Source organism: Halopseudomonas pachastrellae, from assembly GCF_900114765.1.
Classification (GTDB): Bacteria; Pseudomonadota; Gammaproteobacteria; order Pseudomonadales; family Pseudomonadaceae; genus Halopseudomonas; species Halopseudomonas pachastrellae.
The window spans coordinates 55,752-153,272 of record NZ_FOUD01000010.1; the positions used below are offsets into that span (position 1 = coordinate 55,752).

Genomic DNA, 97,521 nt, shown 5'->3' on the forward strand with positions numbered 1-97,521 from the left:
CGCCGATAAGGCGCAGCTGTATACCCGCATCGCCTACGCCTTGCATGCCCTCGACGGCTTGCCGGGCCTGCGCCAGCGCGTGCGCGAGGAAACCGTGACGGCCAGCGAGGCAACGCGACAGTTCTCGCGCCTGGTTGCCGCATTGCTGGCGGTGGTATTCGAGGCGGCAGATACCGCTGTAGACCCCCGTGTAACCCGCGCACTGGCTGCCCTGTTCAACTTCATGCAGGGCAAGGAGCTGGCCGGGCAGGAACGGGCTACCGGGGTGGCCGGTTTTATGGCGGGTTTCTTTGATGCCACGCTGCAGGATCGGCTGCGCTTTCTGCAGGATGGGCAGCAGCGCTGCTTCGAGAGTTTTACCGAGTCGGCTGACGATGTGGCGCGTACGGCGTGGGAGCAGCTGTGCGGCGCCGAGCTGGTCGAGCAGATAGAGCGCCTGCGGCAGGTGGCGGTGCGTACCACCTCTGCCCAGCGGGTACAGGGCGAACTGGGTGACCTGTGGTTTGATCTCACCAGCGCTCGCATGGACACCATGAAGCAGATTGAAGACCAGCTCGCTGACGGTTTACAGCAACTGTGTGCGCAGCAGACCCGCAAGGCCAAGGCCGATCTGGATAACCAGCGCCGGCTGCTGCGCCAACTTGATCAGCTTGACCGGGACGCAGGGCAGGGCGCGCCCCGGCTGTACAACGTGCAGGCCACCGACTTGCAGGCGCTGCCCGGTGAGGCGCCTGGTGGTGAGGTTAATCGCTCGCTGCTGGACGCCTTGCACGATCAGACCCAGCGTTTGCAGCAGTTGCAGGATGAGCTGGAGCAGGCCCGTGAAACGCTGAATGAGCGCAAGCTGGTCGAGCGCGCCAAGGGCCTGTTGATGAGCCAGCATGGTTTGAACGAAGAAGAGGCCTATCGCACCTTGCAGAATGCGGCGATGGAGCGTGGGCAGCGGCTGGCCGAGGTGGCGCGCACGGTGCTTGAGCATAGTAGCCAGCGCAAGCCGTCGTGATGCCTTGCGTGCTCCGTCACGGTGCGCGCTATGCTTTTTTTGGTGCGCGGCGCGCTCTGATAGGGCGCCCAGGCTGACGTAGATCAAGGCGCAGGGGAACTTGTACCGTCATTATTCATCTGAATGTCATGCTGGCGCGGTAGCGTCGGCTGGAACCCTAAAAACGACAGGAGCGTCGCATGAACGATTACGTAGAAGAACTTATTGAACTGCAATCCCAGCAATGGGACGACGATGTAGAAGACGCCGAAGAGATGTAAAACCTCTTCGCGCGTTTTCTTTACTTTCTGCTTTATCCCTCTGTTTTAACTCTGTATTTCCTTCTCTATTCTGTTCGCCTCCAGCAGCTCTTTGCGGTAGCTGCCGGGCGGTGAGCCAGTCCAGCGTTTGAAAGCCCTCTGCAACGCCTCGGGTGATGAAAACCCTAAAAGGTAAGCTACCTCGCCCAACGCCAGTTCGGTATCGCGTATATAGCTGATCGCCAGGTCGCGGCGCATCTCGTCGAGTATCTGCTGGAAGGTGGTATGCGCTTCGTGATGCAGGCGTCGGCGTAGTGTCCAGGCGGTCATGCCCAAGTGTTCGGCAACCGCAGGCAGTGCCGGTGGTTGGCCGTCCAGGCGCGGCGCCACGAGGCTTTCGACGCGCTCGCGCAGACCGCGGTGTCGCGTCAGCTCGCGCAGCTGCTGGCTGCACAGCTCGCGCAGATGTGCGTAGGTGCCGGCTGCACTTTGCGTCAATGGCAGCGACAGGCTGCGAGGCTCCCAGACCAGTTGGTTGTGCTGTTGCTCAAAGTGGACCGGGCAGCCGAACACCTCGTCGTAGCGGGCAGCGTAGGGCGGTGCGGGAAACTCGATATGCACCTCGCGCAGTCGCGCCTGTCCGCCTGTCAGGACGCGTCCGGCATGGGCGCGTGCCGCCAGCGCCGAGTCCACCACAAACAGGTTGAACATGTTGTACGGGCTGATCGAATAAAAGCGCAGCGCCGGCGGCTCAAAGCTGGAATGCCCCCGGTAGTTCTGACTGCCAAGCAGCTCGAATTCGACCAGCGTGGCAAAGGCCTCTTCCAGCGTTGGCGCGCATTGGGCTGTCATGCCGGCCAGTCCGAGGTGACTGAGCTGGCTGCAACTGCCCATGGTCAGGCCGATGGCCGGGTTGCGCGTATAGCGGATGGCCGCGTTACCCAGGCGCATGAAGCGGGCAATGCTGATGCGCGCATGGGGCTGGGCGAGCAGGGCATCATCTATACGAAAACGTGCCAGCAAGGGCGTCGGGTCAAGTCCTGAGCGCTGTATCGCTTCGCGCAAGGCCAGCAGGTAGCCGACCGAAATATCACCCAGTTTCATGGCGTCGTCCGCGACAGGGGGAGATGTTGTAGTGTAATTTGCCGTTATTAAAGTGTCACTTTAGGTTATTGAGCGGCGCTGCGAGCGGGCCTATTGTTTTGCTCACAAACAGGCGCCGGGCATGTATCCGAGCGCCGTACCTGATGACGACGCCGGAGTAACCGATGAGCGAACAAACCCTGTATCCGCACCTGCTGGCCCCGCTGGACCTGGGCTTCACCACCTTGCGCAACCGCACCCTGATGGGCTCCATGCACACTGGGCTGGAAGAGCGCCCCAACGGCTTTAACCGCCAGGCGGCCTACTTTGCCGAGCGCGCACGGGGCGGGGCTGGTCTGATCGTGACCGGAGGCATCGGCCCGAACGAGGAAGGTTGTGTGGCTCAGGGTGCGGCCAAGATGACTACGCCGGAAGAGGCTGCCGAGCACCGCGTTATTACCGACGCCGTGCACGCTGAAGGCGGCAAGATCTGCATGCAGATTCTGCACGCCGGCCGTTACGCCTATAGCCCCAAGCAGGTTTCCGCCAGCGCCGTGCAGGCGCCGATCAACCCGTTCACCCCCAAGGAGCTGGACGAGGACGGGATCGAGAAGCAGATTTCTGACTTTGCCCGTTGCGCCACGCTGGCCAAAGAAGCGGGTTACGACGGTGTCGAGGTGATGGGCTCAGAAGGTTACTTCATCAACCAGTTTCTGGTTGCCCATGTGAACAAGCGCACCGACCGCTGGGGCGGCAGCTACGAAAACCGCATGCGCCTGCCGGTCGAGATCGTACGCCGTGTGCGTGAAGCGGTAGGCACCGACTTCATCATCATCTATCGCCTGTCGATGCTCGATCTGGTGGAAGGCGGCAGCACCTGGGATGAAATCGTTATGCTCGCCAAGGCCATCGAGAAGGCCGGCGCCACCATCATCAATACCGGCATCGGCTGGCACGAAGCGCGCATTCCGACCATCGCGACCAAGGTGCCGCGCGGTGCCTTCGCCAAGGTCACGGCCAAGCTCAAGGGTGAGGTGTCTATCCCGCTGGTGACCACCAACCGCATCAACACGCCGGAGCTGGCTGACCAGCTGCTGGCCGATGGTGCTGCTGACATGATCTCCATGGCGCGCCCGTTCCTGGCCGACCCGGAGTTCGTCAACAAGGCTGCTGCCGGCCGCGCTGATGAAATCAATACCTGTATCGGTTGTAACCAGGCCTGTCTGGATCACACCTTTGGCGGCAAGCTGACCAGCTGTCTGGTCAACCCGCGCGCCTGTCACGAGACCGAGCTGAACTTCATTCCAACCACCCAGGTGAAGAACATCGCCGTGGTGGGCGCTGGCCCGGCGGGTCTGGCGGCTGCGACCGTTGCTGCCGAGCGCGGGCACAACGTCACCCTGTTTGATGCGGCGGACCAGATCGGTGGCCAGTTCAATATCGCCAAGCTGGTACCGGGTAAGGAGGAGTTCTACGAGACTCTGCGTTACTTCGGCAAGCGGATCGAGAAGACGGGCGTGAAGCTGGAGTTGAATCGCCGCGTCAATGCCGCTGATCTGACCGAGTTTGATGAAGTGATTCTGGCGACCGGTATCGTGCCGCGCACGCCGGATATCCCGGGCATCGACAACCCGAAAGTCATCGGCTATCTGGACGCCATTTTGCAGCGTAAGCCGGTCGGCCAGAAGGTGGCTGTAATCGGCGCTGGTGGGATCGGCTTTGATGTGTCCGAGATGATCACCCATCAGGGCACCAGCCCGAGCCAGGACATTGATCTGTTCTGGAAAGAGTGGGGTATCGACCCGAACCTGGAAGCCCGCGGCGGTATCGCCGGCGTCAAGCCGCAGCCGCATCCGCCGGCGCGTGAGGTTTACCTGCTGCAGCGCAAGACTAGCAAGGTGGGTAACGGCCTGGGCAAGACCACTGGCTGGATTCACCGTGCGGGCCTTAAGAGCAAGCAGGTGCAGATGCTGAACTCGGTCAATTACCTGAAGGTGGATGACGAAGGGCTGCACATCAGCATTGGCGAGAATGGCGAGCCTAAAGTGCTGCCGGTCGATACCATCATTCTGTGCGCCGGTCAGGAGCCGCTGCGCGAGCTGCAGGACGGCCTGGTTGCCGCCGGCAAGAATGTGCACCTGATTGGCGGTGCCGATGTGGCGGCCGAGCTGGATGCCAAACGCGCCATCGATCAGGGTTCGCGTTTGGCTGCAGCTATCTGACGCGCCGGTAGCTGATACCTCGCAGTGGGGTGTCAGCTACCAAAAAGTGCGACGGATTCGGCTTTTTCGGCTTGATCTCAGCGGCGCCTGCCGGTCCCTTGCCAAGTCGGTCACACACGACATGGAACCTTTTGCCTACACTGTGAGACTGATGAGGGATCAGGGACAGCTATGTCCCGCATAGGGACAAGCCGCTGCAGGGCGAGGAGACTGAATGATGAGCACGGTAGCCAAGCCGTTACTGACCGAAGCGGTCATGTTCTTTTCCGAACGAGGGATCAGCAAGGAAATGCTGTTCCCCGAGTTCGAGGCATTGCTGGATGGCCTGGTTGCCTCCCCCGACTTCGCCGACGAAACCGTGGAAGCGGTTTTTTTGCAGATCAACGCTCGGCTGCAGGTGCGTGCCGCAGTCTTTTTTACCCTGGATTTTGACCTCGACGGCTACGTCAATCGCCTGTGGAATATGCCGCTGCGCCAGATTGCCGAGCGCGCTGAGCGCGGGCCGGACATGGGCGGCGGGCCCATCCGCCTGGTTTGCCTGGGCTACAACAAGCAGCCGCAGTATCGGCCCATGCTCTGGAAGCCCGGTCAGCGCGCCGGTACCAACGATTTGGCGTTGGTCAAGGACGCCGTAGCGCGCAACTCGCTGGGCATTCTCGGTGAAGACGAGGAAGCCCTGGGGGTGATCTCGCCCGAGCGGCTCAATATCGCTGCCGAGGACGCCTGGTACGGCGGTGGCAATGTTATTGGTGGCGTGGCCGCAGAAGCGGCGGTGGCCGAAGAAGCGCAGGCCCAGCAGGAAAAGCACACCAGGGAGGTGCGCGAGTATCGCCAGCAGATCGAGCTGCTCAACAACCGCTTGCGTGCGCTGACGCTGGAGAAGGAGCAGGCGCTGGTGGAGCTGCGCGGTATCCACGCCGAACATCTGGAAATCGTGCAGGGTGAGCTGCTGGACATCAAGCAGGAGCTGGCCCAGCAGCAGAAGGTGAACGCCAACCTCAAGCGTGAACTGAGCAAGGCGCAAAGCCGCTCATCCACCGATATCGAGTAGTCTGGCCGCTCAGGCGGGCCAGGCGTCATCCACGCAGAGCAGCCGTTCGGCGCTCAGGCTGTCATCTTCCGCGGCACAGAACATGCGCGCCCGATACCGCCCCAGGCGCAGGCAGAGCGCACGCATGGCCGATGGGCTAAGCGTTTCGCTAGTGTCAGCTGGCGGTGGCATCAACCATTCCTTATGCGGCAGCTGCAGCCAGCGCGAGTGTGCGGGTAGCGTCTTCAGTGCGTGCACGGGACACCAGTGCAGGGGCTTGGGCGGTGCCAGTCCGCCTGCTGGCAGCGGCATTGGCTGATCCAGCGGGGTGAACAAACCGCCTTGCAACCAGGCGGCCGCGACTTCGGGCAGCGGAAGCGCGCGATGGGCGGTAGCTAGCTCTGGCAGGCGCTGACTGAGCGGCAGTTGATGCTGGGTCAGACGCGCCAGTTTGTGGGCCAGGGTGTCGCGGGTATCAATGCCCCACCAGTGCTGCGGGTCACTGCAATGCTGCTGCGGGTTGTGCAGGTCGGCGCGGCCCAGGTAGAACTTGACCGCCAACTCCAGGTGCACGATGGCGCCGTCGGCCGCCTGCATCACCAGATCAATCTCCCCCAGCGTGTGAGCGCCACGGCGCAAGGCGATATTGTGCGCCAGAATGCGCGTATCCGGCGCAAGCGTCAGCAGGGCGTGCCATAGGCGCTCGTAGTGGCTGCCAAGGCGCCGGTCTGGCGAATCGCTGAACAGCTCGGCCAGGCGATGCGGGGCTTCGTCCAGTGCGTTCAGCTCATGCCAGAGCTGGTCCGGGTCCTGGCGCCAGATAGAGTCCTGCAGCGGGTCACGCATGGGTAATAACTGGCGGTCGAGCAGCGCCGGGCTGGCGGCTACCCAGGCCAGGTCGCGGACAAGCGGATTGTGAAAACGCGGTGGCATCGCGGCTCCCGTATTTGCCAGTCACAGCTGGCTGCGGAATAATCGGCGCGTGCCCTCAGTCTCGGGCATCTCACAGACGAACGCAAAGGGGTGGTATGGATCAGTTCCGCAACATCGGTCTCATTGGACGTCTTGGCAGCGGGCGCGTGGTCGATACCCTCAAGCGGCTCAAGCGCTTTCTGCTCGACACCGGGCACACCGTTATTCTGGAAGACGCGGTAGCGGAACTGCTGCCCGGACACCAGCAGCAGGTCTGTTCACGCAAGATGATGGGCGAGATCTGCGATCTGGTGATTGTGGTCGGCGGCGATGGCAGCTTGCTTGGCGCCGCGCGTGCACTGTGCCGCTACAACATCCCGGTGCTGGGCGTGAACCGTGGCGGCCTGGGCTTTCTGACCGATATTCCGCCAGATGAACTCGAAGCCCGCGTAGGCGAGGTGCTGGCCGGCAAGTACATGGTCGAAACGCGCTTTCTGCTCGACGCCTTTGTGCGCCGTGGCGAGGAGCAACTGGGCACCAGTGAAGCGCTGAACGATGTGCTGCTGCACCCGGGCAAGTCGGCGCGGATGATCGAGTTTGAGCTCTATGTCGACGGCCAGTTCGTCTACAGCCAGAAGTCGGACGGGCTGATTGTCGCCACGCCCACCGGCTCAACCGCTTACTCGCTGTCGGCCGGCGGGCCGATCATGCATCCCAAGCTGGATGCCGTGGTGCTGGTGCCGATGTTTCCGCACACCCTGTCCAGCCGCCCGATCGTGGTTGATGGCAACAGCGAGCTGAAGATCATCATTTCCAAGCAGAGCGGTATCTATCCGCAGGTCAGCTGTGATGGTCAGGTGCACATGTCCTGCGCGCCCGGCGACAGCATTACCATCCGCAAGAAACCGCAGAAGCTGCGCCTTTTGCATCCGCTGGATCACAACTTCTACGCCATTTGCCGCAGCAAACTCGGTTGGTCCAGCCGCCTGACGGAGCAGTAAGGTGAGCGACGCAGAGCTTGACCGGGGCTATGACATCATTGGTGATGTGCACGGCTGCGCGCATACCCTCGAACGCCTGCTGGAGCAGATGGGCTACCGCCGGCTGAATGGCGTCTGGCAGCACCCACGCAGGCAGGCGCTGTTTCTAGGCGACATTATTGATCGTGGCCCGCGTATTCGTGAGGCTCTGCACCTGGTGCGCGACATGGTTGAAGCAGGGCATGCGCGCTGCATCATGGGCAATCACGAGTTCAACGCCATTTGTTGGGAAACGCCTGCACCACCCGGCAGCGGGCGCAGCTACCTGCGCGAGCACACCGAGCGGCATCACCGCCTGATTGGCGACACCCTGGCGCAATTCGACCCCTGGCCGCAGGAGTGGCGGGAGTTTGTACAGTGGTTCGGCGATCTGCCGCTGTTTCTGGATATGGGCCCGTTCAGGCTGGTGCACGCCTGCTGGGACAGCAGCCTGATCGAGCCGCTGCGCCAGGACTACCCGGACGGCCGCATTGACGACGAGTTTCTGATTGCCTCGGCCCATTGGGGCAGCTTTCCCGCGCAAACCTTGGACCGCCTGCTGCGTGGCACCGACATGCGTTTGCCGCACGGCATCACCATGACAGGGAAAGACGGCTTTACCCGCGCCTTCTTCCGCACCAAGTTCTGGGAGGAGGCACCAGAAACTTACGGCGATGTGGTGTTTCAGCCCGATGCGCTGCCTGAGCCGGTGGCGGAAAAGCCGCTCACCGAACAGCAGAAGGCCGAGCTGATGATCTATCAGCCCCACGACCCGCTACTGTTTGTCGGCCATTACTGGCAGCAGGGTACGCCACAGCCAATTCGCCCCAATCTGGCCTGCCTGGATTACAGCGCTGTGAAGTACGGCAAACTGGTGGCCTATCGCTGGAGTGGAGAAACGCGTCTGGAACGCGATCACTTTGTCTGGGTCGAAGTCCCGCAAATGAGTTGAAGCGAGGCCCGCATGCTTAAAGCACTGACCTGTCCGCTGGATGAAGATCTGGCGCCGCTGGCGCAGTTTCTGCGTAGTCGTGGGGTGGTACACCGGATTGCCGAGGAGCGCGGCGAGCAGGTGATCTGGGTGGTTGATGAGGCGAGCGCGCAGATTGTGCGCAGCCTGTATGAACAGGGCGTCGACAGTTTGCCTCGGGCGAGCGAGGCGCCGCGCGCGCCCAGCCCGGCGGCGCAGTTCTGGCGTCAGGCCCACCGGTTGATACCGGTCACCTTGGGCGTTTTGCTGATCACTGCCGTGGTCGCGCTGTTGACCGGCCTTGGCACTGATGTGCGTCAGGTAGTGATGTTCACCTTTACGCCGCTTGAACCAAGCGGCTATCTGGCCGAACAACCGGATATGACCCAGTGGTGGCGCTTGATAACGCCGATCTTCCTGCACTTTGGCGTAATGCACCTGGCGTTTAACGCGCTCTGGTATTGGGAGTTGGGGCGGCGCATTGAGATGCGCTCCGGCGGGCTGTGGCTGCTGGGACTGACGCTGCTGATCGGGCTGGTCTCCAATACCGCCCAGTGGCTGTGGAGCGGCAACAGCAGTCTGTTCGGAGGGCTGTCTGGCGTGCTGTACGGCCTGCTTGGTTATTGCTGGCTGTACCAGAAGCTGGCGCCGAACGTGTTCTTTGATCTGCCACGCGGGGTCATCATCATGATGCTGGCCTGGCTGGTGCTGTGCATGACCGGACTGGTAACCCTGCTGGGGTTTGGCGCCATTGCTAATGCCGCCCATGTCAGCGGCTTTGCTGCCGGCTGCCTGATCGGCGCAGTGGCAGGTGCGTTGCAGCGTCAGCGGCAGGTACAATAGCCACTTTCACTCATCCAGCGGGAGACCCGATGACTACCTTCGTCGAGATGCTGCGCAACATCAGCCCGGAAATCTATCAAAGCCTCAAGCTGGCCGTGGAAATCGGCAAATGGCCGGACGGGCGCAAGCTGACGCGCGAGCAGAAGGAACTCTGCCTGCAGGCGATGATCGCCTGGGAACAGGACAATCTGCCGGAAGAGGAGCGCACCGGGTACATGGGGCCGCAAGGCTGCAAGTCGCAGGAGAAGGAAATCCCCAATATTCTGTTTTCGACCCGTTCGGAGACCTTGCATTGAGCCAGCTGCAGTTTCAGGGCGGCGTCAGCAAAATGCGCGGCCAGCTCGAGTCACCCGAGACGCCGGTTACCTACAGCTTGCCGATTGGTGAAGAGCAGGTGCCGCTTAACGCCTTGCTTGGCAAGACACTGCGTCTGGAAGCGCTGGGCGTTATCAATTGCGTGCACTGTGGCCGCAAGACCAAGAAAAGCTTCAGCCAGGGCTATTGCTACCCGTGCTTCACCAAGCTCGCGCAGTGTGATGTCTGCATCATGAGCCCGGAGAAGTGCCACTACGATCAGGGTACCTGCCGTGAGCCAGCATGGGGTGAGCAGTTTTGCATGACTGATCACATCGTCTATCTGGCCAATTCGTCGGGCCTGAAGGTGGGTATTACCCGCGCCACCCAGATTCCGACGCGCTGGATCGACCAGGGCGCAAGCCAGGCACTGCCGATCATGCGCGTGGCTACCCGGCAGCAGTCTGGTCTGGTGGAGGACCTGCTGCGTCAGCAGGTGGCAGACAAGACCAACTGGCGCGCGTTGCTCAAGGGTGATCCGGAACCGCTGGATTTGTGCGCCGAGCGTGATCGCCTGCTGAATAACGCCGAGGCAGGCCTGACTGAGCTGCAGTCGCGTTTTGGCTTGCAGGCGATTCAGTTGCTGCCGCAGGCCGAGTCGCTGGAGATTCGTTATCCGGTCGAGCAGTACGTGGCCAAGCCGCAATCGGCCAACCTGGACAAAGATCCGGTGCTCGAAGGCACACTGCTTGGCATCAAGGGGCAGTACCTGCTGCTCGACACTGCAGTTATCAATATTCGCAAATACACCGCCTACCAGCTGGCCTTCAGCGCCGGTTGAGCATAACGGCAGGGCCGCCCTGCAGGGGCGGCCGAACATGATTTCACCGGCCGACCTCGGCCGCAGCGGAGCTCTGACATGCGTACCGAACAACCCAAGACGATTTACCTCAAGGACTATAAGGCGCCGGATTACTGGGTCGACGAGACCCAGCTGACCTTTGAGCTGTTCGAGGACCACGCGCTGGTGCACAGCCGCCTGGCGTTGCGCCTGAACAGCGACCTGCACGGCGACGGCGCACTGCCTGCGCTCACGCTGCATGGCCAGGAGCTGGCGCTGCTCAAGGTGGTGCTGGATGAGCGCGAGCTGGGCGAGGGCGACTATCAGGTCGATGATGACAGCCTTAGCCTGCAGCCAGCCGATGCCACCTTCGCGCTGGCGCTGACCACCCGCATCGAACCGCAGAACAACACCGCGCTGGAAGGGCTGTACAAGTCCGGCAGCATGTTCTGCACCCAGTGCGAGGCTGAGGGCTTTCGCAAGATTACCTACTACCTCGACCGCCCGGACGTAATGAGCCGCTTCACCACCACGGTCATTGCCGAGCGCGAGCGCTACCCGGTACTGCTGTCAAACGGCAACCCGATTGCTTCCGGCGAGCACGAGGGGGGGCGCCACTGGGTCAGCTGGGAAGATCCGTTCCCCAAACCGGCCTACCTGTTCGCCCTGGTCGCCGGTGACCTCTGCCTGCTGCAGGACAGCTTCACCACCATGAGCGGGCGCGAGATCGACCTGCGCATCTACGTCGAGCCGGAAAACCGCACCCAGTGCGACCACGCCATGGACAGCCTCAAGCGCTCCATGCGCTGGGATGAAGAGGTCTATGGCCGTGAGTACGATCTGGATATCTTCATGATCGTTGCGGTCAATGACTTCAATATGGGCGCGATGGAGAACAAGGGCCTCAATATCTTCAACTCCAGCTGTGTGCTCGCGCATCAGGACACTGCGACCGACATGGCCTTCCAGCGGGTCGAGGCGGTCGTCGCGCACGAGTATTTCCATAACTGGTCGGGCAACCGGGTTACCTGCCGTGACTGGTTCCAGCTGTCGCTGAAAGAAGGCTTTACCGTCTTCCGCGACTCCGAGTTCTCCGCCGACATGAACTCGCGCACGGTCAAGCGCATTGAGGATGTCACCTTCCTGCGTGCCAACCAGTTTGCCGAAGACGCCGGCCCCATGGCGCACCCGGTGCGCCCGGACTCCTTTATCGAGATCTCCAACTTCTACACCCTGACTGTCTATGAGAAGGGCGCAGAGGTGGTGCGTATGCTGCACACGCTGTTGGGCGAGGAGGGCTTTCGCAAGGGCACCGACCTGTACTTTGAGCGTCACGACGGCCAGGCCGTCACCTGTGATGACTTTATCAAGGCACTAGAAGATGCCAATGGCGCTGACTTTAGCCAATTCAAACGCTGGTACAGCCAGGCCGGTACCCCGCGCCTGAGCGTCACCAGCGAGTATGACGCCTCGCGCTGCGAATACCGTCTGCACTTCAATCAGGTCTGCCCGCCAACGCCCGGCCAGCCCGACAAGCTCCCGCAGGTGATTCCGGTGCGTATGGCACTGCTGGACCGTGACGGTAAAGAGATGACGCTGCGGCTCAATGGCGAGGCGCTGGGTACCGAGGCTGTTGTGTCCATCACCGAAGCCGAGCAGACGCTGGTGTTCGAGAATGTACCGACTTGCCCGCTGCCGTCTTTGCTGCGCGGCTTCTCTGCGCCGGTCAAGTTGAGCTATCCCTACAGCCGGGATGATCGCGTGTTCCTGGCCAAGCACGACCCGGACGGCTTCAATCGCTGGGAGGCGGCCCAGGGTCTGGCGGTAGATGTGCTGCAGGGGCTGGTCGATATTCATCGGGCCGGCCGCCCGCTGAATCTCGATCAGCGCCTGGTGGACGTCATGCGCAGCGTGATCACCGATTCCGAGTTGGACGCTGCCATGGTGGCAGAAATCATCCGTCTGCCGTCTGAGGCCTATCTGGTTGAAGTGGCCGAGGTAGCGGACGTTGATGCTATCCACTTTGCCCGTGAGTGGCTGCGCCGCGCACTGGCGGTGGCCCTGCGTGACGACATGGCTGCCCGCTACCAGGCCCTGGCAGCCGCCGGGGCAGGGGAGTTCAGCCCCAGTGCATCGGCGATGGCTGACCGCAGCCTGAAGAACAGCCTGCTGGGTTATCTGATGCTGACCGGTGAGCAGGAGGTGTTGAACTGGTGTGTGCGTCAGTTTGTTGAGGCCAGCAATATGACTGACCGTCAGGCTGCGCTGGTGGCGCTGGTTAACTCACCCTTTGAGCAACAGCGTGAAGCGGCCTTGGCCGACTTTGCCGAGCGTTGGGCCGCTTATCCGCTGGTGATGGATCAGTGGTTCAGCGTGCAGGCCATGGCTTCCCAGCCGGGCGCGCTGGAGCGGGTGCAGAAACTGATGGAGCATCCGCTGTTTACGATGCGCAACCCGAACAAGGTGCGTGCGCTGATTGGCGCTTTCGTTAACCAGAACCTTGCCAACTTCCACGCCATCGACGGCAGCGGCTACGCCTTCCTGGCTGATCGCATCATCGAGCTGGACCGCAGCAATCCGCAGATTGCCTCGCGCCTGGTGACGCCGCTGAGCCGCTGGCGCAAGTTTGATGACGAGCGTCAGGCGCTGATGCGTGAGCAGCTGTCGCGCATTCTGGCCGAGAAGTTGTCGCCGGATGTCTATGAGGTGGTCAGCAAGTCGCTGGCCTGACCGGTAACGGCGAGTTCACGTCCGCCAGCCGTCTGGCACGCGGCTCTTGAACTCGTCGTCGATAAATGAGTTACTCAGCACGCGCAAGTGTGAAATTTTAATAAAAAATTACCGAGAGGTATTTGTGCCCCGCCTTGCAGGTCTCTAATATGCGATGTCCGCTGGCGGAATGACTGCATGGCTGCGCCTGCGCTGCAGCAGGCGCCATGTGGCGACAACATGCTTCCCGTAGCGGAGCAACACCTATAAAAACAAAGAGGGGTGGTGTTTATGCGTAAGCCGTCTAACTGGCGCGCTTCACTCGCAACCTGCGCAGTTGTTTCACTGCAGGGTTCGTATCTCAAGAAAGCGTTTTCTGTCTCTGCGTTGGCCTCTGCCGTTATGTTGTCCGGCTTTGGCGCGCTTGGTTCTGCTGCCGTTCAGGCAAATGACACGGTCGGAGAAGCGGTAAAACCGGCTATTCAATCGCCATTGGCTTCCCACACGCTGCTGATTGACGCAGCCGTTGTTGGCGACCGTCTGGTTGCTGTCGGTAGTCGTGGCCACATCGTCTATTCCGATGATCAAGGTAAAAGCTGGAGCCAGGCCGAGGTGCCGGTGCGCCAGCTGCTGACCGCCGTATACTTCGTTGATGACAAGCGCGGCTGGGCGGTCGGTCATGACTCGCTGATTCTCAATACCACCGATGGCGGCGCCACCTGGGCGATGCAGTATCGCGACCCGGAACTGGATCAGCCGGTTGACCCGGATGGCCCCAGTCTGCTGGAACGCCCCTTGATGGATGTGTGGTTCCGCGACGCGAACACCGGCTTTGCTATCGGCGCCTACGGCACCTTCCTGCGTACCGATGATGGCGGTGAAACCTGGGAAGACCGCACCTACGACATCGATAACCCCGATGGCTTCCACTACAACGCCATGGCTGAAGTCAATGGCGCTGGTCTGTTCATCGCTGGTGAAATGGGCACGTTGTACCGCTCAGCTGATTTCGGCGACACCTGGGAAACCCTCACCGATCTGCCCTATGACGGCTCCTGGTTCGGTGTATCCGGTACTGCGCAAAACAACGTGGTACTGGTTTGGGGTCTGCGCGGCAATCTCTTCCGTTCTACTGACTTTGGCGACAGCTGGCAGCAGATAGAGCTGAAGACGCCGAGAAACGGCCCGCTGGAAGCGACCCTGCTGGGTGGCGGTCTGTCGGCAGACGGGCAGGTTGCAGTCGTGGGTGTTGGCGGCGTTGTGCTGACCAGCGACAACGGCGGCCGCAGCTTTGACGTCATGACCCGTCCGGACCGTGTGGCACTGGCTTCGGCCCGTGTGTTGACCAACGGCGAACTGCTGCTGGTGGGCCAGCATGGTGTTGTCACCATGCCTGCCGACGCACTGCACGCGCACTGATAATAATTACAAGCCAGGAGAATCTGGATGTCCTTTGACCAGAAAGATGCCCCCTTCATGGAGCGGTTGGTCTTCAACAACCGCCTTGTGGTGGTGGTGCTGTTTACCCTCGTTTCACTGTTTCTCGGTTATCAGGCGCTGCAGGTACGGCCCGATACCAGCTTTGCCAAGATGATTCCGCTTGAGCACCCCTACATCGTCAACATGCTCGAGCACCAGGACGATCTCGCCAACCTCGGTAACTCCATCCGCATCGCGGTGGCCATCGAGGAAGGCGATATCTTCAGCTCCGAGTACATGGAAACCCTCAAGCAGATCAACGACGAGGTGTTCTTCCTGCCCGGTGTAGACCGTTCCAACCTGCGCTCGCTGTGGACGCCGAACGTGCGCTGGACCGAGGTGACCGAGTACGGCTTTGATGGCGGCCCGGTAACCAACCACCCGGCCTACACCAACGAGCAGGACCTGGAAGAGCTACGTGCCAACGTACTCAAGTCCGGTGAAATCGGTCGTCTGGTGGCCAACAACTTCAAGTCCAGCATCATCGAGGTGCCGCTCCAGGAGTTCTATCCGAACCCGGAAAACCAGAGCGAGCTGCTGCGCCTGGACTACAAGGAGTTCTCCCACCAGCTGGAAGAGAAGATTCGCGATCGCTTCCAGAATGAAAACCCGAACATCAAGATCCACATCGTAGGTTTTGCCAAGAAAGTCGGTGACCTGATCGACGGCCTGATCGGCGTTGTCGGCTTCTTCGCCGTTGCCTTCGTGATTACCTTTGTGGCGCTGTACCTGTTCACCTGGTGTATCCGCAGTACCGTATCGGTGCTGGTAACCACGCTGATTGCGGTGATCTGGCAGCTTGGTCTGATCAATCTGGTCGGCTTTGGGATAGACCCGTACTCGATGCTGGTACCCTTCCTGATTTTCGCTATCGGTATTTCCCACGGGGTACAGAAGATCAACGGTATTGCGTTGCAGTCAGGAGGCGCTGATAACGCCCTAACGGCTGCGCGGCTGACCTTCCGTCAGCTGTTCCTGCCGGGCATGATTGCGATCCTGGCCGATGCGGTTGGCTTTATCACACTGCTGATCATCGATATTGGCGTGATCCATGAGCTGGCGATCGGTGCCTCCATTGGTGTGGCGGTCATCGTCTTTACCAACCTGATCATGCTGCCGGTAACCATTTCCTATCTGGGTATCAGCAAGAAGGCGATTGAGCGCTCCAAGCGTGACGCTGTCCGTGAGCATCCGTTCTGGCGCTTCCTGTCCAATGTCGCGCACCCGAACGTGGCACCCTGGCTGGTGATCATTGCGCTGGTGGGTGGTGTTGGCTGCTTCATGTACCAAAAAGCCAATATCAAGATCGGTGACCTGGATGCCGGCGCACCGGAGCTGCATCCGGACTCGCGCTACAACCTGGACAACGACTTCATCATCAGCAACTACACCACCAGCTCCGACATTCTGGTGGTGATGGTCAGCACGCCGCCGGAGAAGTGCTCTGCCTACGACACCATGGAAGCCATCGACCAGCTGCAATGGAAGATGAGCAACCTCGAAGGTGTGCAGTCGGCGGTATCGCTGGTGACTGTGGCCAAGCAGGTGATCATGGGCTCCAACGAGGGCAACCTGAAGTGGCAGGGGCTGTCGCGTAACCAGGACGTCCTGAATAACGCCATCAGCCGTGCGCCGTCAGGCATGTTCAACGCCGCCTGCTCGCTGGCCCCGGTGATGATCTTCCTGGATGACCACAAGGCCGATACGCTGACTCGTGCAACCGACGCGGTGAAGGAGTTTGCGGCCGAGTACAACACCGATGACATGACCTTCAAGCTGGCTGCGGGTAACGCCGGTATTGAAGCGGCTACCAACGAGATCATCTCCAGCTCGGAGCTGACCATTCTGGTGCTGGTGTACATCTGGGTGGGTGTCATGTGCATGATCACCTTCCGCTCGGTACCTGCGACTATCTGTATCGTACTGCCGCTGATCCTGACCTCGGTGATGGGTAACGCGCTGATGGCCTTCCTCGGCATTGGCATGAAGGTGGCCACCCTCCCGGTGATTGCGCTGGGTGTGGGGATTGGTGTGGACTACGGTATCTATGTCTACAGCCGACTGGAAACCTTCCTGCGCCAGGGTATGCCGCTGCAGGAGGCCTACTACGAGACCCTGCGCTCCACCGGTAAAGCGGTACTGTTCACCGGTCTGTGTCTGGCAATCGGTGTGGCAACCTGGATCTTCTCGGCCATCAAGTTCCAGGCCGACATGGGTCTGATGCTGACCTTCATGTTCCTCGTTAACATGATCGGTGCGATGCTGCTGCTGCCGGCACTGGCGCGCTTCCTGATCAACCCGGAGAAGGTTCGCAAGTCCAAGGGCAGCAAGCTGTCTCACTGAGGCGACTGACTGACCTGCAAGGCCCGCCAATTCGGCGGGCCTTGTTGTTTTTGGGTGGCATAAAGAGTGATTCTCGGGACAATATTGCGGCTAAAAGTAGTGATTCCGCATCAATATTGTGATTAACAAAAGATAACCGTCAGCCGTTGGCGCTGGCCCCCCAGCCTCGTTACCATGGGTCATTCAGCGCACCAGCGCAGAAGAACTGATAACAATAAGGGGGATTGGTGTATGCGTGAGCCCACTCGTCGGCGCACTCAAACGACTCTGCCGGCCGTCTCCGGCCACCGGGCGCAGTTACGCAAACTGTTCTTTTCATCTCGCATGCTGTCTGCTGCCAGTCTCAGTGTCGCACTCTGTGCCGCACCGTTTGTGCAAGCTCAAGACACCGTTGCCGAGGCACCCAAGCCGGCTGTCAAATCCGAGCTGGCCAGCCACACGCTGCTGCTGGATGTTGCCGCCGCTGGCGATCGCCTGGTAGCCGTAGGCAGCCGTGGCCACATTGTCTACTCAGATGACCAGGGTGCCAGCTGGACTCAGGCCGAGGTTCCGGCCCGTCAGCTGCTTACCTCTGTATTCTTTGCCGATGCCAACAACGGCTGGGCGGTAGGTCATGACTCGGTCATCCTGCACACCTCTGATGCGGGCAGCAACTGGGAAATGCAATACCGTGACCCTGAGCTGGATATGCCGGCTGACCCCAACGGCCCCGGCCTGCTGGAACGCCCGCTGATGGATGTCTGGTTCCGTGATGCCAACACCGGCTTTGCCTTCGGCGCCTACGGTATCTATCTGCGCACCGATGATGGCGGCGAGAGCTGGGAAGACCTGTCTTTCGACATCGACAACCCCGATGGCTTCCACTACAACGCGGTCACTCCGGTGAAAGGCGCCGGCCTGTTCCTGGCTGGTGAAATGGGCACCCTGTATCGCTCTGCCGATTTTGGTGATACCTGGGAAACCCTGCAGAACTCTCCCTACGATGGCACCTGGTTCGGCGCAGCCGGCACCGGTGAGGCCAACCAGGTACTGGTCTGGGGCCTGCGCGGCAACATGTTCCGCTCTACCGACTTTGGCGACAGCTGGGAGCAGGTCGAGCTTCATACGCCGAATAATGGTCCGCTGGAAGCCACGCTGCTTGGCGGCACCCTGTCTGCCGGCGACAGCCTGGCAGTGGTCGGTGCTGGCGGCGTAGTGCTGACCAGCAATAACCACGGTGAAAGCTTCGACGTGGCTGTACGCCCCGACCGCGTAGCGCTGGCAACGGCCAAGTATCTGCCCGATGGCCAGATGCTGCTGGTCGGTCAGCACGGTGTGGTCAAGGCATCCCCCAAGGGTCTGCCCAACGTTCAATAAGAATTAGCTGCCAGGAGAGTCTGGATGTCCAAGCATCATCAGGAGACAAGCGCTCCCTTTGTGGAGCGGTTGATCTTCAATAACCGCATTGTCGTACTGCTGCTGTTTTCGCTGCTGACCCTGTTCTTCGGGTATCAGGCCGCGCAGGTTAAGCCCGACACCAGCTTTGAGAAGATGATTCCTCTCAAGCACCCGTACATCGCCAACATGATCGAGCACCAGAATGACTTGCCGAACCTCGGCAACACCATTCGTATTGCGGTTGCGATCAACGATGGCGACATCTTCTCCACCGAGTACATGGAAACCCTCAAGCGCATTAACGATGAGGTGTTCTTCCTGCCGGGTGTAGACCGTTCCAACCTGCGTTCGCTGTGGACGCCGAACGTACGCTGGACCGAGGTGACAGAGTACGGTTTTGACGGCGGCCCGGTGGCCAACCGTCCGGCCTACCTGAGCGAAGCGGATCTCGACGAGCTGCGTGAAAACGTACTCAAGTCCGGTGAAATCGGCCGCTTGGTTGCCAACAACTTCAAGTCGACCATCATCGATATCCCGCTGCAGGAAGCCTATCCCAACCCGGAAAACCAGGGTGAGCTGATCCAGCTGGATTACGGCGATTTCTCCCGTCAGCTGGAAGAGAAGATTCGTACCGAGTTTCAGGGCGAAAACCCGAACATCCAGATCCACATCGTTGGTTTTGCCAAGAAGGTCGGTGACCTGATCGACGGCATCATCAAGGTCGTGATGTTCTTCGGTGCTGCGCTGCTGATCACCTTTGTGCTGCTGCTGATCTTTACCCGCTGCTTCAAGAGCTCGCTGACCACACTGGTCTGCTCGGTGATTGCGGTGGTGTGGCAGCTTGGTCTGCTGCGCACACTGGGCTTTGGTCTGGACCCATACTCGATTCTGGTGCCGTTCCTGGTCTTCGCCATCGGTATCTCCCACGGCGTACAGATCATCAACGGTATGGCGATTGAATATACCGGTGCCGATGACGCGCAAACCGCTGCCCGTCGTGCTTTCCGTGCCCTGTACATTCCGGGCATCGTGGCGCTGATCTCGGATGCTGTGGGTTTTGTGACCCTGCTGCTGATCGAGATCGAGGTTATTCGTGAACTGGGTATTGCTGCCTCTGTTGGTGTGGGTGTCATCATCCTGACCAACCTGATGCTGCTGCCGATTCTTATGTCCTACATCGGTATCAGCCGCGGGGCCGTCGAGCGCAACCGCAACCTGGCCAACCGCCCGCAGAAACTGTGGCTGTCGATCTCTCGCTTTGCCCACCCGACAATCGCGCCGATCTCCATTGTGCTGGCCATTGGCGCCTTTGTCTTCGGTATCTACCACGGCAAGAACGTCGCGATCGGTGACCTGGACCCGGGTGCACCGGAGCTGCGTGCCGACTCGCGCTATAACCTCGACAACCAGTTCATTATCGAGAACTACTCCACCAGCTCCGATATTCTGGTGGTGATGGTCAAGACGCCGGCAGAGCGCTGCTCGGCCTACGAGACTATGGAAGCCATCGATCAGCTGGAATGGCGCATGAACAACCTGGATGGCGTGCAATCAGCCGTGTCGCTGGTGACCGTTGCCAAGCAGGTAATCATGGGCAACAACGAGGGCAACCTGAAGTGGCAGACCCTGTCGCGCAACCAGGACAACCTGAACAACGCCATCAGCCGCGCGCCGTCTGGCATGTTCAACTCGGCCTGCTCGCTGGCGCCGGTCATGATCTTCCTGGATGACCACAAGGCCGAAACCCTGCAGCGCGCAACCGCCGCAGTGGAAGAGTTTGCTGCCGAGTACAACACCGACGATATGCAGTTCCTGCTGGCGGCCGGTAATGCCGGTATCGAAGCGGCGACCAACGTCGTGATCGAAGCGTCGCAGACCAAGATGCTGCTGACCGTATACGCGGTCGTCATCCTGATGTGTCTGATCACCTTCCGCTCGATCCGCGCAGTGCTGTGTATCATCATCCCGCTCGCCCTGACCTCGGTTCTGGCCAACGCACTGATGGCCTTCCTCGGCATTGGCGTGAAGGTAGCAACCCTGCCGGTAATCGCCTTGGGTGTGGGTATTGGTGTGGACTACGGCATCTATATTTACAGCCGCCTGGAAACCTACCTGCGTCAGGGCCTGCCGCTGCAGGAAGCCTACTATGAAACCCTGAAGACCACAGGTAAGGCTGTGACCTTCACCGGCTTCACCCTGGCGATCGGCGTTGCCACCTGGATCTTCTCCGCAATCAAGTTCCAGGCCGACATGGGTATCCTGCTGACCTTTATGTTCCTGTGGAACATGTTCGGTGCCCTGTGGCTGCTGCCGGCTCTGGCTCGCTTCTTGATTCGTCCGGACAAGCTGCGTAGCTGAGTGAGTTGAGCTGCACAAAAAAACCGCCGTCGGGCGGTTTTTTTGTGGCCTTTCTCAGATTGCGGGAGAGACAAAGTGCTGGCTTGCCAACAAAGGAGGGTGGCAGGAGTCTGTCCCCAGCTCGATTTTGCCTGAATGCGTCGTCTTCAAGCGAGCCTTTCGCCTTTTACGGCGAGCCAAGGGGGGCTGCTTGCCCAGCCCCCCTTAGCGATCCCCCGGGCACCCGACTACGCGGCCCTTCGGGTTCGCTGCGTTGCTCGATTTATCGGGGAAGCCTCGCCGGCCACGCGAAAACTCGTCGCTTCGCTCCTCAGACATCCTACGCTTCTTTTTCCCGATAAATCTGCGCTACTCGCCCGCGTAAACGGGAATTGAGCCCGTGCACGCTTGGCGTCCGGAGGTTGGGCTGGTGTGGTCCGAGAGTCGGCGGATAGGCCAGCATCGCTGATTATCCATGTCTGTATATGGGCATCTCTCAGGTGACGCGCTACGCCATCCGCGATATGTCACACATCCGGATACAACGGCTCAATCCCGCCTTCGCCGAGTGCTTCGGCTTCGCGCTGGCGGGTCTGGGTGACTTTGCGCACGGCGCGCCAGAGCGGTTTGCCGCGCCAGGTGCTGTCGATCTGGCCGAACAGGCAGGCGTTGAGTTCGTCCAGCGCGTCGGCCAGCACCGGGTAGGTGTGGCTGAGGGAGATCAGGTCGCTGTCCTGGCGCTTGGCCCAGTGTTCCAGCGCCTTGCGGGCTTCGGCCGGGCGGTTGTGGCGGCAGGCGGTCTGCAGGTCGGCGAGCGGGTTGTCGGGCTGGTCGGTCTCAAGGCTGACGCTGTCTTCATCCAGTTGCTGCAGGGCGTTGAGTTCGCGGCGCGCGGTGCGCAACAGGTGCAGTGCGGCGAGCAGGGCGCAGAACAGCGCCGCGCTGAGCAGTTGCCACGGCCAATTTGGAGAGGCATCGGCGCCCGGTGGCAGGTTCCAGTCCGGCGGCGGTGGCGGGGCGTTGCCGTTGCCGCGCACGTTCAATTGCACAGCGGCCAGCTCGGAGGTTTCCAGTTGATCGGTTTGGGTGTTCCACCACTGAACGCGAATCGCCGGGATCTCGAAGCGGCCGGCATGGCGGGTGACCACCGCAGAGCTTTCCTGACGCAGGCCAAGAATGCCGGAATCAGACAACTGGTTCTCCAGTTGGGGCTGGTCGCTGTACTGACGCAGGTCGTCGTCGCTGTCACTCAGGGCGCTCAGTTCCGGCAGCTGGCTGGCGGTGAGGCCATCGGCCTGGATCGACAGGGTGCGGGTCAGCGGCTCACCCCGTTGCAGCTCCTGATTGGGGTCGGGCTGCCAGTTCTGGCTCAGGCGCACCTGGCGCGCCGGCAGCCATGGCGTGTCGGCCGGGTAGCTGTCCGGCACGGGGCGTACCTCCAGCTGCAGACTGGGTGAGCGCAACTGCACAAACCGCGCGTTGTGCCCGCTGTTGCTGCTTGCCTCGCGGGGTTGCAGGGCGGTGGCGCTGAACAGCTGCGAGGGGATTTCCAGTGGGCCGCTGCGTTGCGGGTAGATGGCGTAGCGAATTTCGATGACGCCGTGTACTACACCGTCCAGCGTGCGTTCGTAGGTTTTCGGCGCGCTCAACGCCTCTACCCGGGCATCGGGGATATCCAGTCCGCTCAGGGTAGAGTCGTCGTACAGCGAGACTGAATGAAAGATACGCAGGGTCAGCAGTACCTGCGCCTGCACATACGGATTACGGGTATCAACCTCGGCATTGATGAATACCGGTGCCTGATTGGCCGGGTCGGCGTTGGCCAGTTGCTCGGCGGTGAGCACGCGCAGGCTGACGGGCTCGCTATGGTCGCCGCGCAGGGTCAGGGGCGGAATCACCACAAAGCCACTGCGCAACGGGCGCAGCTCGATGACCCAACGGGTGACCGGAACGGTACGCCCGTTAATTTGGCTGACCAGGCTCAGGCGGCGGTCGTCGAGCACCTCGAAGTGTTCCTGTAGCGGCGTCAGGTCGAGTTGATCGTCGCGGCTGGCCAGGGTGCTTTCCAGCGTCAGCTCAAGGGTCTGTTCCGGCTCCAGCTGGGTGCGGTTGACGCTCGCCTGCAGCGCCGCCTGCAGCGGTGCGCTGGTGCATAACAGCACAAGGATAAGAAACAGCTGGCGCATTATCGTGGGCGTCCGTCCGGTTGTTGCAGGTGTTGATAGAGAAACTTGCGGCGTAGCAATTCTGCCGGATTGTCATGAATATCGCGCAACCATTGTTGCACCGCCTGTTGCTGTTCTATCTCATGTCGGCTGCTGCCGCCACCACCAACGCCGCTCTCAATGCTGCCGGCGTTGCCGTCATCCGGGCTGTCGACCAGCTCACCCGTCAGAGCCGCGCCTTGCTCGCCTGCCTGGCCGCTGTCGCTGCTGCCTTGTCCTGCGGTATTGCTGCTGGCCGCGCTGCTGTTGTCAGTGGCCTCCGGGGTGGCGTTCTGCGCGTTGGCGGTATTGCTCTGGGACTCTAACTGAGCGTCGTCGGTGACACCGTCCTGCTCTGACGGGTCGCCAGTCCCGGGGCCTGGTTGGTCGCTGTCTGTGGCGTCTGGGGTATCGGACTGTTCTTCGAGGCTGGCAAGATAGGCTTCGACCAATTGGCGGTTGTGACGGGCGGCGGTGTGGTCAGGCGCCTGGGTGAGGGCGGCTTCAAAGGCCAGCAGCGCGCCCCGGTAGTCCTCTGCAAGAGCCAACGCGGTGCCCTGGCTGAAGTGGTGGTTGGCGTTGCTCGGCTCGGCGCTGGCCAGCGCTGCCCAGGTGTCGGCGGCAGCCTGGAAATCGCCGCTTTGCATTAACGCCCAGGCGCGCCACTGCGGGTCTTCAAAGCGGCTGGCGGCCTCGGCGTTTTTGCCTTCCTGCAGCAGTTGGCTGGCCTGTTGATCCGGGCGTTGCCACAAATCCTGCCAGGTCATGGCGCTGGCCGGCGGCGGCAACCATAGCGCGACCAACAGTACCAGCAACCAACCACGGCGCGCCCCCAGAGCGGCCAGCGGCAATAGCAACAACAGCAACCAATGCCCCTGATCCTGCCGCTGCACGGCTGCCGGACCATTGGTGGACTGGCTGTCCGGCACAGCGAGTAATTGCTGCAGGTCGCTTTCGTCGCTGCTCAGGCGGCGGTAGTCGCCGCCGTTGGCGCGGGCAAAGGCGAGCATGGCCTGCTCATCAAGGCGAGGCAGCATGATGCGGCCTTGTTCGTCGCGCATGAAGCCGCCCTCGGCCAGCGGAATAGGTGCTCCGTCGGCCGTGCCGATGCCGATCACCCGCAGTGCACTGCCCAGTTCGCGGCGGGCAGAGGAAGCCGTGGTGTTGTCTGCGTCTTCAATGCCACTGGTCAGCAGCAGCACCTGTGTACGGCTGTCGCCTCGCGAGGCGCGCATGTCGGCGGCCAGCTGCAGGGCTTGATCAAGTTGCTGACCACGCACTGGCATGATGTCCGGGTGCAGTGCATCGAGCAGGTTGCGCAGCGTGTCGTGGTCGCGGGTGAGTGGGGCAACCAGGTGTGCGCTGCCGGCGTAGGCAATCAGCGCCACGCGGCGGTCCGGGTAGTCGCGCAGCAGGTCGCGAATCTTGCGCTTGGCTTGCTCCAGGCGCGTTGGTGGCAGGTCATTGGAAAGCATGCTGCGCGACACCTGCAGCACAATGATCAGGCTGCCGCTGTCCTCGCGCCGCTGGGTGTTATCTGACTCCCAGGCCGGCCCGGCGAGAATCAGCAGAGCCAGTGTCCAGACGCTGCCCAGCAGCAAATAGCGGCCAAGGTAGTGGCGCCCGCTGTGCTGCTGCAGCAGTGCGCGGCGCAGGTTGGCCGGCAGCAGTGCATCCCAGCCGGAGTGCTGACGCCGGTGGCGGTACAGGTACCAGCAGAGCAGCAGCGCTGGCGCGATGCCGAGCAACCAGAGCGGGCGCAGAAAGGTAAAGGGCAGCAGCGAGTCAGGCATGCAGCCTCCGGCGCATCGGGCGACTGCTCCACAGGGCGCTGAGCAACAGGGCGGCAGCGAGTGGCCAGGGATACAGTGGCTGCGCCTCACGGCTGCTACGGTCAGCTCGCTGGCTGGGTTCGAGTTGTTCGATGCGCTCAAGCATCTGCGCCAGCGATGCCTCATCACTGACCCGGAAGTAGGCGCCGCCGGTCAGCTGGGCAATTTCCTGCAGGCTGGCCTCGTCCAGGTCGCTGGCCGGGTCGGCATCGCCCTCCAGTATGCTCAGCAGGTCGCCCTGGCCACTGGCCTGAGCGCCAACGCCCACGGTAAATATGCGGATGTGCTCCTTGGCGGCGACTCTGGCGGCCTGGATGGGGGACATGCCGCCGGCTGTGTTGGCGCCGTCGGTTACTAGCAGCAGCACTCGGCTGTTGGCCGGCTGGGCACTGAGCCGCTTGATCGCCAGGCCAATGGCGTCACCGATGGCGGTGTCGCGGCCGGCAAGACCAATAAAGGCTTCACTCAGCCACAGGCTGACGCTGTCCAGGTCATAGGTCAGTGGCGACTGCACGTAAGCCTTGCTGCCAAACAGAATCAGCCCCAGCCGGTCACCGCTGCGCTGGGCGACGAACTCGCTCAGCCAGTGCTTGACCACGCTGAGACGGTCGCTGGTGGCGCCTTCGAGCTGCAGGTCGCGGGTGTCCATACTGGCGGAGAGGTCGATGGCCAGCATCATGTCGCGGCCGCTGCTCAGCGGTGGCAGCGGGGCGCCCAACAACTGGGGTCGGGCCAGGGCGCACAGCAACAGCAACCAGATCAGGATCAGCGGCGCGGCGTTGCGCGTTGTGCGTCCCAGCGGCTCCTGATCTGCCTGTAGTCGCTTGAGCCTGGGCATAAAGCCGATGTGCAACGCACGGGCCGGGCGCTCGGCCGGCGGCAGCAGCCAGCGCACTATCCAGGGCAGCGGTGCAAGCAGCAGCGCAGCAGGCCAGGCGAACTCAAGCATGGTTGTACCTGATCCAGCGCAGCAGCTCGCGCTGCAGGCTGCGTCGTTGCTGGGGGCTCAACTGTAGCTCGGCCTGGTACAGGGCATGGCCGAGCGGTGCCAGCAGGTCGCTGCGGGGGCGGGGATAATGGCGGCAGAGATAATCGACCCAGGCCTGTCCGTACAGACGGGTGGCGGACGCCTCGCCGCGGGCTTTGAGGTGCCGTTTCAGTTGTGTGTTGAGTGCGGCCAGCCAATCCTGATCCGGCAGGCTGTCGCTTACCTCCCAGATGATGCGCTGCGCCTTGAGACGGCGGCGCTGGCGCTTGCGGTTGAGCACCAGCAACAGTGGCATCAGCACCGCCAGGGCGAGCAGCACTGCAGCCAGCAACAGCCAGCCGGGAGCCGGTGGCCACCAACTGATCGGTGGTGGCGCGCCGGGCATCAGCAGGCTGCCCTGCAACGGGCTGCTCATGCGCCGCCCGCGCGTGTTGAGCCGCTCAGGGTGTCGCGCAGCTGTTCGTGGGCGGGTTGCCGTGTGTCCAGCGGCAGCAGGCTGCAACGCAAACGCCGCGCTAGCCGCAGCCAGGCCTGGCGCTGGGCGGTGAACTGGGCGGCGTAGTCCTCGCGCACGCTGTCTTGCTGGGTATCCAGGGTCAGGTGGCGTTCGCCCTGGACAAAATCCAGCGGACCAAAGCGGGGCAGCTCGACATCCAGCGGGTCAAACACCGGCAGCAGAATCAGGTCGTTGTGGCCGGCCAACGGCACCAGCAGGCTCTGATTGAGTCCTTCTATAGCGGCGTGATCACAGACGATATAGAGAATGCTGCCCGGGCGGATAATCTCGCGGCTGTGGCGTAGCGCCATATTCAGCGGCTCGTTGGCCGGCTCGTACGGGTCGTGAGATTCGGGCGTCAGTGCCTGGTCGGCGTCCACCAGCAGCTGCAGCAGTTTGAGCAGCGCCTGACGATCGCGCCGGGGCCGTACTTCGTGGCACTCGCGAGGGCCGAATACCATGCCGCCCACCCGGTCGTGATGCGCTAGCGCGGTCCAGGCGATGAGTGCGCAGGTCTCTGCCGCCAGCACCGATTTGAAGCAGCGCTGGCTGCCGAAAAACAGCCTCGGGCTCTGCTCGCCAATCAGAAATACCGGGCGCTCGCGCTCCTCGTTGAAGACCTTGGTATGTACCTTCTGGCTGCGTGCGGTAACGCGCCAGTCGATGTTGCGGATGTCGTCACCGGGCAGGTAGGCGCGCACCTGATCAAAGTCCACACCTCGGCCGCGCAGGCGAGAGTTCTGCTGACCGGTCTGCCGGCTGTTACGCACCGGGCGGCTGAACAGCGGCAGTTCATGGCAGTGTCTGCGGGTGGCGAGCAGACTCTCCAGCGTGCAGTGGATGGCCGGGTCGACGGCAGCACTCATGGCGCTCAGACCACCGGCACCGAGTCGATCAGCAGGTTGATCGCCTGATCGCTGTCCATACCTGCAGCCTCGGCCTCAAAGCTCAGCAGTACGCGGTGACGCAGCACGTCGTGGGCGATGGCTTGCACGTCTTCGGGGCTGACAAAGTCGCGCCCGGCCAGCCAGGCGTGGGCGCGGGCGCAGCGATCCAGCGCAATAGTGCCGCGCGGGCTGGCGCCCATCTCCAGCCATTCGGCCAGTTGCGGGTTGTACTGGTCGGGTCTGCGGGTGGCCATGACCAGCTGGATCAGATACTCCTCCACCGCATCGGCCATGAACAGCTCAAGCACTTCCTGGCGGGCGGCGAGAATGCACTGCTGGCTGATGCGCTCGGCAATGCGCGGTTCCTCGCCCCGGGCTTCGCCCCGAGCCAGTTGCAGAATCTGCCGCTCAAGGGCCGCATCCGGAAAGCCAATGCGCACGTGCATCAAAAAGCGGTCGAGCTGCGCCTCTGGCAGCGGATAGGTGCCTTCCTGCTCGATCGGGTTTTGCGTCGCCATCACCATGAATAGCTCGGGCAGCCCGTAGGTCTCGCGGCCGATACTCACCTGGCGTTCGGCCATGGCCTCCAGTAGGGCAGATTGCACCTTGGCCGGCGCCCGGTTGATTTCATCAGCCAGCACCAGATGATGAAAGATGGGGCCTTGCTGAAAGCTGAAGGTGGCGGTTTCCGGGTGGTAGACCTCGGTGCCGGTAATGTCGGCGGGCAGCAGGTCGGGGGTGAACTGAATACGGTGGAAGTCCGCCTCGATACCCTCGGACAGGGCTTTGATGGCCTTGGTCTTGGCCAGCCCGGGAGCGCCCTCGACCAGTACGTGACCGCCAGCCAACAAGCTGATGAGCATACGGTCGATCAGATGTTCCTGACCGAAAATGTGTTGGCCCATAAAGGCCTTCAACTGCAGCAGGGAATCCCGATGGGTCATGTGGTGTCCGTTGTTCCGAGGCACGGGCTGGAATCAGTGGGTGTCACTGTAACGAAAAGCCCTTGGTCTAGACTATCCTCACAGACAAAAAACAGTGTGCCCGCAAGGGCCCAAGCCGCCGACCGAATACACCCAACCCCCAGGAGGGAGGCAAGATGGCGCTGATCACGGCCAGTTCCAAGCAGGCGTTTATCGAGCAATTGCAGGTCCGTTTGCAGGATCTGGTACCGCGTGGTGACCACAGTGCTGTAGCGCAGTTTTGCAGCCAGTTCTTTGGCATTGCCACGCTCGCAGAGCTGGAGGTGCGCCAGGATGCAGATTTGCTGGGCTGCACGCTGTCGGCCTGGCGCTTTGTGCAACAGATGCCGGGGGGCGATGTGAAGTTGCGGGTGTTCAACCCCGACACCGAGCAGCATGGCTGGCAAAGCACCCACAGCATTGTCGAGGTGCTGCATCGTGACCTGCCGTTTCTGGTCGATTCGGTGCGCATGGAGCTGACCCGCCAGGGCTATGCCATTCACAACCTGTACAACAGCATCGTGCATGTCGAGCGTGACCAGAGCGGCAATCTCAAAAAGCTGCTTGCGCCGGGCGCGCAGGCCGCCGATGCCCGCGCCGAATCGGTCATGTACATCGAGATTGACCGGGCCACCAACGCGTCTGATCTCAGCGCCCTGCAGAACGGGCTGCTGGCTGCGCTGGATACGGTGCGCGCCACCGTACAGGACTTTAGCGCCATGCGTGAGCGGGTGCAGGCGCTGATCAGCCTGCTCAACAGTCGCCGCAAGCAATATTTCTCGCGTGACGAGCGGGCCGAGGCGGTGGCCTTTCTCGAATGGCTGCTGGATGACCATTTCACCTTTCTGGGCTACGAGTGCTTTGCCATTAATGAGGGCCTGCCCGAGCAGCGCCTTGGCCTGCGCACCGACGCCAGCCTGGGTGCGCTGGCACTGAATCCGCGCGATGAGAATCTTGGGGGTTTGCCGGACACGGTTACGGCCTATCTGCAGGCTCCGCTGTTGCTGTCGTTTGCCAAGGCCTCTCAACTGAGCCGTGTGCATCGGCCGGCGTACCCGGACTATGTCTCGGTACGGGAGGTAGATGCTGACGGTAACGTGCTGCTGGAACACCGCTTTATGGGGCTTTATACCTCGCGGGTGTATTCCGCGCTGGTTGACCATATCCCGCATGTGCGGCGCAAGGTGGCTCATGTGCGCGAGGTGTCCGGCTTTATCCCGCGCAGCCATCTGGCCAAGGAGCTGGAGCAGGTGCTGCAGGTGCTGCCCCGTGATGACCTGTTCCAGACCCCGGTCGACGAGCTGGCGCAAACTGCAATTGCCATCGTGCAGATGCAGGAGCGTAACCAGATTCGCGTGTTCCTGCGCCGTGGCAACTATGGGCGCTTTTATTATTGTCTGGCCTTTGTGCCGCGGGATGTCTACTCCACCGATATTCGCCGCACCATCCAGGAGGTGCTGACGCGCCGCGTGGAAGCCAGCGAAAGCGAGTTCTGGACCTACTTTTCCGAATCCACCCTGGCGCGCACCCAGTTCATTCTGCGCGTTGACCCGACCAAGCCGCTGGATATCGACCCCGTGAAAATTGAACAGGAAGTGGTGCGCGCCTGCCGCAACTGGCAGGACGAGTTTCGTGATCGTCTGCTCGAAAGCCTGGGCGAGGCGCGTGCGACTGACGTACTGGCGCACCTGGGCGATGGCTTTCCGCCGGGTTACAGCGACCGGTTTACCCCTGCCACCGGGGTAGTTGATTTACAGACCCTGCTGGGGCTGACCGAGGCCGAGCCGCTGGCCATGAGCTTTTACCAGCCGCTGGCGCAAAAGCCCGGTGTGTTGCATTGCAAGCTCTACCACCTGAATGAATCACTGCCGCTGTCGGATGTGATCCCGGTGCTGGAAAACCTTGGCCTGCGGGTGCTGGGCGAGTTTCCGTTCCGCGTGGTGCAGGCAGACGGCACGCAGTTTTGGATTCATGATTTTGAGTTCACCTTTGGCGCCGGCGCCTCGCTGGATATTCAGGAGACCAACGCGCTGTTCCGCGATGCCTTTGCCGCGGTCTGGTCCGGGCAGGCAGAGAATGACGCCTTCAACCGGCTGGTGCTGCTGGCAGGGCTCCCCTGGCGTGATGTGGCGCTGCTGCGCGCCTACGCGCGTTATCTCAAGCAGATTCGCCTGGGCTTTGAACTGCCCTATATTGCCAGCACCCTGGTGGCGCACGCGGATATCGCCCGCGAGCTGGTGCGGCTGTTTCGTACCCGTTTCTATCTGGCGCGCAAGCTCAGCGCCGATGATCTGGCGGAGATGCAAGGCAAGCTGGAAAGGGCGATTCTGGGCGCGCTGGATGACGTGGCGGTGCTCAATGAAGACCGCATCCTGCGCCGCTATCTGGACCTGATCAAGGCGACGTTACGTACCAACTTCTATCAAAACGATGACGAAGGCGACGCGCGCGAGTACCTGAGCCTCAAGTTTGACCCGACGCAGATTCCAGAACTGCCGCTGCCGCGTCCGATGTTCGAGATATTCGTGTATTCGCCGCGCGTTGAGGGTGTGCACCTGCGCGGTGGCAAGGTGGCCCGCGGCGGGCTGCGCTGGTCTGACCGCGAAGAGGATTACCGCACCGAGGTGCTCGGGCTGGTCAAGGCCCAGCAGGTGAAGAATGCGGTGATCGTGCCCGTTGGCGCCAAGGGCGGCTTTGTTCCGCGCCGGCTGCCGCTGGGTGGCAGCCGTGATGAGGTGCAGCAGGAGGCGATTGCCTGCTACCGCCTGTTTATCCAGGGCTTGCTGGATATCACCGACAACCTGGTCGACGGCAAGGTGGTGCCGCCAGCCAACGTGGTGCGCCATGACGGCGACGACCCGTACCTGGTGGTGGCGGCCGACAAGGGCACCGCTACCTTCTCCGATATCGCCAACGAAATTGCCGCAGGTTACGGTTTCTGGCTGGGCGATGCGTTCGCCTCTGGCGGCTCTGCCGGGTACGACCACAAGAAAATGGGGATTACCGCGCGCGGCGCCTGGGTCTCGGTGCAGCGGCATTTCCGCGAGCTGGGGCTGAATGTGCAGACCGATCCGATCAGCGTGATCGGGATCGGCGACATGGCCGGCGACGTATTCGGCAATGGCCTGCTGCAATCGCGCAGCCTGAAGCTGGTGGCGGCATTCAACCACCAGCACATCTTCATCGACCCCGATCCGGACCCGGAAACGAGTTATCAGGAACGTCAGCGCCTGTTTGCGCTGCCGCGCTCCAGCTGGACGGACTATGACAGCAGCCTGATCTCCGAAGGTGGCGGGGTGTTCGCTCGCAGCCTCAAGCAGATCACGCTGACCCCGCAGATGCGCGCCTGCTTTGGCATCGAGGCCGAGCGCCTGACGCCAACCGAGCTGATTCATCAGTTGCTAAAGGCGCCGGTCGATCTGATCTGGAACGGCGGCATTGGTACCTACGTCAAGGGCAGCATGGAGACCCACGCCGATGTGGGTGACAAGGCCAACGACGCCCTGCGCGTCAACGGCCGCGACCTGCGCTGCCGTGTAGTAGGTGAGGGCGGCAATCTGGGGCTGACGCAGCTGGGCCGTATCGAGTTTTGTCTGGCCGGCGGAGCGCTCAATACCGACTTTATCGACAATGCCGGTGGCGTTGACTGCTCCGACCATGAGGTCAATATCAAGATTCTGCTGAACGAGGTGGTCGCCGCCCAGGACATGACCGCCAAGCAGCGCAATACGCTGCTGGCCAGCATGACCGACGCGGTTGCCGATCTGGTGCTGGCCAACAACTACAAGCAGACCCAGGCAATCAGCCTGGCGCAGCGTCAGGCAGCGCAGACCATGGGCGAGTATCAGCGCTTTATCAGTGCTATGGAGAGCAGCGGCAAGCTCAATCGTGCGCTGGAGTTCATCCCCGATGATGAGCAACTGGCAGAGCGCAAAGCCAACGGCAAGGGGCTGACCCGCGCCGAGTTGTCTGTACTGATTTCCTACTCCAAGGCGGATCTGAAAGAAGCGCTGGTCGCCTCCGACGTGCCCGAGGACCCGTATCTGGCGCGGGAGCTGGAGACGGCCTTTCCGCAGGTGCTGATCAAACGGCATGCTAAGGCGCTGGCCAGCCACCGCCTGCACCGCGAGATAGTGTCGACCCAGTTGGCCAACAACCTGGTCAACCACATGGGGATTACCTTCCTGCGCCGGCTGGTGCAATCGACCGGAGCCAGCATCAGCGACGTCGCCCGCGCCTGGGTTGTCGCGCGGGACGTGTTTCATCTGCAGACCCACTTCGCCGGCATCGAAGCGCTGGATCATCAGGTGGCCGCCGAGGTGCAGCTGGAGCTGATGGACGAGCTGATGCGCCTGGGCCGTCGGGCCAGCCGCTGGTTTATTCGCAACCGCCGGTCCCAGCTGCTGCCGGAACGTGAGGTTGAGCACTTTGCACCGTGCATCGAGACCCTGGCCAAACGCTTTGATCAGCTCCTTGAGGGCGAAGTGCGCGAGCTGTGGGAAGCGCGCTTCAATCGCTATGTTGAGGCCGGGGTGCCGGAAGCCATTGCCCGCGTGGTGGCAGGCACCGGACATGCCTACACGCTGCTCGGTATCGTTGAAGCGGCCGATGCAACCGGGCAGAATGCCGAGCGCGTGGCGCAGGTGTTCTTTGCTCTGGGCAGTCAGCTGCACTTGCCGTGGTTCAGCCAGCAGGTCAACAGCCTGCCGGTCGACAACCATTGGCAGGCGCTGGCCCGCGAAAGCTACCGGGACGACCTGGACTGGCAGGTGCGCAGCATGACCGTGGCCGCGCTGCAGGGTGGCGATGACAACCAGCCCGTAGACGCCCTGGTTGCCGAGTGGATCAGCCGCAATCAGGCGCTGGTGCAGCGTTGGCAGGCCATGCTGGCTGAGCTGCGCAGCGTTGGTGCCGGTGACTACGCCATTGTGGCTGTGGCCATGCGTGAGCTGCTGGATCTGGCGCAGCACGCGCGGCACCACGGTGGCGAGGGCGGTGGCGACTGAGTGCGTTGCTTCCTGTCCAGCGCAGCAACATGACACCGGGCGGTAGTCGCCGCCCGGTGTCTCGCTTCAATCACTGTGACAGAAGGCAGCATGCAACAACTTATTCTCGACCTCGCGCTGCCCGCAGAGCGTTATCTGGCCTGGTATCAGGGCCGCGCCGAACGGGTCAGCATGGTCAGTCGTGATGGTCGACGGGTCAGCCTGCCGGCGCATCACCTACGACCCTTTCTTACCCATCAGGGTGTGTACGGCAGCTTTGTGCTGCAGTTCACCGACGAGGGCAAGCTGATCAAGCTCGAACGTCTGGCGGACTGATCAGGTATACTCTGCAGCCTGATTTTTCTGCTCCGGATGCCGCCATGTACGATTTGCTTCGCTCGCTGATGTTTCGCCTGCCCGCAGAAACCTCCCACGACCTCGCACTGGACATGATTGGTGCTGCCGGCCGCCTGCGCCTTGCCGACAAGCTGGTGCGCCCGGTGCCGTCGCAGCCGGTGCAGGTCATGGGGCTGACCTTCGACAACCCGGTGGGGCTGGCGGCAGGTCTGGACAAGAATGCGGTTGCCGTGGATGGCCTGGCCGCCATGGGTTTCGGCTCAATTGAAGTGGGCACCGTTACCCCGCGCCCGCAGCCGGGCAACCCCAAGCCGCGCCTGTTTCGTTTGACCGAGCAGCTGGCCATCATTAACCGCTTCGGTTTCAACAACCAGGGCGTGGATGCCATGCTGGAGCGTCTCGATGGCGTGCGCTACCAGGGCGTACTGGGCATCAATATCGGCAAGAACGCGGTAACCCCGGTAGAGAACGCCGTGGATGATTACCTGTACTGCCTGCGCAAGGTCTACGACCGCGCCAGCTACGTCACCGTCAACCTGTCGTCGCCCAACACCCCCGGTCTACGCACGCTGCAATACGGCGAGGCGCTGAAGGTGCTGCTGGGCCAGATCAAGCAGTGTCAGCAGCAACTGGCTGCCGAGCGTGGGCGCTACGTGCCTATCGCCATCAAGATCGCCCCGGATATGACCGCAGAAGAAGTCACGCTGGTTGGCGCAACCTTGCTGGAAGAGGGCATGGATGCGGTGATTGCCACCAATACCACCCTTGATCGCAGCGCCGTAGCAGACTCGCCCTACGCCAATGAGGCGGGTGGGCTCTCGGGGGCACCGCTGACCGATATGTCCACCGAGGTCATCCGGCTGCTGGCCGATGAGCTGAAAGGGCGCATGCCGATTATCGGCGTGGGCGGCATCTTCAGTGGCGCCGATGCGGCGGACAAGATTGCTGCCGGTGCCAGCCTGGTGCAGCTGTACAGCGGCTTCATCTACCGCGGGCCGGAGCTGGTGCGTGAGTGTGCTGATGCGATTGCGGTGATGCCACAGCCCTGAAAATGGAAGCCCCCGCAGAGCGGGGGCTGGGTGGGCCCTCTTGGGCCCGGCGCTGTGGGCGAGCGCCTTGGGGAAAAAGTAAACGCTGTGGTAACGGCCTTAGCCGACGGCGTGCATCTCGTTCAGGCGATGTACCCCCGAGATGCCGGTATATCCATCCCAACGGTCCGCGCGACCTTCACGCCAACCATTGATCCAATTCTGGCGGGTAGAGGGGTTGTTAAAAGGGCAGGTGTCCTGAGATTTGCCACTCACTCCATGCTGGTAACCGCGTTGAAATGCTCGTTCCATCGGATCACGCTTGAGTCTTCTCATAAGTTGGCGTCCTCGCTTGCTATGACAGGATCGGAACAATCAGAGTTGCTCCGCCATCGGATGCGCAGCCATGGATCGGCTACGCTGCATGGAGACCGGGAAAAAGGGTTGTCTGGCCCGGCTCCGAATACTGTCTCACCGCTAACGTCATACCCTGTTGTACCCTATCGCAGGCGGGCACTTCAAAGACCGATTTGGCATACCCTTAGGCATTGGTTAGTTGCCACTGAAATATAAACGTCATCGTTATCCGGAAATCAACGACATGCGCGAGATCCTTGAATTTTTTGTTACCTGTCCAAAAGGCGTGGAGGGTCTATTGCGTGACGAAGTACTCGCTTTGGGCGCCGAGTCCGCCAAGGAGACCGTCGCCGGCGTGTCGGTACAGGGGGACATCGAGCTGGGTTACCGGCTGTGTCTTTGGTCGCGTCTAGGTAACCGTGTGTTGCTGGTGCTCAAGCGTTTTCTTGCAGGCACTGCCGAGGACCTGTACGCCGGCGTGCAGATGATCGACTGGCGTGACCACCTGGCTGTCGATGGTACCCTGGCCATCGATTTCACCGGCAGCCTGGCCGGTGTCGACAACACCCACTTTGGCGCACTCAAGGTCAAGGATGCGGTGGTCGATCAACTGCGCCGCCCGGATGGCAGCCGCCCCGGCGTTGACAAGGTGCGCCCGGACCTGCGCATCAATGTGCATTGCCACCGTGGCGAGGTGCAGCTGGCGCTGGACCTGTCCGGGGCCAGCCTGCACCAGCGTGGCTACCGTTTGCAGCAGGGCGCCGCGCCGCTGAAGGAGAACCTGGCGGCAGCGATCCTGATTCGTTCCGGCTGGCCGGCGCTGGCTGAGGCCGGTGGCGCCCTGACCGATCCGATGTGCGGCTCCGGTACCTTCCTGGTCGAGGCCGCTTTGATGGCCGCCGATGTGGCGCCGAACCTGCAGCGTGAGCACTGGGGCTTCAGCCGTTGGCAGCAGCATGTGCCGGTGCTGTGGCAGAAGGTGCTGACCGAGGCGCGTGAGCGCGCCGAGCGCGGCCTGGCGCGGCCACCGCTGTGGATTCGTGGCTATGAGGCTGATCCGCGTTTGCTGCAGCCGGTGCGCAATAACATCCAGCGCGCGGGTGTGGGCGAGTGGGTCAAGGTGTATCAGGGCGAACTGGCGACCTTTGCGCCCAACCCGGATCGCGGTCAGCAGGGCCTGGTGGTCTGTAACCCGCCCTATGGCGAGCGGCTGGGTACCACTGCCAGTCTGGTGTACCTCTATCAAAAGCTGGGTGAGGTGCTGCGTCAGCAATGTCAGGGCTGGCAGGCGGCGATCTTCACCGGCAACGCCGAGCTCGGCAAGCGCATGGGCATCCGCAGTCACAAGCAGTACAACCTGTTTAACGGCGCCTTGCCGTGCAAGCTGCTGCTGATGAACCTGGAGAGCGAGCGCTTTGTCACCAAGGCCGCAGAGCCCTCGGCAGCAGGACAGGCGCCGGTAGAAACGGCGCGTCTCAGCGAGTCGGCGCAGATGTTTGCCAACCGCCTGAAGAAGAACCTGAAAACCCTGGGTAAATGGGCGCGGCAGCAGGGCATCGAGTGTTATCGCGTGTATGACGCGGATATGCCGGAGTTTGCAGTGGCGGTCGATCTGTACAGTGACCGGGTGCATGTGCAGGAGTACGCGCCGCCGTCGTCGGTCAGCGAGGAAAAGGCCGAGGCCCGCCTGCAGGACGTGATGGCCGCGTTGCCGCAGGTGCTGGGCGTCGCGCCTGAGCACATCGCGCTCAAGCAGCGCCAGCGTCAGTCCGGCAAGCAGCAGTATCAGCGCATGGCCCAGCAGGGCGAGTTCTTCGAGGTGCGGGAAGGGCAGGTGCGGCTGCTGGTCAATCTGACCGATTACCTGGACACCGGCCTGTTTCTGGATCATCGCCCGATGCGCCTGCGCATCGCGGCCGAAGCCAAGGGTAAACGCTTTCTCAATCTGTTTTGCTACACCGCCACGGCGACGGTACATGCCGCCGCTGCCGGGGCGCGCTCAACCACCAGTGTTGACCTGTCCAACACCTACCTGGACTGGGCACGTCGTAACCTGTCGTTGAACGGCCTGTCTGATCTGCATCGGCTGGAACGTGCGGATGTGATGGCGTGGCTGGAGTCGGCGCGCGGACAGCAGTTTGATCTGATCTTCATTGACCCGCCGACCTTCTCCAACTCGAAGAAGCTCGAAGGGGTGTTCGATGTGCAGCGTGGTCACCCGCGCCTGCTCGAATTGGCGATGAAGCTGCTGGCGCCGGGTGGCGTGTTGTACTTCTCCAATAACTTCCGGCGTTTCCGCATGGACCCGGCGGTGGAGGCGCGCTATCTGGTAGAGGACATCTCGGCGCAGACACTGGATCGTGATTTTCAGCGCAACAGCCGTATCCACCGCACCTGGCAGATCAGTAACCGCTGATTGATTTGCCCGGCGCGACGAGGAATGAAAAACGCCCCTGAATGGGGCGTTTTTTTGGCTTACTGCGCGGTCGCGATATCCGTTGGTACGCGTCTGTAGACGTCCTGTAAAACCAGATCCAGCGCCTGACCGCTGGCCCCGGCACTGACGTGGTTGACGATGGCGGTCACCGCCCAGCTCTGGCCGTTGGCGTCACGGGTGATGCCGGCGATGGCCTTCACGTTACGCAGTGACCCTGTCTTGATATGTGCCTGACCTGCCACTGGTGTGTTGCGCAGGCGCCGGCGCATGGTGCCGTCCATGGCCGCCAGCGGCATGGACGCAATGAATTCGGCGCGATACGGGCTTTGCCAGGCCTGGGCCAGCAGTTGTGCCATATCACGCGCAGTCAGACGCTCCATGCGTGACAGCCCTGAACCGTTCTCCATCACCAGTGCGTTGGCCTGGATACCCTTGCCGCGCAGCCATTCATTGATTACTCGCACGGCAGCCTTGTGGTCGTCGCGGTCGGTGGCGATGCGGTTTTCACGTCCAATGGTCAGAAACAGCTGCCGGGCCATGGTGTTGTTGCTCCACTTGTTGATGTCGCGTACCACATCAACCAGATCGGGCGACCAGCTTTGCGCCACCAGGCGCGAGCTGGCCGGAGCGCGCCCAATCTGGGTGCCGCCCTGGATGGTGCCGCCCATTTCCTGCCACAGCGTGCGCAGGGTGCTGGCGGTGTAGGTGGTGGCGGTGAGTGCGGTCAGGTAGCGTTGGGCAATGCAGTTCTCATGCAGGTTGCCGGTCAGGGTAATGGTGGCCTGATAGCCCTCATCCTGAATGTCATAGGCTACGTTGGGGCGCGGGCAGTTGCTGGTGGCCGGCAGCAGGGTCAGTTGATTGACCACCTTGACCTCCGGCAGTGCCGGTTCAACGTTCACGCGAATACCGTTTTGTTCACCGTAGCTGCTGACGACCAGTACCTTGAGGTTGGTCAGCAGCGGATCGGGCTCAACCAGAAACGGACGGTTCTGGTTGCCGCTGTCGTCGATAAAGGGCGGGATATCGTTAGGCAGACGCAGGTCCGCCGGTTGCAGCACCAGATCGCCGGTAATGTCGCGAATGCCGGCCGCCTTGAGATCGCGCAGCATCAGCCACATGCGTTCCAGGGTCAGCTTGGGGTCGCCGCCGCTGCGGAAGATCAGGTCACCCTGCAGGGTGCCATTGACCACCGGGCCGTCAACAAAGAGGTCGCTGCGCCATTGGTGGGTGGGGCCGAGAATTTCCAGCGCCGCATAGGTGGTTACCAGCTTCATGGTAGAGGCGGGGTTGACCGGAGTATCGGCGTTAATGAACTGGGCCATGCCCTGGCCTTCCAGCGGAATGACTGCCAGGGCGACGGCGTCAGACGGGATCTTGGCGGACTGCAGGGCACTCTCTACGCGAGCGGGCAGGGTGCCGCTGTCGGCAGCGTGCAATGGGGTACTGACAGCGGACACGGCGAGCATAGGCATCAGGCAAAGAAGGGCGCGTGCAACGGCGTTGGGCATGGTGGGGCAGCTCCCTGAGCAAGTTGGCTGGAGGTAGAACCGCTTTCCTGTCAGTCCTTATTTTTACGCATCATCACTTAAATAGAGGGTTGGGTCGAGAGCTTAAAGTAAATTCTCGGATTAGCGGTCACGCCGTAGCCGCCAGCAGAACAGCCAGGTGAGGACCACCAGGCTTAGGCACGCTGCCATCGACAACCAGAAACTCTGGCGGCGCAGGCGATAGGCGTCGCTCAGCAGTTCGGCTTCGGGCACCAGCACGGCCAGATAGCTGTCTGGTGAGCCGGGTATGCCGATGCGCTGCTGCTGAATGATCCAGCGCTGGCCCTCCAATTCACGGATGGTCTGGCGCTGCAACTGGTAGCCCTCCTGGGCGATGGTCGCCAGCAGGGTGCTGCCCAGCTCCTGAAAGCGGCGCGGCTCCAAAGTATTGCTGCCCCGAGCTGTGTGCTGCAGTCGCTGCGGGTCATGATAGGCAATCACAACACCATCACCGGTGTAGAGGATCAGCTCCGAGGACGGTGTCACACGTTGCTGGGTCAGGGTATGCGAGAGCCGCTCAAGGGTGAGGTCTGCGCCCAGTACCGCGCGGTCGCTGGCTCCGCGTGCCAGGGTGGTGCCAAATTCCCGGGTAGAAAAGAACACGTAGGGCGTGGTGACCAGTTGCTGGTCAGCCCGGTGGGCGGCGGCGTACCAAGGCCGCTGGCGCGGATCGAAGCCCTCGTCGGCAGCCATGCGCGCCTCGATTACCTTCAGATCGGAATTGAGGAAGAGATAGCTGTTGTGCCGGAGGCCGTCATCGTTGCCGATGTGCCAGGCCATCCAGACGGCGCGCTCGGGCGCGGAAAAGCGCTGCTGGCTACCTGAGTTGATCAGCGGGCGCAGCATCAGGTAGTCGCCGTCTTGCCAGCCGATGTAGACCGAGTTGAGCTGCGGGTTGTCGCGCAGTACCTGAGCCAGCAGCGGGAAGTAGTTAAGCCGTTCGGCCAGGCTGTCGGTTTGAATCAGCGGGCTCAGGCTAAGCAGGTTGAGTGCCTGCATGGGCGGGCGATACACGTTGTCCAGTTCGCGACCAACCTGTTGCACGACCCGCTCGAACAGTTTGGAGCCGTCGTTGCGCATCACCTTGCTGAGTTGCTCGTAGTGAAACAGGCTCAGCAGCAAGCCAAGCAAAAAAACGGCTACGACGCCCAGAACCAGGGCGAGGATGGGCCTGTACTGCGGTATACCGGGGGTGTTGGGCATGGTTGGCCTTTGACTGCATCCGTGCGAAGACTCACCCAATATAGCCTAAGAACGCGGTGTTTTCTTATGGCAGCGCGAACAGGGCGCGCGCGGCCCGGCAACTGTTGTCACTCAGGGTCTGCAGCGATTCGTTGCGGCATAGGGCGACCATGCTGGCGACCTCGGCGATAAAGGCCGGTTCGTTGCGACGATTCTTGGGCTTGGGCGACAGCGTGCGCGGCAGCAGCCAGGGGGCGTCGGTTTCCAGCAGCAGGCGGTTGGCGGGTATGTCACGCACCAGCGGATGCAGGTGAGTGCCGCGGCGCTCGTCGCAGATCCAGCCGGTTATGCCGATGTGCAGATCCAGGTCGAGGTAGGCGTAAAGCGCGTCGCGCTCGGCAGTGAAGCAGTGCACCACCGCGCCGCTGAGCTGATCGCGATAGTCGCGCAGCACGGCCAGCAGGGTGTCGCTGGCGTCGCGCTCGTGCAGAAAGACCGGCAGCTGAGTGTCAACGGCGACCGCCAGTTGTTCCTCCAGCGCCCGGATCTGCGCCGGTCGTGGAGAAAAGTCGCGATTGAAGTCCAGCCCGCATTCACCCACCGCGCGCACCGCAGGCTCCGCACACAGGGCGGCGAGTTGCCGACTGCTGTCAGTGGTCCAGTGGCGAGCTTCGTGGGGGTGTACACCGGCAGTGGTGAACAACCGTTGCGGCTGTTCGGCGCACAGGGCGAGCAGGCTGTCGGCCTGCTCAAGGGAGGTCATGGTCAGCAGCATCTGGCTGACATCGGCCTGCCAGGCCCGCTCCAGCACCGCTTCGCGGTCCTGGGCAAAGGCCTTGTCGGTCAGGTTGACGCCGATATCAATCCATTCCATCTGCCGCCGACTCCGTGATCAGGCTTTGCGCGGCGGCTTGCCCTTGCCCTTGGCAAAGTCACGGCGCGGCTTGCGCGGGGCGTGATCACGCGGTGGCAGTTCACCCTCGGGCAGCGGCCAGGCCTTGATCTGCAGCGCAATGCCATTGATCTCGGCACCAGCCAGGCGGTTGAGTGCCTGCTGGTCGAGCTGCGGCAGGAAAACGCCGGTGTGCTCGTTGAACAGCTTGATGTGACCAATCTGCTGACGCTGGATACCGCCAACCTTGACCAGTACGTCGACCAGCGGTTTGGGCATCAGGCCGCTCTTGCGACCACCCTGCACCTTGTAGCGGGTCAGGCCGCTGTCACGATCAAACTGACGATCCTTGCGCGGCGGCTGGGCGGGCAGGTCGGAGACCGGCTCCAGCAGGGTTTTGGCGCTGGGCAGGATGCTCAGCAGCGCGGCGGCCAGTTCGGTGGCGTCCAGGCTGGTGAGTTCCTGCAGGTCGCTGACCAGTTGCTGGTGCAGGGCAGTGGACTGCTCGCGGGCATCGTTCAGGCGGCCAGCCAGCTTGTTCAGACGGCCACTGCGTACGGCGTCGGCGGTCGGCAGGGCTTGCGGCTCGATCTTCTGACCGGTCGCGCGCTCCAGTACGTGCAGCAGACGGCGCTCGCGCGGGGTGGCGAACAAAATCGCGGTGCCCTGGCGGCCGGCGCGGCCGGTACGGCCGATGCGGTGTACATAGCTTTCGCTGTCGTGCGGCAGGTCGTAGTTCAGTACGTGGGTAATCCGTTCCACGTCCAGACCACGGGCGGCAACGTCAGTCGCAACCACAATGTCCAGCAGGCCACGTTTGAGGCGGTCAACTACCTGCTCACGCAGTTGCTGGCTGAGGTCGCCGTTCAGCGCGGCGGCGGCAAAGCCGCGGGCTTCCAGGCGCTCGGACAGCTCCAGGCTGGCGGTTTTGGTGCGCACGAAAACGATCATGGCCTCGACCGGCTCGACTTCGAGCAGGCGCGTCATGGCATCCAGCTTGTGGTGGTTGGAGACTTCCCAGACCTTCTGGGTGATGGTCTCGAGGCTGCTGCTCGAACCACTGTGCAGGCGGATCTCGGCCGGCTCTTTCATGTGGTTGCGCGCAACGTTGCGTACGCCGGGCGGCATAGTGGCGGAGAACAGCGCCTTCTGGGTCTGCTCCGGCACTTCTTCAAAGACCGCTTCAAGGTCGTCGGCAAAGCCCATCTTGAGCATTTCGTCGGCTTCGTCCAGGACCAGGTAGCGCAGGTCCTGCAGCTTCAGGCTGCCGCGACGCAGGTGGTCGGTCAGACGGCCCGGGGTTGCCACAACAACCTGGGCGCCGCGCTCCAGCGCCTTGAACTGGGGAGCAAAGGCCGAGCCGCCGTACAGGGCCAGCACGGAAAAGCCGCGCATGTTCTGGGCGTAGCGCTGGAAGGCTTCGGCAACCTGCAGGGCCAGTTCGCGAGTCGGGGTGAGGATCAGAGCCTGGGTAGCGCGCAGGCTGATATCCATGCCGGCCAGGACCGGCAGCGCAAAGGCTGCAGTCTTGCCGGTACCGGTCTGTGCCAGACCCAGCAGGTCCTTGCCGGACAGCAGGGTCGGGATAGCCTCGGCCTGAATCGGGGACGGTGTTTCATAGCCGAGGCTGTTGAGCGCCTCAAGAAGGGGGGCGGGCAGGCCAAGATCGGCAAACTGCGGAGCCGCCGGAGAGGTGTCGGACATAGAGGGAGTAAACCTTGGGGGATAAGATGGGCGCGCATTATACGGGCTTTACTGGCAAATTACCGCAGCCTTTTGTCTGAGCGTTGCAATATCCGGGCAAAATGTCAGTCTAGACGGCTTATGGCAGCGTATTTTTTGCCAAAACTTGGGCCAGACAACAGGAAACAGCCGGATGGGACGTCTTGTAGAAGGACGCTGGGTTGACCAGTGGTATGACACCAAGAGCACCGGCGGTGCTTTCAAGCGAGAAGATGCCGGTTTTCGCGATCGGATTGAGGCGGGTGGGCGCTTTGCGCCGGACAGCGGTCGCTACCATCTGTATGTATCGCTGGCGTGCCCGTGGGCGCACCGCACGCTGATTTTGCGCAAGCTCAAGGGGCTGGCGCCACATATCGCAGTGACCGTGGTGCACCCGCATATGCTTGATCAGGGCTGGACCTTTGCCGAGCCCGAACCGCTTTATGGCTATCAGCACATGCACCAGCTTTATACCCATGCCCGTGCCGACTACACCGGCAGGGTTACCGTGCCGGTGCTGTGGGACACCCAGGAGCAGACCATCGTCAACAACGAGTCGGCGGAGATCATCGAGCTGTTCAACAGCGCCTTTGACGGCTTGACCGGCAACACCAGCAATTTTGCCCCGGCCGGGCTGCGTGAGGCGATGGCTGAAATCAATCAGCTTGTCTACGACGATGTAAACAACGGTGTTTACAAGGCGGGCTTTGCCACCGAGCAGTCCGTATATGAGCAGGCCTGTCGTAGCCTGTTTGAGGCCCTTGACTGGCTTGAGGGCCTGCTCGCCCAGCGCCGCTATTTGTTGGGTGAGCAGGTGACCTTGGCCGATTGGCGCCTGTTTACCACCCTGGTACGCTTCGACCCGGTTTATCACGGCCATTTCAAGTGTAACCTCAAGCGCCTGGAAGACTATCCCAGCCTGCTCGGTTATCTGCGCGAGCTGTATCAGTGGCCGGGCGTAGCCGATACGGTGAACTTTCAGCACATAAAGCAGCACTACTATTACAGTCACGACACTATCAATCCGACGCGTATCGTGCCGCTTGGCATGGGCCCGGATCTGACCTTGCCCCACCGCCGTGAGACGCGCTAAGGCGTCTGCTATTCCTTCGCTTACAGGGAGATGACATTGAGCGAGATGCACCCGATGATTACCCCAGCGCTGACCTTGTCCGGGGTCGCCCTGGTCAGCCTGGTTTGCCAGCTGACAGCCTGGCGCCTGCGCCTGCCGGCGATTCTGTTTTTGTTGCTGGCCGGCATTCTGCTGGGGCCGGTATTTGGGCTGCTGCAGCCGGATGCGTTTTTGGGCGATCTGCTGTTCCCGCTGGTGTCGGTGTGCGTAGCGCTGATCCTGTTTGAGGGCAGCCTGACGCTCAAGTTTGAACAGCTCAAGGAAACCGGCAGCGTGGTGCGCCGGCTGGTGACCGTGGGTGCGCTGGTGACCTGGGGCGTTATAACTGCAGCCTGTCACTGGCTTATCGAGCTGGACCTGGCGCTGTCGGCGCTCTTTGGTGCCTTGGTGGTGGTAACCGGCCCGACCGTGGTGGTGCCCATGCTGCGCACCCTGCGCGCAACCCAGCGGATCTCCAAGGTGCTGCGCTGGGAGGGCATTCTGATTGATCCGATCGGCGCTTTGCTGGCCGTACTGGTGTATGAATGGATCGTGGCCCAGAGCGCCGGCGGCAATGGCTTTAGCGCGGGGCTATGGATCTTTGTCGAGGTGATCGCGGTTGGTGCCATTGCGGGTGCGGCAGGTGGTGCGTTGATGGCGACCGCGCTGCGCCGGCACTGGATTCCGGAATACCTCGAGGTGCTGGCCTCGCTGGCGCTGGTGCTGGTTGCCTTTACCGTGTCCAACGAGCTGGTACACGAGTCCGGTCTGCTGACCGTGACCGTTATGGGTATCTGGCTGGCGAACGCCAAGGGTGTGGATATCGAAGAAATTCTGGTGTTTAAAGAGCACCTCTCGGTATTGCTGATTTCCGGGCTGTTTATTCTGTTGGCGGCGCGGGTAGACCTGGGCGCCTTGCTGGCGCTCGGCTGGCCTGCGTTGGCGCTGCTGGCGGTTATCCAGTTTGTCGCCCGGCCGCTGGCGGTGTGGGTCAGCAGTATCGGTAGTGAGCTGACCTGGAACGAGCGCGCGCTGGTAGCCTGGATCGGGCCGCGCGGTATCGTTGCCGCTGCCGTTTCGGCACTGTTCGCCCTGCGTCTGGAACAGGCCGGCTACGAGGACGCAGCGCTGGTCAGCGCACTGACCTTTGCGGTGATCATTGGCACCGTGGTGTTTCAAAGCGCCACGGCGCGGCGCATGGCGCAGCTGTTGGGCGTGACCGAGCCGGAGCGACGCGGGGTGCTGCTGATTGGTGCCAACGCGGTGGCGCGTTCGCTCGCCGAGGTGCTGCAAAAGCTGGAAGTGCCGCTGCTGATTGTTGATACCCACTGGGACTCGATCCGCCAGGCGCGCATGAAAGGCTTGCGCACCCTGCGCGGCAACCCCTTGTCGACGCACTTTGACGACAATCTGGACCTTGCCGGTCTTGGCACGCTGGTGACCCTGACGCCTGAGCGTGAACGCAACGCCTTGCTCAACAAACACTTTCAGCGTGACTTTCCGGCGCACCGTATCTTCAGCGTGCGCAACGAGCGTAGCGGCGCCAACGAGCGCCTGCAGATTTCCAGTGCGCACGAGGGCTTGTTGATGGGCGCGGAGGGGATGACCTTCAGCAAGCTGTCGAGCCTGATCAGCCAAGGCGCGCGCTTCAAGGCCACCACCCTGACCGAGGGCTTTGGTTTTGAGCAGTGGCAGCAGGAGGCGGGCAAGAACCGCGTACCGATGCTGGCGCTGACGCCGGAGCGGCGCGTTCGCGTGTTCTCGCCTGCGCAGAAGCTGGAGCCGGTGGCGGACTGGACATTGATCTATCTGGAGCTGTCGCCGGAGGCTGCCAAAATCTCCCGTGAGGCCGAAAGCGGCGAGCCGGCGACTCAGTTGCCTGATTGACAGCAGCGGCGGCCTTATCGGCCGCCGTTACTGCAGGGTGGTGCGCAGCCGGCGCAGCGCCGCGTAGAAGAACACCGCACCGATGGCTATCAAAGCCAGCAGCTTCGGCCACACGATGCCCAGGCCGGCACCGCGCAGCAGCACGCTCTGCGCCAGTTCAACAAAGTGAGTGGTCGGCGCCAGCGACATGATCAGCTGCACCGGCACCGGCATGCTCTCGCGCGGCGTTACCGCGCCGGACAGAATCTGCAGCGGGATCAGCACCAGCATGATCAGCAAGCCCAGCTGCGGCATTGAGCGGGCCACCGTGCCAAGAAAGATGCCCATTGAAGTGGTGGCAAACAGGTGCAATGCCGTGCCCACCAAAAACAGCGCCATCGTCCCTTGAATCGGTACCTGCAGCCAGCCTTCGACGATAAAGCGCAGGGCAAAGCCAGATGCAACCAGGACCACCAGTCCCATGGCCCAGACCTTGGCCAGCATGATTTCCAGCGGCGTCACCGGCATGACCAGCAGGTGCTCAATGGTGCCGTGCTCGCGCTCGCGAATCAGCGCTGCGCCGGTCAGGATGATCGACAGCATGGTGATCTGGTTGATCACCTCGGTGATGGCGCCAAACCAGCTGGCATCCAGGTTGGGGTTGTAGGCAATGCGCACGACCGCCTCGACCGGCTGTTTGGCGCTGCCTTGATACCGCTGCACAAATGCGGCTGTTTCGCTCTGGATGATCTGCCGGATATGGCCGGCACCGCTGAAGGCCTGGCTGACCTGGGTGGCATCCACGTTCAGTTGAATGGCCGGCTGCTCGCCGGCCAGCAGGTCACGCTGAAAGTCCGGCGGGATGTTCAGGGTAAAGGTGTACAGGCCACTGTCCATGCCTTGGTCCATCTGGCGGTGATCAATCAGCGTGGGCGGTAGAAAGTAGGGCAACTGAAAAGCGTCTTTCAGCCGGGCTGAGACTTGTGAACGATCTTCGTCGACGACTGCAATGGTGGCGCGGTTGGGAGTCTCCGGCATCGCGGTGGCGGAGGAGTAAATACTCAGGCTGAACGCATAGATAATCAGTGCCACGAGCGCCGGGTCGCGGGCCAGACTGCGCAGTTCCTTGATGCCCAACTGCAGGATGTTGCTTAGCGATCGCATCATGTCACTTCTCCTGCTTGCTCAATCCAAGCACGCTGGCGAGCGTCAGCACCGGAATAGCCAGCAGCAGGGGACCGAAGAACGGGTACAGATCGGCAAAGCCGAGCGCCTTGGAGAAGACGCCTCGGGTGATGATGAGGAAATGGCTGGTCGGATACAGTTGGCCGATCAGCGCGCCCGCACCCTCCATAGCTGAAACGGGATGCAGCATGCCGGAGAACTGAATCGCTGGAATCAGCGTGGCGATGGCGGTACCGAATATCGCGGCGATCTGGCTTTTCAGCAGTGACGACACCAGTAGCCCGAGACCGGTTGCGCAGATGAGATAAAACAGGCCGCCGAGTAGCAGCGTCGCCAGGCTGCCCTTGATCGGTACGTCAAAGGCAAACACGGCCAGCAACAGCAGCGCGATGAAGTTGACGAAGCCCAGCGCAACATACGGCAGCTGCTTGCCGAGCAGAAACTCCAGCTCGCTGACCGGCGTAACGTAGAAATTGGTGATCGAGCCCAGCTCCTTTTCCCTGACCACCGCCAGCGCCGTGAGCATGGCCGGGATCATCATCAGCAGAATCGGGATAACGGCCGGTATCATGGCTGGCAGGCTTTTAACGTCGGGGTTGTAGCGGTAGCGCGTCTCCACGTTTACCAGGCTGGTTGTATAGGTGGTGGGCTGATGGGCGGCCAGCGTCAGCAGGTAGTTCAGGTGAATGCCCTGGGCATAACCGCGCAGGGTATCTGCGCGCATCGGCATGGCGCCATCGACCCAGTACGCCACTTGGGGAGCGTCGCCGCGCAGCAGGTCGCGGCCGAATCCGGGCGGGATTTCCAGTGCCAGGCTGATGTCACCGGCGCGCATGCGTTCATCGAGTTCAGCATGGCTGTACAGTGGCGGCTTTTCGATGAAGTAGCGCGAGCCTGACAGCTCCAGCGCATAGTTGTGGCTGTAGGTTGTCTGGTCGCGATCCAGCACCGCAAAGGTCAGGTTCTCGACATCCATGTTGATGCCGTACCCCATGATCAGCATCAGGAACACCGTGCCGACCAGCGCGAGCAAACCGCGCACCGGGTCTCGGCGCAGCTCCATGGTTTCGCGTCGGGTGTAGCTCAGCAAACGGCGCAGGCTGAAGCGTGGTACCTTGACGGGTGCGTTTGCGGTGGTTGTGGGCGCGGGAGCTGTGTCCACCTCGGGCGCACTGTCATCCGGGCCGCTGGCTTCACGCAGCCAGTCGATGAACGCCTCTTCCAGCGTGGCTTTGCCGCGCTGCTGGCGCAGCGCTTGCGGCGCGCCGCTGACGAGCACCTTGCCGGCGTGCATCAACGACATCCGGTCGCAGCGTTCGGCCTCGTTCATGAAGTGGGTAGAGATGAATATGGTCACGCCGTCTTCGCGCGAGAGTTTGACCAGCAATGCCCAGAACATGTCGCGGGCAACCGGGTCGACGCCGGAAGTCGGCTCATCAAGGATAAGGATTTCCGGCTTGTGGATGACCGCAACCGCCAGTGACAGCCGTTGGCGCACGCCCAGCGGTAACGCCATAGGCAGGCTGTCGGCCACCTCATGCAGGTTGAATTGGTCCAGCAGTTCAATAATGCGCTGCGGGCCTTGCTCTGCGGGCAGGTGGTACAGCTTTGCATGCAGCGCCAGGTTTTGGCGCACCGTCAGTTCGCTGTACAGCGAGAAGGCTTGGGACATATAGCCCACACGCATGCGCACGCCCATGTCGTTTGGATCGACAGGCTTGCCGAGCACCGAGGCCTGGCCTTCGCTGAAGGGCAGTAGGCCGGTGAGCATCTTCATCGTGGTCGACTTGCCGCAGCCGTTGGAGCCGAGGAAGCCAAAGATCTCGCCGCGTTCGATGCGGAAGTTGACCTTGTCTACCGCTACAAAGTCGCCAAAGCGGCGGGTCAGGTCGTGGGCTTCGATGGCGATGCCGCTGTGCTCGCCGCGCGGCGGAATGATCAGTTGCTGGTGCTGACTGCTTTTTTCCTCGGGCAGCAGGGCGACAAAGGCCTGTTCAAGGCTACTGGACTCGGTTCGCTCAAGGATCTGCTGCGGGGTGCCGGTAGCCAGTACCTTGCCGGCGTCCATCGCGATCAGCCAGTCAAAGTTTTGGGCTTCATCCATATAGGCGCTGGCAATCAGCACGCTCATCTGCGGTCGACTGGCGCGAATGCGCCGAATCAGATCCCAGAACTGGCTGCGTGACAGCGGGTCGACGCCGGTTGTAGGTTCATCCAGGATCAACAGGTCCGGGTCGTGAATCAGTGCGCAGCACAGCCCCAGCTTTTGCTTCATGCCGCCCGACAGCTTGCCTGCCGGGCGATCAATAAAGCGGCTCATGCCGGTGCTGGCGAGCAGATCGCTGATCCTGGCCTGGCGCTCCTGCCGGTCCTGGTTGAATAAACGACCGAAGAACTCCAGGTTCTCCGCGACACTCAGCGTGGGGTAGAGGTTTTTACCGAGGCCCTGTGGCATAAAGGCAATGCGCGGGCAGACACGGCGGCGATGGCCGGCGCTGCGCATATCGCCGCCCAACACCTGAAGTTGCCCCTGCTGCAGGCGGCGCGCGCCGGCCACCAGTGAGAGCAGGCTGGATTTACCCACGCCGTCGGGGCCGATCAGGCCAACCATGCAGCCGGCCGGTAACTCCAGCGTCAGGGTATCAAGGGCGGTTACCTTGCCGTATTGCAGGCTGATACCGTCCAGTCTGGCGACCGGATCGTGCGCGTCCATGCTCAGTGTCCGACGTTGACTTCAAGTTCCGCCGGCCAGTCGGCGTCGGCGTCCAGCTTCAGCCAGGCGACGCCGGGCAGGCCGGTCTTGACCTGTTCGATGTGCTCCTCCAGCAGGGCTGGGTCGATGCGCGCGCGGATGCGGAACATCATCTTCTCGCGTTCCTGTTCGGTCTCGACCGACTTGGGCGTGAACTGGGCGACGCTGGCCACATAGCTGACGGTAGCGGGGATGACGTACTCAGGCGCAGCATCGATGATGATGCGAGCGTCAGAACCCATGGCAACCCGGCCAGCCAGCCGTTCCGGCAGGAAGAAGGTCATGTAGACGTCGGTCAGATCAACCAGGTTGAGCACACGTCCGCCGGCGCCGAGCACTTCACCCGGCTCTACAGTGCGGAATTGCACGCGGGCATGACGGTCGGCGCTTAGGGTGCTGTCGGTGATATCGGCGGCGATGCGGTCGACGGCGGCGCGGGCAGCGTCCAGCGCTGATTCGGCACCGATCACCTGTGAGCGCGCAGCGGCGATACCGGCCTCGGCCGACAAGATTTGCGCCCGTGCGGACGCAACGGCCGCTTGCGCACTTTGCAGCGCGGCCTCTGCGTCGTCCAGCTGCTGGCGCGACATCGCATTGCGCTGCACCAGCACTTTGATACGGTCATAGCGTTTCTGCGCAGCATTGGATTCAGCCTGGCGTTGCAGCAACAGCGCCTCGGCGGTGGCGTGTTCGCTTTCGCGCTGGCTGACCAGCGCCTGCGCGGTTTGAATGGCGTTTTCTGCCTGTCTGGACTGGGCCTGGGCCTGCTGCAACTGCGCCTGCAGGGTGGTGGTGTCCATCTCGGCGAGTACGTCGCCGGTATCAACAAAGTCGCCTTCGTCGACCAGGATGCGGGCGACGCGACCGCCGAGCTTGGTGGCGACGTTGATTTCGGTTGCTTCGATGCGGCCATTGCCGCTGACGAATCCGTCGCCATACCCGGAGGGTTTGAGCTCAATCCAGGCGACAACGGCAAGGGCAATGAGGATGGCGGCGGCCACCAGGCCACGAACGAGCTTGCGGGGAGGTTTCTGCACGGTGATTCCTTTTCCTGTATGCGGGCAGATCACGGATGATCGCTGCTACGAAATCCATTCTAGAAAATACCGGGGCGAGGGGTGTTGATGCTGGTCAATGCGCTTGAGCACTGTCTCGCTTCTGAGCCAAAGTATCTTGTCCGGAGGCCTGTGTTCAAGCCTTGGGGCCGTCTAGATCGGCGTTTTGTGACCTGCTCTTGCGGTTGGCTGCCGTCAGTCGGCCGAGACGTTACGCAGTAGCTGTGCGCGTCTCTGCTCAAGCGGCCCGGATAACCGCAATGTGTCGAGCTGCCTGTTGGTCAGTTCTGACTCGTACAGCGCCTGTTGCTGCTGACGAAATGCCTCGGGGCTGCGGGTGCCGTCTTGCACCATTGGAAAGTCAGCCGCACACAGCCAGAGCTGATGATAAGGGCGTTCGGCCAATGCGATCAGCTCGGCTGGAGGCGGCTCAGGAAACATCATTTGGTGGTATATCAGCGTGGTCAGCGGGGTGGTATCGCAGATCACCGCGCTGTGTCCCTCGCTGGATGCGAGGGCAACGGCTTTGTCTTCCAGTTCAACCTGGGTGCGGGCGATGGTCAGCAGATCGTCAGAGCTAAGCACGCCGCCGCAATCTTCCCAATGCTGGCGGCCGAATTCGGCGACCCAGTGCCAGCCGCGCTGCTGCGCCAGCCATAGCCCGAGGCTGGTCTTGCCGGTGGACTCTGCGCCGATCAGGGCGATGCGTTGGCAGCGTTGGGTGGTCAAGACGTCAGTGGTTTGCCAGCGGGCGCTGGGGGCCGCACGCAAGGCGGTACCGCTGACGGGGTGGCGAATACGGTCACGGTCGAGCAGCACTGACGCCACCGGCCGTTGCCAGTGCTGGGCAAGGTGGTCGGCAAACCCTTGTCCGTAGTCTTCACTGCTGAATACGACGTCTATGGGCTGGCCAAACGTGCGATCAATCAGCTCTGCACAGAACTGTCGCTGCTGCAGATCGCTGGCATTGTTATCAGGCATTACCAGCCCAAGCCGGCAGGCCTGCGCGGCGTCGAGCACCACGCATTGATGCTGCGGCCAGCCGTCATTGAGCCATTGCTGGCGCAAGGCACTGGTGCAGCCGGCAAACTCCGGCCGTGAATAGCTCAGGATGAGTAGCTGATCGCAGGCCGCGGTCGCGGTGTCGATCAAGTACCTGTGGCCGCTGTGCAGCGGCGAAAACTTGCCGACGACTAAGCCGGTTCGGTAGTGCTTTGACATGCTTTGCTCAGTTCTCGGTGCCAGCGCCACAGCCCATAGCAGGCGTTGATCCAGAAGCCGACATACACCATGGAGGTCAGCATCAGCTCGCGCGAGGCATACAGCGGGACAGCGATGGTGTTGACGATCAGCCAGAACCACCAGGTTTCAATGCGTCGTTTCATCAGCAGCAGCTGGGCAGTCACGCTGAAGGTCAGCACTGCGGAGTCGACGAAGGGCGCGTAGGCATCGGTGTGCAGGTGCAGCAGTGAGCCGTAACCCAGCAGCGTTGCCACGGCGATTAACAGGTAGAGCGCGAGTTGCGACCAGGAGCTGCGGCTGATCGCCTCGGCGCTGGCGCCGCGCTGCCATTGCCGCCAGCCGATGACACTGGTGCCGATGTAGAACAGCATCAGTGTGGCGTCCGCGTACAGTTGCACCTGAAAGAACAAAACGGCAAACAGCACGCAGCCCACGATGCCCAGGGTCCAGGTGTGGCGATGATTGCGGGCGGCGAGGAAGACGCTGATCAGAAAGAAGGCGTTGGCGCTGTATTCCAGCAGGGTAAGACTGCTCATCCTTCGTGGGCTCCGGGATAGTCGCTGGTGTATTGAATCAGTTTGTCGATGCCGAGCGGGAAGGGCTCGATGCTGAGGCCGCAATCCTGACCAAAGGTACCGGCAATTGCACGGCGCAGGGCCTGCTCATCAGTGCTGCCCTGCAGGCGCAGCACCAGATTGCCATCGGCTAGTTGGTGCAGCTGATACTGGGCCAGTTCAAACGGCTGCATCAGATGGGTGATGTCGACGTTGTTGAGCCAGCGGCCAGCGGCGTGAAAGCGCACCGGTGGGCGACCGTCCAGTTGCTGCAGGTACTGGTGTCCTTCGGGGCTTTGGTACAGGCGGGCATAGTCACCGGTGCGATAGCGCAGCAGCGGCATGCAGGGGTTGAAGCCGCCGGTGATGGTGATTTCCCCGCGCTCGCCTGCGGGTACGGCGCGGCCTTGACGGTCGAGCAGCTCGACCTTGAGCGTGCTTTGCACTAGACGCAGGCCGTTGCCGCTGCCGTCGCAGGCGGCAATGGGGCCCGCTTCGTTCATTGAATAGAGGTTGATGACCGGGCAGGCAAAACGCTCGCTCAAGCGTGCCTTGAGGCCGTCCAGCAGGGTCATGGAGGTCGACAAAATGGCGGCAGGCTGGTGGTCGAATTCAATCGTCAGTAGCGTACTCAGGCTGCGCGGATCGCCGGTCATCAGCAGCGGTTTGACCCTGTCCAGATAGCGTCCACGCGCGGCGGCGCTGGGCCAGTCAGCCGGATTCATGTTGAGCTTGAGCAGTACCTTGTCATCCCAGTAGGGCAACACCGACGCATAGGTGAAACAACGCTGTTGATCACCAACCAGCATGACGCCGGTATCGCCCGGCAGGGTTTGCAGATCGATGCCGTGCCAGCCGAGGATGCGTTCGTGAAAACAGTGGTAGCGCGCGGCGACCAGCGGCAGTGACGGCACGCGCAGGGGGTGGCCGGTGGTGCCGCTGGTCTCGAATACGATCAACCGCTGCGGATCAATGTCTGTCGGCACAAAGGCCGCCACGTCGCTGCTCAGATCTTGCCGGGAAGTACAGGGCAGGGCGTCAAAGCCAAGGTGCCAAGGGTAGTCACGATAGCGCGGAACCTGTCGCCGGCAATGGTCGAGAAAGCTGGTCAGCCATTGGGAGTCCGGGTATTGCAGCAGCTGTTTTTCGATCTGCAACTGGGACAGCGCCGCTGCGTCCAGATGATGGCCGCTACGGCCGCTCAGCGTGGGCGCGTCCGGGTGCTGCAGGCACGCTTGCAACCGCTGTGCGGCGCGTGGGCTCAGTTCGGGCAGGCGCCGGGAGTCGAGCCAGGGAGCGGGTTCCGCAGCGTGTGTGGTCATTCGCGGGTGTACTTGTCGGCGGCTTCGCGGGCGCGCTTTTCTGCCAGCGCCTTTCGAATGGATTCGGCGCGCTCTTCGGCGGCTCTGGACGCCGCGACGACCCGAGCCCGCTCGCTGGAGCTGACCATCAGCAAGCGATCCTGCGCTTGCTGATCGGTTTCGTTCTGCGGCTTGAGGCGCAGGCCGCTGAGCGTCAGGCGGATCAGCTCTTCGCGCTGGTCTTCATCGTTCAGATTCGGGTGAGTGGTGTCCATCAGCGCGTTGCTGGATGCCAGCAGAGCGACGACTTCATCGGAATACAGGGTCAGGCCACAGAAAGCGTCATCCGCCAGCAGCCAGGTCATCAGCAGTAATGTGTCCGGTCGCTCCCTCTCTTCCGGCTCTTCCCATTCAGGCAGGTCGTAAATCGGCAGCAGGGTTGGCGCCGTGACGGCCGGTGCCAACCGCGCGATCAGGTCATGCAGCAGTGCGATTAAATCCTGACCGATCGGCACCGGGCCGCCGGGGTAGGCCAGCAGGCGCTGATGCAGGTGGAGCATGGACGGGCCGGATTGCAGGTGGCTCATGGGCGGGTCGCTCGCTGCGCGGTGGCGTCGTTGGCTTGGTAGTACTGCCGCGAAAAGCGGCGGGCGAAGGTGAGCATCGGCTCCAGGCCGTTGACGCGATGTACCTCCCAGCCCTGATCTCTGCCCACGCGCATCTTCTCATAGGCGCCTTGCAGCCAGGGGTGTCCGGTCTGGCTGTCCAGCTCCATTGGCAAATCCAGTACCCAGTGACCTGCGCCGCCGCAGTGACGTAAGGTGCGTGCGCTGATGTCGGCGCCCGGTGTGCCTTCTTCGTCATCAGCGAACATTGAACTGACGCCGTCATCTGACAGCACGACCACCTGCGTTGGCGTGCGGCGCGGCTGCGCGTAGGTATCGCGCAGCAATTTCAACGGGAAGCTGGTGCTGCCGCCAAAGAAGCCGGTCAGTATGCGCAGAGCGCCGGCCTCGTCGCGAATGAAACCGTCGGTTGTCAGGCATTGGCGTGCGCCGCTCCAGAGCGTGACCTGCACCTGTGCGCCGGCCCGCAGCGCCGACATGCAGAGCAACACGCCGGCGAGCGCCGGATAGGACAGTTGATATTGCGGATTGGGCATGGAGCCGGAGCTGTCCACGTACAGGTCCAGATCGCAGACCTGATGACGAGGTTGCTCGGTGCCGTCGCGGCTGAATACCGCCTTGTGGGTGGTGATGCCGGGAATAGGATCACCGCCGGCCAGCAGGGTTGCAAACCAGTCGATCTCGGCCGGGTCATTGCCTGGTTCCCACAGGGCAGTGCCTTCGCGTTCGGGCTCGCTGGGGGCGGGTGTCGACTTGGCAGGGAATGGCAGCAGGTAGGGGCGCACAGCGTCACGGTAGTAGTTGACCGTGGCATCGTGGCGCGAGATGTCGACGCCAGCGGCGCGCAGTACCTCGTAGTACTCCTGCGGCTCAAGCGCCTGGCCAGCCGAGCGCGTGGCGCTAGCTGCACTGCAATCGCCGTGAGCGTCAGCTGTGGCCGGCGTCTGTTCGCTCAGCTCCGGGTCGAGACTGGGGTGCAGTACGTCGATTGCTGGCAGAGCGGGCACGCCTGTGCCGGTGTGGCCGTTGCCGGCGTCGGCGGTATCGGCCAGCACGCCAAATGCGTCGTTGGCTGCTTGTTCGTCGTCTTGCAGATAACGCAGCAGCAGGGTGGCAAAGCGGCTGGCGCCGGTCAGCCAATCCTTGGCGTAGACCTTGATGATGCGGCTGCCAAGCCAGGCGTCGCCTTCCTCCGAGCTGCTGAGCGGAGCAGAGGTCAGGGTTTCTGGCGGCAGCTGCCAGAGACGCTCATAGATGCGCATGTATAGCTGCCACAGAGGAGTGGCGGTGGCTGGTTTGAGCCGCTGGTAGATCGCATCCATTTGGCAGGGCGTATTGCGCTGCAGGTGCTGGTTGATCAGCAGATCGGTATAGAGATTGGCGACCAAGGGCGCCAGTTGCTCGCTGCCCGGCAACGCTTGGCGAATGACCGCCAACAGTTGCAGGTGCTGGGTCATGTTGGCAGGCGCATAGACGTGGTGACCGATTTCGTGGGCCAGGACCTCAAGCGCATAGTCGTCCAGCCCGCGCTGGGTAATGTCCTGCAGGTTCACCATGACCCGTTGCGAGGTCAGGCGAATGGCGGCAAAGCTGTCGGTCAGCCCGGCTTCGGTGGCGGCCTGCACGTCAAACAGCCAGAGCGGCTCCTGCAGTTGCAGGTGATCGCTCCAGAGCTGCAAGGCGCGTTGCCATTGGGCTTGCCAATGATCCAGCTGCGGATCTGCGCTCATGGCTGGCCACCGACTTTGGGGATGATCATGATGCGGAAACTGTTGTGGAAGCTGACGACCCAATCGTACCGGCGCTCGAGGCATTGCCGCGCCAGATCGAAACTGCGCCAGTTCTCGCTCAGGCCGGGCGGCAATTGCTGCAAGTCCTGAATTGAAACGGGGTCGGCGTGCTCCGGCGTATGGGCAAGTAATTTGTGCCCCCAGGCGTCGGCGTGTAGCTGCCAGCAGTCATTACCGGCCTGAATCAGCGTCTGATCTGCTGCGACCAGCAGCACCGGCAGCGCCGAAAACTCGCCCCCCAACCAGGTTGATGCGCCCAGCTCCAGCGGCGCTGTCCGCCAGCCGGCAGTCGTGCCTTGCCACCAGGGGTGGGCAAGCTGCTCAGGCTCGCCCAAGTGCAGGTGTTCGGCCAGCGCGGGCTGACGGCTGAGTGCGGTCACGGCGGCGCTGCGAAACTCCGGGAGGCCGGCCATCCAGCCGAGTACCAGCAGATGGTCCGGTGTGGCATCCGGCGAAGGGTTGCAGCGTTGCCATTGCTCCAGCAGTATGCCGCGCTGCGCGGCTGATGGCAGGTGAGAAAGGGTATTGAGCAGTTGCACCAGCAGCCTGGGGGCGTCAGCCGGATAAGGCGCGAGCCAGCTGGGCAGGACCGTGGTAAACAACTCGACGGTCAAGGCGCGTTGCTCTGCGGCCAGCCAGCCGCGGCGCACCAGCGTCAGGCCTACCTGATAGGCAGTCTGGGCCAGCGCGGCCTTGTTGGCTGCCGGCCAGGGTTCCAGAGCCAGCAGCAGCGGGTCGAGCGCATCCAGCACAAAGCCGCTGAAGCAGCGGGCAAACTCGGCCTGATCGCCCTGGCGCGCCAGGCGATAGGCATGATTGAGCGCATCTGCCTGCTGGACCAGATACTGTGCGAGCCAATCGGAGCGCATGTCAGCTCTGACTGGTCAGCCAGCGCTGGTAGTTGCTGTAGCGCTGGTGCAGGTATTTCAGCGTCATGGCGTCGTCGTGCACTGCGCCGGACAGTTTGTTGCCGGTGGCCAGTTGTTGCAGTGTGCGCTCAATGCGTTGCAGGCGTTTGCGGCACTCCTTGAGTGACAGCCCCTCGAGCCCTTCATCCATCTCGGCCTTGAGCGCGGCGACCTCGTCGTTGCGGTGGCGGCCCTGACGCTCGAACTCGCGACAGCTGAGCTGGAACAGATGACGCAACCAGCCGATCTTGTCGCTCAGGAAGGCGGCATTCTCCGGTTGCTGGAAGAACGGCGCGTCTTCATCGGCAAACAGGTGAGAGTGCAGCACGAAGGGTAGCATCTGGGTCAGGTCATTCAGCTCGACCTCGCTATTGCCGCGGAAATACGCCATGGCTTTGGCGTAGACGATCAACGACATCAGACTGCGCACCGACAGCCCGTTGCGGGTCTGGCAACCCAGATCGGCGAGACGGTCGCGGCCGTTTTCGAGCATCGCCAACTGGTGCCGGGCCACGCCGGCCAGGCGTGAGGTGTCTTTGCTCTTGTACTCGAACTGCTGCCCTGAGTATTCGCTGAATTCGAACTGGCTGGCGAAGAATTCAAGGCGCTGGCGCAGGGCTGGCGGCAGGTTGACCGCGCGGATGTCGGCTTCCATCTGTGCCATATCCGCTTCGCTGAACTGCAGTACGTCCGGCAGGCAGTCCGCCGGATCAACGCCTTCTTCGATACGGATCAGCAGCTCGTCGAGAAAGCGCGGGTTGAACGGCAGCGCCTGCACCACGACGTCGATACGGTCTTTGAGGGCCTCAATCACCGGATACGTGCCGCCGCCCTGATCATCGTTAGCGGTCAGGTACCAGGCCGCGGGCGGGCACTCGTGGATCTGATTGAACATCTCGGCGTAGTTGTCGCCCATCACGGTCAGCAGGGCGCTCTGGGTGCGGGTGGGGATGCGGTTGTACTCGTCGACAATCTTGACCCGCATGTCCAGCCAGCTGCGCCAGCTGATGCGGATATCCGATTGCTCCTCTGCCTTCATGATATCCATGGGCATCGGGTTGCCCAGCAGATCTGCCACGGTCATCTGCGGGTGGCCGTGCTGCATCGCTCGGCGTACTTGCTTGGGGCTGTATCCGGCCAGCAGGCCCATGAGCAACGCCGAGGCAGTTTTGCCGCGGCCGGGGCCGCCGATGAACAGGCATTTTCGCCGCGCGGCAAAGGTCAGAATCGGCAGCAAAATAAAGCTGGAATAGCTCTGATCGGTCGGCAGGTAGAGCGGTGTCTGGCTGTCCCCAAACTGGATCGGCTGCGGCGGCGAGAGGTTGTACTCCACATCGTAGTGCGGGCTGATGACCGCGTGATTGACGATCCAGAAGTAGGCTTGCCGCAGTTTTTCAGCGAGCGCAACGGATGCCGGCTGCACAGCCTGATCCGGATCACCAAAGGGGCCGTTGACCAACGCTGCTACATCAAAGCTGGCGCTCGATGTCGATTGCGCGGCGGGGCGGGTGGGCGACGCCGAGATACGGGAGAACGGGTTGAATCCTTTCATGAAGAGCCGGCTCTGACTGCAAAACAGGACGGCAGTATGCCAGAGATGGCCCGCGCCGGGTTGTGCGCCGCGTCACCGGCGCGCTATCCACTGACCGTCAGTAACGGATGTCGGTGACCCAATAAAGGCGCTCACCGCCAGGTGCCATAACGCAGACTTCGTCGTCCAGCTGCTTGCCTAGCAGGGCGCGAGCCATGGGGCTGTCGATGCTGATGTGTTGCTGCTTGGGGTCGATCTCGTCAGGGCCGACGATGCGCAGCTTCAGTATCTTGCCGTCTTCGTCTTCCAGTTCGATATGAGCGCTGAAGTAGATGCGGCTGGGGTCGCTCGGAGGCTGGTCCACTACCTTGAGTGCTTCCAGGCGTTTGCGCAAAAAGCGCACGCGGCTGTCGATCTCACGCAGCATCTTCTTGCCATATATGTACTCGGCGTTCTCCGAGCGGTCGCCCAGCGCAGCGGCCTCGCTGACGGCCTGGGTAACGGCTGGGCGCTTGCGCAGCCACAGCTCATCAAGTTCTTCGCGTAGCCGCGCGGCGCCCGCCGCGGTGATAAGCGGGGTGCCGGCGCGGCGTGGTGGACGGTAACGGCTCATAGCTCAGGCGCCCCTGCTGATCAGACGCATGGGGCTCTGGCGCACTACGGCACGGGTACCCCAGACGCCAGCGCAGCCTATCAGCAGTGCAGCCACCAGTGGTGTGAGCAGCCAGAACAGTAGGTGTGGCGACCAGTCCAGCTCAAGTGCAAGACGGTAGAGCGCCCAGGTAGCCAGCTCGGCTGCCACCACGGCCATGACACCTGCCAGCAGCCCCAGCAGCAAAAACTCCAGCCATGTAGCCCGGCGCAGCAGCGCCCGTTCCGCGCCCAGGGTGCGCAGCAGTGCGCCCTGGTACAAACGCTGATCCAGCGTTGCCTGCAGCGCGGCAAACAGCACAGCCAGGCCAGCCAGCAGGACAAAGACCAGCACGTACTCGACCGCCAGGGTGACCTGCTTGAGGATGCCGCGAATCTGCTCCAGCACGGGCTCCACTTCAAGCAATGTCATCGCCGGAAACTGGCGGGTCAGCCCGCGCAGCGATGCACGCTCGCTGGTGGGCAGATGGAAGCTGGTGAGCAGGGTGGCGGGCAGGCCATCCAGCACGCCGGGGGCAAATACCATATAGAAGTTGGGCGTAAAGTTGTCCCACTCGACCTGGCGAATGCTGGTAATGGTAGCGCTCAGGGCCTGGCCCTCGATAACAAAACCCAGCTCATCGCCTAGGCCAACGCCCAGACTCTCCGCCAACTCGGATTCGATCGACACGGCATTGTCCGGCGTGCTGTCGTTCCACCACTGGCCGGCGGTCAACTGGTTGTCGGGCGGCAGTGTGGCAGACCAGGTCAGGCTGAGGTCGCGGTTGATGGCGCGGGTGCCGCGGTCCTGTTCGCCGCGCTGGCCGTCAGCTTCTGCTTCCTTGCTGACCTCCTGGCGCACCGGCTCACCATTGATGCTGACCAGGCGCCCCGGCGTAACTGGGTAGAGGGGCGCGCTGTGCGCACCTATCTGCTCCAGCTGCTCGGCAAAGGCCTGTTGCTCGCTGGGCAGGATATTCAGTGCAAAGTGGTTGGGCGCATCGGCCGGCAGTTGATCCTGCCAGTCGCTGAGCAGCTCCGTGCGCAGAATCAGTACCACCAGCATGCTCATGAAGATCAGGCCAAAGGCGAGAATCTGCGTTGCCGCTGCGGCCGGGCGTTTGAGCAGCTCGCCACTGCCCAGGCGCCAGGCCAGGCTAAGGTTGTGCAGTTTACCGGCAACGCTGCGCAGCAGCAGCCAGGCCAGCAGGCCCAGCACCAGCGCCGCCGCCGCGCCGCCAAAGATCATCGCCAGGGTGATCTGCAGGTCACCGGTAAACTGCCACATCAGCAGGCTGAGCACAGCCAGCGCCAGGCCATAGATCAGCCAACTGCTGCTCGGCATGGGTGCCAGGTCCCGGCGCAAGACCCGCAGCGGGGCGACCTGGCCCAGGCGCAGCAGTGGCGGCAGGGCAAAGCCGAGCAGCGCACAGAGCCCGGTTGCGCCGCCGACCAGCAAGGGCGTCAGCCCCGGCTCGGGCAGGCTGCTGGGTAGCAGCTCGCGCAGCAACTGCAGCAGCCCCCATTGGGCAAACCAGCCAAAGGCCAAACCCAGTGCAGTGGCGAGCGCGCCCAGGTACAGCAGCTGAAACAGAAACAGCCGCATCACCTGCCGGCGTGACAGCCCAAGGCAGCGCAGCATGGCGCTGGTATCGAAATGGCGCAGGGCAAAGCGGCCAGCCGACAGGGCCACGGCAACGCCGGCCAGCACCACCGCAGCGATACTGGCCAGCCCCAGGAACTGATCCGCTCGGCCCAGTGCGCGGCCCACCTGACGGTTGCCGTCCTTGACCGAGGTGACCCGCTGGTTGGGCTCCAGGCGATCCTCCAGCCACTGCTGATAGGCGCTCAATTGCTCATCGCTGCCAGCCAGCAGCAGGCGATAACGTACGCGGCTGCCGGGCTGCACGATGCCGGTAGCGTCCAGGTCCTGCAGGTTCATCAGCACGCGCGGCGTCAGGCTGTAAAAGTCGCCGGCGCGGTCCGGTTCATGGGTTAGTAGCGCGCTGATGGTCAGGCTGGCGTAGCCCACCTCCAGCGCATCGCCCACCTCCAACTCCAGCTGGGTGAGCAGGCGCGGCTCGATCCACAGCTCGCCGGCTGCCGGGCCGGTGCTGACCGGCTGCTCGGCCGCAAAGGGTTGCTCGGCAATGCGCATCTGGCCGCGTAACGGATAGGCTGCATCCACCGCCTTGACGCTGGACAGCTGCATGGCTGCATCACTGGCCATGACACTGTTGAAGCCAACCTGTTGGCTGATCTGCAGCCCCTGGCTCTGGGCCTGTTCGGCATAGAGGGCCGGCAGCGGGCTGCCCGAGGAGATCACCAGGTCGGCACCGAGAAACTCGGCGGCCTGACCGGTCATGCTGCGTTCAAGCCGCTCGGTGAAAAAGCTGATGGCGGTGCTGATGGTGACCGCAATCAGTAACGCTCCGAGCAGGACGCGCAGCTCCCCCGCGCGCCATTCTCGGCGCAACAGGCGCCAGGCGAGGCTGGCCAACGGCGCGCTGTTCATACAGCTTGCTCCGCTTGCAGTTGGCCTGCCTGCATGTGCAGGGCACGCTCGCAGCGGGCGGCCAGGCGTTCGTCGTGGGTGACCAGGATCAGCGTGGTGCCGTGTTCGCGGTTGAGGTCGAACAGCAGATCGGTGATCTTCTGGCCGGTGGCGGCGTCCAGATTACCGGTCGGCTCGTCGGCAAACAGAATGGCCGGCTCACTGGCAAAGGCGCGGGCAATGGCCACCCGCTGCTGCTCGCCGCCAGACAGTTGCTGCGGATAATGACTGATACGCGCCTTGAGGCCGACGCGCTCAAGCAGCTCGGTCGCATGCTGACGGGCATCACGACGGCCGGCCAGCTCCAGCGGCAACATCACGTTTTCAACCGCGTTGAGGCTGTCCAGCAGCTGAAAGGACTGGAACACGAAACCTACTTCCAGACCGCGCAGGGCGGCGCGTTGGTCTTCATCCAGTGCGGTCAGGGATTGTCCGGCCAGCAGCACCTCGCCACTGCTGGGCAGATCCAGCCCGGCGAGCAGGCTGAGCAGGGTGGACTTGCCGGAGCCCGAGGCGCCGACAATGGCAACACTGCTGCCGCGCTGAATGCTCAGGTTTACGTCCGAGAGTATCTGCAGTGGCGCTTCCGAGGTGGTGACGACTTTGTTAAGGTGGCGGGCAATTACGACAGCGTCTGACATGGTAACGGGCCTGATGAACGTCTTGAGAAACTGGCTGGGAGGGCTGTTGCTATGTCTGCTCTCCCTGCCCGCAGCAGCACAGGGGATTTTGATCCTCGGTGATAGTATCAGCGCCGCTTTCGGTCTGGAAATCAGTGACGGTTGGGTAAACCTGCTGGAGCGCCGCCTGGAGGCGCAAAACCTGCCCTTTGACGTGCACAATGCCTCGGTCAGCGGTGACACCACCGCAGGTGGTCTGGCACGTCTGCCGGCCCTGCTGGCGCGGCATGAGCCCAACCTGGTGGTGATTGAACTGGGCGGTAACGACGGCCTGCGCGGGCTACCCACCGATAAAATGCAACAGAATCTTGCGGCCATGGTCCAACGCTCCCGCGAGGCCGGGGCAGAGGTGGTGTTGCTTGGCATGCGCATTCCGCCCAACTACGGCGTGCGTTATACCAGAGCTTTTGAACAGGTCTTCCGCGATGTTGCCGAGCAGCAGCAGGTGCCGCTGGTGCCCTTTGTGCTGGAGGGTGTGGCGGGCGAGCCCGAGCTGATGCAGGCCGACGGTGTGCACCCCAACGTAGAGGGGCAGCCGGGCATTCTGGATAATGCATGGCCGGTGATTCGTGACTGGGCCCAGTCGCCACCGCCGGCGGATGAGGTCGACAATTGAGCCTATCCTGGATGGCCAGGCGCTGGTGTCTGGTGGAGCAGGATGAGCAGTTGGATCTTTTTGTTGAAGACTCCAGGCATGTTCATCTGGTGGACATCAACCTGCGTCTGGATGTGCCGCGCGAGCGCACTCTGTGCGCCGACTTGTTGCCGTCTCGGCCGATCTACCGGGAGCTGACGCGAGCCGATTTGCGCACGCTGTGCCCGGCCTGTGTAAGGTTGGCTGACCAGGCGCGCGCAGCCGGGCAGCGACGCACGGTGTCGCGCTCGCGGAGCGAGGCTGCGCCGGTGCAGCAATTTGACTTGAACATGATGCTGAGTGGGAGCTGATGCGGATGAAAGGTCCGATGCTGTTAAAGGGTTTGCTGGCGGCACTGATGGCGGGGCTGGCTACAACGGCGACGGCCAATGATTACCCGATACTGTCTCCCGAGCAGGACATGATCGGCGAGGTCGAGCGTTATCAGGCCGCGTACGAAGACACCTTCGCTGATCTTGGCAGTGTGCGCGGTTTTGGCTACCTGGAGATGACGGCGGCCAACCCCGGCGTCGACCCATGGTTGCCGGGCGCGGGTGTCGAGATCATTCTGCCGGGTGAGCATGTGCTGCCCGAGGGAGTGCGAGAGGGCGTGGTGATCAACCTGCCCGAGTTTCGCATGTACTACTACCACAAGGATGCGCAGCTGGTGTCCAGTTACCCGGTGGGCATAGGCCGCGAGGGCTGGTCCTCACCTATTGGTGAAACGCGCATTTTGCGCAAAGAGGCCAACCCCTCCTGGTATCCGCCCAAGTCCATTCTGGAAGAGCACGCAGCCAACGGCGACCCGTTGCCCTCGGTGGTGCCGCCGGGGCCGGATAATCCCATGGGGCCGTTCAAGATGAACCTGGCAATGAGCGGCTACGTGATCCACGGTACCAACAAAAAGTTTGGCATCGGCACGCGGGTCAGCCATGGTTGCTTCCGCATGCGCAACGAAGACATTACCGAGCTGTTTCCGCAGGTGCCGGTCGGCACGCCAGTGACCATCGTCAACCAGCCTTATAAGCTCGGCATCAAGGACGGTTTGCTGTATCTGGAGGTGCACACTGCACTGGATGAGCACGGCATGCCGTCAACGCTGGATAAGCAGGCGGCAATTCAGCGCTTGCTGGCAGAGCAGCAGGACAAGGTGCGGGGTTTTCGTCTGGACTGGAAGGCGATCAGAGATTTGGTATATGCCGAGAGTGGCATTCCCGGTGTGATTGGACAGCCTATCCGGACCATGTGATCCGGATAGGCTGCAGGTAGCCTTATTACTTCTGGCTAGCCTTTTCGAGCATGCGCAGAGCGCGCTCGTTGGCTTCATCAGCGGTCTGCTGGGCGCGTTGAGCGGCAGCCAGAGCTTCATCAGCCTTGCGGTAGGCTTCGTCTGCACGGGCCTGGGCGCTGGCGGTAGCGTTTTCGTTGGCGGCAACGCGAGCGCTCAGTTCCTTTTCCATGCTGTTGCTGCAACCAGCGGCAACCAGGGCTGCCAGTGCTACGGCGGATACTTTCAGTGCAGTTTTCATAACTTTCCCCTTGTGTAAAAGTTCCATGCTTCAAGAACGCACAGCAGAAGACCCTAGGTGGCTAGATGAGTTCCCTGGGTGTTCTGATGGGCTTTCCCGGCAGGGCTGTTAATAGTAGCAGTTGCTTGCGTACTGAAAAGGGGAGTGGTGCTAATTCTGTTACCAATGAACAACAATAAACTGCCCTGATTGAGCGGTTAAGGTCTTTGTCAGTGTTCGGCCCTGCGCTAATGTAGCCTGCGCTGTTCATTACAAGGATAAAAATAATGCTTGGAAATCTGGGTCTCATTGCCGGCGTGACGCTACTTATCTATCTGGCGTTGCGTGGTATCAACATCTTTATTGCTGCGCTGGTCTGCGCGCTGGTGGTCGCCCTGACCAACGGCATGCTGATCTCGCAAACCTTTCTCGAGTTCTTTCCGTTTGGCCCGCTGGGTGCGTTCACCTTTGCCGGCAAGTTCTTCCTGCTGTTCCTCTGTGGCGCCATTTTCGGCAAGGTGATGGCCACCAGTCAGGCGGCCAAGAGTATTGCGCTATCCATCACTCGCGCCCTGGGCGTGCGCCACACGCTACTGGTAGGCATGGTCGTTTGCGCCTTGCTCACCTATGGCGGCGTAGTGGTGTTTGTCGTGGTCTTCACCATGTATCCGCTGGGTATCACGTTGATGCGTGAGGCCAACTTGCCCAAGCGCCTGTGGGCTGCAGCCACCTCTGTGGGGGCTGGTACCTTCACCATGACGGCGCTGCCGGGTACGCCGTCCATTCATAACGTGATTTCTGCCAGCTCGCTGGGTACCGATCTGTTCGCAGGCGGCTGGATCGGCATTTTTGCTGCTCTGCTGATGGCCGGCCTGGGTATGTGGTACGTGGAAAGCCAGTGGAAGCGCGCCCAGGCGCGTGGCGAGGGGTTTGTCGAGAATGCCCAGGATCGTCGCATGGAGCAGCTTATCGGTGACCCGAATGACGCCCCGGTGTGGTGGATGGCGTTGATTCCGATGGTCGTAGTGCTGGGCTCGATCATGCTGCCTCGCGCTATTCTGGGCATGGCAGATTGGTCAGAGAGCGACGGTATTGTGGCTCGCGTGCTGTTGTTCAGCGCGTCGCAACCGATCATCTGGCCCAGCATTTCGCTGATTCTCGGCTCACTGACCTGCGTGGTGCTGTTCCCTGCGCTGCGCCGTAAAGCGGCTCAAGCCTTTGGGCAGGGCGCTGATGACTCGATCATGCCGCTGCTGAACACGGCTGCCGTCATCGGTTTTGGTGGTGTAGTGACCCAGACCGCCGGTTTTGCCCAGTTTGCCGACTGGATTCTCAACGTTGATCTGCCGCCGCTGCTATCGGTGTTTGCGTCGGTCAGCGTGGTCTCGGCGATTGTCGGCTCTTCTTCCGGTGGTCTGCAGATCTTCATGCAGTCGCTGGGCCCGCATTACATCGAGATGGGTGTTGATCCGGAAATTCTGCACCGTATCGCGGCGATCGCTGCCGGTGGTCTGGATTCGCTGCCGCATTGCGGCGCGGTGATTGCGACCTTCATGATCATGGGTATTACCCACAAGGAAGCCTATCGGGACATCTTTGTTGTCACGGTCGCCGTGCCTGTCATCGCCTGTCTGGCCTCCATTGCCCTGCTGATGTCGCTGGGCATGGGGATGGTCTCCTGAGGCCCATGGGGCACGCGGCGTCGAAAGGGCGCTGCGTGCTCCAGTGCACAAAATTTCATCAGTTGAGGAACATTCCGGCTGATATGGGTCTATAGTGGATGACTCCTCGCTCGGAGTTATATCTGCCTGGGAGACTGACAATGAATATGAACGCCACCGTCCAGCACGATCAGGAAGGCAAGCAGTTCTATATCGCATTGGAAGGTGCACGGGCTTATCTCGCCTACATGGATCTTGGCAAGAAGACACTGGATATCTACCGCACCTTCGTACCCAATGCCCTGCGCGGCAAGGGGCTGGCGGCAAAACTGACGGCACACGCATTGAGCTTTGCCCGTGAGCAGGGTTACACCGTCATCCCTTCCTGCTCGTACGTTGAGCGTTATATGGATCGTCACGCGGCGAACGTTGAGTAGCCCGCAAGACACAACAAAAAACCCGCCAGTTTGGCGGGTTTTTTGTTGTGTGCCGATCAGCGTTGCAGGCGAGGGCGGCGGGGCAGCACGTCCTTGAGTTTGTCACGCATGCTGCGCACGCTCTGTTCAGTGGTTGCCCAGTCGATACAGGCATCGGTCACCGAAACGCCGTACTGCAGCTGCGACAGGTCCTTGGGAATAGACTGGTTGCCCCAGCCGATGTGGCTCTCGACCATCAGGCCGATGATGGAGTCGTTGCCTTCCAGAATCTGATTGGCAACGTTGTCCATGACCAGAGGCTGCAGGCCCGGGTCTTTGTTGGAGTTGGCGTGGCTGCAGTCGACCATGATGTTGCTGGCGATGCCGGCCTTTTCCAGGTCCTTCTCGCACAGGGCGACGCTGACCGAGTCGTAGTTGGGCTTGCCGTTGCCGCCGCGCAGTACCACGTGGCCGTAGGGGTTGCCCTTGGTGGTGACGATGGAAACCTGGCCCTGCTGGTTGATACCCAGGAAGCGGTGCGGGCTGGATACCGACTGCAGGGCGTTGATGGCAACCGAGAGGCTGCCATCGGTGCCGTTCTTGAAGCCGACAGCTGAGGACAGGCCGGACGACATTTCGCGGTGAGTCTGCGATTCGGTAGTGCGGGCACCGATGGCCGACCAGGAGATCAGGTCCTGCAGGTACTGCGGCGAAATCGGGTCCAGCGCTTCAGTGGCGGTGGGCAGGCCCATCTCCGACAGATCGCAGAGCAACTGGCGGCCGATGTGCAGGCCGTCTTCAATCTTGAACGAGTCATCCAGATAGGGGTCGTTGATCAGACCTTTCCAGCCGACGGTGGTACGCGGTTTTTCGAAGTAGACGCGCATGACCAGATAGAGGGTGTCGCTGACTTCTGCAGCGAGCTGCTTGAGGCGCGCGGCGTAGTCCTTGGCGGCCTCGATATCGTGGATCGAGCAGGGGCCGATGACGATGAACAGGCGGTGGTCCTTGCCATCGAGAATGTCGCGAATCACCTGGCGGCTTTCGACGACGGTCGCCTGGGCAGCTTCGCTGAGCGGAATTTTGGCTTTCAGCTGCTCGGGGGTAATCAGAATCTCGTTGGAGGTAATGTTCAGGTCATCAATAGGTAAATCGGCCATCAGTCTTCCCGGAAGTGGTACCGGCCGCGCGGTGCGGCACTATTTTGAGTGCGTCACAGCTTAATCAAGGTTGGCCGCTTAGGCTACCCCGCAGGCCGCTATCGCCCTGAAAAACAAAATTAATTGGCGCACTAAGGTGCGCTTGCAGGGCTATTTTGTCGTGTTGTTGACTGTCTTGCCGGGCGTCAGCCCCTTACCATGGCCGGATACCAATAACAGATCATCCAAATGAGGGTTGTATGGACCAGAACAAACTGCAAATCGGCATCATCGGCACCGGCGCAATCGGCGGCTTTTACGGCGCCATGCTGGCCCAGGGCGGCAACGATGTGCACTTTTTGCTGCGCAGTGAATACGACGCTGTGGTGGAGAAGGGCATTACCATCAACAGCCTGGTCAACGAGCAACTGCATTTGCACCCGGTGCAGGCGTACAAGGATGCTGCTGACATGCCGCCCTGCGACTGGCTGTTTATCGGCGCCAAGTCGACCGCAGGCAACCTGGGCGACATCATCACCCGCGCCGGCAAGCCCGATGCCAAGGTCGTGCTGCTGCAAAACGGCCTGAGCAACGAAGACCAGCTGCGTCCCTTCCTGCCCGACACCATGCATCTGATTGGTGGTCTGTGCTACGTCTGCCTGTTCCGCGAAGGCCCGGGCTTGGTCAAGCACCAGGCCAATGGCATGGTCGATCTCGGTTACCACTCCGGCCCGGCAACCACCGCCGAGGCGCAGCAGGCGCTGCTTAAGGAAGGTGCCGAGCTGCTTGCTTCCGGCAAGATTCCCACACGCCTGCTGCCTGGGGTAGACGAGGCGCGCTGGCAAAAGCTGGTCTGGAACGCACCCTTCAATGGTATTTCCGTGGTGCTGAACTCCGGTACCCAGGCGCTGCTGAAAGACCCGGCAAGCAACAAGCTGATCAAGGAAATGATGGAAGAGGTCATCAGCACTGCCAGGGCCAAAGGCGTCAGCATGCCTGATGGTCTGGCAGACAAGTTGCTGATGGGCACTGGCGCCATGCCCGACTACCAGCCAAGCATGTACCACGACTGGCTGCACAAGCGCCCCATGGAGCTCGACAGCCTGTATGGCGAGCTGCTGCGTCAGGGCCGTGAGGCGGGTTGCAGCCTGCCGAAAATCGAGGCAATGTTGGATCAGCTGACGTTCATTCAGAACCGGTATCTGTCCAATCAATAGGAAGTCCGCATGCCCAGCCAGCTCGGCGACAAACTGGTTATCGCCATTTCTTCAAGAGCCTTGTTTGATCTGGACGATAGCCACGCTGTCTTCGAGCGCGAGGGGCTGGAAGCCTACCGGCTGTATCAGATAGCGCACGAAGACGAGCCGCTGGAGCCGGGTGAAGCCTTTCCGTTGGTGCAAAAGCTGCTGCGCATCAACAGTCTGCTGGAGGGTGACAGCCGGGTTGAGGTGGTACTGATTTCGCGCAATAGCGCCGACACTGGCCTGCGCGTATTCAACTCGATTCAGCACTACGGCCTGGGTATTACCCGGGCCGCCTTTGCTGGGGGGCGCAGCCCCTTTACCTATATCCCGGCCTTTGGCTGTCAGTTATTCCTCTCGACCCACGCCGAAGATGTGCGTGCCACGCTGGATGCGGGCTTTGCTGCCGCAACCATTTTGCCGGCCAAGCGTCGTCCGGAGCAGCGCGACGAACTGCGTATCGCCTTTGATGGTGACGCGGTGCTGTTCTCCGACGAGTCCGAGCAGGTATTTCAGCGCGACGGCTTGGCGGCTTTCCAGGCCAGCGAGCAGGCATCGGCCCATCAGCCGCTGCGCGGTGGTCCGTTTAAGGCGTTTCTTGCTGCGCTCAACCGCATTCAGACCGAGTTCCCCAACGAGCAATGTCCGATCCGCACGGCACTGGTAACAGCCCGCAGCGCGCCGGCCCATGAACGGGTAATTCGCACCCTGCGTGAGTGGAATATTCGTCTGGACGAGTCGCTGTTTCTGGGCGGTCTGGACAAGTCCGAGTTTCTGCAGGCCTTTGGCGCGGACCTGTTTTTTGATGACCAGGAAGGGCATTGTAAGCGGGCGGTGGGTGTGGTGCCCACTGGCCATGTTCCACACGGCATCAGCAACCTCAAATCGTCCTCTTCTGCCTGATAATGTCGCAGCTGTGCGACACAGTGCAGTATTTCGTTCCGTTGCTGGAATTTATGGACTAACCTAACTGTCAGAACAGGCGATCTGGTTATAAGCGCTTATCGCGCTGCCGCGCCAGCCAAGCCGCCACCGGGCTTGGATCGATAGAGGAAGCATTCATGAAGCTGCAGCAGCTGCGCTATATCTGGGAAGTGGCCCACCATGACCTGAACGTGTCCGCCACTGCCCAAAGTCTCTATACCTCTCAGCCTGGCATCAGCAAGCAGATTCGCCTGCTTGAGGACGAGCTGGGCGTGGAAGTGTTTTCTCGCAGCGGCAAGCACCTGACTCGCATCACGCCGGCCGGTGAGCGCATCATTGCGACCGCGGGCGAGATCCTGCGCAAGGTCGACAGCATCAAACAGATTGCCCAGGAGTTCAGTAACGAGCGCAAGGGCACGCTGACCCTGGCAACCACGCACACGCAGGCGCGTTATGCCTTGCCGCCGATCATTCAAAAATTCATCAAGAACTACCCGGATGTCTCGCTGCACATGCATCAGGGCTCGCCGATGCAGATATGTGAAATGACCGTGGACGGCACCGCCGATTTTGCCATCGCCACCGAGGCGCTGGAGCTGTTCGCTGATCTGGTGATGATGCCGTGCTATCGCTGGAATCGCTGCGTTATCGTGCCCAAGGGGCACCCGCTGACGCAGCTGTCGTCTTTAACCCTGGAGACGCTGGCAGAGTGGCCGCTGGTGACTTACGTGTTCGGGTTTACCGGGCGCTCCAAGCTCGATGAGGCTTTCAGCAATCGCGGGCTGTCGCCCAAGGTGGTATTTACCGCCGCAGACGCCGACGTGATCAAAACCTACGTGCGGTTGGGACTGGGGGTTGGCATTGTGGCGCACATGGCAGTCGACCCGGTGACAGACCCGGACCTGGTGGTGATTGACGCCAGCCAGCTGTTCGAGTCCAGCGTGACCAAGATCGGCTTTCGCCGTGGCACCTTTCTGCGCGGCTACATGTACGAATTTATCGAGGCATTCGCGCCGCATCTGACGCGCGAGATGATTGACCAGGCGCTGCTGTGCAGCAACAAGGTAGAGCTGGAGGCGTTGTTCGACGGGGTAGAGTTGCCGACCCTGTAACACAGGGCCGGCGCTGCGTCAGCTGCGGGCAATCAGGTTGCCGGCGTGCAGACCGCATTCCTTCTTGGTGGACTCTTCCCACCACCAGCGGCCTTCGCGCTCGTGCTGGTTAGGCAGCACGGGGCGGGTGCAAGGCTCGCAGCCAATGCTGATGAAACCTTTCTCATGCAGTGGGTTGTAGGGAATCTCCAGCATGCGGATGTAGTTCCAGATGTCCTCACTGCTGTAATCGGCCAACGGGTTGAACTTGACCAGTTGGTGCTCCGGCGTCGAGAACGCGGTGTCCAGCTGAATCACCGGTACGTCGGCGCGGGTGGGGCTTTGATCTTTGCGCTGGCCGGTAATCCAGGCGTCGACTGTGCCGAGTTTGCGGCGCAGTGGGGCAATTTTGCGCACGCCGCAGCAGCCACCGTGACCATTTTCGTAAAAGTCGAACAGTCCGTTTTCACGGACGTACGCTTCCAGCTCCTGGTGATCGGGGGACAGCACTTCAAGCTGAATACCGTAGTGCTTGCGTACCTGCTCCAGGAACCGGTAGGTCTCGGCGTGCAGGCGGCCGGTGTCCAGGGTGAACACCTTGATCTGGGGGTTGATTTTCCAGGCCATATCCAGCGCGACGATATCGTCGGCGCCACTGAATGACAGCCAGAGATTGTCGAACTGGCCGATTGCCAGTTCCAGGATCTGCTGGGGCGACTTGCTGGCGTACTCGCTGGCCAGTTCGTCGATGTCGAAATTACTCATTGCATCAGGCTCTCAATCCGGCGGTGGATCGGTGTGCCACCGTTTCTGGTTTCAGGCGGGCAGTCTAACAAAGGGCGTCTTAGTCCATCCTCTTTTATTTGGTTATATTTTTATGCCTTTTTACGAGGTTGCTTGGCGCTTCTCGTGTCCTTCTCGTTGCGCCTGACAGCGCTTGCCGGTAGATTGTGCGCCAGCCTCAACTATTGAAACTCAGGAGTGTCGCGTGGAAATTGCTTGCCTTGACCTGGAGGGCGTACTGGTCCCGGAAATCTGGATTGCCTTTGCCGAGAAGACCGGCATCGAGGAACTGAAGGCAACCACCCGTGATATTCCAGATTACGACGTGCTGATGAAGCAGCGGCTGTCCATTCTGGACAAGCACGGCCTCAAGCTGTCGGACATCCAGGAAGTGATCGCCACGCTGAAGCCGCTCGAAGGTGCCGTCGAGTTTGTTGACTGGCTGCGCGAGCGCTTTCAGGTCGTGATTCTGTCTGACACCTTCTACGAGTTCTCTCAGCCGCTGATGCGTCAGCTCGGTTTCCCGACGCTGCTGTGCCACCGCCTGATCACCGATGAGAACGACCGCGTTGTCGACTATCAGCTGCGTCAGAAAGACCCGAAGCGTCAGTCTGTTATCGCCCTGAAGAGCATCTACTACCGCATTATCGCCGCCGGGGACTCCTACAACGACACCACCATGCTGTCTGAAGCGCATGCCGGTATCCTGTTCCACGCGCCGGACAATGTGATCCGCGAGTTCCCGCAGTTCCCGGCGGTGCATACCTATGAAGACCTGAAAAAGGCCTTTATTGCTGCCTCCAACCGCGAATTGTCGCTGTAACAACGCGCTGATCCGCGTGCTCGGTGGTGGTCTGCGCCGAGTCAGAGCCTGTTGATGCTCCCCAGCATTAACAGGCTTTTTTCATTGGCTTGTCCGCCTAAGCGGCAAGCATCCTGCGGCCCATCGCGGCCAGGGCCACCAGCGCCGTAGCGGCTGGCCGAATACCTCTCTTAATTCACTCACGCTGCTGGTTCGCTGTGCCGGCTCGAACGCGAGTGCCCGCCGTAGTGCTGGCCAGCAATGGGCGGGCAGGTTCGCCGGCTTTTGCAGGCTGCTGTACTGATCCATGCGCATTGCCTGACGCGCCGTCAGGCGGCTGAATGGGTGATGACCGCTGGCAAGCTCGTAGAGTACGCAGGCCAGCGCATAGAGGTCAGTAGCAGGGCTGAGGTCGCCACCATCAAGTAGCTCGAGTGCCGCGTAGCGCGGTGTCCAGGCCGCCAGGCGCCGGCGCGAGAGCCGTGGCAGGCGGCTTAACAGCCCCTCGTTGCCCTGGCCGAGGCCAAAGTCGAACAAGCGCACGTCATTGTCGCAGAGCATTACGTTGGTGGGCTTGATGTCGCCATGCAGCACACCGCGCTGGTGCGCGTGCTGCAGTTCATCAAGCAGCGCCAGCGCCAGGGGTTGCAAGTCATTCCAGGGTAGCCCCTGAGGCTGGGCGGCGATGATTTGGTCCAGCGTTGGCCCGGCCAGCAGCTCCAGGGTCAGGAACGCGCGCTGGCTATGCGCATCTACGTGGAAACTGTGAGGGCGCACGATATGGCGGTGGTGCAGGCGACTGGTCAGAGCAAACTCGCTGTAGAGCAGGGCGTTGGCGTCGGGGTGGCGGGAGAAGGTGTCGTTCAGTGTTTTCAGCGCAACCCAGGGTTCCGGGTCGCCAAATTGTTCGCGCACCAGATCACGTGCCCGATAAACCGCGCCCATGCCGCCGACACCAAGCAGCCGTTCGATGCGATACCGCTTGCCCATCAGCTCTGGTAGATCACTCGGGGTCTGTAAGGGGGCGCCTGCCGGCGCAGTTATCTGGTTCACGTTGGGCTCGTCGCGGCTGTGGGACGGATGACAATAGCGCTGAGGTTGTCGCTGGCGGGGCCTTGCAGGGCAAGGGTAAATAGCTGTTCGACGCTGGCTTGCGCTGTCGGCAGCTGCAATGACTGGGCAAGTTGCCTGACGCTCAGGCTGCGATACAGGCCGTCGCTGCAGAGCAACAGGCGGTCATGAGGCTGTAGCGTAAATTCGCTGACATCCAGGCGCAGTACCTCGTGTGCTCCAACGGCGCGGGTGAGTGCCTGTGCGTTGGGGTGACGTGCTGCCTGGCTGGCGCTGATGTTGCTATTGCTGATCAATTGCTGGGCAAGAGTGTGATCACGCGACAGCAGGTATAGCTTTTTCTGACGCCACAGGTAACAGCGGCTGTCGCCGGCCCACAAACAGAGCGCACGCCGTCCCTGGGCGAGAACGGCCACCACGGTGCTGCCGCTCAAGGGGGCGGGGCCGCCAGCGCACACTGTCATGTCCTGCGTCAGACGATGGTTTACCTGGTGCAGGGCCTGACGAACCCGCCGCTGGTTCTGGTCAAGATTGCTCCCCAGCGGCAGGTCCGCCAGTTGTTCCACGATCAGCCTGCTGGCCAGGGCGCCATTCTGATGGCCTCCCATACCGTCGGCAACAGCCCAGAGGCTGCCCGGGCGCCGGTCAAGCAACGCGTCTTCATTTCGTTTGCGCACCTTGCCGACGTGGGTTTGACTTGCGCTGTCCCAGTGGATCATAGGTGCGCGGGCAGGGCGAAGCTGCGCAGCAGGTCCGGGTCAAAGGGGTTGGGCGCTCGCTGGCTGTGCAGCAGGTACTGTGCCCGCATGCCGCCGATGCTGGCCCGCAGCAACAAGGCGTCGCGTTCTTCCTGTCGCTGGATGTCTATGCGGTCCAGCAGACGGAACAGTGACCAGGTGCCGGCTTCCTGTTGCAGCCCCAGGCGTCGACCGCCCAAGTCTTCCAGTGTCAGGCTGATACGTTCGCTGCCTTCGGCAGCGGGCCAGCGAAAGGCACTGGCGACGATGGGGCCGTGACGATATTCAAGTTGCTGGGGCCCATAGTGGAAGCTCGCACGGCCCAGGCTGGCGTCCAGCGCGTAGGGCTCCAGCCGGAACTGCACACCGGGCTCGAAGGGGTCATCGGCAAAGAACCCGGCACGGATGGCCTGGGCTCGCCCCAGCTGGGTCAGCAGTGCGGAGGACAGCGGCAGGCTGCGTCCGTCCAGTGAGCGCAGGCGGTAGCGGCCGTCGCGCTGAATCACGAATGGCTCTAGGTAGCTGGCGACAAACTGCTCGACGGTACCTTCCTGTTGGAAAAACCGACGAAAGTCGTTCAGCTCAACGTCTCGACTGCTGTCGGCGCTGAACGGATAGCGCTGGGCGAACGCGCTGCGGTAGACGCTGTACAGGTCGGTGCGGTAACGCTGATTCAAATAACGTCCGGCGTCGGCCAGCACCTGGCCCCAGGCGTCTGACGCGAGTTGGTTGATCCAGCCATTGAGGGGCGCGGGCAGGGCAGCGGCGGCGTCACGAGTGGCGCTGATCGCATCGGCCTGATGCTGCATGCGCTTGCGTGCCATCTCAAAGGCCAGCTGACCGCTGTCGCCACTGTTGTAGAGCTGCGCCAGCTGCAATTGCAGTTGAGTCAGCGCTTGCTGGCTTTGCAGCAGTACCGCAGTGGGGTTGCCGTCGTTGTCGATCAGGCCATGCAGGTCGGCGAACTGTTGCTGGAGGGCCTGCTTGGCGGGGCTGGCTGGCGCTGCGTGGTCAAGCTGAGGGTCTATCAGCCGAGTGTGTTCACGCAGCTGTTGCAGCAAGAGCAGCTGTGGCGCGCTGCTGGCACTCAGGGCCGACAGATCGCTAACCGCTCGGCCGTTGCGTAACGCCGCCATGCGCAGGGAGGCCAGTGCGCGTACCCACTGGTCGGTGTAGTCCTGAAAGTACAGCGCCTCCACCTCGACCAGCAGTTGGCGTTGCTCGCTCGGCGTCAGCTGGCTGCGATTGCCCAGCACCCAGTTGTCTTCCAGCAGGCGCTCGATCAGCGCAGGCCCCTGCTGCTGAAACAGGCTCTGATAGCCGGGCCGGGTGTAAAAACCGGGGATGCTCGTTGGGCGGCTGGCCAGTAGCTGATGATCGGTGCCCAGCTGGTTGTCCAGACGATAGGTTGGCAGCGCGCGAGCCTGCTCGCGCAGCAGGCGGTAGGTCAGCTGCGCAAGCGACTCCTGTTGCAACTGATCACGCACCCTGGTTATCAGTTCCTGATCGGCGGCAGCGGGTTGCCAGGGCAGTGCCAGCAGACGTTCAAGGTGGGCGTTGAGTTGTGCCTGGACATCGCTCTGTTCGGGGTAGCGATGTTGCCATTCTTCGCTCATCCACTGCTGCAGATAATCCGTATCCAGGCGCTCTGGCTGGCTGAGCATGAGGTAGGCGCGCAAATGACCAATCAGTTGCTGACGGTCGGCGTGGGCGCTGCGCAGGCGCGCCTCCAGCTGCCGGGTCATCAGCGGCAGCAGGTAATCGCGTAACGCTTGCTGGTAGTGGCGTTGTACTTGCGGCAGAACCTCAGGTGCCTGCTCTAACATCAGGCTTCGAGTGAGGGCGCGGTCGTTGCTTTCTGGGTGTACCAAGGTGGCCGCATAGCGGGTATCGAGCTGCTGCAGCAAGGCGGTGATGCGGCTGTGCGCCTGTATTTGCGGCGTGCTCGGCAGAAAATGCTCTGCCAGGTTGGCCAGTTGCGACAGTCGCTCGCTTTGCTGATGATACGCCCAGCTCCAGCCGACGGCGCAGCAGGCAAGCCCGACAGCGGCCAGGCCAAACCCGATGCGCTGGCGGCGGCGCTGGCGTTGCTCGCGGCTGGCATCGAGTGTTACCTGGTGCGGGTTGCCCAGGATGATCTGCTCGAACAGCTCGGTGACAAAACCCGCTTGCCTGGTCGGGCCGGGTGCATATATCAGACTATCCTGCTCCGACTGGCCGCTGCAGGTGAAGTACATCCCCTGCAGACGCGAGCCTGTTTGATAGCGACTGGCGCTGAAGGTTTGTTCGATAAAACGCTGCACGGGGCCTTCAAGGCGCGCCAACTGCCAGGGTAAGTCGAGCAGTCGCCCGCGGCGTGAGGGGGCCCGTTCCTGATGCAGACGGGGGAGCATCTGCGCGTTCAGGCGGCCCAGCAGTGCAGCGTAGGCCTGCGTGCGTTGGTCTGAATCGGCCTGCGAGTCATTGTCCAAGCGCAGGCCGAAATGCTGCTGACGCTGCTCGGCCGGGAGCTGCTCCAGCAGCTCGGGTAACCCCGGAATCAGGTCGCTCTTGCTGATAAGCAGATAGACCGGCAAGTCTAGACCAAGTTGACTGCGCAGCTCGCTGAGGGCCTGGCGCAGGCGCCGCGCGAGATTGTCCAGCTCCAGATCGTGTCCTTGCTGCAGCAGGTCCACCGGCAAGGTGATGATGACGCCTGTCAGTGCCGGCTGGCGCCGTTGGCGCAGCAGGGACATCAGGGCCTGCCACTGCGGCGCCGGCTGGTCACTGTCGGCCTCGGGCAGGCAGTGGCCACTGCAGTCGATCAGCGCGCCTGCGCGGTGGCAATGCCATTCGACCGGACTGATGCCTGCGCTGCCGTGTGGGGCTTCTGCGGTGCTGCAGAGCAGCTGTAAGTCAGGTTGCGCGAGCAGGCTGCTTCTTCCCGCGCCCTGTGGGCCAATGAGCAGGTACCAGGGTTGCTTGCGACGCTGGTTGGCGCTCACGCCAGCCTGTTGCAACTGCTGCTGGGCGAGGATCGCGCGTTGGTGCAGTGCCAAGTGTACGTCCACCTGCTGCTCGCGCTGTTGCTGCTGCTCGGCTGTTGGCGGCACGGGCTTGGGACGCTTGCGCCAATAGCTGATTGCACGCCAGAGCAGCCATGGGGTTGCCAGCAGAGCGATGGTGCCGGCACGACTCCAGCGACTGCTCCAGATCGCGTGGCCGTTGACCGAGATCATCGGGCCAAGCGTCCAGACCAGCAAGCCGAGCAGCATCAGCACCAAGGCAGACCAGCCAGCAGGAGAGCGAAGCACGCCCAGCAGGCGCGAAAAAACGGGGTTCATTGATGCGTCTCCTGGGTACTGTATTGCTGCAGGGTGCTTTGGTGTTGCTGATCCAGCGAGCTGCTGAAGGCGACATGCAGCAGCGTCATGCCAGCGAGTGTGGCGCTAATTAGCAACCAGGCTGGCAAGGGGCGTCGCAGCGATTGGTTGTTTGCATCAGTGACAGCTGGCTCGGACAGTCGCGTATCGGGCACCTCGCGGTAGCGTTGGAGCTCCCGGTACAGGCGCTCACTGATCTCGGCCAAGGCTGTTTCGCCTCGGGGTTGCAGGCGATAGCGCCCCTGAAAGCCAAGGGCAATGCACACGTACATCAACTCCAGTACGTCCAGATGTCTGCCCGGGTCGCGGTGCAGGCGCTCCAGCAGGACAAAAAACTTTTCGCCGCCAAAGGTTTCCTGGTGAAAGAGGGCGAGCAGGCTGTGTTGTGACCAGTCACTGTCGTTGCCCCAGCGCGTAGCAAGAATCGCCTCGTCGAGAACGGTGCAAAGCACGTAGCGGGCAGCGTGGCGGCTGGTTTGCTCGATGTTGTGGTCCTGGCACTGCAAGTCAAAGTGTTGAATGCCGGCGCGTAGCGACTCACGTAGCAGCTCCGGCCGTTCCTGTGCAGCGTCGGATTTGAGGTGCACCAGTTCGCTGAACAGGGGCGCAGCCAGGGCCAGCAGCGTGTTGGGGCCGTGGGCGTCGATCAGCAGCGAGCTATTGCCCGGTGGCAGCGACAGGCGCTGTGCCAGTGGCGGCGGGCGCAGCGCGGGGTCATAGTCTGTGAGCGGGCTATCGGCTGACCAGGCGTCGTCCTGGGCGAGGATCACGGTCCTGTCGTCATCTCGGGATGCCATGGCGTGCATGCGTCAGCTCCTGATGGCCCAGAAGGCCAGTTGCAGATTGCTCAGCTCGCCCGCAGCGTGAAAGGCGAAGCCGCCGGAACTGGCCAGCTGCGCGCGTTCATCGGCGCTGAGTTCCAGGGCGAAGTAGATGCGATCGTTGTGAAAGGGCAGTTGTCTGGGGGCAACCGGCAACGCGCGGACGCGGATGCCGGGCAGGTGCAGGTTGACCAGTTGGCGAATCTGCTCCACGGCACCGATTTTCAGGTGGGTGGGCAGGCGCTTGCGCAGGGCATCGCCGTCGCAATCAGCCTTGGCCGCCAGCACAAAGAGTGCGCCATCAAGCAGGGCCGGGTCGCTGATGGGCGCCACCCGAATGCCGTATTGCCGTTGCTGCAGCGGCAACTCCAGGGCATGTTGCTCCAGCACCATGGACAGGCTTTGGCGCAGGGCGCGCATGAGTTGCCGGTAGCTGGCGCCCTGATCGCTGTGTTGGTAATGCAGGTCGGCTGGCGGGCGCTTGCTGTCGCAGCTGAATGTGGACAGTTCGCCGAGCAGGCTCAGCAACAGGTTGAACAGTGTTGCCGGTGGGGTGTGGCTGCCGCTGCGCAGTTGACGTAGCAGCGGCTCCTGACGGTTAAGCAGTTGCAGCATCAGCAGGTCGCCCAATTCGGCGCTGGCAGCTGTGCCGCGGCTGCGCAGTCGTTCGGCCAGGGCATCGGCGCGGTGCTGCACCAGGCTGATGGACTCCTGCAGGCATTTTTGCAGATAGGGGCTGTCCTGGCAGTGGAGGTAGCTGGCGACCAGCTCGTCATCCAGCCGGATGTTGCCATCGCTGCTGCACTCCTGTACCTGACAGAGCCGCAGGCGAACCAGGGCCTGATCGTCGCCGGCATCGCCCAGCACCAGACGGAAGGCCGGCTGAGCGACGCGTACAGTGGCGCTGAGGCCGGCACCGGTGTTGGCATCGCTGATCTCGTGATCGGTGCTGAGATAGCGGGCCAGTGGCGCGTCGCCTGCCGCTTGCTGCACCTCATGGTGGCCCGGGCTGGTAAGGGGCAGGGCCAGATAGACGGGCGTGTTCAGCGTGCCGGGTGGGATGTCCAGCGCGAGGGGCTCGGCACGCTGTGCAAGGTCAAACAGGCTGCCATCAGGCAGCATGCCGGCAGCGTTGCTCAGCACGATCTTGCCGAGCGCGAGGAACTGGGTATCTAGCTCAAGCCGAGTGAAGCCCCAGGCGTGGGCGCGCAAGCCGCTGGTTCTGCGTGTGAGTTGTTCGTCGTAGTAACGGTCATGTTGCTGAAAGTGCTGGGGGCGCAGGAGCATCCCCTCGTGCCACACCACGTTGAGGGTTTGCATGTCAGGGTTCTCCGGTGGTGTGGCGTTGGCTGATGCCGTGCTCATCGAGCGCCAGCGTGAACTGGTTACGTGCGCCGGGCTGCACGTCCAGGCGGATACGCCAGCGGGTGTTGGGCAGGTCCCGGTAGGCGGCGATCAGCCCCAGATGTCTTGCCTCAGCGCCCGCAGCAATTTTGAAGTGACGCTGCTCGCCCGGGCGCAGCTCAAGCTCCTGTAACGCGAGCAGGTCAGGGGAGAGGATCTGCTGCGGTCGCTGCTGCAGGGCAAAAAAGTCGGCTTGCTCAAAAGCCACCGGGTGGCGCAGTTCTACCAGTTGCAGCACGACGGGCGAGGGGCGGCCATGCAAGTCCGGGTTAAGCGCGTCGGTGGCGCTGATCTGCAGGTCGATCTTGGTCATGTCCGAATAGGGGGACAGCAAGCTGCAGGCACTCAGCAGGCAGGCTGTCAGTGCAAGGAGGAGTCGATGCATGGGCTTATCCGAAAGGGTTGTGGTGGAGGCTGTTGAGCAACTGGTGCTGCTCCTGGTACGCCTCTTTGAAGGCGTGCTGGCAACGCTGTTGCAGCGGCCCTGCTTGCTGGTACTGCTGCTGCAGGGCTCGCCAGCGAGCGCCGTCGGTACGCAGCCTGGCTGAGCCGATCAGTTGGGCGGGTGCCAGGATCACCGGCAATTGGTCGCACAGCCGGTTACCTGCCTGCTGGATCGCCAGTTGATGGGATCTGAGCTGACGCCAGGCACTGCGCAGCAGCTCTTCGCCATCGGCGGCGCCAAGCAACTGCTGCATCGCCGTGACGGCATCGGTACTGTCGCTGAGTGGGTGACGCGTGGCGCTTGCCTGTAACTGAGCGGCGCTGTGTTGCTGTGCATGCAGGCTGTGCTGCAGTTCGGCGACGGCGCTGCGCAACAGGCCAATAGCGCGGCGGCTAAGTTCGGTGGCCTGGGCCGGTGAGGCAGGCTGCAGGCCAAGCTGCTGGCACAGCTGCTCGGCCAGCTCTGCGTCGGCAGCAGGCTGTGGCGTTACCGGTAACTGGGTGCGGGGCAGGCGGACATGCTCTGCTTCCACCGGGTGGTGCTCTGCACTGGTCACGGGTAAGGGTTCAAGTGCGGGTGCCTGCAGCCACTCGGCCAGGGGGTCGTCATTGTCAGGGTCGTTTTCATCCAGCGTGAGAAAGGCATCATCGGGGATCAGCTGATGGGCACCGCTTTGGGTAACCTGTTGCAGCCGTGCGCGTACCTGCATGTCACCCAGACAGTAAATCTGCCCGTGTTCTATGCGTTCAGGCTCGCCTTTGGTCAGGCGACGGCCATCGCTTTTGATGTGGATACCGTTGCTGCTGGTGTCGGTGAGATAGAAAGCCTCGTCGCTGTAGCTGACCTGGGCATGACGGCCGGAGATGATGCGCTGGCGATCAGGCAGCACCCAGTCGCAGTCGGCGGCGCGTCCAATGACGCCGCCGGCCTGACGGAACAGCCGAGTAAGCGCGGGCTCCTGTGTTGAAGGCGGTGGGTAGATTACTTCCAGCATCAGCTCCATGCGCGCTTCTCCTCGGCCAGCGGAGAGGCACCAGGGGTGTTCAGGGGCTGATACTCATCATCATCGAAGCGCAAATTACTGCTGCATGCGCTCAAGGCAAAGGCGGCAGCCAGCAGCAGGGCGTATTTGACCGGCGTGGGGGCAAAGAAGGGTAGACGCATTACAGAATCCATCAGGTGCTCAACAGAACCCGTCCTGGGTTATTGGTTGAGCTGCAGCAAGGGCTATGCCTGGATTCTTAGTTCTTTTAAATCAAAGAGTTGCGTCAGTCTTTTAACGATGCTTTGCCGTGTTGTGACGGTGATCGCGGCGCATTGCGCAGATTATTGCGCAATGCGTGCGAAAACTGGCGCACTTGGGGTTGGCTGCGGTGATGGCGAATCAGCGACAGACAGGAATCATGCAGTCAGGAGCCGCTTGCTGGTTGTCTTCCAGATTGGCGGCTGCGCAGCTGCGTACCTGCTCTGCGGCTGCGTCGCAGCCCATTTCCTTCATGCCGGTGGCCAGGTTGTTCCAGCCGGCCGGATAGCTCGGGAAGCGGCGGACCAGTTCGCTGAAGTGTTCAATGGCTTCAGCTTGCTGCCCGCCGTTCCAGGCGATGTTGCCCATCCCGAGCAGGGCGGCAGGCTGGTCCGGCCAGCGCTCGGCGGCGGCTTGATAGGCCTTGCCTGCACTGACGGTCTGGCCCACCTGTTCCAGGTCGGCTGCTGCGGCCAGGTAAGGCAGTGGCTCGGCCGTAGCCGGAATGCGGCCGGGCGGTACGGCAACACGGGCCCAGCGCTCGGCTCGGTCCCAGGTGCGCATGAATACGGAGAAGGGTTCGCGCTGGCGCGCGTTCAGCCCGGAGTGCAGGATCAGCTCACGGGTGTTCAGGTCATAGCCAACGGCAACGGCGTAGTGCCATTGGGGATACCAGTCAAAGGCCAGGTTCTGCATAACCAGCACCGCGTTGCCATCGTCCAGCTCGCGCAGGATGGCGTCCAGCTCGCCGGTCAGGGGGTAGACCAGAAGGCCCTGTTCACGCGCGGCGGCGACCATTTCAACCTGCAGGCTACCCTTGCGCTCGGGCAGGTACACGCGGCCGGTGAGTTGCGCTGGAGCGATTTCGATACCGCGCTGGCCGAGCATCATGGATAGCGCTGCGGGGCCGCACTGGTAGGCGTCCTGCGCGTGGAACGGCAAGTCGGTCAGCAGGCGATTGGGAGGCAGGTCGGTGGGGAGTTCAGTGGCGGTGCGGGGGGCGAGGCCGGCACAGGCTGACAGCATGGCTGTCAGCCCGAGGAGCAGGCCAAGGCGAAAGGCCTTGTACATGGTCTTAGTTCACGCAGTTGACGAAGCTGTAGACGTTGGTGGCACACAGCATGTCGGTGATGATGAAGATGACCAGGAACAGCACGATGATACCGACGACACCGGCGGCAGCAGGAGCGTCATCCAGTTGGCTGTTGAAGTCGGCCAGCTCGTCAGCGGTCAGGCTGTCGATACGCTGTTCAACCTGGTCCTGGGATACGCCTAGGCTAGCCAGTTTGGCCTGTACTTCCTGATCGTCCAGCATGGCCTTGAGTTCGGCGCGGTCGACGCTCAATTGCTGCTGGGCAACGGCTTCACCGGTGCCGACCATGGCGGCCTGGGCCTGCAGGCTGGCCATGGAGGTCAGCATGAACAGGGCGGTCAGCAGGATGGACAGGTAACGCTTGGTGGATCGCATGAAAGTCATGGGTTATTTCCTCATTAGTTGTGGCTTCCCTGCTTGGAAGCTTTCAACCACCTAAGGGTGGCCGTCCGGTGCGCAGGCTGCGCTCAATGTAAACGACCCACGCAACGTCCAGAGGTTCCAAAGTGCCAGCGCCTGTGTGATCTATTTCACCTCTTGCGACTACCTGATCACAGGCCCAGCTTGTCGCGCATCTGGTAGTACCACGCCCCCATGGCAGTAAATGGCACACGCAACAGGCGCCCGCCAGGGAAGGGGTAGTGAGGCAGCGCAGCAAAGGCGTCAAAACGCTCGGCTTGACCGCGTAACACCTCGGCAAGCACGCGTCCGGCGACGTGGGTGAAGGTGACGCCGTGGCCGCTGCAGCCCTGGGAATAGTAGATGTTGTCGCCGATACGGCCGACTTGGGGCAGGCGCGACAGGGTCAGCAGGAAATTGCCGGTCCAGGCATAGTCGATCTTGACGTCCTTGAGCTGCGGGAAGGTCTTGATCAGATTAGGTCTGATGAGCGCCTCGATATTGCTCGGATCGCGTGCGCCGTAGACCACGCCGCCGCCAAAAATCATGCGCCGGTCACCGGACAGGCGGTAGTAATCGAGCAGGTAGGCGCAATCCTCAACGCAATAGTCCTGCGGCAATAGCGAGCTGGCCAGCTCCTCGGACAGTGGCTCGGTGGTGATGACCTGGGTACCGCAGGGCATGGACTTGGCTGCCAACTGCGGCAGCAGGTTGCCGAGGTAGGCGTTGCCCGCCACGATCACATAGCGTGCTTTGACCTGACCTTCGGCCGTGTGCACGACCGGAATGCTGCCCTGATCGATCCTGGTGACGGGGGAGTGCTCGTGGATGATGCCGCCGAGTGACTCGAAGGCCGCCGCTTCGCCAAGTACCAGGTTCAGTGGATGGATGTGTCCACCGCTCATGTCCAGCATGCCCCCGGTGTAGATGTCAGTATTGACCACCTCACGTATGCGTCGATCGTCCAGCAGCTCCAGCTGGGTGTTGCCATAGCGCTCCCAGAGTTTCTTCTGCGCTTCCAGATGCTTCATGTGATTGCCGTTGAGGGCGGCGAATACGCCACCATCTTTCAGGTCGCAATCAATGCCATAGCGGGCGACGCGCTCGCGAATGATGCGTCCACCCTCGAAGGCCATATCGCCCAGCAGCCGGGCCTGGTCTGCTCCCAGGGTACGCTCGATGACATCGATATCACGGCTGTAGCTGTTGACGATCTGCCCGCCATTGCGCCCGGAAGCACCAAACCCAACTTGCACAGCCTCGAGCACTGTAACCCTGAACCCCTGCTCGGCCAGATGTAACGCAGCCGAGATACCGGTGAAGCCGGCGCCAATCACGCAGACATCGGTTTCGCTGCTGCCTTGCAGCGCCGGGCGTGCGGGGGAGGGGTTGGCCGAGGCGGCGTAATAGGAGGTGGTGTGCTGGGTTTCTAGCATGATTGCACCTGCGTGGAATGTTTAAAATATTTGACAATATTCGCCGATGCTACTCGCGGGCGGGCTCCATGGCTATAGGGTGCTCAAAAAAAGACACAGTTGGGCGGGCGTCAATGCTCAGGGGTGGGCTGGTTCGGGCTCGCCTTGTGAGGTTTGCGGCGGCGCCTTGGGTAGGGGGCGGCACAAGAGCACAAACACCATCGAGCAGCCGAGCATGATGGCAATCAGGTGAAAGGCATCGTTGTACGCCATGATCGCAGCTTGCTGATGGACCTGGTTGCTGAGCAGTTGCAGCGCGCTCTGCTCGTTGCCGAGCTGGCTGGTGAGCAGCTGCATGCGCTCCTCGAAGGCAGGATTGCCCGGTGTGATGTGCTCACGCAGAAAGTCGAAGTAGTACTTGGCACGGCTATCCAGAATGGTGGCTAGCGCGGCGATCCCGATAGCACCACCGAGGTTGCGCAGGATGTTGTAGAGGCTGGAAGCAGAGCCAGCCTGGGATGGCGCAATCATCGCGGTAGCAATGATCGACATGGGCACCAGCACCATGGGCTGGCCGAAGGCACGGAATATCTGGATCGCGATGAACTGGTCTCCCGCAAAGTCCAGACTCAGGCTACCGCTGTAAAAGCTGGCGAAGGCGAACAGAAAGAAGCCGCAGGAGCAAAGCAGGCGGGCGTCGATAAAACGCATCAGGATGGGAACCAGGGGAATCAGCAGCAACTGCGGCAGCCCCATCCACATGATGACTTGGCCGATTTGTAAGGCGTTGTAATCCTGAATCTGGGCCAGGTAGACCGGCAGCACGAAGACGGTTCCGTACAGTCCGACCCCGAGGCCGATGTTCGCCAGGCTACCGAGCAGGAAGTTTCGGTCTTTGAGCAGGCGCAGGTTGACCAGCGGGTCTTCTCGGTTCAGCTGAATGATGACGAAGCTCACCAGGCTGATAAAGCTGATAACCGCCAGGGCGACCATCAGGTTGGACTCAAACCAGTCCTCGCGGTGACCCTCTTCGAGAAACACCTGCAGACAGCCTAGGCCGATAGCCATGGTCACGATGCCGAAATAGTCGCCTTGGCGCAGCAGCTCCCAGCGGGGTTTGGCCTTGTCCAGGCCGTACATCAAGCCGGTGGCCATGAGGATGCCCGGCACGATGTTGATGTAGAAAATGTATTCCCAGCCGAAGTTCTCGGTCAGCCAGCCACCGATGGTAGGGCCGATCGACGGCGCGAATGTCGCGGTAATGGCAAACATTGCCATGCCCTTGGGGCGCTGGTCTGGCGGCAGCTTGGTCAGAATCAGGGTAAAGGCAAAGGGTATGAGTGCGCCGCCGGCCAGCCCCTGCAGGGCGCGGAAGACGATCATGCTCTCCAGATTCCAGGCCATGGAGCAGAGCAGGGAGGCGATGACGAAGATCGTCGAGATGGTCACGGCAAACCGGCGCGGCGACAGGATCATGGTCAGCCAGGCGGCCAGCGGAATGATGATGATTTCCGCAACCAGGTACGAGGTGGATATCCAGGAACCTTCTTCGACGGTAGCCGACAGCGCGCCCTGAATATCCTTGAGCGACGAGTTGATGATCTGGATATCCAGAATCGCCATGAAGGCGCCCAGGATGGCACTAAGCAGGGCGATCCAGTCACGTCTGCGCGGTGGCGGGATATCGTGGGCCGAGCCAGCTTCAGTCACGCAGATCGACCTTGACCATAACCGACATGCCCGGGCGAATCAGGCCTGCCAGCGGATTGTCCTCATCAATCACCAGCTTGACCGGAATACGCTGCACGACCTTGGTAAAGTTGCCGGTCGCATTGTCCGGCGGCAGCAGGCTGAACTGCGCGCCCGAGGCCGGGAACAGGCTCTGCAGCGTGCCGGTCACCGGCTGATCGGGAAAGGTATCGAACACCAGTTCGGCTTTCAGCCCTTCGTGCATGCGGCTGATCTGGGTTTCCTTGAAGTTGGCCTTGATCCACAGCTCGGTGTCGGGCACTACTGCCAGCAGGTTGCTGCCGGAGGATACGTTCTGACCGATACGCACGTTGCGCTGGCCGATACGCCCGGCTACCGGGGCGCGGATCTCGGTACGCTCCAGATCCAGTTTTGCTTGCTGTACCGCCGCTTCGGCTACCTGAATCTGCGCGTCCAGGCGGGCGATATCGGCAGCCAGCGTCTCTTTGGCCAGCTGCTGCGTCTGGCGATCAGCCTGCGCCTTGTTGACTTGCGCGCGGGCCACTTCCAGTTGTGCACGGTAATTGCTTAGCTGTTCTTCAGAGGCGTAGCCGGACTGGCGCAGTGGGGTGATGCGTCTGATGTCGAGTTCGATGCGGCGTTGCTCAGCCGTACTGGCGTCAACATTCGCGGCGGCGGCGGCGATGAGACTGTCCTGCTGGACCAGGCGTGATTGCGCCTGTTGATGCTCGGCGCGGCGGGTAGCGAGGTTGGCGTTGGCTTCAGCCAGGGTGATCTCGAAGTCGCGTGCATCGAGGCGCACCAGGAGATCACCGGCGACGACGGCCTGGTTATCTTCGACAAGGACTTCGGTAACCTGCGCCGATAGCCGGCTGGAGACATAGGTAATATCGCCCTGAACGTAAGCGTTATCGGTTTCTTCAAAGTAACGACCGACCAGCCACCAGTGCGCGAAGGCGGCAGCCCCAACGGTGGCGCAGATCAGTAGAAAGACGAACAGACGGGCTCTAACTCGGGCAGACATACCATTTCTCATTTATTGTTCTGGCTGCACTCTATCACTGTTCCCTACAGCGCCGGAGGCGCTAGAATCTGGAAACTTTGTTGCAGTCAGGGAACAGTATCTATGGGTTTGGATGATGCGCTGATTTTTACGCGAGTCGTTGAATGCCACAGCTTTACCAGTGCCGCCGCCACCTTGGGCATGCAAAAGTCCACAGTCAGTCGACGTATTGCCCAGCTTGAGGAGCGCCTTGGTGTGCGTCTGCTCAATCGCACCACGCGCAAGTTGCGTCTGACCGAGGTGGGGCAGGCTTACTACGAACGCTGCCGGCAGATCATGCAGGAGTTTTCCGAGGCCGAGCAGGCCATCATGCAGTTGCAGCGCGAGCCCACGGGGTTGCTGCGGGTCAGTTCGCCAATCGAATTTGGCCAGCTGTTTTTGGGTGGAGTGGTGGGCGAATTCATGCGCAGCTACCCAGCCATTCAGGTGGAAGTTGAGCTGACCACGCGCACGGTGGACCCGGTCGAGGAGGGGGTTGACGTCGTCATCCATCTCGGTCGCCCGCAGGACTCCAGCCTGGTGGCGCGACGGCTGATGACCAGTCCGCGTCAGCTTTATGCTAGCCCCGACTATATCCAGCGCTATGGTATGCCGCAGGCGCCCGACGAATTGACTGGCCATCGCTGCATTCATGCGCTGGTCGACGGCGCACGCAAATGGCGTTTTGACCAGCCCGCCGCCAGCGTGCCGATCAATCCGGTGCTGGTGGTCAATAACATTACCTTTGCACGAGAAGCCGCGCTGGCGGGCGTTGGTATCATCAACGTGCCGGCGTTTATCGCCGAGCCCTGTGTTGAAGCCGGTACCCTGGTGCGGGTGCTGGAAGGCACCGAGCTGCCGTCCAGCGAGCTGTACGCGCTGTACCCGTCACGCCGTTTTCAGGCCATGAAGGTCAAAGCCTTTATCGACTTTGTTATCGAGCAACTGCATCTGCGCTCGTCGAGTCATATAGAGGTCGAGGCGTAAGCCCTGATAAAATCCGCCGTTATCCTGTAGTCAGTCCCGCGTTGTCGGGACGCCAGATCGAGAGAGTCCATGACTGTTCGTACCCGCATTGCGCCTTCCCCAACCGGTGACCCGCACGTTGGCACCGCCTACATTGCGCTGTTCAACCAGTGCTTTGCCCGCCAGCACGGCGGCCAGTTCATTCTGCGTATCGAAGATACCGACCAGGTACGCTCCAGCGCTGCGTCGGAAAAGCAGATTCTCGACTCGCTGCGCTGGCTCGGGCTGGAATGGGATGAAGGTCCGGACGTTGGCGGCCCGCACGGCCCGTACCGTCAAAGTGAGCGTAGCGCGATCTATCATGAGCACAGCGAAGCGCTGATCGAAAAAGGCCACGCCTTCCGTTGCTTCTGCTCCAGCGAGCGCCTGGATGCGCTGCGCGCCGAACAGATGGCCAACAAGCAAACCCCCGGCTATGACGGCCATTGTCTGCATTTGAGCGCCGACGAGGTGAGTGCGCGCGTTGCAGTAGGTGAGCCGCATGTTGTGCGTATGAAGGTGCCGAGTGAAGGCATCTGCAAGGTGCAGGACATGCTGCGTGGCGAGATCGACATCCCTTGGGAGCAGGTCGACATGCAGGTGCTGATGAAGGCTGATGGTTTGCCGACCTATCACCTGGCCAACGTGGTAGATGACCATCTGATGGGGATTACCCACGTACTGCGTGGCGAAGAGTGGATCAACTCCGCGCCCAAGCATATTCTGCTGTATCAATACTTCGGCTGGGACATGCCCGCGCTGTGCCACATGCCGCTGCTGCGCAACCCGGACAAGAGCAAGCTGTCCAAGCGCAAGAACCCGACCAGCATCACCTTCTACGAGCGCATGGGCTATTTGCCCGAGGCGCTACTGAACTATCTCGGCCGTATGGGCTGGTCCATGCCGGATGAGCGCGAAAAGTTCACCCTGGCCGAAATGGTCGAGCACTTCGACATTCAGCGCGTTTCGCTGGGTGGGCCGATCTTCGATATCGAAAAACTGTCGTGGCTGAACGGGCAGTGGATTCGCGAGCTGTCAGAAGACCAGTTCGCTGCCGCCGTGCAGCAGTGGGCGCTGAATCCGGCCTACCTCAAGCCGATGATCTCGCTCGCGCAGACCCGGGTGGAAACCTTCAGCGACCTGCCGAAGCTGCTGGGCTTTTTCATGGCCGGTAAGGTCGACCCGGCACCGGAGCTGTTCGCCCACAAGAAGCTGGACGCTGACGGCGTGCGTAAGGCCCTGCAGTTGCTGCTGTGGAAGCTGGAAGCGCTGCGCGATTGGGACAAGGACAACATCACCGCCGTGATTCAAGCCGTGGCTGCCTACATGGAGCTGAAACTGCGCGACCTGATGCCGCTGCTGTTCCCGGCTATCACCGGTCAAGCCAGCTCTGTATCGGTGCTGGACGCCATGGCACACCTGGGCCCAGACCTCACCCGCTACCGCCTGCGCCAAACCGTCGAACTGCTGGGCGGCACCTCGAAGAAAGAGAACAAGGCGTGGCAGAAGGAACTGGAGAGCATCTGAAGCCTCAAGCCTCAAGCCTCAAGCGGCAAGCTAGAAGCAGAAGCGGCGCGGGGTTCGACCCTTGCGCCGCGATTCGCCGCCACCCCAATCAGCTTGCGGCTTATCGCTTGCCGCTTGTGGCTGCTTTACCCATCAGCTTGCGGCTTACAGCTTGAAGCTTGTGGCTGTGTTTTAGATAAGTTGCTGTTTTGCGTAAATTTCTGTTGACAGGTCAGAGCGTCAATCTTAATATGCGCACCGTCGTTGAGACGGGGCTATAGCTCAGCTGGGAGAGCGCCTGCATGGCATGCAGGAGGTCAGCGGTTCGATCCCGCTTAGCTCCACCAAGTTTTTTGGTCGACGGTCGCGTTGACCTGTTTTCTACACTGCTGAACAGATTCCAGCCTGTTCAGAGAAGGGATTGCGTCCCCTTCGTCTAGTGGCCTAGGACACCGCCCTTTCACGGCGGTAACAGGGGTTCGAGTCCCCTAGGGGACGCCATTTTTACCGATGCACGCAAGTGTGTCAGGGTCGCAAGACCTGGGGCTATAGCTCAGCTGGGAGAGCGCCTGCATGGCATGCAGGAGGTCAGCGGTTCGATCCCGCTTAGCTCCACCATTTCAAAAGCCGACATCTCTGATGTCGGCTTTTTTTTGCCCGCGATTTGGCGGGGCTGGTTCGGCTATTCCACCAAACAGTCGACCCGCCAGCGGCGCTCACCGTCGATAAGGTCGTTGCGCAGGCCGTGTATGTCGTTGCCAAAGCCCGGAAAGCGCGTTTCCAGGTCGATAGCGGCGTCCAGGTAGGCGGCAATCACATTGTCGTCAGGAAAGCGCTCTCCGGGCATGATAACCGGTATGCCGGGCGGGTAGGGCACCAGCATGACCGCACTCATGCGTCCGCTCAGTGCGTCCACCGGCACCGACTCGACGTGCCCGCGCACCATCTGCTGATAGGCGTCGGCGGGGCGCAGGTGCATCTGGGGCAGTTCGGTGTACATGTCGCGCTGCAGGCGCACCAGCGAGTGCTGCTTGTAGCAGCGGTGCAGCTGCTCGCCCAAATCGCATAAACCAAGGCCGGCATACGGCGCTTGCCCGGCGATATCGGGCAGGGTGCTCTCCAGTGGTGCGTTCAGGTCGTAGAGTCGCTTGAACTCGCGCAGCTCCGACAGGAGGGTGCTCCATTTGCCCTTGGTGATGCCCAGCGAGAAAAGGATCAGAAAGGAATACAGGCCGGTTTTTTCTACAACCAGTCCGCGGTTGGCCAGAAAGCGTGTGACCAGGGCGGCGGGGATGCCGCTTTTTGCCAGGCGGCCTTTCTCCTCAACGCCCGGCGTCAGCAGGCTGACCTTGATCGGGTCCAGCAGGGCGTAGTTGTCGGCCATGGGGCCAAAGCCGTGCCAGTCGGCGCGATGCTCAAGGGTCCAGTCTCCGCTTTGCAGGTTGTCGCTGTCGAGGGCTTCCTCCGGCTCCCAGACATCAAACCACCACTGATCATCATCGAGTTGCTCGGCGCTCTGCTGCATGGCTCGGCGGAACGAGAGGGCCTCGTCCAGCGTTTCCTGTACCAGAGACTCACCGGCCGGGCCGGCCATCATACCGGTGGCTACGTCAATGGAAGCGATCATGCCGTAGTGCGGGGAAGTAGAGGTATGCATCATGTACGCCTCGTTGAAGCGCTCATGGTCGAGCTGCTGATCGGCGCTGTCGCGGGCCAGGATGATCGAGGCTTGGGATAGTGCGGCCAGTACCTTGTGCGGGGACTGGGTCGCGAACAGCAGCGGGTGACCGCTGGCGCGCGGACGGCTGCGGCTCATGCCATGCCGCCCGTGGTAGAACGGGTGAAAAGCCGCGTAGCCAAACCAGGCTTCGTCAAAGTGCAGCACCTCGACCCGATCCTGCAGTTGCTCGACGATCATGTCGGTGTTGTAGCAAAGACCGTCGTAAGTCGAGTTGGTCAGCACGGCCAGACGGATGCGGGGCGCATCTCGGCCTTCGAGCAAAGGGTGGTTGGCGATCTGTTCGGCCAGTTGCGCGCCGCTGAAGCGCTCGTGAGCAATCGGGCCGATGATGCCGTAGTCGTTGCGTGAGCCTGTCAGGTAAATGGGGATGGCGCCGGTCATGATGATCGCGTGCAGGATCGACTTGTGGCAGTTGCGATCGACCAGCACCAGGTCATCACGGGTGACGTAGGCGTGCCAGATCACCTTGTTTGCCGTCGAGGTGCCGTTGACCACGTAGAAGCTGTGATCGGCGCCAAATACCCGGGCGGTGTTGTGCTCTGCCTCGGCTACCGGGCCCGTGTGATCGAGCAGCGAGCCTAGCCCCGGTACCGATACCGAGAGATCGGAGCGCAGGGTGTTCTCGCCAAAGAAGTCGTGGAAGGCGCGGCCCACAGGGCTCTTGCGAAAGGCGACGCCGCCGCCGTGGCCCGGAGAGTGCCAGGAGTAGCTGGCGCGTCCGGTGTAATCGAGCAGCGCCTTGAAAAATGGCGGCAGCAGCTGGGCCAGGTAGCTGCGTGCAGTGCGTGCTATCTGGCCGGCTATAAACGGCAGGGTGTCCTCGAACAGGTAAATGATGCCGCGAATCTGGTGTAGTTCGCGCAGTGCCGAAAGCAACTCAGGGTCAATGCTTTGCCGGGTGCTCAGCGCCATGATGGGCAGCTCCGGAGAGCGGCTGTGGGCCGCGCTGAACAGCGCTTCAACCTCCTGCAGGTCGGGCACCGCCTCCGGCGTAAAGAGAATGCAGGAGAGTCCGCGATGGGCTTCTGCGATGAGGCGGCCTTCTTCCAGATGTTCTGCGCCCAGTACTTCAAACCCGTCGTCATCCAGCGCTTGGAACAGCGCTTCAAGTTGGCGCCCGGCAACGTTGTTCTGGCCGATGGCCGGGTGAATGAGCAGGATCGGAAAATTCAGCTGCTTGAACATGGCAGGGCCTCTTTGGCGATGATGTACCCCAGACTACGCCACGCGCGGCCGCTTTGCATGGCTCTGCTGCGCATTCTTGACGTGTCTTTGTAGTACCATCGGGCATCACATTGCGGTGAATCTGTTTTTGGGGAGATGTATTTCGTGAGCTGGGATCTGCCAACGCCTTTCACTCTGCCGATCCTGGTCGGTGCGGACGATATCGATGAACTAGGGCATGCCAACAATGCGGTGTATGTGCGCTGGCTTGAGCGCTGCGCCTGGCAGCACTCGCAGTCGCTCGGGCTGGGGCTGGCCGAGTACCGTGAGCTGGACCGTGCCATGGCAGTGCTGCGCCATGAGATCGACTATCTGGCGTCGGCCTACGAAGGTGATGAGCTGGAAATGGCGACCTGGATTTTCAGTTGGGATCGCAAGCTGCGCATGACTCGGCATTTTCAGCTGGTGCGCAAGTCGGACGGGGCTACCCTGTTGCGGGCGCGCACGACCTTTGTCTGCATCGAATTGTCGACCGGTCGGCCGAAGCGTATGCCTGAAGCCTTTATCGAAGGCTACCGCGTAGGCATGACCGAGGCGCCGGAAGGATTCTGAAAACGCCCGGCGCAGTGCGCGCCGGGCTGAGCACTCAGCGGTACTCGCACAGGTAGGCGGTATCGCGCTCTACCTTCAAATTGAGGCGGCTGTTGGCCGGTACGGTGAACTGGTCGCCGGCGTTGTAGGTATTCCACTCGTCGCTGTCCGGCAGCTTGACGATCAGTGCACCGTTGATGACGTGCATGATTTCCAGCTGGCTGGTGCCGAACTCGTATTCGCCCGCGGCCATGACGCCTACGGTAGCGGCGCCTTCAGGTTGCTTGAAGGCAATGGAAGCAACCTGACCGTCGAAATACTGATTTACCTGGAACACGGGCGATACTCCTGAACATGAAAAGGGCGCTCATTATGCCGAGCGCCGCTGGGGCGGGCAATTGCTCGCAGTACGCACTATTGAGGCAGATCGCGCGAGGCGATCAGGGTCAGAGGAGAAGCGGTATGGCGAACGTCGCATTTATCGGGCTAGGCGTGATGGGATATCCCATGGCAGGCCATCTGCAGCGGGCCGGCCATCAGGTAACCGTCTACAACCGCACGGCCGCCAAGGCAGCGAGCTGGGTTGAGAGCTACGGCGGGCAGTCGGCGGCTACCCCTGCCGAGGCGGCGCGCGGTCAGGATGTGGTGTTGCTGTGCGTGGGCAACGATGATGACCTGCGCGAAGTGGTTTGTGGTGAGCAGGGTGTTTTGGCTGGTGCGCACAACGGCATGGTATTGGTTGACCATACAACGGCTTCTGCCGGCGTGGCGCGGGAGTTGTCTGCTTTGGCGGCTGAGCAGGGTGTCGGCTTTATGGATGCGCCTGTCTCCGGTGGACAGGCGGGCGCAGAAAACGGCCAGCTGACCATTATGGCGGGTGGCGATGAGGCGGTGTTTGATCTGGTCAGGCCAATCCTGAGCAGCTATTCGCGCATGCTGCGACTCATGGGGCCGGTCGGCAGCGGCCAACTGACCAAAATGGTCAATCAGATCTGCATTGGCGGGTTGCTGCAGGGGTTGTCGGAGGCGATGCATTTTGCCCAGCAGGCAGGCCTTGATGGTGATGCGGTGGTGTCGGTTATCAGCAAGGGGGCAGCGCAGTCCTGGCAAATGGAAAATCGCTACCGCAGCATGCTCGATGGCGAGTTTGACTTTGGCTTTGCGGTTGACTGGATGCGCAAGGATCTGTCGATTGTGCTGGAAGAGGCCGGGCGCAACGGTGCTCGCTTGCCGGTAACCGCGCTGGTCGACCAGTTCTACGCCGATGTACAGGCGATGGGCGGTGGCCGCTGGGATACCTCCAGCCTGATTGCGCGCCTGCAGCGCGATAGCTGATGGAATGCCGCGCCCAGTGCGGCGCCTGTTGCACGGCGCCCTCCATCAGCTCGCCTATTCCCGGCATGCCGGGCGGCAAGCCGGCAGGCGTGCCCTGTGTGCAGTTGTTGGCGGATATGCGCTGCGCGATCTTCGGTTCGCCGGAGCGGCCCGCCGTGTGCGCGGGCTTTCTGCCGGAGGAGTCAGTGTGCGGTCAGTCGCGTGCGGATGCGTTACGCATCATCGGCTGGCTGGAGTCCGAAACCGGCGTTGGCACAGCCTGCTGACGGCGGCGCAGCTGCCCACCGAATACGTTGATTGCCAGGCCGCTCATGATGAGGATGGTGCCGAGCAGTTGCAGCTGGCTGAGTTCCTCGTCCAGTAGTACGGCTGCGGAGCTGAGTCCGATGACCGGGACCAGCATCGAGAAAGGTGCGATTTGGCCCGCAGGATAGCGAGACAGCAGGCGGCTCCACAGGCTGTAGCCGAGCAATGTGGCGCCGAATGCCAGGTAGGCCAAGGCAAACAGAGATGCTCCGCTGATGTTCAGCAGCGCATCGGCAATCCGCTCCGGCCCCTCCAGCCACAGTGACATGGCCAGAAAGGGGAGTGGCGGGACCAGGCTCCCCCAGACCACAAGCGCAGTCAGGTCAACCTGGCCAACGCGTTTGGTAATAATGTTTCCACAGGCCCACATCAGTGCGGCGCACAATGTCAGCAGCAGGCCGGTGGTGGTCATGCTGGCACCGCTATGCAGCCCGATAAAGAGTAGTCCCGTCGCGGCGACCAGCAGTCCAATCAGGTTGTGTGCGCGTACTTTTTCGGACAGCAGCAGCGCTGCCAGCAGCAAGGTGAAAAACGCCTGCGACTGCAGTACCAGTGATGCAAGGCCGGCGGGCATACCGTTATCCATGGCGCTGAACAGAAAGGCAAACTGACCGAAGGAAATGGTCATGCCGTAGGCGATCAGCCAGCGCAGCGGCACCTGCGGTCTGCGAATAAAAAAGATGGCCGGAATGGCCGCCAGGGTGAAGCGCGTGGCGCCCAGCAGCATGGGCGGCAAGCTGTCCAGGCCAACCTTGATCACCACAAAATTCAGCCCCCAGAGCAGAATGACCAGCAAGGCGAATCCAAGATCTCTGGCGGACATGGTGTGGCAGGCTCCGTTGGGGTAGTGGTGTGGAGCTGCCTATACAATCACGTCTGACGGGTTTTGCTGCGGTACAGTGAGGTCCCCAATGACCTGTACAGTGCAGCACGGCACTTGCTGGTCGGCCTGTCTGGACGCTGCGGCCTCAGAGGTTCGCAAGGCTCTGTATGACAAAGCTATGTAGCGCGTCGACCAACGGGCTGCCATTACTGCTGCGCTCAAGCACGATCTGGTAGCTGGTCAGCGATGGAAGGCCGGCGGCGTTGTCGACGATTTTGAGCGGTTTTCTTACCAGGCTTCGCGGGAAGGGCGCTACCGCCAGGTCGGCCTCCATTGCCGCTTGCTGGCCTGCACAGTGCTCGCTCACGTAGGCAATACGATAGGCCACGCCGGCGCGATCAAGTGCGGCCAAGGCTGCTTCTCGCCATACGCAGCCGGTGCCGGCCAGCGATAGTGGTAAGGGGCGCAGTGTTGCGGCTTGTCCGCCTGCGCATTCTGCCCAGACCAATTGCTCGGTATGAACTACCTCGCCACTGGGTGCATGGCTGCCAGAAGTGACCAGCGCCAGATCCAGCTCGCCTTGGCGTATCTGTTCGCTCATATCCTTGCTGCGCGCCATTACCACATCCACTTGTACGCTGGGGTAGCTGCGCGCAAAGCTGCTCAGTACCGTCGGCAGGATGCGCGTGCCCACGTCATCGGAGGTGCCGAGGCGGACGCTACCGCTCAGTTCGGGGTGGTAAAACCGGCTCAGCGCCTGCTCGTTGAGGTTGAGCATGCGCCGGGCAAAGCCCAGCAGTGCTTCGCCCTCGGCCGTGACGCTGGCGCGACGAGGCTCGCGCGTCAGTAGGCGGTAGCCAAGCAGTTCTTCCAGCCGCTTGATCTGCATGCTGATGGCAGACGGTGTGCGGTGTACCTGCGTTGCGGCGGCAGAGAAGCTGCCGGTCTCGGCAATGGCAATGAAGCTGCGCAGCAAATCCAGTTCCAGTAGCGGCAGGGCGGTGCCTTTCGGAGTGGTGTTCATGATGTTTTCGTTCAATTAAATTGAATATGCATGTTATTTAAATTCGCTGGATTGAACAATTGTTGCGCGAGAAGGTGGTGCTTCCATTTCAAAGGAGGTTGCGCCATGAGTTGCAATGAGAAACCCCGGTCGCCCAAAAGGCAGATCCCTGTATCGCCGCCACAGCATGATTTCTACATGCCTGCGATGCCGCCGTTCTGGTTGTTTCGAGCGCTGAGGCGCGGTGTGCGCAAGCTCTTTTCCTGCCTCAAGTAGCTAGCGGGAAATCCGTGTGAGGTCGGCGCGTTTTCGTCCACCAGCACGTTAGGTGGCTGAGGTGGTGAGGGCGCCGACATCTGTTGGCTCAAGGGCGGCGCGAGGCCAATAAAAAACCCGCCGAGGCGGGTTCAGACTGCTGACAAAGCCCCTAGCCGAAAGGCGGGGGCTTTTGTTTAATGGGTTGTCGTTTATCGCAGGCCAACCCGATGCTCAAACCCCCTTCACCCAAACAACACGCGCTGGAGATGGTCACCCTCGAAGAACTGGTGCCAGCTGACCATCTGCTGCGCAAGATCGCCCAGCACATTGATTTCGAGTTCATTCGTCCTGCCACCCAGCACCTGTATTGTGCTGACAACGGTCGCCCGGCGATTGACCCGGTCACTCTGTTCAAGATGCTGTTTATTGGCTACCTGTTCGGCGTGCGCAGCGAACGACAGTTAATGCGCGAGATTCAGGTTA

At 61.8% G+C, this 97,521-nt stretch carries 80 protein-coding genes and 3 tRNA genes (1 of these 83 cut by a window edge); 37 read left to right on the forward strand and 46 right to left on the reverse strand.

Annotated features, from left to right (window positions below; translation table 11 throughout):
• Window positions 1–1,003 carry the 3' portion of a nitrate regulatory protein gene (locus BM116_RS09415; RefSeq protein ID WP_083724191.1) on the forward strand. It extends 266 nt beyond the left edge of the window, so 1,003 of the gene's 1,269 nt are visible here — the last part of the coding sequence; its start codon lies beyond the left edge, outside the window; its stop codon occupies window positions 1,001–1,003.
• A 305-nt stretch (window positions 1,004–1,308) separates the two neighbouring features.
• Here the strand turns inward: BM116_RS09415 and BM116_RS09420 are convergent, their stop codons facing one another.
• On the reverse strand, window positions 1,309–2,346 hold the full coding sequence (locus tag BM116_RS09420) for an AraC family transcriptional regulator (RefSeq protein WP_083724193.1): 1,038 nt from the start codon (window positions 2,344–2,346) through the stop codon (window positions 1,309–1,311).
• A gap of 164 nt (window positions 2,347–2,510) precedes the next feature.
• Here BM116_RS09420 and BM116_RS09425 point away from each other — a divergent pair, with 164 nt between their 5' ends.
• Window positions 2,511–4,547, forward strand: a complete 2,037-nt coding sequence (locus tag BM116_RS09425) for an NADPH-dependent 2,4-dienoyl-CoA reductase (protein ID WP_083724195.1) — start codon at window positions 2,511–2,513, stop codon at window positions 4,545–4,547.
• A 214-nt stretch (window positions 4,548–4,761) separates the two neighbouring features.
• Window positions 4,762–5,598 (forward strand): hypothetical protein, encoded by an 837-nt coding sequence (locus BM116_RS09430; RefSeq protein WP_083724197.1) that lies wholly within the window; start codon window positions 4,762–4,764, stop codon window positions 5,596–5,598.
• Between the two features lie 9 nt (window positions 5,599–5,607).
• Here BM116_RS09430 and BM116_RS09435 read toward each other — a convergent pair whose 3' ends face one another.
• Window positions 5,608–6,510 carry a DUF1853 family protein gene (locus BM116_RS09435; protein ID WP_083724199.1) on the reverse strand — a complete coding sequence of 301 codons (903 nt, stop codon included), beginning with the start codon at window positions 6,508–6,510 and terminating at the stop codon, window positions 5,608–5,610.
• A 95-nt stretch (window positions 6,511–6,605) separates the two neighbouring features.
• Between BM116_RS09435 and BM116_RS09440 the strand changes: the two genes are divergently transcribed.
• The 10 genes from BM116_RS09440 (at window position 6,606) to BM116_RS09485 (ending at window position 20,722) form a co-directional block, all read left to right on the forward strand.
• Window positions 6,606–7,490 carry an NAD(+) kinase gene (locus tag BM116_RS09440; protein WP_083724201.1) on the forward strand — a complete coding sequence of 295 codons (885 nt, stop codon included), beginning with the start codon at window positions 6,606–6,608 and terminating at the stop codon, window positions 7,488–7,490.
• A gap of 1 nt (window position 7,491) precedes the next feature.
• Complete coding sequence (locus tag BM116_RS09445; RefSeq protein WP_083724203.1) at window positions 7,492–8,460, forward strand: metallophosphoesterase; 969 nt, start codon at window positions 7,492–7,494, stop codon at window positions 8,458–8,460.
• Between the two features lie 12 nt (window positions 8,461–8,472).
• Window positions 8,473–9,321, forward strand: a complete 849-nt coding sequence (locus BM116_RS09450) for a rhomboid family intramembrane serine protease (protein ID WP_083724205.1) — start codon at window positions 8,473–8,475, stop codon at window positions 9,319–9,321.
• Between the two features lie 29 nt (window positions 9,322–9,350).
• Window positions 9,351–9,617, forward strand: a complete 267-nt coding sequence (locus BM116_RS09455) for a YeaC family protein (RefSeq protein ID WP_083724207.1) — start codon at window positions 9,351–9,353, stop codon at window positions 9,615–9,617.
• A gap of 32 nt (window positions 9,618–9,649) precedes the next feature.
• Entirely contained in the window at window positions 9,650–10,456 is an 807-nt protein-coding gene (locus BM116_RS09460; RefSeq protein WP_083724345.1) for a DUF2797 domain-containing protein, read from the forward strand.
• A 78-nt stretch (window positions 10,457–10,534) separates the two neighbouring features.
• The gene (pepN, locus tag BM116_RS09465; RefSeq protein WP_083724209.1) at window positions 10,535–13,186 is read left to right on the forward strand and encodes an aminopeptidase N; all 2,652 of its coding nucleotides are present in this window, start codon (window positions 10,535–10,537) and stop codon (window positions 13,184–13,186) included.
• Between the two features lie 270 nt (window positions 13,187–13,456).
• Window positions 13,457–14,584 (forward strand): WD40/YVTN/BNR-like repeat-containing protein, encoded by a 1,128-nt coding sequence (locus BM116_RS09470; protein WP_083724211.1) that lies wholly within the window; start codon window positions 13,457–13,459, stop codon window positions 14,582–14,584.
• Between the two features lie 27 nt (window positions 14,585–14,611).
• A complete protein-coding gene (locus BM116_RS09475; RefSeq protein WP_083724213.1) occupies window positions 14,612–16,987 on the forward strand; it encodes an efflux RND transporter permease subunit in 2,376 nt (791 codons plus the stop codon).
• 231 nt (window positions 16,988–17,218) lie between these two features.
• Complete coding sequence (locus BM116_RS09480; protein ID WP_083724215.1) at window positions 17,219–18,343, forward strand: WD40/YVTN/BNR-like repeat-containing protein; 1,125 nt, start codon at window positions 17,219–17,221, stop codon at window positions 18,341–18,343.
• Between the two features lie 24 nt (window positions 18,344–18,367).
• Window positions 18,368–20,722, forward strand: a complete 2,355-nt coding sequence (locus BM116_RS09485; RefSeq protein ID WP_083724217.1) for an efflux RND transporter permease subunit — start codon at window positions 18,368–18,370, stop codon at window positions 20,720–20,722.
• Window positions 20,723–21,228: 506 nt separating this feature from the next.
• Here BM116_RS09485 and BM116_RS09490 read toward each other — a convergent pair.
• Genes BM116_RS09490 through BM116_RS09515 form a run of 6 tightly spaced genes read right to left on the reverse strand, consistent with a single transcriptional unit; the run spans window position 21,229 to window position 28,052 of the window.
• A complete protein-coding gene (locus BM116_RS09490; RefSeq protein ID WP_083724219.1) occupies window positions 21,229–22,887 on the reverse strand; it encodes a BatD family protein in 1,659 nt (552 codons plus the stop codon).
• Window positions 22,887–24,698: a VWA domain-containing protein gene (locus BM116_RS09495; RefSeq protein WP_169847219.1), complete on the reverse strand. Its 1,812-nt coding sequence runs from the start codon at window positions 24,696–24,698 to the stop codon at window positions 22,887–22,889. The genes BM116_RS09490 and BM116_RS09495 overlap by 1 nt, the downstream gene beginning before the upstream one ends.
• Entirely contained in the window at window positions 24,691–25,686 is a 996-nt protein-coding gene (locus BM116_RS09500) for a VWA domain-containing protein (protein ID WP_083724223.1), read from the reverse strand. Before BM116_RS09500 ends, BM116_RS09495 begins: the two co-directional genes overlap by 8 nt.
• Entirely contained in the window at window positions 25,679–26,140 is a 462-nt protein-coding gene (locus BM116_RS09505) for a DUF4381 domain-containing protein (protein WP_083724225.1), read from the reverse strand. The genes BM116_RS09500 and BM116_RS09505 overlap by 8 nt, the downstream gene beginning before the upstream one ends.
• Window positions 26,137–27,087: a DUF58 domain-containing protein gene (locus BM116_RS09510; RefSeq protein WP_083724227.1), complete on the reverse strand. Its 951-nt coding sequence runs from the start codon at window positions 27,085–27,087 to the stop codon at window positions 26,137–26,139. Before BM116_RS09510 ends, BM116_RS09505 begins: the two co-directional genes overlap by 4 nt.
• A gap of 5 nt (window positions 27,088–27,092) precedes the next feature.
• Window positions 27,093–28,052: an AAA family ATPase gene (locus BM116_RS09515; RefSeq protein WP_083724229.1), complete on the reverse strand. Its 960-nt coding sequence runs from the start codon at window positions 28,050–28,052 to the stop codon at window positions 27,093–27,095.
• A gap of 155 nt (window positions 28,053–28,207) precedes the next feature.
• On the opposite strand from BM116_RS09515, the gene BM116_RS09520 reads away from it, so the two are divergent.
• The 3 genes from BM116_RS09520 to BM116_RS09530 all read left to right on the forward strand — a co-directional run bounded on the left by BM116_RS09520 (window position 28,208) and on the right by BM116_RS09530 (window position 34,461).
• The gene (locus tag BM116_RS09520; protein ID WP_083724231.1) at window positions 28,208–33,076 is read left to right on the forward strand and encodes an NAD-glutamate dehydrogenase; all 4,869 of its coding nucleotides are present in this window, start codon (window positions 28,208–28,210) and stop codon (window positions 33,074–33,076) included.
• Between the two features lie 90 nt (window positions 33,077–33,166).
• On the forward strand, window positions 33,167–33,391 hold the full coding sequence (locus BM116_RS09525) for a DUF2835 domain-containing protein (protein WP_083724233.1): 225 nt from the start codon (window positions 33,167–33,169) through the stop codon (window positions 33,389–33,391).
• A 44-nt stretch (window positions 33,392–33,435) separates the two neighbouring features.
• Window positions 33,436–34,461, forward strand: coding sequence for a quinone-dependent dihydroorotate dehydrogenase (locus tag BM116_RS09530; protein ID WP_083724235.1), 1,026 nt, complete (start codon window positions 33,436–33,438; stop codon window positions 34,459–34,461).
• A gap of 99 nt (window positions 34,462–34,560) precedes the next feature.
• Here BM116_RS09530 and rmf read toward each other — a convergent pair whose 3' ends face one another.
• Window positions 34,561–34,776: a ribosome modulation factor gene (gene rmf / locus BM116_RS09535; protein ID WP_083724237.1), complete on the reverse strand. Its 216-nt coding sequence runs from the start codon at window positions 34,774–34,776 to the stop codon at window positions 34,561–34,563.
• A gap of 265 nt (window positions 34,777–35,041) precedes the next feature.
• On the opposite strand from rmf, the gene rlmKL reads away from it, so the two are divergent.
• Window positions 35,042–37,213 (forward strand): bifunctional 23S rRNA (guanine(2069)-N(7))-methyltransferase RlmK/23S rRNA (guanine(2445)-N(2))-methyltransferase RlmL, encoded by a 2,172-nt coding sequence (gene rlmKL / locus BM116_RS09540; RefSeq protein ID WP_083724239.1) that lies wholly within the window; start codon window positions 35,042–35,044, stop codon window positions 37,211–37,213.
• A gap of 59 nt (window positions 37,214–37,272) precedes the next feature.
• Here the strand turns inward: rlmKL and dacB are convergent, their stop codons facing one another.
• The 4 genes from dacB to BM116_RS09560 form a co-directional block, all read right to left on the reverse strand.
• Window positions 37,273–38,745, reverse strand: coding sequence for a D-alanyl-D-alanine carboxypeptidase/D-alanyl-D-alanine endopeptidase (gene dacB, locus BM116_RS09545; protein WP_083724241.1), 1,473 nt, complete (start codon window positions 38,743–38,745; stop codon window positions 37,273–37,275).
• A gap of 120 nt (window positions 38,746–38,865) precedes the next feature.
• Window positions 38,866–39,987 (reverse strand): PDC sensor domain-containing protein, encoded by a 1,122-nt coding sequence (locus tag BM116_RS09550; RefSeq protein WP_083724243.1) that lies wholly within the window; start codon window positions 39,985–39,987, stop codon window positions 38,866–38,868.
• Between the two features lie 64 nt (window positions 39,988–40,051).
• Complete coding sequence (locus BM116_RS09555; protein ID WP_083724245.1) at window positions 40,052–40,840, reverse strand: TatD family hydrolase; 789 nt, start codon at window positions 40,838–40,840, stop codon at window positions 40,052–40,054.
• A gap of 18 nt (window positions 40,841–40,858) precedes the next feature.
• Window positions 40,859–42,562 (reverse strand): DEAD/DEAH box helicase, encoded by a 1,704-nt coding sequence (locus BM116_RS09560; RefSeq protein WP_083724247.1) that lies wholly within the window; start codon window positions 42,560–42,562, stop codon window positions 40,859–40,861.
• 172 nt (window positions 42,563–42,734) lie between these two features.
• Between BM116_RS09560 and BM116_RS09565 the strand changes: the two genes are divergently transcribed.
• Together BM116_RS09565 and BM116_RS09570 are read left to right on the forward strand one after the other, a co-directional pair.
• On the forward strand, window positions 42,735–43,673 hold the full coding sequence (locus BM116_RS09565) for a glutathione S-transferase family protein (RefSeq protein WP_083724249.1): 939 nt from the start codon (window positions 42,735–42,737) through the stop codon (window positions 43,671–43,673).
• Between the two features lie 45 nt (window positions 43,674–43,718).
• Complete coding sequence (locus tag BM116_RS09570; protein ID WP_235846732.1) at window positions 43,719–45,578, forward strand: cation:proton antiporter; 1,860 nt, start codon at window positions 43,719–43,721, stop codon at window positions 45,576–45,578.
• A 27-nt stretch (window positions 45,579–45,605) separates the two neighbouring features.
• Here the strand turns inward: BM116_RS09570 and BM116_RS09575 are convergent, their stop codons facing one another.
• The 13 genes from BM116_RS09575 to BM116_RS09635 form a co-directional block, all read right to left on the reverse strand.
• Window positions 45,606–46,721 carry an ABC transporter permease gene (locus tag BM116_RS09575; RefSeq protein WP_083724349.1) on the reverse strand — a complete coding sequence of 372 codons (1,116 nt, stop codon included), beginning with the start codon at window positions 46,719–46,721 and terminating at the stop codon, window positions 45,606–45,608.
• Window positions 46,722–46,725: 4 nt separating this feature from the next.
• Complete coding sequence (gene rbbA / locus BM116_RS09580) at window positions 46,726–49,455, reverse strand: ribosome-associated ATPase/putative transporter RbbA (RefSeq protein WP_083724251.1); 2,730 nt, start codon at window positions 49,453–49,455, stop codon at window positions 46,726–46,728.
• Between the two features lie 2 nt (window positions 49,456–49,457).
• Window positions 49,458–50,531: an HlyD family secretion protein gene (locus BM116_RS09585; protein WP_083724253.1), complete on the reverse strand. Its 1,074-nt coding sequence runs from the start codon at window positions 50,529–50,531 to the stop codon at window positions 49,458–49,460.
• A 213-nt stretch (window positions 50,532–50,744) separates the two neighbouring features.
• Window positions 50,745–51,770: an AAA family ATPase gene (locus BM116_RS09590; RefSeq protein ID WP_083724255.1), complete on the reverse strand. Its 1,026-nt coding sequence runs from the start codon at window positions 51,768–51,770 to the stop codon at window positions 50,745–50,747.
• Window positions 51,743–52,327 (reverse strand): nicotinamide riboside transporter PnuC, encoded by a 585-nt coding sequence (pnuC, locus tag BM116_RS09595; RefSeq protein ID WP_083724257.1) that lies wholly within the window; start codon window positions 52,325–52,327, stop codon window positions 51,743–51,745. The genes BM116_RS09590 and pnuC overlap by 28 nt, the downstream gene beginning before the upstream one ends.
• The gene (locus BM116_RS09600; RefSeq protein ID WP_083724259.1) at window positions 52,324–53,667 is read right to left on the reverse strand and encodes a phenylacetate--CoA ligase family protein; all 1,344 of its coding nucleotides are present in this window, start codon (window positions 53,665–53,667) and stop codon (window positions 52,324–52,326) included. Before BM116_RS09600 ends, pnuC begins: the two co-directional genes overlap by 4 nt.
• Entirely contained in the window at window positions 53,664–54,233 is a 570-nt protein-coding gene (locus BM116_RS09605) for a hypothetical protein (protein WP_139056941.1), read from the reverse strand. The genes BM116_RS09600 and BM116_RS09605 overlap by 4 nt, the downstream gene beginning before the upstream one ends.
• Window positions 54,230–56,002, reverse strand: a complete 1,773-nt coding sequence (locus BM116_RS09610) for a vWA domain-containing protein (protein ID WP_083724263.1) — start codon at window positions 56,000–56,002, stop codon at window positions 54,230–54,232. Before BM116_RS09610 ends, BM116_RS09605 begins: the two co-directional genes overlap by 4 nt.
• Window positions 55,999–56,931 (reverse strand): hypothetical protein, encoded by a 933-nt coding sequence (locus tag BM116_RS09615; RefSeq protein ID WP_083724265.1) that lies wholly within the window; start codon window positions 56,929–56,931, stop codon window positions 55,999–56,001. The genes BM116_RS09610 and BM116_RS09615 overlap by 4 nt, the downstream gene beginning before the upstream one ends.
• A gap of 1 nt (window position 56,932) precedes the next feature.
• Window positions 56,933–58,522 (reverse strand): AAA family ATPase, encoded by a 1,590-nt coding sequence (locus tag BM116_RS09620; protein WP_083724267.1) that lies wholly within the window; start codon window positions 58,520–58,522, stop codon window positions 56,933–56,935.
• A gap of 97 nt (window positions 58,523–58,619) precedes the next feature.
• Window positions 58,620–59,114, reverse strand: coding sequence for a transcription elongation factor GreB (greB, locus tag BM116_RS09625; RefSeq protein ID WP_083724269.1), 495 nt, complete (start codon window positions 59,112–59,114; stop codon window positions 58,620–58,622).
• Window positions 59,115–59,117: 3 nt separating this feature from the next.
• Window positions 59,118–61,646 carry an ABC transporter permease gene (locus tag BM116_RS09630; protein WP_083724271.1) on the reverse strand — a complete coding sequence of 843 codons (2,529 nt, stop codon included), beginning with the start codon at window positions 61,644–61,646 and terminating at the stop codon, window positions 59,118–59,120.
• Window positions 61,643–62,326, reverse strand: coding sequence for an ABC transporter ATP-binding protein (locus BM116_RS09635; RefSeq protein ID WP_083724273.1), 684 nt, complete (start codon window positions 62,324–62,326; stop codon window positions 61,643–61,645). Before BM116_RS09635 ends, BM116_RS09630 begins: the two co-directional genes overlap by 4 nt.
• 13 nt (window positions 62,327–62,339) lie before the next feature.
• Between BM116_RS09635 and BM116_RS09640 the strand changes: the two genes are divergently transcribed.
• The 3 genes from BM116_RS09640 to BM116_RS09650 are packed head-to-tail and all read left to right on the forward strand — an operon-like array spanning window position 62,340 to window position 64,248.
• Window positions 62,340–62,981, forward strand: coding sequence for an arylesterase (locus BM116_RS09640; RefSeq protein WP_211276240.1), 642 nt, complete (start codon window positions 62,340–62,342; stop codon window positions 62,979–62,981).
• Window positions 62,978–63,310, forward strand: coding sequence for a hypothetical protein (locus BM116_RS18840; RefSeq protein WP_175494035.1), 333 nt, complete (start codon window positions 62,978–62,980; stop codon window positions 63,308–63,310). Before BM116_RS09640 ends, BM116_RS18840 begins: the two co-directional genes overlap by 4 nt.
• Window positions 63,310–64,248, forward strand: coding sequence for a L,D-transpeptidase family protein (locus BM116_RS09650; RefSeq protein ID WP_083724279.1), 939 nt, complete (start codon window positions 63,310–63,312; stop codon window positions 64,246–64,248). The genes BM116_RS18840 and BM116_RS09650 overlap by 1 nt, the downstream gene beginning before the upstream one ends.
• Before the next feature lie 25 nt (window positions 64,249–64,273).
• Here BM116_RS09650 and BM116_RS09655 read toward each other — a convergent pair whose 3' ends face one another.
• Window positions 64,274–64,528 carry an Lpp/OprI family alanine-zipper lipoprotein gene (locus tag BM116_RS09655; RefSeq protein WP_083724281.1) on the reverse strand — a complete coding sequence of 85 codons (255 nt, stop codon included), beginning with the start codon at window positions 64,526–64,528 and terminating at the stop codon, window positions 64,274–64,276.
• Window positions 64,529–64,794: 266 nt separating this feature from the next.
• Between BM116_RS09655 and BM116_RS09660 the strand changes: the two genes are divergently transcribed.
• Entirely contained in the window at window positions 64,795–66,189 is a 1,395-nt protein-coding gene (locus tag BM116_RS09660) for a GntP family permease (RefSeq protein ID WP_083724283.1), read from the forward strand.
• Window positions 66,190–66,329: 140 nt separating this feature from the next.
• A complete protein-coding gene (locus BM116_RS09665; RefSeq protein ID WP_083724285.1) occupies window positions 66,330–66,605 on the forward strand; it encodes a GNAT family N-acetyltransferase in 276 nt (91 codons plus the stop codon).
• Window positions 66,606–66,661: 56 nt separating this feature from the next.
• Here BM116_RS09665 and BM116_RS09670 read toward each other — a convergent pair whose 3' ends face one another.
• Window positions 66,662–67,744 carry a 3-deoxy-7-phosphoheptulonate synthase gene (locus BM116_RS09670; protein ID WP_083724287.1) on the reverse strand — a complete coding sequence of 361 codons (1,083 nt, stop codon included), beginning with the start codon at window positions 67,742–67,744 and terminating at the stop codon, window positions 66,662–66,664.
• A 239-nt stretch (window positions 67,745–67,983) separates the two neighbouring features.
• Between BM116_RS09670 and BM116_RS09675 the strand changes: the two genes are divergently transcribed.
• From BM116_RS09675 to cysB, 3 genes are all read left to right on the forward strand, one after another.
• Window positions 67,984–68,940, forward strand: a complete 957-nt coding sequence (locus tag BM116_RS09675) for a putative 2-dehydropantoate 2-reductase (protein WP_083724289.1) — start codon at window positions 67,984–67,986, stop codon at window positions 68,938–68,940.
• 9 nt (window positions 68,941–68,949) lie between these two features.
• A complete protein-coding gene (locus BM116_RS09680; RefSeq protein WP_083724291.1) occupies window positions 68,950–69,867 on the forward strand; it encodes a 5'-nucleotidase in 918 nt (305 codons plus the stop codon).
• A gap of 158 nt (window positions 69,868–70,025) precedes the next feature.
• The gene (gene cysB, locus BM116_RS09685; RefSeq protein WP_083724293.1) at window positions 70,026–71,000 is read left to right on the forward strand and encodes an HTH-type transcriptional regulator CysB; all 975 of its coding nucleotides are present in this window, start codon (window positions 70,026–70,028) and stop codon (window positions 70,998–71,000) included.
• Between the two features lie 18 nt (window positions 71,001–71,018).
• On the opposite strand, the gene BM116_RS09690 is transcribed toward cysB, so the two are convergent.
• Window positions 71,019–71,744 carry a phosphoadenylyl-sulfate reductase gene (locus BM116_RS09690; RefSeq protein WP_083724295.1) on the reverse strand — a complete coding sequence of 242 codons (726 nt, stop codon included), beginning with the start codon at window positions 71,742–71,744 and terminating at the stop codon, window positions 71,019–71,021.
• Between the two features lie 223 nt (window positions 71,745–71,967).
• Between BM116_RS09690 and thrH the strand changes: the two genes are divergently transcribed.
• Window positions 71,968–72,585 carry a bifunctional phosphoserine phosphatase/homoserine phosphotransferase ThrH gene (thrH, locus tag BM116_RS09695; RefSeq protein ID WP_083724297.1) on the forward strand — a complete coding sequence of 206 codons (618 nt, stop codon included), beginning with the start codon at window positions 71,968–71,970 and terminating at the stop codon, window positions 72,583–72,585.
• A gap of 81 nt (window positions 72,586–72,666) precedes the next feature.
• Here the strand turns inward: thrH and BM116_RS09700 are convergent, their stop codons facing one another.
• From BM116_RS09700 to BM116_RS09755, 13 genes are all read right to left on the reverse strand, one after another.
• Window positions 72,667–73,617 (reverse strand): serine/threonine-protein kinase, encoded by a 951-nt coding sequence (locus BM116_RS09700; RefSeq protein WP_235846730.1) that lies wholly within the window; start codon window positions 73,615–73,617, stop codon window positions 72,667–72,669.
• A complete protein-coding gene (locus BM116_RS09705) occupies window positions 73,614–74,354 on the reverse strand; it encodes a PP2C family protein-serine/threonine phosphatase (protein WP_083724301.1) in 741 nt (246 codons plus the stop codon). The genes BM116_RS09700 and BM116_RS09705 overlap by 4 nt, the downstream gene beginning before the upstream one ends.
• Window positions 74,351–77,695 (reverse strand): type VI secretion system membrane subunit TssM, encoded by a 3,345-nt coding sequence (gene tssM / locus BM116_RS09710; RefSeq protein ID WP_083724303.1) that lies wholly within the window; start codon window positions 77,693–77,695, stop codon window positions 74,351–74,353. Before tssM ends, BM116_RS09705 begins: the two co-directional genes overlap by 4 nt.
• Complete coding sequence (icmH, locus tag BM116_RS09715) at window positions 77,692–78,540, reverse strand: type IVB secretion system protein IcmH/DotU (RefSeq protein WP_083724305.1); 849 nt, start codon at window positions 78,538–78,540, stop codon at window positions 77,692–77,694. The genes tssM and icmH overlap by 4 nt, the downstream gene beginning before the upstream one ends.
• A 3-nt stretch (window positions 78,541–78,543) precedes the next feature.
• Complete coding sequence (gene tssK / locus BM116_RS09720) at window positions 78,544–79,875, reverse strand: type VI secretion system baseplate subunit TssK (RefSeq protein WP_083724307.1); 1,332 nt, start codon at window positions 79,873–79,875, stop codon at window positions 78,544–78,546.
• Between the two features lies 1 nt (window position 79,876).
• A complete protein-coding gene (gene tssJ / locus BM116_RS09725; protein ID WP_083724309.1) occupies window positions 79,877–80,344 on the reverse strand; it encodes a type VI secretion system lipoprotein TssJ in 468 nt (155 codons plus the stop codon).
• A 4-nt stretch (window positions 80,345–80,348) separates the two neighbouring features.
• Window positions 80,349–81,407: a type VI secretion system-associated FHA domain protein gene (locus BM116_RS09730; protein WP_083724311.1), complete on the reverse strand. Its 1,059-nt coding sequence runs from the start codon at window positions 81,405–81,407 to the stop codon at window positions 80,349–80,351.
• A complete protein-coding gene (locus tag BM116_RS18675; RefSeq protein ID WP_139056942.1) occupies window positions 81,398–81,580 on the reverse strand; it encodes a hypothetical protein in 183 nt (60 codons plus the stop codon). Before BM116_RS18675 ends, BM116_RS09730 begins: the two co-directional genes overlap by 10 nt.
• A 208-nt stretch (window positions 81,581–81,788) precedes the next feature.
• Window positions 81,789–82,718 carry a PA2778 family cysteine peptidase gene (locus tag BM116_RS09735; RefSeq protein ID WP_083724313.1) on the reverse strand — a complete coding sequence of 310 codons (930 nt, stop codon included), beginning with the start codon at window positions 82,716–82,718 and terminating at the stop codon, window positions 81,789–81,791.
• Between the two features lie 4 nt (window positions 82,719–82,722).
• A complete protein-coding gene (locus tag BM116_RS09740) occupies window positions 82,723–83,115 on the reverse strand; it encodes a PA2779 family protein (RefSeq protein ID WP_169847222.1) in 393 nt (130 codons plus the stop codon).
• Window positions 83,116–83,291: 176 nt separating this feature from the next.
• Complete coding sequence (locus BM116_RS09745) at window positions 83,292–84,575, reverse strand: NAD(P)/FAD-dependent oxidoreductase (RefSeq protein WP_083724317.1); 1,284 nt, start codon at window positions 84,573–84,575, stop codon at window positions 83,292–83,294.
• Window positions 84,576–84,692: 117 nt separating this feature from the next.
• Window positions 84,693–86,264 (reverse strand): DHA2 family efflux MFS transporter permease subunit, encoded by a 1,572-nt coding sequence (locus tag BM116_RS09750; RefSeq protein ID WP_235846731.1) that lies wholly within the window; start codon window positions 86,262–86,264, stop codon window positions 84,693–84,695.
• Window positions 86,257–87,288 (reverse strand): HlyD family secretion protein, encoded by a 1,032-nt coding sequence (locus BM116_RS09755; protein ID WP_083724319.1) that lies wholly within the window; start codon window positions 87,286–87,288, stop codon window positions 86,257–86,259. The genes BM116_RS09750 and BM116_RS09755 overlap by 8 nt, the downstream gene beginning before the upstream one ends.
• 102 nt (window positions 87,289–87,390) lie before the next feature.
• On the opposite strand from BM116_RS09755, the gene BM116_RS09760 reads away from it, so the two are divergent.
• The 5 genes from BM116_RS09760 to BM116_RS09780 all read left to right on the forward strand — a co-directional run bounded on the left by BM116_RS09760 (window position 87,391) and on the right by BM116_RS09780 (window position 90,435).
• Entirely contained in the window at window positions 87,391–88,293 is a 903-nt protein-coding gene (locus tag BM116_RS09760; RefSeq protein ID WP_083724321.1) for a LysR family transcriptional regulator, read from the forward strand.
• A 69-nt stretch (window positions 88,294–88,362) separates the two neighbouring features.
• On the forward strand, window positions 88,363–89,838 hold the full coding sequence (gltX, locus tag BM116_RS09765) for a glutamate--tRNA ligase (RefSeq protein WP_083724323.1): 1,476 nt from the start codon (window positions 88,363–88,365) through the stop codon (window positions 89,836–89,838).
• A 250-nt stretch (window positions 89,839–90,088) separates the two neighbouring features.
• Window positions 90,089–90,164, forward strand: a tRNA-Ala gene (locus BM116_RS09770).
• A 78-nt stretch (window positions 90,165–90,242) separates the two neighbouring features.
• Window positions 90,243–90,318: transfer RNA gene (locus BM116_RS09775), tRNA-Glu, on the forward strand.
• 41 nt (window positions 90,319–90,359) lie between these two features.
• Window positions 90,360–90,435, forward strand: a tRNA-Ala gene (locus BM116_RS09780).
• Window positions 90,436–90,499: 64 nt separating this feature from the next.
• Here the strand turns inward: BM116_RS09780 and BM116_RS09785 are convergent.
• The gene (locus BM116_RS09785) at window positions 90,500–92,743 is read right to left on the reverse strand and encodes an Orn/Lys/Arg family decarboxylase (RefSeq protein ID WP_083724325.1); all 2,244 of its coding nucleotides are present in this window, start codon (window positions 92,741–92,743) and stop codon (window positions 90,500–90,502) included.
• A 144-nt stretch (window positions 92,744–92,887) separates the two neighbouring features.
• Here BM116_RS09785 and BM116_RS09790 point away from each other — a divergent pair, with 144 nt between their 5' ends.
• On the forward strand, window positions 92,888–93,334 hold the full coding sequence (locus BM116_RS09790) for an acyl-CoA thioesterase (protein ID WP_083724353.1): 447 nt from the start codon (window positions 92,888–92,890) through the stop codon (window positions 93,332–93,334).
• A 34-nt stretch (window positions 93,335–93,368) separates the two neighbouring features.
• Here the strand turns inward: BM116_RS09790 and ppnP are convergent, their stop codons facing one another.
• Window positions 93,369–93,650: a pyrimidine/purine nucleoside phosphorylase gene (gene ppnP / locus BM116_RS09795; protein ID WP_083724327.1), complete on the reverse strand. Its 282-nt coding sequence runs from the start codon at window positions 93,648–93,650 to the stop codon at window positions 93,369–93,371.
• Between the two features lie 125 nt (window positions 93,651–93,775).
• Between ppnP and BM116_RS09800 the strand changes: the two genes are divergently transcribed.
• The gene (locus BM116_RS09800) at window positions 93,776–94,648 is read left to right on the forward strand and encodes an NAD(P)-dependent oxidoreductase (protein ID WP_083724329.1); all 873 of its coding nucleotides are present in this window, start codon (window positions 93,776–93,778) and stop codon (window positions 94,646–94,648) included.
• On the forward strand, window positions 94,648–94,914 hold the full coding sequence (locus BM116_RS09805) for a YkgJ family cysteine cluster protein (protein WP_083724331.1): 267 nt from the start codon (window positions 94,648–94,650) through the stop codon (window positions 94,912–94,914). Before BM116_RS09800 ends, BM116_RS09805 begins: the two co-directional genes overlap by 1 nt.
• Here BM116_RS09805 and BM116_RS09810 read toward each other — a convergent pair.
• Both BM116_RS09810 and BM116_RS09815 read right to left on the reverse strand, forming a co-directional pair.
• Window positions 94,842–95,777, reverse strand: coding sequence for an EamA family transporter (locus tag BM116_RS09810; protein ID WP_083724333.1), 936 nt, complete (start codon window positions 95,775–95,777; stop codon window positions 94,842–94,844). The genes BM116_RS09805 and BM116_RS09810 overlap by 73 nt on opposite strands.
• A 145-nt stretch (window positions 95,778–95,922) precedes the next feature.
• Window positions 95,923–96,801, reverse strand: coding sequence for a LysR substrate-binding domain-containing protein (locus tag BM116_RS09815; RefSeq protein WP_083724335.1), 879 nt, complete (start codon window positions 96,799–96,801; stop codon window positions 95,923–95,925).
• A gap of 464 nt (window positions 96,802–97,265) precedes the next feature.
• Here BM116_RS09815 and BM116_RS09820 point away from each other — a divergent pair.
• Window positions 97,266–97,521 (forward strand): transposase (locus BM116_RS09820; protein WP_139222359.1); only part of this gene is annotated, 256 nt, incomplete at its 3' end.

What these genes read in the sequence shown, in the direction of transcription:
- BM116_RS09420 (WP_083724193.1), bottom strand. Translation starts at nt 2,346, where the DNA reads ATGAAACTGGGTGATATTTCGGTCGGCTACCTGCTGGCCTTGCGCGAA.
- BM116_RS09425 (WP_083724195.1), top strand. Translation starts at nt 2,511, where the DNA reads ATGAGCGAACAAACCCTGTATCCGCACCTGCTGGCCCCGCTGGACCTG.
- BM116_RS09430 (WP_083724197.1), top strand. Translation starts at nt 4,762, where the DNA reads ATGATGAGCACGGTAGCCAAGCCGTTACTGACCGAAGCGGTCATGTTC.
- BM116_RS09435 (WP_083724199.1), bottom strand. Translation starts at nt 6,510, where the DNA reads ATGCCACCGCGTTTTCACAATCCGCTTGTCCGCGACCTGGCCTGGGTA.
- BM116_RS09440 (WP_083724201.1), top strand. Translation starts at nt 6,606, where the DNA reads ATGGATCAGTTCCGCAACATCGGTCTCATTGGACGTCTTGGCAGCGGG.
- BM116_RS09450 (WP_083724205.1), top strand. Translation starts at nt 8,473, where the DNA reads ATGCTTAAAGCACTGACCTGTCCGCTGGATGAAGATCTGGCGCCGCTG.
- BM116_RS09455 (WP_083724207.1), top strand. Translation starts at nt 9,351, where the DNA reads ATGACTACCTTCGTCGAGATGCTGCGCAACATCAGCCCGGAAATCTAT.
- BM116_RS09460 (WP_083724345.1), top strand. Translation starts at nt 9,650, where the DNA reads ATGCGCGGCCAGCTCGAGTCACCCGAGACGCCGGTTACCTACAGCTTG.
- pepN (WP_083724209.1), top strand. Translation starts at nt 10,535, where the DNA reads ATGCGTACCGAACAACCCAAGACGATTTACCTCAAGGACTATAAGGCG.
- BM116_RS09470 (WP_083724211.1), top strand. Translation starts at nt 13,457, where the DNA reads ATGCGTAAGCCGTCTAACTGGCGCGCTTCACTCGCAACCTGCGCAGTT.
- BM116_RS09475 (WP_083724213.1), top strand. Translation starts at nt 14,612, where the DNA reads ATGTCCTTTGACCAGAAAGATGCCCCCTTCATGGAGCGGTTGGTCTTC.
- BM116_RS09480 (WP_083724215.1), top strand. Translation starts at nt 17,219, where the DNA reads ATGCGTGAGCCCACTCGTCGGCGCACTCAAACGACTCTGCCGGCCGTC.
- BM116_RS09485 (WP_083724217.1), top strand. Translation starts at nt 18,368, where the DNA reads ATGTCCAAGCATCATCAGGAGACAAGCGCTCCCTTTGTGGAGCGGTTG.
- BM116_RS09490 (WP_083724219.1), bottom strand. Translation starts at nt 22,887, where the DNA reads ATGCGCCAGCTGTTTCTTATCCTTGTGCTGTTATGCACCAGCGCACCG.
- BM116_RS09495 (WP_169847219.1), bottom strand. Translation starts at nt 24,698, where the DNA reads ATGCCTGACTCGCTGCTGCCCTTTACCTTTCTGCGCCCGCTCTGGTTG.
- BM116_RS09500 (WP_083724223.1), bottom strand. Translation starts at nt 25,686, where the DNA reads ATGCTTGAGTTCGCCTGGCCTGCTGCGCTGCTGCTTGCACCGCTGCCC.
- BM116_RS09505 (WP_083724225.1), bottom strand. Translation starts at nt 26,140, where the DNA reads ATGAGCAGCCCGTTGCAGGGCAGCCTGCTGATGCCCGGCGCGCCACCA.
- BM116_RS09510 (WP_083724227.1), bottom strand. Translation starts at nt 27,087, where the DNA reads ATGAGTGCTGCCGTCGACCCGGCCATCCACTGCACGCTGGAGAGTCTG.
- BM116_RS09515 (WP_083724229.1), bottom strand. Translation starts at nt 28,052, where the DNA reads ATGACCCATCGGGATTCCCTGCTGCAGTTGAAGGCCTTTATGGGCCAA.
- BM116_RS09520 (WP_083724231.1), top strand. Translation starts at nt 28,208, where the DNA reads ATGGCGCTGATCACGGCCAGTTCCAAGCAGGCGTTTATCGAGCAATTG.
- BM116_RS09525 (WP_083724233.1), top strand. Translation starts at nt 33,167, where the DNA reads ATGCAACAACTTATTCTCGACCTCGCGCTGCCCGCAGAGCGTTATCTG.
- BM116_RS09530 (WP_083724235.1), top strand. Translation starts at nt 33,436, where the DNA reads ATGTACGATTTGCTTCGCTCGCTGATGTTTCGCCTGCCCGCAGAAACC.
- rmf (WP_083724237.1), bottom strand. Translation starts at nt 34,776, where the DNA reads ATGAGAAGACTCAAGCGTGATCCGATGGAACGAGCATTTCAACGCGGT.
- rlmKL (WP_083724239.1), top strand. Translation starts at nt 35,042, where the DNA reads ATGCGCGAGATCCTTGAATTTTTTGTTACCTGTCCAAAAGGCGTGGAG.
- dacB (WP_083724241.1), bottom strand. Translation starts at nt 38,745, where the DNA reads ATGCCCAACGCCGTTGCACGCGCCCTTCTTTGCCTGATGCCTATGCTC.
- BM116_RS09550 (WP_083724243.1), bottom strand. Translation starts at nt 39,987, where the DNA reads ATGCCCAACACCCCCGGTATACCGCAGTACAGGCCCATCCTCGCCCTG.
- BM116_RS09555 (WP_083724245.1), bottom strand. Translation starts at nt 40,840, where the DNA reads ATGGAATGGATTGATATCGGCGTCAACCTGACCGACAAGGCCTTTGCC.
- BM116_RS09560 (WP_083724247.1), bottom strand. Translation starts at nt 42,562, where the DNA reads ATGTCCGACACCTCTCCGGCGGCTCCGCAGTTTGCCGATCTTGGCCTG.
- BM116_RS09565 (WP_083724249.1), top strand. Translation starts at nt 42,735, where the DNA reads ATGGGACGTCTTGTAGAAGGACGCTGGGTTGACCAGTGGTATGACACC.
- BM116_RS09570 (WP_235846732.1), top strand. Translation starts at nt 43,719, where the DNA reads ATGCACCCGATGATTACCCCAGCGCTGACCTTGTCCGGGGTCGCCCTG.
- BM116_RS09575 (WP_083724349.1), bottom strand. Translation starts at nt 46,721, where the DNA reads ATGCGATCGCTAAGCAACATCCTGCAGTTGGGCATCAAGGAACTGCGC.
- rbbA (WP_083724251.1), bottom strand. Translation starts at nt 49,455, where the DNA reads ATGGACGCGCACGATCCGGTCGCCAGACTGGACGGTATCAGCCTGCAA.
- BM116_RS09590 (WP_083724255.1), bottom strand. Translation starts at nt 51,770, where the DNA reads ATGTCAAAGCACTACCGAACCGGCTTAGTCGTCGGCAAGTTTTCGCCG.
- pnuC (WP_083724257.1), bottom strand. Translation starts at nt 52,327, where the DNA reads ATGAGCAGTCTTACCCTGCTGGAATACAGCGCCAACGCCTTCTTTCTG.
- BM116_RS09600 (WP_083724259.1), bottom strand. Translation starts at nt 53,667, where the DNA reads ATGACCACACACGCTGCGGAACCCGCTCCCTGGCTCGACTCCCGGCGC.
- BM116_RS09605 (WP_139056941.1), bottom strand. Translation starts at nt 54,233, where the DNA reads ATGAGCCACCTGCAATCCGGCCCGTCCATGCTCCACCTGCATCAGCGC.
- BM116_RS09610 (WP_083724263.1), bottom strand. Translation starts at nt 56,002, where the DNA reads ATGAGCGCAGATCCGCAGCTGGATCATTGGCAAGCCCAATGGCAACGC.
- BM116_RS09615 (WP_083724265.1), bottom strand. Translation starts at nt 56,931, where the DNA reads ATGCGCTCCGATTGGCTCGCACAGTATCTGGTCCAGCAGGCAGATGCG.
- BM116_RS09620 (WP_083724267.1), bottom strand. Translation starts at nt 58,522, where the DNA reads ATGAAAGGATTCAACCCGTTCTCCCGTATCTCGGCGTCGCCCACCCGC.
- greB (WP_083724269.1), bottom strand. Translation starts at nt 59,114, where the DNA reads ATGAGCCGTTACCGTCCACCACGCCGCGCCGGCACCCCGCTTATCACC.
- BM116_RS09630 (WP_083724271.1), bottom strand. Translation starts at nt 61,646, where the DNA reads ATGAACAGCGCGCCGTTGGCCAGCCTCGCCTGGCGCCTGTTGCGCCGA.
- BM116_RS09635 (WP_083724273.1), bottom strand. Translation starts at nt 62,326, where the DNA reads ATGTCAGACGCTGTCGTAATTGCCCGCCACCTTAACAAAGTCGTCACC.
- BM116_RS09640 (WP_211276240.1), top strand. Translation starts at nt 62,340, where the DNA reads ATGAACGTCTTGAGAAACTGGCTGGGAGGGCTGTTGCTATGTCTGCTC.
- BM116_RS09650 (WP_083724279.1), top strand. Translation starts at nt 63,310, where the DNA reads ATGCGGATGAAAGGTCCGATGCTGTTAAAGGGTTTGCTGGCGGCACTG.
- BM116_RS09655 (WP_083724281.1), bottom strand. Translation starts at nt 64,528, where the DNA reads ATGAAAACTGCACTGAAAGTATCCGCCGTAGCACTGGCAGCCCTGGTT.
- BM116_RS09660 (WP_083724283.1), top strand. Translation starts at nt 64,795, where the DNA reads ATGCTTGGAAATCTGGGTCTCATTGCCGGCGTGACGCTACTTATCTAT.
- BM116_RS09665 (WP_083724285.1), top strand. Translation starts at nt 66,330, where the DNA reads ATGAATATGAACGCCACCGTCCAGCACGATCAGGAAGGCAAGCAGTTC.
- BM116_RS09670 (WP_083724287.1), bottom strand. Translation starts at nt 67,744, where the DNA reads ATGGCCGATTTACCTATTGATGACCTGAACATTACCTCCAACGAGATT.
- BM116_RS09675 (WP_083724289.1), top strand. Translation starts at nt 67,984, where the DNA reads ATGGACCAGAACAAACTGCAAATCGGCATCATCGGCACCGGCGCAATC.
- BM116_RS09680 (WP_083724291.1), top strand. Translation starts at nt 68,950, where the DNA reads ATGCCCAGCCAGCTCGGCGACAAACTGGTTATCGCCATTTCTTCAAGA.
- cysB (WP_083724293.1), top strand. Translation starts at nt 70,026, where the DNA reads ATGAAGCTGCAGCAGCTGCGCTATATCTGGGAAGTGGCCCACCATGAC.
- BM116_RS09690 (WP_083724295.1), bottom strand. Translation starts at nt 71,744, where the DNA reads ATGAGTAATTTCGACATCGACGAACTGGCCAGCGAGTACGCCAGCAAG.
- BM116_RS09705 (WP_083724301.1), bottom strand. Translation starts at nt 74,354, where the DNA reads ATGATCCACTGGGACAGCGCAAGTCAAACCCACGTCGGCAAGGTGCGC.
- tssM (WP_083724303.1), bottom strand. Translation starts at nt 77,695, where the DNA reads ATGAACCCCGTTTTTTCGCGCCTGCTGGGCGTGCTTCGCTCTCCTGCT.
- icmH (WP_083724305.1), bottom strand. Translation starts at nt 78,540, where the DNA reads ATGCACGCCATGGCATCCCGAGATGACGACAGGACCGTGATCCTCGCC.
- tssK (WP_083724307.1), bottom strand. Translation starts at nt 79,875, where the DNA reads ATGCAAACCCTCAACGTGGTGTGGCACGAGGGGATGCTCCTGCGCCCC.
- tssJ (WP_083724309.1), bottom strand. Translation starts at nt 80,344, where the DNA reads ATGCATCGACTCCTCCTTGCACTGACAGCCTGCCTGCTGAGTGCCTGC.
- BM116_RS09730 (WP_083724311.1), bottom strand. Translation starts at nt 81,407, where the DNA reads ATGGAGCTGATGCTGGAAGTAATCTACCCACCGCCTTCAACACAGGAG.
- BM116_RS18675 (WP_139056942.1), bottom strand. Translation starts at nt 81,580, where the DNA reads ATGGATTCTGTAATGCGTCTACCCTTCTTTGCCCCCACGCCGGTCAAA.
- BM116_RS09735 (WP_083724313.1), bottom strand. Translation starts at nt 82,718, where the DNA reads ATGTACAAGGCCTTTCGCCTTGGCCTGCTCCTCGGGCTGACAGCCATG.
- BM116_RS09740 (WP_169847222.1), bottom strand. Translation starts at nt 83,115, where the DNA reads ATGCGATCCACCAAGCGTTACCTGTCCATCCTGCTGACCGCCCTGTTC.
- BM116_RS09745 (WP_083724317.1), bottom strand. Translation starts at nt 84,575, where the DNA reads ATGCTAGAAACCCAGCACACCACCTCCTATTACGCCGCCTCGGCCAAC.
- BM116_RS09755 (WP_083724319.1), bottom strand. Translation starts at nt 87,288, where the DNA reads ATGTCTGCCCGAGTTAGAGCCCGTCTGTTCGTCTTTCTACTGATCTGC.
- BM116_RS09760 (WP_083724321.1), top strand. Translation starts at nt 87,391, where the DNA reads ATGGGTTTGGATGATGCGCTGATTTTTACGCGAGTCGTTGAATGCCAC.
- gltX (WP_083724323.1), top strand. Translation starts at nt 88,363, where the DNA reads ATGACTGTTCGTACCCGCATTGCGCCTTCCCCAACCGGTGACCCGCAC.
- BM116_RS09785 (WP_083724325.1), bottom strand. Translation starts at nt 92,743, where the DNA reads ATGTTCAAGCAGCTGAATTTTCCGATCCTGCTCATTCACCCGGCCATC.
- BM116_RS09800 (WP_083724329.1), top strand. Translation starts at nt 93,776, where the DNA reads ATGGCGAACGTCGCATTTATCGGGCTAGGCGTGATGGGATATCCCATG.
- BM116_RS09805 (WP_083724331.1), top strand. Translation starts at nt 94,648, where the DNA reads ATGGAATGCCGCGCCCAGTGCGGCGCCTGTTGCACGGCGCCCTCCATC.
- BM116_RS09810 (WP_083724333.1), bottom strand. Translation starts at nt 95,777, where the DNA reads ATGTCCGCCAGAGATCTTGGATTCGCCTTGCTGGTCATTCTGCTCTGG.
- BM116_RS09815 (WP_083724335.1), bottom strand. Translation starts at nt 96,801, where the DNA reads ATGAACACCACTCCGAAAGGCACCGCCCTGCCGCTACTGGAACTGGAT.